We start from the raw sequence: 115,343 nt of genomic DNA on the forward strand, positions 1-115,343 counted from the left end.
GTGCAGGTGTTGTTGCCAAAGTTATGGCGTAATCGCCAATAAATTTGACTCAACATGTAGTAAAAGGGCATCATTTGATGCCCTTTTACTACGCTGCCCTCAGTAGAGCCTATCTCATCACGGATTGTAGCGTATAATCCTGCTAATCTGTGGTGAGATAGGCTCTGTAGATTACAGCGTAAATGCCGCGTTTCGCTGCGAGCGAAACATCATGTCGGTTTGGTTTGCCCTGCGTTGAGGGGCAAAGTTATTTGTCTGATTCATGAGTGATAGGTTGGTTTATGAGTGCAAATACCGAGACCCAGGGTAGTGGGCGTGGCCTGGAAGTGATCAAGTGGCTGGTTGTGGCGGCTTTACTCGTTGTTGCCATAGTGGGTAATTATTACTACCGCGAGTACAGTCTGCCGCTTCGCGCGTTGGCCGTTGTTATCCTGATTGCTGCCGCAGGCGGTGTTGCACTGTTAACCGCCAAAGGCAAAGCAACGGTGACCTTTGCCCGTGAAGCGCGCACTGAAGTTCGTAAAGTGATTTGGCCAACCCGCCAGGAAACGCTGCATACCACGTTGATCGTTGCCGCGGTAACTGCCGTGATGTCACTGATTCTGTGGGGGCTGGATGGTATTCTGGTCCGTTTGATATCATTTATCACAGGCCTGAGGTTCTAAGATGTCTGAAGTTCCAAAAAAACGTTGGTACGTCGTTCAGGCGTTTTCCGGCTTTGAAGGCCGCGTTGCACAATCGCTGCGCGAGCACATCAAATCGCACAACATGGAAGAGCTGTTTGGCGACGTCATGGTGCCGACCGAGGAAGTGGTTGAGATTCGTGGCGGGCAACGTCGTAAAAGCGAACGCAAATTCTTCCCTGGCTACGTGTTGGTACAGATGGTAATGGAAGACGCCAGCTGGCATTTGGTGCGTAGCGTTCCGCGTGTGATGGGCTTTATCGGCGGTACGTTCGATCGTTCTGCGCCAATCAGCGACAAAGAAGTTGACGCTATCATGAACCGCCTGCAACAAGTGGGTGATAAGCCGCGTCCGAAAACGCTGTTCGAACCGGGCGAAATGGTGCGCGTCAACGACGGCCCGTTTGCCGATTTCAACGGTGTGGTGGAAGAAGTGGATTACGAGAAAAGCCGCCTGAAAGTGTCGGTCTCCATCTTCGGACGTGCTACGCCTGTTGAGCTGGATTTCGGCCAGGTGGAAAAGGGCTGATATAGCCTGTCGTTCGTAAAGAAATTCTTGTATCTGGCGCGAAATTAATCTATTACTTCGCGCCTTTTGTTTTTAGGTGCTATGGCATCTGAAAAAATCAAAAATCACGGGGAGCCTTTTTAAGGCGTTATTACCCATTAGAGGAAAGTTAAATGGCCAAGAAAGTACAAGCCTACGTCAAGCTGCAAGTTGCAGCTGGTATGGCTAACCCGAGCCCGCCGGTTGGTCCTGCTCTGGGTCAGCAAGGTGTGAACATCATGGAATTCTGTAAGGCATTCAATGCTAAAACAGAAAGCCTGGAAAAAGGTCTGCCGATTCCGGTTGTGATCACCGTTTACTCCGACCGTTCCTTCACCTTCGTTACCAAAACGCCTCCGGCAGCAGTTCTGCTGAAGAAAGCGGCTGGTATCAAGTCTGGTTCTGGCAAGCCGAACAAAGACAAAGTAGGTAAAGTGACCCACGCCCAGGTTATGGAAATTACCCAGACCAAAGCGGCGGACATGACAGGTGCCGACGTGGACGCTATGGCGCGTTCTATCGCGGGTACTGCTCGTTCCATGGGCCTGGTAGTGGAGGACTAAGAGATGGCTAAGCTGACCAAGCGCATGCGCGTGATCCGTGAGAAAGTTGATGCTACCAAACAATATGACATCAACGAAGCTGTAGCCCTGCTCAAAGAGCTGGCCACTGCTAAGTTTGTTGAAAGCGTTGACGTTGCCGTAAACCTGGGCATCGACGCACGTAAATCTGACCAGAACGTTCGTGGCGCAACTGTACTGCCGCACGGTACTGGCCGTTCCGTTCGCGTTGCCGTATTTACCCAAGGCGCAAACGCTGAAGCTGCTAAAGCAGCTGGCGCAGAGTTGGTAGGTATGGAAGATCTGGCTGACCAGATCAAGAAAGGCGAAATGAACTTTGACGTGGTTATTGCTTCTCCGGATGCAATGCGCGTTGTTGGCCAGTTGGGTCAGGTTCTGGGTCCGCGTGGCCTGATGCCAAACCCGAAAGTTGGTACTGTAACGCCGAACGTTGCTGAAGCGGTTAAAAACGCGAAAGCCGGTCAAGTTCGTTACCGTAACGACAAAAACGGCATCATCCACACCACCATCGGTAAGGTTGGTTTCGACGCTGACAAACTGAAAGAAAACCTGGAAGCTTTGCTGATTGCGCTGAAAAAAGCCAAACCAGCTCAAGCGAAAGGCGTGTACATCAAGAAAGTTAGCATCTCCACCACCATGGGTGCTGGCGTTGCCGCTGATCAGAGTGGCCTGAACGCGGTCGCTAACTGATAGCTTTACCTGGGCGAAAGATGTACGTATAATCTTACGCCCATTGTCCTTAAATGGACGAAACAGATTTTTTCGGTTGGAGCATGGCCTGATCCAGGCCTCCGTCCAAGACCGCAGGTGCTTCAACGTTTTAGGGTTTTCCTGAAGAACGCGAAGCTTAATTTTCCTGCGTAGACGGTGACAGAGCCTAAAGAAAATTTTCTTTTACTGGATTCTGCTCACCGTGTTTTGACGCCTGTTTTCCATGTGGTTGCAGGTGAAGTGAGTTCCGGAAATGTATTCCGGCTATATCCAGGAGCACAAGCTAATGGCATTAAATCTTCAAGACAAACAAGCGATTGTTGCTGAAGTCAGTGAAGTGGCCAAAGGCGCGCTGTCTGCGGTTGTTGTGGATTCTCGTGGCGTAACCGTAGATAAAATGACTGAGCTGCGTAAAGCAGGTCGTGAAGCTGGCGTATACATGCGTGTTGTTCGCAACACCCTGCTGCGTCGCGTCGTTGAAGGTACTCAGTTCGAATGCCTGAAAGACACGTTTGTTGGTCCGACCTTGATTGCATATTCTATGGAACACCCGGGCGCTGCTGCTCGTCTGTTCAAAGAGTTCGCGAAAGCGAATGCAAAATTCGAGGTTAAAGCTGCAGCCTTTGAAGGTGAGTTGATTCCGGCGGCTCAAATTGACCGTCTGGCAACGCTGCCGACTTACGAAGAAGCAATTGCACGCCTGATGGCGACCATGAAAGAAGCCTCTGCAGGCAAACTGGTCCGTACTCTGGCAGCTGTTCGCGATCAGAAATAAGCGGCGTAATCGCCCTTTTCCTGTTTTCGCATTTGCTTACGTATAAACTATTTCTGATTGTTAGGAACAATTGTCATGTCTATCACTAAAGATCAAATTATCGAAGCAGTTGCCGCTATGTCCGTAATGGACGTTGTTGAGCTGATCTCTGCTATGGGAGAAAAATTCGGCGTTTCTGCTGCCGCTGCTGTAGCTGTTTCTGCTGGCCCGATTGAAGCTGCTGAAGAGAAAACTGAATTCGACGTTATCCTGAAAGCTATCGGCGCTAACAAAGTTGCCGTAATCAAAGCTGTTCGTGGCGCAACTGGCCTGGGTCTGAAAGAAGCGAAAGACCTGGTTGAGTCTGCACCTGCTGCGCTGAAAGAAGGCGTGAGCAAAGATGACGCTGAAGCTCTGAAGAAATCTCTGGAAGAAGCTGGCGCTGAAGTTGAAGTTAAATAAGCCAACCCTTCCGGTTGCAGCCTGAGTTTTCAGGCTGATGGCTGGTGACTTTTTGGTCACCAGCCTTTTTGCGCTGTAGGGCATCTGTGGTGTTTCGCACCGTTTGGCCACGGATTATCCCAATATTTTTTTCTATCGACGCCTTAATATACTGCTTTCCAGCCTGGGTTCCCTGCCTGTGCAAAAGCAATGAAATGATTTAAGAGTGATAGAAAGACGTATTAACGAAGGGCGGATTGCCTTTCGATCAACAAAATCGTGTAGCAATGAACCGTCCTGTCAGGACGAGCAAGTGGTTCTTACTTTTCAGCGAGCTGAGGAACCCCATGGTTTACTCCTATACCGAGAAAAAACGCATTCGTAAGGATTTTGGTAAACGTCCGCAAGTGTTGGACATACCTTATCTCCTTTCTATCCAGCTTGACTCGTTTCAGAAGTTCATCGAGCAAGATCCGGAAGGCCAGTACGGTCTGGAAGCCGCATTCCGTTCCGTATTCCCAATTTCAAGCTACAGCGGTAGCTCTGAGCTGCAATACGTAAGCTACCGTTTGGGTGAGCCCGTATTTGACGTCAAAGAGTGTCAGATTCGCGGGGTGACCTTCTCAGCACCGCTGCGCGTCAAGCTGCGTCTGGTGATCTACGAGCGCGAAGCGCCGGAAGGCACCGTAAAAGACATCAAAGAACAAGAAGTGTACATGGGTGAAATTCCGCTCATTACCGAAAACGGGACCTTTGTTATCAACGGTACTGAGCGCGTTATCGTTTCTCAGTTGCACCGTAGTCCGGGCGTGTTCTTTGACAGCGACAAGGGTAAAACCCACTCTTCCGGTAAAGTGCTGTATAACGCACGTATCATCCCTTACCGTGGTTCCTGGCTGGATTTCGAGTTCGATCCGAAAGATAACCTGTTTGTGCGTATCGACCGTCGCCGTAAACTGCCAGCGACCATCATTTTGCGCGCGCTGGGCTTCTCGGCTGAAGAAATCCTGGACCTGTTCTTCGACAAAATTGTCTACGAGATCAACGGCAAAAAGCTGCAAATGGATCTGGTGCCTGAGCGCCTGCGCGGTGAAACCGCCTCGTTCGACATCGAAGCCAATGGCAAAGTGTACGTTGAAAAAGGCTGTCGTATCACCGCGCGCCACATTCGCCAGTTGGAAAAAGACAGCGTAGAGCGCATTGAAGTACCGGTCGAATACATCGCCGGGAAAGTGCTGGCGAAAGACTATGTAGACGCAGGCACCGGCGAACTGATCGGTGTGGCGAACATGGAGCTGTCGCCGGATCTGCTGGCTAAACTGAGCCAGGCAGGCCATAAGCGCATTGAGACCCTTTTCACCAACGATCTGGATCACGGCCCGTACATCTCCGAAACACTGCGTGTAGACCCGACCAACGATCGCCTGAGCGCGCTGGTTGAAATCTATCGCATGATGCGTCCGGGCGAGCCGCCGACACGTGAAGCGGCAGAAACGCTGTTTGAGAACCTGTTCTTCTCTGAAGATCGTTACGATCTGTCCGCTGTGGGCCGCATGAAGTTTAACCGCTCCCTGCTGCGCGATGAGATCGAAGGTTCCGGTATCCTGAGCAAAGACGACATCATTCAGGTGATGAAGAAGCTCATCGATATCCGTAACGGTTCCGGTGAAGTCGATGATATCGACCACTTGGGCAACCGTCGTATCCGTTCCGTGGGCGAAATGGCGGAAAACCAATTCCGCGTTGGCCTGGTGCGCGTAGAGCGTGCGGTGAAGGAGCGTCTGTCCCTGGGCGATCTGGATACCCTGATGCCACAGGACATGATCAACGCTAAGCCGATTTCGGCGGCGGTGAAAGAGTTCTTCGGTTCCAGCCAGCTGTCCCAGTTTATGGACCAGAACAACCCGCTGTCCGAAATTACGCACAAACGCCGTATCTCCGCGTTGGGCCCAGGTGGTCTGACCCGTGAACGCGCTGGCTTTGAAGTGCGTGACGTACACCCGACCCACTACGGTCGCGTATGTCCTATCGAAACGCCGGAAGGTCCGAACATCGGTCTTATCAACTCGCTGTCCGTGTACGCGCAGACCAACGAATACGGTTTCCTTGAAACCCCGTATAGTCTGGTGCGTGACGGTGTGGTAACGGATGAAATCCATTACCTGTCCGCGATTGAAGAAGGTAACTACGTTATTGCACAGGCGAACACCAACCTCGACGAAGAAGGGCATTTTGTTGACGATCTGGTGACCTGCCGTAGTAAAGGCGAATCCAGCTTGTTCAGCCGCGATCAGGTTGACTACATGGACGTTTCCACCCAGCAGGTGGTTTCCGTCGGTGCATCTCTGATCCCGTTCCTGGAACACGATGACGCCAACCGCGCCCTGATGGGTGCGAACATGCAACGTCAGGCTGTACCGACCCTGCGCGCTGACAAGCCGCTGGTAGGTACTGGTATGGAACGCGCTGTGGCCGTTGACTCCGGTGTAACTGCCGTTGCCAAACGCGGCGGTACCGTACAGTACGTCGACGCATCCCGTATCGTTATCAAAGTTAACGAAGACGAGATGTATCCGGGCGAAGCGGGCATCGACATCTACAACCTGACCAAATACACCCGTTCTAACCAGAACACCTGTATCAACCAGATGCCGTGTGTGTCTCTGGGTGAGCCAGTTGAACGTGGCGATGTGCTGGCTGACGGCCCGTCTACCGATCTGGGTGAGCTGGCGCTGGGTCAGAACATGCGCGTTGCGTTCATGCCTTGGAACGGCTACAACTTCGAAGACTCCATCCTCGTGTCCGAGCGTGTAGTGCAGGAAGACCGTTTCACCTCTATCCACATTCAGGAACTGGCGTGTGTGTCTCGTGACACCAAGCTGGGGCCAGAAGAGATCACTGCCGACATCCCGAACGTGGGTGAAGCTGCGCTCTCCAAACTGGATGAGTCCGGTATCGTGTATATCGGTGCTGAAGTAACGGGCGGCGACATTCTGGTCGGTAAAGTGACGCCGAAAGGCGAAACTCAACTGACGCCGGAAGAGAAACTGCTGCGCGCGATCTTCGGTGAGAAAGCGTCTGACGTTAAAGACTCTTCCCTGCGTGTGCCGAACGGCGTATCCGGTACGGTTATCGACGTTCAGGTCTTTACCCGTGATGGCGTGGAAAAAGACAAACGTGCGCTGGAAATCGAAGAGATGCAACTGAAGCAGGCCAAAAAAGACCTGACGGAAGAATTGCAGATCCTCGAAGTCGGTCTGTTTGCCCGTATTCACGCCGTGCTGGTCTCCGGCGGCGTGGAAGCAGACAAGCTGGACAAGCTGCCGCGTGAGCGTTGGTTGGAACTGGGTCTGACTGATGAAGAGAAACAAAATCAGTTGGAACAGCTGGCCGAGCAGTACGATGAGCTGAAACACGAATTCGAGAAAAAACTCGAAGCGAAGCACCGCAAGATCACGCAAGGCGACGATCTGGCTCCGGGCGTCCTGAAGATCGTCAAGGTGTATCTGGCTGTTAAACGTCATATTCAACCGGGTGACAAGATGGCAGGCCGTCACGGTAACAAGGGTGTTATCTCTAAGATCAACCCGATCGAGGACATGCCTTACGATGAGAACGGTACGCCGGTCGATATCGTATTGAACCCGCTGGGCGTTCCATCGCGTATGAACATCGGTCAGATTCTGGAAACCCACCTGGGTATGGCGGCTAAAGGTATCGGCGAGAAGATCAACGCCATGCTGAAACGTCAGGAAGAAGTGGCTAAACTGCGTGAATTCATCCAGAAAGCCTACGATCTGGGTAACGACGTGCGTCAAAAAGTCGACCTGAACACCTTCACTGATGATGAAGTGTTGCGTATGGCGGATAACCTGAAGAAAGGGATGCCGCTGGCAACGCCAGTGTTCGACGGTGCCAAAGAGTCCGAGATCAAAGAACTGCTGACGCTGGGTGGTCTGCCGACCTCCGGTCAGATCACGCTGTTCGATGGTCGTACCGGTGAACAGTTTGAGCGTTCAGTAACCGTCGGTTACATGTACATGCTGAAACTGAACCACTTGGTTGACGACAAGATGCACGCGCGTTCTACCGGTTCTTACAGCCTGGTAACCCAGCAGCCGTTGGGTGGTAAAGCCCAGTTCGGTGGTCAACGCTTCGGTGAGATGGAAGTGTGGGCGCTGGAAGCGTATGGCGCAGCTTATACCCTTCAGGAAATGCTGACGGTGAAATCCGATGACGTCAACGGCCGTACCAAGATGTATAAAAACATCGTGGATGGTGACCATCGTATGGAACCGGGCATGCCGGAGTCCTTCAACGTACTGTTGAAAGAAATCCGCTCGCTGGGTATCAACATTGAGCTGGAAGAAGGTTAATCCTGCTCGCTGGTACGCTTTGCTCGTGTAAAGGAGTGCCTGAGCTTCGGCTCAGGCATCCAACAGGTCTAACTCCGACGGGAGCCAATCCGTGAAAGACTTATTAAAGTTTCTGAAAGCGCAAACCAAGACCGAAGAGTTTGATGCGATCAAAATTGCGCTGGCATCGCCAGACATGATTCGTTCCTGGTCTTTCGGTGAAGTTAAAAAGCCGGAAACCATTAACTACCGTACGTTCAAACCTGAACGTGACGGTCTGTTCTGCGCCCGTATCTTCGGGCCAGTGAAAGACTATGAGTGCCTGTGCGGTAAGTACAAGCGCTTGAAACACCGTGGCGTTATCTGTGAGAAATGCGGCGTTGAAGTGACCCAAACCAAAGTGCGCCGTGAGCGCATAGGCCACATCGAGCTGGCGTCTCCGACTGCGCACATCTGGTTCCTGAAATCACTGCCGTCCCGTATCGGCTTGCTGCTGGATATGCCGCTGCGCGATATCGAACGCGTGCTGTACTTCGAATCCTATGTGGTGATTGAAGGCGGCATGACCAACCTGGAAAAACGTCAGATCCTGACTGAAGAGCAGTATCTGGACGCGTTGGAAGAGTTCGGTGACGAATTCGACGCCAAGATGGGTGCCGAAGCGATCCAGGCCCTGTTGAAAAACATGGATCTGGAACAGGAATGTGAACAGCTGCGCGAAGAGTTGAACGAAACCAACTCTGAAACCAAGCGTAAAAAGCTGACCAAGCGCATCAAGCTGCTGGAAGCGTTCGTACAGTCTGGCAATAAGCCGGAGTGGATGATCCTGACCGTGCTGCCTGTGTTGCCGCCGGATCTGCGTCCGCTGGTTCCGCTGGACGGTGGTCGTTTCGCAACCTCAGATCTGAACGATCTATATCGTCGCGTGATCAACCGTAACAACCGTTTGAAACGTCTGTTGGATCTGGCTGCGCCGGATATCATCGTACGTAACGAAAAACGTATGCTGCAAGAAGCGGTAGATGCCCTGCTGGATAACGGTCGTCGCGGTCGTGCGATTACCGGTTCCAACAAGCGTCCGCTGAAATCTTTGGCCGACATGATCAAAGGTAAGCAGGGTCGTTTCCGTCAGAACCTGCTCGGTAAGCGCGTGGACTACTCCGGTCGTTCCGTTATTACCGTAGGTCCGTACCTGCGTCTGCACCAGTGCGGTCTGCCGAAGAAAATGGCACTCGAACTGTTCAAACCGTTCATCTACGGCAAACTGGAACTGCGTGGTCTTGCTACCACCATCAAAGCCGCCAAGAAAATGGTTGAGCGTGAAGAAGCCGTGGTTTGGGATATCCTGGATGAAGTTATCCGCGAACACCCGGTACTGCTGAACCGTGCGCCGACCCTGCACCGTTTGGGTATTCAGGCGTTCGAACCGGTTCTGATCGAAGGTAAAGCCATTCAGTTGCACCCGCTGGTGTGTGCGGCGTATAACGCCGACTTCGACGGTGACCAGATGGCTGTTCACGTACCGCTGACGCTGGAAGCCCAGTTGGAAGCGCGTGCGCTGATGATGTCGACTAACAACATTCTGTCTCCGGCGAACGGCGAACCTATCATCGTTCCGTCTCAGGACGTGGTATTGGGTCTGTACTACATGACCCGTGACTGTGTTAACGCCAAAGGCGAAGGCATGGTGCTGACCGGTCCGAAAGAAGCAGAACGTATCTACCGTGCGGGTCTGGCCTCGCTGCATGCGCGCGTTAAAGTGCGTATCACCGAGCATGAGAAGAATGCGCAGGGTGAGTGGGTGGCTAAAACCAGCCTGATCGACACCACTGTGGGCCGCTCCATCCTGTGGATGATCGTGCCGAAAGGTCTGCCGTACTCAATCGTTAACCAGGCGCTGGGTAAAAAAGCCATCTCCAAGATGCTCAATACCTGTTACCTCGTGCTGGGACTGAAGCCGACCGTTATCTTCGCTGACCAGATCATGTACACCGGTTTCGCCTATGCAGCGCGTTCCGGTTCTTCTGTTGGTATCGACGATATGGTCATCCCGGCGAAGAAAGTGGAAATCATCAACGAAGCGGAAGCCGAAGTTGCTGAAATCCAGGAACAGTTCCAGTCTGGTCTGGTAACCGCTGGCGAACGCTACAACAAAGTCATCGACATTTGGGCCGCTGCTAACGAGCGCGTGGCCAAAGCGATGATGGAAAACCTCTCGACCGAAACCGTTATCAACCGTGATGGCGAAGAAGAGCGTCAGGTTTCCTTTAACAGCATCTTTATGATGGCTGACTCCGGTGCGCGTGGTTCTGCGGCACAGATTCGTCAGTTGGCCGGTATGCGTGGTCTGATGGCGAAGCCGGATGGCTCCATCATCGAAACGCCGATCACCGCGAACTTCCGTGAAGGTCTGAACGTACTCCAGTACTTCATCTCCACGCACGGTGCGCGTAAAGGTTTGGCGGATACCGCGTTGAAGACAGCGAACTCCGGTTACCTGACCCGTCGTTTGGTTGACGTGGCACAGGATCTGGTCGTGACCGAGGACGATTGCGGCACGCACGAAGGCATCATGATGACTCCGGTTATCGAAGGTGGCGACGTTAAAGAGCCGCTGCGTGAGCGCGTACTGGGTCGTGTAACGGCTGAAGACGTTCTGAAGCCGGGCACCGCTGACATTCTGGTAGCGCGTAACACGCTGCTGGACGAACAATGGTGTGACCTGCTGGAAGAAAATTCCGTCGACGCCGTTAAAGTTCGCTCTGTGGTGAGTTGTGAAACCGACTTCGGCGTGTGCGCCAAGTGCTACGGTCGCGACCTGGCACGTGGTCACATCATCAACAAAGGTGAGGCCATCGGGGTTATCGCAGCACAGTCCATCGGTGAACCGGGTACTCAGCTGACCATGCGTACGTTCCACATCGGTGGTGCGGCATCGCGTGCGGCGGCTGAATCCAGCATTCAGGTGAAAAACAAAGGTAACCTGAAACTGTCCAACGCCAAGTTCGTTAAGAACGCAGCGGGCAAGCTGGTTATCACCTCGCGTAACACCGAGCTGAAACTGATCGACGAATTCGGTCGTACCAAAGAAAGCTACAAAGTGCCATACGGTGCGGTAATGGGCAAAGGCAACGGTGACGAAGTGACCGGCGGTGAAACCGTCGCAAACTGGGATCCGCATACCATGCCAGTTATCACCGAAGTGGGCGGTAGCATTCGCTTCACCGACATGATCGATGGCCAGACGATTACTCGTCAGACTGACGAACTGACCGGTCTGTCCTCCATCGTGGTTCTGGACAGTGCAGAACGTACCGGTGGTGGTAAAGATCTGCGTCCGGCACTGAAAATCGTGGATGCCAAAGGTAACGATGTATTGATCCCGGGCACCGATATGCCGGCACAGTACTTTCTGCCGGGCAAAGCGATCGTTCAGTTGGAAGATGGCTCTCAGATCGGTGCCGGTGACACCCTGGCTCGTATTCCGCAGGAATCCGGCGGTACCAAGGACATCACCGGTGGTCTGCCGCGCGTTGCCGACCTGTTCGAAGCGCGTCGTCCGAAAGAACCGGCTATCCTGGCTGAAATCACCGGTATCATTTCCTTCGGTAAAGAGACCAAAGGCAAACGTCGTCTGGTGATCTCTCCGTTGGATGGCAGCGATGCTTACGAAGAGATGATTCCGAAATGGCGTCAGCTCAACGTGTTTGAAGGTGAACGCGTAGAACGTGGCGATGTGGTTTCTGACGGTCCGGAATCGGCGCACGATATTCTGCGTTTGCGTGGTGTGCATGCGGTAACCCGTTACATCACCAACGAAGTGCAGGAAGTTTACCGTCTGCAAGGCGTTAAGATTAACGATAAACACATCGAAGTTGTCGTTCGTCAGATGCTGCGTAAAGGGACCATTGCCAGCGCGGGTAGCTCCGAGTTCCTGGAAGGCGAGCAGGCAGAAGTGTCGCGCATCAAGATCGCCAACCGTCAGTTGGAAGCGGATGGCAAGATCCCGGCTACGTACCACCGTGACCTGCTGGGTATCACCAAGGCATCTCTGGCAACCGAATCCTTCATCTCTGCGGCATCGTTCCAGGAAACGACGCGCGTGTTGACGGAAGCGGCCGTTGCGGGTAAACGCGACGAACTGCGCGGTCTGAAAGAGAACGTCATCGTGGGTCGTCTGATCCCAGCCGGTACCGGTTATGCGAACCACCAGGATCGCATGCGTCGCCGTCATGCGGGCGAAGTGCCAGCAGTCGCTCCGGTGAGTGCTGATGAAGCTTCTGCAAACCTGGCTGAGCTGCTGAACACAGGCTTTGGTAGCAGCGACGACGAATAAGCTATCTACCGATAACGCTTAAACGTCTAAACCCCGGTCCGTTGGCCGGGGTTTTTTTATCTCTCAGCCTGCGAGCACACAGAAAAAAAGCAGACTTGCTCCCCTTCGTCACGCATACTTCTTAATCATACTTTTGTAACCATGATATGAATTTCTTCTGAGTAATAAATAATGTACAGTTGTGTAAATTTAAAATAACGAGACGAACATGAACAGCACAAGCACACCAATGTCGCCGCAGAGCGATAGCGCAGCAAACCACAACAGCTCACAATCTCTGCCTAAAGCCATACACATAACCGGGCTCGTCGTGCTGCATGGGGAAGTTTTGTCGGCGCCGTTGTCGACTGGTATGACTTTCTACTGTACGGAATAGTTGCCGATTTGGTGTTTAACACCGAATTTTTCCCACAGATAAGCCCGACCATGGGCACGTTGGCGGCATTCGGGACTTTTGGCGTTGGCTTCTTGTTCCGCCAGCTGGGCGGCATGGTGTTTGGTCACTTCGGCGATCGTCTGGCTCGTAAACGCATGCTGATGATCACCGTGTGGATGATGGGGATCGCCACCGCGTTCATCGGCCTGTTGCCTTCATTTGCGTCTATCGGCTGGTGGGCTCCGGTGTTGCTGGTCACCCTGCGCGCCATTCAATGGTTTGCTGTCGGCGGCGAGTGGGGCGGTGCAGCGTTGCTTGCGGTAGAAAGCGCGCCGAAGAAGAAAGCCTTTTACAGTAGCGGCGTGCAGGTCGGTTATGGTGTCGGCTTATTACTGGCGACAGGGTCTATTTCTGTCGTCAGTCATTGGACGACCAACGAGGAGTTTGTGACCTGGGGCTGGCGGCTACCGTTCCTGTGTTCAGCCTGATACTGGTTGCCATTGCCTGGTGGATGCGTAACGGCATGGATGAATCCCAGGAGTTTGAAGCCAATAAAACGCTGCAAGAACGCGCTAACAAACTGCGCCCTTTCCCTATTTTTGAAGCATTGCGCAAACATCCAAAAGCATTTCTACTGATCATTGCCTTGCGCCTTGGCGAACTGTTGACGATGTATATCGTTACGACCTTTGCGTTGAACTACTCAACCGCACATCTCGGTCTGTCGCGCTATATGTTCCTGAATATAGGTCTGCTGGTGGGGGCAATCAGCTGTTTCTCTATTCCCGCTTTCGCCTGGCTGACAGCTTCGGCCGTCGTCGTATCTATGTTACCGGAGCGCTGATCGGTGCGGCCAGTGCAGTTCCGTTCTTTATCGCGTTGGAGCATCACAACACGGTGCTGATCCTGCTGTTCGCTATTCTGCTGGCGAATGTCGCGCATGATATGATCGTTAGCGTACAGCATGTTTACCGAACTGTTTGGTACCGCCTACCGCTATAGCGGTGCAGGCGTGGGTTATCAGGTCGCGAGCGTGGTGGGCGGTGGCTTTACGCCGTTTATCGCCGTGTTGCTGGTGACCGGGTTCTCCGGTGCTTGGTACGGCGTTGCAGGTTATCTGGCGATAGGGTGCCTGATCTCTGCCGTGGTAGGTATGAGTATGAAGCCGCAATCAACGGATTAAGAGCGAATAAAGACCGTAACGCGATAGTGCTGTACGTTACGGTCTCTTCCATTATTTTGCGCTAAGTTGGGCTTTAACCGCCTCGATCGCATCCAGCGCACACTGTTGGTCGATACTGCCCGAGGGCGTGCCACCAATGCCAATCGCCCCAATGGTTTGATCCTCCACTTTTACCGGCACGCCACCAGCCAGCAATAAAAAGCCTGGAATATCACGCAGATTTTGCGCTTCAGCATTCGCCTAGGCGTTTTTCATCACGTTTTCCGTGGGCGCTTTCGTGGTGAGTGCGGTAAACGCCTTCATCCGGCTGGCTTCGAGGGTATGCGGGCCGGCGTTGTCCATGCGTTTGGCCAGCTTCACTACGCCAGCACGATCGACGATGGTTACCGCCACGTTCACATTCTTGGCGACGCAGGATTGGATGGCATGCTGTGCCAACTGTTCGGCCAGTGCCAAAGAAAGATTTTTCTTGCTTAATACGCCATTGGCAAAGCTGGGAAAGGCGGTAATGCCGCTGAAAAGCAGAGTGGTGATAAGAAGACGTTTCATCATGTCTGGCTCCTGTGGTCCTTGGAAGGTATTCGACAAGGAGAGCGTAACCAGAGTCGGTAGGAGGAACCATTCGCTTGATTACTCAAACCACTGCGTAATTTTACGGAGCTTTATCGATAAGTGATTTCCCACCATACAGTTTTATCAATTTTGCCAGCGAGTTTATTTCCAGTTTAGCAAACAGGTTGGCGCGGTGTGCTTCCACGGTGCGGGCGGAGAGTTCCAGATCTTTGGCGATCTCTTTGTTCGATTTCCCTTCCATCATCAACGCCATCACTTCATGCTCGCGCGCAGAAAGCGTATTGAGCTTATCCCGTAACTGTGTGGCTTGTTGGCACTGGTTGGCCTGCGTTTGAAACTGTGTCATCGCGCCAGAAACCGTTTCGAGCAGCAGATCCGCATCGATAGGCTTGGTTAAAAACTCGAAGGCACCACTTTTAAAGGCGCGTCGGCACAAATTGATATTGCCATGGCCTGTCATGATGATGACGGGGATATCTATGCCGCGTTGTTGCCACTCATCCAACAGGGTGAGCCCTGTTTTGCCTGGCATACGAATATCGAGCAGCAGACACCCGTGCAGCGAATGCTAGTCGCTGTGCTGCTGTTCGAAATCGGCAATACTGGCATAGGGTTGTGTGTGCCACCCCGACGGTTGCCAGCAACGCGCTGAGTGAGTCGCGGATAGCGTCATCATCATCAATCAGATAAACACATCCTGTCATCGGCCCTGCTCCTCTGCATTGAAAGGGAACCACAGTGTGAATCGGGCACCACTGCCAGCGACATTTTCTACGCTGATATCGCCGTTCAGACCCTGAACCAAGGTTTGGGTCAGCGCCATCCCGAGCCCTAATCCCCCCTGTCGGGTGGTGAAAAAGGGCAGAAAGACATTTTGTAGCGCCTGATCAGATAACCCCGGCCCGCCGTCCGTGAGGGTCAGTGTAATGCCCTTTTCCGTTGGCTGCGCGGCGATCTCAACCCAGGCCGATGTTGGCGCGTTACTTTGCTGCGCCTGGATCGCATTGAGCAATAGGTTATGCAGAATTTGCTCAACCCACTGCGGCGCGGCGAGAAACGGCGGCAGATCGTCGGGGATGTGGTTGATAATTTTCACTTTCCCGGCCTGCCACTCATTTTCCAGCAGCATCAGCACCCGTGACCAGACCTGCTTCAGACCAACCGGTTGTAAGGGAACATGGTCGCTGTGCATTTTTTGGCGTAAATCGGTGAGCAGGGCGCTGATGCGCTTGGTTTGCACGACGTAGGCGTCGAGCAGAGGGGCGATCTCCGCGCTCCTTTCTTGTTTCATCAAACTCAGGGCGGTTTGGTTATAACTCAGAATCGCAGTAAGCGGCTGATTCAGCTCATGTACCATACCGGCGGTAATCTCCCCCATGGTGTTGAGCCGGGTGAGTTCGGAAAACTGCGCACGTAAATCCGCCAGCACGCGTTGACGTTTATACATCAGATAGCGGCTGACAAACTCTACGACGATTACCCAGAGCAGGGCAAACAACAGTATGCTGATCCAAGGCAGATGACGCCAGTCGGGATCGTTTCCTGCCGAAAGCTCAAACGGCTGCGAATCGCCCACCAGCGCTTTATGCCACAGCCAGTAAGGCGTTGTCGTTGCATCACCAAGCACCACCAGAGGGGGGTCATGCAAGTACAAACTCAGGGTACGGAATGCATTACTCTGCGGCAGTATACTGAGTACCTGCTTGAGGTCGATCAGCAACGAGACGTGTTGGCCGTTTAGCCAATAGGTGCCATTGCCCGCCAGTTGCGGCTCGGTAGCACTGTATTCCGGTGAGCGTGTTTTTAAGATAATAATTTGGGGAAACGCTTTTTTGACCCTCTCGGGATCGCTGACGGCGGAAAGCAGCGTCAGGATGACATCATGCTGAGAGAGTTTGAGTGCCACATCACGATTAAAGGATACGGAACTCGGCGCTGTGTTCTTCATACTGCTGTTGCAGCGTATGAATGCTCAGAGCAAGAGCGGATAGGGCCGTCAAGAGTAACCAAATGGCGAACTTACGCATGATGATGTCATTCGGGTTGAGTTAACGCCATGCGCATGGCTGAGAGAGTAACGCCGGGACATAGAACCATACTGGATAGATGTTGTAAACCCGACCGCACTCAACCCGTCCTGTCGGAACCTCTGTTTAGCGAAAGCGATCGACATCGTGAGCAGTGAGGCCGATGTCTTTGAGCTGAGCATCATTGAGTCGACGCAGTTCGCGCAGTGTGGTGCGGCGTTTTAGCCAGTTACACCACCACCGAAACGGGGTACGGATTGTGATATCAATACTCCGTGCTATTGCTGTTTTACAACCGCTTCTCCACTGGCTCATTGCGCTCTCCTTCTCCTCAAGATACTGTTTATGATGAAGGTGAACACGATGAGGATACAGCCTCAGAAAATCTCTTTTTCAAGCATACAGATCGCGCCATATTGCAACTGAATGGCCTGTTTTGCCTCTATCTGTACTGGTTTTTTCGCTGACACATGGTGCAACAATGATACTTATGACGCGTTACCAGCATCTCGCAGCGCTTTTGGCGCAGCGCATTGAACAGGGGTTGTACCAAACCGGTGAGCGTCTGCCCTCGGTGCGCACGCTTAGTCAGGAACATGGCGTGAGCATCAGCACCGTACAGCAGGCCTACCATGTGCTGGAATCCCAACAGCTTATTTTGCCGCAGCCTCGTTTTGGCTATTACGTTGCACCGCGCAAGGCGCATCCGCCGGTGCCTGGCTTAACCCGTCCTGCGCAGCGTCCGGTAGAAATCAGCTAATGGGACTCAGTGCGAGAGCTGTTCAACCCCAATCCGGAACGTAACCTGTACAACCTGGGCGGTGGTGGGCCGGATGTCAGCCAGTCTTCGATTAAACCTTTATGGAAATCCCTGACGCGCTTTTGTCAGCGACAAGACCTGCGGGTATTGAATTACGGTAATATGTATGGCGCACCGGAACTGCGCGAGCAAATTGCGCGATTGGCGCTGGACAGTGATTGCCAACTGACGGCAGAAGATATCGTGATCACCACTGGCTGCCAGGAGGCGTTGTTCACCGCATTGCGTTCCCTGTGTCGGGAAGGGGATATTGTGGCGGTGGAGTCACCCACCTTTCCCAGTACGCTGCAAACGTTGCGTGGTTTGGGGATAAAAGTGGTGGAAATCCCCACCGATGCTGTGACGGGCATCAGCCTGGAAGCCTTGCAGCTGGCGCTGGAGCAGTGGCCGATAAAAGCGGTTATGCTGGTGCCAAGTTGCAATAACCCGCTCGGTTTTTATATGCCGGATGCACGCAAGAAGGCGCTGATCGTGCTGGCACAGCAGTTTGATATTGCCATCATTGAAGATGACGCTTACGGCGAGTTGGCGTATGAATATCCGCGACCGCGCACCATCAAATCCTTTGATAACGATGGCAGAGTGCTGCTGTGCAGCTCATTTTCCAAGAGTTTGGCTCCTGGGTTGCGTGTGGGATGGATTGCACCCGGACGCTATCTGGAGCGCGTGCTACACACCAAATACACCAGCACGGGCTATGCCGTTACCCATACCCAGTTAGCCGTGGCAGAGTTTATCCGTCAGGGCCACTATCAGCCCCACGTGCGTCGGATGCGTACCTATTATAAAAGCAATCTCGATGCGTTCACCTGCTGGGTGCGGCGCTATTTCCCCTGCGGAATCTGTGTTAGCCGACCGCAAGGCGGATTTCTGATGTGGATTGAGTTTCCTGAAACCTTCGATACGTTGCGGCTGAATAGCTTGCTACGTCAGTCCGGTATTCAGATAGCCTCTGGCTCGTTGTTCTCTGCGTCCGGCAAATACCGCAACTGTATGCGCGTGCACTACGGTCTGCCGTTAACCGGTGAGATGCAGCAGATGCTACGCGTGATTGGCGAGCAGGCAGAACACCTGCTGCATGAAGATACGGTGAGCGACCACTAGGTGTATGTCGAAGAAGGGCCGATACAGGGCGACAGCGCCACCCTGTATCGGCAGCGGGGGTAAAACCGAATGGAACAATTCGGTTTTGGTCGACGCATCGAGGTCGTCAACATCATCACTTTACGTAGCGAACGATAAACAGAGGGTGCATGGTTTGGCCGTTTTATCGCCGAATAGTGGCATTATTCGCCCCTTTATCCAGCGTTATGTTGATGATGCGACTGCCTTCCCAAATACCCATCCCAGTCTTTCCATACCGGTTGCAGGCCGGCCTGTGCGACAGCCTGTGCGACGGCTTCCGGGCGGCGATTATCATGGGGGGAAAATTGCTCCAATTCGGAACGATCGTCTGCATAGCCTCCCGGCTGCGTTTTGGAAAATGCACTGACGCTGTTGATGGCAATAGGCACCACGTTATCGCGAAAATAGGGGGATTCTCGGGTAGATAACGACAATTCCACGTCGGGTGCCAGCAGACGGAACGCGCAAATCACTTGCAGTAATTGCGCTTCGTCCATGATCGACGCGGGTGTGATGCCGCCCGCACAGGGCCGCAGGCGCGGAAACGAGATGGAGTAACGGCTCTGCCAGTAGGTTTGCTGCAAATACAGCAAGTGTTCCGCCACCATATAGCAATCGGTGCGCCAACTGTGCGATAAGCCAATCAACGCGCCGAGTCCGATCTTGTCGATCCCGGCGCTGCCCAAGCGATCCGGTGTGTCCAGGCGCCAATGAAAATCCTGCTTGTTGCCGCGCAGGTGATGTTGCTGATAGGTCACCGGATGGTAGGTTTCCTGATAGACCATCACGCCGTCCAGCCCCAGCCATTTCAGCTCGGCGTAATCCTCTTGCGCCATCGGTTGCACTTCCATCATTAGCGCGCTGAAGTGTGGCCGAATCAGTGGCAACATGTCGCGAAAATAATCCATGCCAACTTTACGTTGATGTTCCCCCGTTATCAGCAGCAGGTTGTCAAACCCCAGCGCTTTGATGGCGGCAATCTCGCGCAGGATTTCCTCTTGGTTCAAGGTTTTGCGCTTGATGTGGTTGCTCATGGAGAAACCACAGTAGGTGCAGTCATTGGCGCACAGGTTTGACAGGTAGAGCGGAACATAAAAGCCCACGGTATTACCGAAGCGTTGCCGGGTAAGCTGCTGAGCCCGTGCAGCCAGCGGTTCCAGATAGTGCCGCGCTACCGGGGAAAGCAGTGCCATCATATCGTCACGAGAGAGCGTGGTTGCGGTGAGAGCCAGTTCCACATCGTGGGCGGTTTTGCTATTGATATCGAGAGTGATGGAATCCCAATCGAGCTGTTCCCAGCGGGTACGAAAAGCGCGCGTCATGATTGCGCCTCCGACGTTATCTGATGAAGAAAGCCGGTCAGCGGGCTGGTGGCGCTCGCCACGTGCTGGCGTTGGCCTAACCCGGCCTGGCGTGCCCGTTCGCCCGCTTCTACCGCTAAACGAAAGGCGTGGGCCATCTGCACCGGGTCGCGCGCCACGGCAATAGCCGTGTTAACCAGCACCGCATCGGCCCCCATCTCCAGCGCCTCGGTGGCGTGACTGGGTGCACCAATACCTGCGTCAACCACGACGGGTACCGTAGCCTGTTCAATAATGATGCGTAAGAAATCGCGAGTTTGCAGTCCCTGATTGGAGCCGATGGGCGCACCCAACGGCATCACGGCGGCGCAACCCGCCTCTTCCAGTCGCTTGCACAGCACCGGGTCCGAGCCGCAGTAAGGCAGCACCACAAAACCCTCTTTGACCAGGCGCTCAGCGGCGCGCAGGGTTTCAATCGGGTCGGGCAACAGGTATTTGGCATCGGGGTGAATTTCCAGTTTGAGCCAGTGCGTGCCCAGCGCTTCGCGAGCCAGCCGTGCAGCGAACACGGCTTCATCTGCGGTTTTCGCCCCTGAAGTGTTGGGCAACAGTTTCACACTAAGCTGCTTGAGCGGTGCGAAAATGGCGTCATTACCGGTTTTCAGGTCAACACGTTTCATGGCCAGCGTGACTAACTGAGAGCCCGACGCCTGCAACGCCGCATGCATCAGTTCGGCGGTAGCGAATTTACCTGTTCCGGTTAATAACCGGGAAGAAAAGCGAGTATCGGCAATCTGCAACATATCAACCCCCTGCGATAGCCTGAAAAAGAAGAATATCGTCGCCTGAGCAAACGGGTCGTGTCGCCCATTCGTCACGCGGCACAATGGTCTGGTTTATCGCCAGCGCCGTACCGGGCTGTAAGCGACCCAACCCCGCCAGTAGGGTTTCCACCGTGGTGCCTTCATCGCACGCCATGGCGGTGTCGTTCAGCATTATGTTCATGCCGCGATACCCTTACAGATCGGGCAGCACGCCGAGCGACTTAACTGAAAGGTTTGCCAGCTCTGTTGCTTGCCATCAAACAGGCGCAGCTTGCCGCTGAGTGCGGAAGGCAACTCCGCCAGTAGCTTGATGGCTTCCAGCGCCTGAAGTGTGCCGATGACCCCGACCACCGGGCCGAGTACCCCGGCGGTGCGGCAGTTGCGTTGCGGTTCTGTCGCTTCTGGATAGAGACAGGCGTAACAGCCGTGCGGATAGGGGGGCGTTAGCACCAGCAACTGTCCGCTAAAACCAACCGCACTGCCGCTGACCAGAGGCGTTTGCTGCTGAACGCAAGCGGCGTTCACCGCGTGGCGCGTGGTCATGTTGTCACTGCAATCCAGCACCAGATCGGCCTGTTGAACGGCGCTGAGTAGTGTTTCTCCCGCCAGACGCTCAGTGAGCGTTACCACTTCGGTTAACGGGTTGAGTGCCAAGAGCTGCTGTTTGGCGAGCGTGGCTTTGGGGCGAGAAATATCCTGCGTGCGGTAGAGGATTTGCCGTTGTAGATTGGAAATATGCAATTGGTCGTCATCGGCGATCGTCAAGCTGCCGACCCCTGCGGCAGCGAGATAGAGCGCGGCGGGCGCGCCTAGCCCACCCATACCGACCAGCAGCACGCGAGATTTTTTCAGCCTTTCTTGTCCTTCCGGGCCGATATCTTCCAGCAGCAATTGACGGCTGTAGCGTAAGAACTCTTGATCGCTCAGTGCCGGATCGTTAAGCATCATGACCCTCCTGATTTTCAATCAGGCTAAGCAGGGTGGCAGTGGCCTGGCGCCAGTCGGCGGCCTGCGTGATTGCGCTGACCACTGCAATACTGCCGACGCCGGTAGCCAGCACGCTCGGCACGCGGTCAATACTGATGCCGCCGATGGCCACGGTAGGGAAACGCCCTTGTAGCGAGTCAATGTGACGCTTCAATTCGCTCACGCCCTGCGGAGCGGAGGGCATCTCTTTGGTTTGTGTCGGGAAGATATGCCCGAGGGCGATATAAGACGGTTTGAGCGCTACGGCGCGAGCCAGTTCCACGTCGTCGTGGGTTGAAATCCCCAAACGTAGCCCCGCATTGCGGATCGCCTCCAGATCGGCGCTATCCAGATCCTCCTGACCCAAATGCACGCCGTATGCCCGATGTTTGACGGCCAGTTGCCAAAAATCGTTAATAAACAAGCGTGCCTTATAATCCTGCCCGAGCGCGATGGCCTGCATGATGGCGGTCTCAGCTTGTTCTGCGGTTTTGTCCTTAATGCGTAACTGGATGGTTTTTACGCCAGCACTGAGCAGGCGCTCGATCCAGGTTACACTGTCCACTACCGGATAAAGTCCGAGCAGGGGTGCGGTCGCGGGAAATGCCAGATTCATTTGGCTTCCTTCCCCGAGCAGCGTCGTGGCACTGTGGTAGAGCTCGCTGCCGCGCGCTCGGAACTGGGCCGACATCTCTGCCATGCCGACTTCTATCGGCTGCGCTTCCACGGCAGGGGCGGGATTTTTCGCCGCGTATTCACGCACTTCCTGCGAAATTTTCATCGAGCAGAATTTGGGGCCGCACATGGAACAGAAGTGTGCAACTTTGCCGGATTCTTGCGGCAGGGTTTCATCGTGATAGGCGCGTGCGGTTGTCGGGTCGAGCGCCAGATTGAACTGGTCTTCCCAACGAAACTCAAAGCGTGCTTTGGACATGGCGTTATCGCGGATCTGCGCACCGGGATGTCCTTTCGCCAAATCGGCTGCATGTGCGGCGATCTTGTAGGTGATAAGCCCCTGCTTCACATCCTCTTTGTTGGGCAGCCCAAGGTGTTCTTTCGGTGTAACGTAGCAGAGCATGGCGCAACCGAACCAGCCAATCATCGCGGCCCCAATACCGGAAGTGAAGTGGTCATAGCCGGGGGCGATATCGGTGGTCAGCGGCCCCAATGTATAGAACGGCGCTTCGTGGCAGTGCTCCAACTCTTCGGTCATGTTGCGGCGAATCATCTGCATCGGCACATGCCCTGGCCCTTCAATCATCACTTGCACGTCATACTCCCAGGCGATTTTGGTCAGCTCACCCAAGGTATGCAGCTCGGCAAACTGTGCCTGATCGTTGGCATCCTGAATGGAGCCGGGACGCAAGCCATCGCCCAGCGACAGGGCAACATCGTAGGTTGCACAAATCTCGCAGATTTCACGGAAGTGGACGTAAAGGAAGTTCTCCTGATGGTGCGACAGGCACCACTTCGCCATGATGGAGCCGCCGCGCGACACGATGCCGATCAGGCGCTGTGCGGTCATTGGCACATAGCGCAGCAGTACCCCCGCGTGAATGGTGAAGTAATCAACCCCTTGCTCTGCTTGCTCAAGCAGCGTATCGCGGAACATTTCCCACGTGAGGTTTTCCGCCACACCATTGACCTTCTCCAGCGCCTGATAAATAGGAACGGTGCCAATTGGTACCGGGCTGTTGCGCAGTATCCACTCGCGGGTTTCGTGAATATAGCGTCCGGTGGAGAGATCCATCACCGTATCGGCCCCCCACAGCGTGGACCAGACCAGTTTTTCCACCTCTTCCTCGATAGACGAGGTGACCGCCGAGTTGCCGATGTTAGCGTTCACCTTGACCAGAAAATTGCGCCCGATAATCATCGGTTCAGATTCGGGGTGATTGATGTTGGACGGGATGATGGCACGGCCTGCGGCGACTTCCTGGCGCACAAATTCCGGGGTGATGTTGTCCGGCAGGATCGCGCCAAAGCTTTGTCCTGGGTGCTGGTGGCGCAACACTTCGCTGCGAATGCGCTCACGTCCCATGTTCTCGCGGATGGCGATAAACTCCATTTCCGGCGTGATGATCCCTTGGCGCGCATAGTGCAACTGCGTGACGCACTTGCCTGACTGGGCGCGTTTGGGCTGCGGTAACTGTTCAAAGCGCAGGTGATCTAACCCTGCATCCGCCAATCGCTGCTGGGTAAAACGGGAACTGACGCCAGAAAGTGGCTCGGTGTCGTTACGTTCAGCAATCCAATCGGCACGCAGTTTGACCAACCCGGTACGCACGTCCGGCCGTGCGTCGGGATCGCCATACGGTCCCGCCGTGTCATACACCGGCACGGCTTCGTTAGGTTCATAGCGAGGATTGTCTTTGTCGCCACCTAACAGCGTTGGGCTAAGGGCGATTTCCCGCATCGGCACACGGATATCACTGCGCGACCCAGTAAGATAGATACGCGTGGAGTTAGGGAAGGCGGTGCCGCGCAAGTTATGAATAAACGCCTCGGCGGCTTCGCGCTTTTCGCGACGGCCAGACGGGGTTTTTGACGTTGTAGCGGGTGATTGAGACATAGCATGTTCCTGATTATGGTTAAGGAAAAATGCTTATCTGGAGCTCGCAGGGAGTAATTATGGTTGCCTTGGCCACGATTTTACGCGCTATGCCGGTAACAACATGGCGGTGATAACGGTGACAAAACAGAATGGATTACTCTTGTTCCCTTCGCAGGTTTTAACCTGATCAGGTTCCGCGGATCCCGAATAAACGGCCTAAGCCTGCGGCTTATGTAGGACATAAACACGCTAGGCACTCTGACAAGATACGCCCGATATTCAGCACAGCGGCTGTTTACCAAGCAATAACCCCATTACCATGAGGTTAATAAAACGCTAACACTTTAGGACGTCTGAGAGATACTGTCAAAATATAAGGTGGGGCGATGGTGTTATTCTTTATCAATGACCAGACGAATCAGCCGATCTTCCAGAGAAAAGCGTTCCGCCATGGCTTCGCCGACGCTTGACAGCGCCTGCTGAAACTCAATGCAGTTGTCGTGATCGATGGCGGTCGCCAGACTGCTGTCGTAGAAATCCATAATGAATTGCGTGTTGGCCTTTAACGCCAGAGCCAGACTGTGCGTTTGCGCCAGCTTTTGATCGCTCAGTGCGACTGCCTCTTGCAAGATGCGCTCATAGACATGGAAATGGCAGGCGGAAAGATAGTCCACAAGGTTGTGGCAAAAATCATCCAGTGCCTGCTCATCGAGCGGGGTGTGTTTATCTTTGTTTGGCTTAATGCCGACCAGATGGTAATAGGCAATCAGAAGTTGCTTGCGCGCTTGTAGCCATTGGTCGATTAACGCATTATTGCCACCAACGTACTCAGTCAGACTTTGTAATTGGTTTAACATTGTTGACTCCGTGCATTGATAAGAAAGAACAATCGGTGACGATGGAATTCTGCCATATCCCTGACAGTTAAAATGCCAGTGAAGTGTCTGTGGAGCAATAGAAAAGATATGGAACAAACATTAAAAGGTGATGAGCATGGATGGTGGATGGTGGGTGGTCAGCCATGATAGTCAAGTGTGGCTACCCGAAGGGAAGCTCCCGCATGGCACGGCGGCGCAGTGCGGATTGGAAGGCATTGTTGGACGCCAGATAGGGGAGTGGCACGGGGAGTGCGTGTGGCTGGTCAGTCACCAGAAAACGTCGCAGATGGATTCTGTACGCCAACTGCTGGATGAAGACGTGGCGCTGTTTCAACTGGCAGGACGCGGTGTACAACTGGCCGAGTTTTATCGTTCGCACCAGTTTTGCGGCTATTGCGGGCAGAAAATGGTGCACAGCAAAACGGAGCTGGCGTGCTTGTGTCCGCAGTGTAAAGAGCGGTATTACCCACAAATCGCCCCGTGTGTGATCGTGGCGATCCGGCGTGGCGAAGAGATCTTGCTGGCGCAGCACCAGCGTCACCGCGGCAATATGTATACCGTGCTGGCAGGGTTCGTGGAAGTGGGAGAAACGCTCGAACAGGCAGTCGCCCGTGAAGTGATGGAAGAGAGCAATATTCGTATTAAAAATCTGCGCTACATCAGCTCACAGCCTTGGCCGTTCCCGCATTCGCTGATGATGGCATTCATGGCGGAGTATGCCGACGGTGACCTGCGCCACGATCCCAAAGAGCTCAGATATGCCGGTTGGTTCCGCTACGATCAACTGCCGATTCTCCCGCCGCCGGGTACGGTCGCGCGACGTTTGATTGAAGACACTGCGGTACTGTGTCGCGCTGGGCAGGAATAGCGTCGTTGGCGTGCTACACTTCGCGCCAATCGTTTCGTTATCGCGTTTTGACCATCTCTCAGGATGACAAAAGGACACCGCATGCCAGACCTGAAAAATGATCGCTATCTGCGCGCGTTACTGCGCCAACCCGTTGATGTTACGCCGGTATGGATGATGCGCCAGGCAGGCCGCTATCTGCCAGAGTACAAAGCAACGCGCACACAAGCGGGTGATTTTATGTCGCTGTGCAAAAATCCAGAGCTGGCTTGTGAAGTTACGCTACAACCGCTTCGGCGCTATGCGCTGGATGCCGCCATCCTGTTTTCCGATATTCTTACCGTGCCGGATGCCATGGGGTTGGGACTCTATTTCGAAACTGGGGAAGGACCGCGCTTTACACATCCGGTTCGAACCGCTGCGGATGTGGCGCGGTTGCCAGTTCTCGATCCTGAACAGGATCTGGGCTACGTGATGGATGCGGTTCGCACCATTCGCCGCGAACTGGCCGGTGCGGTGCCATTGATCGGTTTTTCCGGCAGCCCCTGGACGCTGGCAACCTATATGGTGGAAGGCGGCAGCAGTAAAGCGTTTACGGTTATCAAGAAAATGCTGTTTGCTGAGCCACAGACGCTCCACTTGCTGCTGGATAAGCTGGCTGACAGTGTGATTCTGTATTTGAATGCGCAGATCAAGGCCGGTGCGCGATCGGTGATGATTTTCGACACCTGGGGCGGAGCGTTGAGCGGGCGCTATTACCGTGAGTTTTCACTGCACTACATGCACAAAATTGTGGACGGTTTGCTGCGTGAGCATGAGGGGCGGCGCGTACCGGTGACGCTGTTTACCAAAGGCGGCGGTCAGTGGCTGGAAGCGATGGCCGCGACAGGGTGCGATGCGCTGGGTCTGGATTGGACCACGGATATCGGTGAGGCGCGGATGCGGGTTGGGGACAAGGTGGCGCTGCAAGGCAATATGGACCCGTCAATGCTCTATGCGCCACCCGCGCGTATCGAGCAAGAAGTTGAGACGATTTTGACCGCGTTCGGCCAGGGGAATGGCCACGTGTTCAATTTGGGACACGGGGTTCATCAGGATGTGCCACCGGAACATGCCGGTGCCTTTGTGGATGCGGTGCACCGGTTGTCGCGTCCGTTCCATCAATAATCGCCATCATCAAGATTGGACGCGCCTTAAGGAGTAGGGTGATGGATACGCAAGCATTGAAAGCGGAGCAGAAACGGCGGGCGCAGGAGATCGTGCATGTTGACAGCCTGCCCTTTGTAGAGCCCAGGTTTATTGGCGGGGCTGATGTCGGGTTCGAGCAAGAGGGCACGGTGACGCGGGCGGCGATTGCGATATTGCACTACCCTTCACTTCAGCTGGTTGAGTACCAGATTGCCCGTATCCCGACGGTAATGCCCTATGTGCCGGGGTTGCTCTCTTTTAGTGAGTGTCCTGGCTTGTTGGCCGCGTGGGAACAGTTGGTACAGAAGCCTGATTTGCTGTTTGTTGACGGTCACGGTATTTCACATCCCAGGCGGTTGGACGTTGCCAGCCATTTTGGGTTATTGGTGGATGTCACGACCATTGGCGTGGCTAAAAAACGGCTGTGTGGTCAGAGTGCCCCGCTTTCTGAAGCAGCCGGCAGCCAAAGCGCGCTGATGGACCATGACGAACAGATTGGCTGGGTGTGGCGTAGCAAGGCACGCTTTAATCCGCTGTTTATCTCAACCGGCCATCGAGTGAGCCTGAACAGCGCGCTGATGTGGGTGAAACGCTGCCAGCAGGGCTATCGTTTACCCGAACCCACGCGTTGGGCGGACGCCGTCGCCTCACAACGGCCAGCCTTTCAACGCTGGCTGCGTGAAAATCCGCAGTAATGCAGGCGGGATGCGGTAAGTTTAAGAATTCAGGCATAGGGCAAGGCAAAATTTTCAGGTACACTGCCTGCCATTAAAAATAATGAGCGTCGACGATGTTACGTAATCCTATTCACCTGCGGCTGGAGAAGCTGGAAAGCTGGCAGCACGTGACTTTTATGGCTTGCCTTTGCGAGCGGATGTATCCGAACTATTATGAATTCTGCCGCCAGACCGAGTTTGGTGATGCGCAACTGTATCGCCGCATCCTCGATCTGGTGTGGGAAGTGCTGGTGGTGAAAGAGGCCAAGGTCAATTTCGACAGCCAGTTGGAGAAATGGGAAGACGCTATTCCCTCCGCGGATGATTACGATTTATACGGTGTCTATCCGGCCATTGACGCATGCATTGGATTGGGTGAACTGATTCATTCGCAACTGAGTGGTGCCACGCTCGAGCATGCGATTGCTATTAGCGAAACCTCCATTCGCACGGTAGTGATGCTGGAAATGACACAAGCTGGCCGTGAAATGACGGACGAAGAACTCTACACGTTGTCCGCGATCTAAGAAGAATGGGACATTCAGTGGGAGATTTTTCGGTTGCTGGCGGCATGTGAAGAGCGTGATTTGGAATTGATTAAAGGGCTGCGCGCCGACCTGCGGGAAGCAGCAATATTGGCATAAATTTAGGCCAATAAGGCGATAAAACGTGATTTAAGGCCCTAAATGACAAGTTGAAGGGCTTCACATCCGCCCACTGTCTGGTCTACATTTGGGGGGCGTAAAAAAGTGGCTGTCGGTGCGTGTATGCAGGAGAGTGCTTTTGAGCATATCCGCCGCACTCGATGCTAAGCAAGCGATAAACACACTGTAAGGATAACTTATGAATAAGACTCAACTGATTGATGTGATTGCAGACAAAGCTGACCTGTCCAAGGCTCAGGCTAAAACAGCGTTAGAAGCCACTCTGGCCACGGTAACTGAGTCTCTGAAAGCAGGCAATGCAGTACAATTAGTGGGTTTTGGTACGTTTAAAGTGAACCATCGTAACGAGCGCACTGGCCGCAACCCGCAAACGGGTAAAGAAATCAAAATCGCTGCGGCGAATGTCCCGGCATTTGTTGCGGGCAAAGCACTGAAAGACGCTGTTAAATAAGCGAATGCCAGTGAAGGATTCAAGCAAAGTGGCGTTAGCGCCCCTTTGCTTTTGTGGCGCAGGTTGGGCTCGGTGGCTATCGCCGGATTGATCACCGCCTGTTCCAGCCATTCACCACCGCCAACGACCTTCGCCACTGGCTATGTAGGCGATCGTGCGGTGGTGCGCGTGTGGCGCAAGGATGACAGCCAACAACACAGCACGCAGTTAGTGACGCTCTCCAATGCGTTGCAGGATGATAACCTGTGGCCCAATCTGCACGGGGTGGAAACGCGTTACCTGTTTGTTCAAGACCATCTGCGTGAAATAAAGCGCAGTTATCGTGGTGCCCATCCGGAAAGCCTCCATCTTCGTTTTGCTGACGATGGCACGGTGAGCTTTATGCAACGGCAACTCGACGATCGGCGTGAAAGCGTGTCTGACGATGAGATAGCGCTGTTTCAGTTTGATGCCAAGCGGGTGCTGGAACTCAGCGAGGTGTTACGCACTGGCAGTGTGAAACTGCGTCAAGGGGTGCTACAGGGCAATCGCGTGCTCACCTGTGATGGGCAGAATGTCAGCCCTGATTTTGATCTGCTCTCGCTGAGATGGATAGCGGAACAGCGGCAGCATCGCCCCGATGTCACGCTGCGCGTGGCGTGGTTGGATGCCCCTGCGGGAACGCAACTGCTGCTGGTGACTGAGGAAGACTTGTGCCAGTGGAAGCCGTTTGCCAGCGAGTAGGGTTAAATCTACCCGTCATTCCCGCCTACTTCTTGTCGTTCTGCATACTCTTTGTCATTACCGCGTAGGCGGGAATCTCTCACAGGCTAAATGCGTTTCTTCTGCCAGAGGTCCCCGGCCTACGCCGAGGACGACGAAGGGGCATACCACCTATCACTCCCGCATTATTGCTTTTGCTCACGAGCAATGGCGCGGTAGCCGATATCATTGCGGTAGAAACTGCCGTTCCAGCGGATATCTTTGGCAACCTCATACGCTTTCTGCTGCGCCAGTGCGACAGTGCTACCCAAGGCGGTCACGCACAGCACGCGCCCACCGCTGGTGACTACGTCATCGCCACGCAGTGCGGTGCCAGACTGAAACACTTTGCTGTCTTCCGCTTCTTCCTTTAGTAAGCCGCTGATGACATCGCCGGAAGCGTAGTCACCTGGGTAACCGTCTGCTGCAATCACCACGCCCAGCGCCGGGCGCCCATCCCAGACGGACGTTGTCTGATCCAGCTTGCCTTCACAGGCTGCCAGACACATCTCCACCAGATCCGAGCGCAGGCGCATCATGATCGGTTGCGTTTCCGGATCGCCAAAGCGGCAGTTAAATTCGATCACATTAGGCTGGCCCGCGTCATCGATCATCAACCCGGCATAAAGGAAACCGGTATAGGTGTTTCCCTCAGCCTTCATGCCGCGTACTGTTGGCCAAATCACCTGATCCATCACGCGTTGGTGGATCCCATCGGTCACCACCGGTGCAGGAGAGTATGCGCCCATACCGCCCGTGTTCGGGCCGGTGTCCTTGTCACCCACACGTTTGTGGTCCTGGCTGGTGGCCATTGGCAATACGTTATCGCCGTCGACCATGACGATAAAGCTGGCCTCTTCCCCTTCCAGAAACTCTTCGATGACGATGCGGTGCCCGGCATCACCAAACGCATTGCCTGCCAGCATATCCTGAACCGCATTTTCTGCTTCTTCCAGCGTCATGGCAACAATAACGCCTTTGCCTGCCGCCAGGCCGTCAGCCTTGATCACGATAGGCGCACCGTGCTTACGCACATAGGCCAGTGCAGGCTCAACCTCGGTGAAATTCTGGTAGAACGCGGTGGGGATCTGCTGGCGCGCCAGGAAGTCTTTGGTAAAGGCCTTGGAGACTTCCAATTGTGCAGCAGCTTGAGTCGGGCCAAAAATCGTCAGACCCGCAGCACGGAAAGCATCAACCACACCAATCACCAGCGGTGCTTCCGGACCAACGATCGTCAAACCAATCTGTTTTTCCTGGGCAAAAGTAACCAGCGCTGGAATATCGGTAGCGGAGATCGCCACGTTTTGCAGCGCAGGCTCGCGTGCCGTACCCGCATTACCTGGCGCGACATAGACATTATCTGCCAGCGGCGACTGGGCGGCTTTCCACGCCAGCGCGTGTTCGCGCCCGCCATTACCAATGATTAAAATGTTCATCTGTGCCATATCCTGAATTAGTGGCGGAAATGGCGCATGTCGGTGAAGATCATGGCAATGCCGTGTTCGTTAGCGGCGGTGATAACCTCGTCATCACGAATGGAGCCCCCCGACTGAATCACACAGGTAATGCCAACGGCGGCGGCATCGATACCGTCACGGAACGGGAAGAACGCATCAGAGGCCATTACGGAGCCTTCAACCTGCAATCCTTCGTCACCGGCTTTAATTCCCGCGATTTTTGCGGAATAGACGCGGCTCATCTGTCCTGCACCGATGCCGACAGTCATATTATCACGGGCATAGACGATGGCATTGGATTTGACGAACTTCGCGACTTTCCAGCAGAACAGTGCATCGCGCAGTTCGGTTTCTGTCGGTTGACGCTCTGTGACAACGCGCAGTTGACCCGCATCAACCATGCCCAGATCGCGATCCTGTACCAGCAGGCCACCGTTGACGCGTTTGAAATCCAGCCCGGAAACGCGTTGCTGCCATTGGCCGCAAATGAGGACGCGCACGTTCTGTTTTGCCGCTGTTACTTTCAAGGCTGCTGCACTGGCTGAGGGCGCGATGATCACTTCTACAAACTGACGACTGATGATCGCTTGCGCGGTTGCTTCGTCCAATTCGCGGTTAAATGCGATGATGCCGCCAAATGCAGAGGTGGGGTCGGTTTTGTAGGCGCGCTCGTAGGCCGCCAGAATCGACTCGCCAATAGCAACGCCACAGGGGTTGGCGTGTTTCACGATGACGCATGCTGGTTCGGCGAACTCTTTTACGCACTCCAGTGCCGCATCGGTGTCGGCAATATTGTTGTAAGACAGCGCTTTACCCTGCAACTGTTCTGCTGTCGCAACAGAGGCATCTTTCAGCGTCTCTTCAATATAGAAGGCGGCCTGCTGATGGCTGTTCTCGCCGTAACGCATGTCCTGCTTCTTGATGAAGTTCAGGTTCAGCGTGCGCGGGAAGTGGCCGGCCGGCTTATCTGTCTCTCCGTGGTAAGGAGGAACCATCGTGCCAAAGTAATTGGCAATCATGCTGTCGTAGGCCGCGGTATGTTCAAAGGCTTTAATCGCCAGATTGAAGCGGGTTTCCAACGTCATGGAACGCGCATTGGCATCCATTTCGTTGATGATGTCAGTGTAGTCACTGCTTTTTACCACGATAGCGACATCTTTATGGTTCTTGGCGGCGGAACGCACCATGGTCGGGCCGCCAATATCGATATTTTCGACGGCATCAGCCAGTGAACAATCGGGGCGGGCCACCGTTTGCGCGAAGGGATACAGGTTTACCACCACCATATCGATGGGGCTGATGTCATGTTCTGCCATGATGGCGTCATCCGTGCCGCGACGACCCAGGATCCCGCCGTGTACTTTTGGGTGCAGGGTTTTAACGCGACCATCCATCATCTCTGGGAAGCCCGTATAGTCGGACACTTCAGTGACGGGTAAGCCCGCATCAGCCAACAGGCGGGCAGTACCGCCAGTGGAAAGCAGCTCCACACCACGTTGAGAAAGCGCCTGAGCAAATTCAACAATACCGGCTTTGTCAGAAACGCTGAGTAAAGCGCGGCGGATAGGACGAGGTTGTGACATGGTGATGTATCCCTTGGCTTTGGATAGGTATAAAAGAACAGTATATGAATGAAGTTTTGCTGTTTTTATCTTTATCTGGATAAAACCGCATTCCTATTCTGTTCTTGTGCGGTAATTTTGCGCGGGAGAATTGTAGCGAAAACGTTTGCGTGATGCTCGTCTAATTTTAGGGAGAATCTCATTTGTGGATAACGTTGTGCAAAAGTGGGTATAAAGCGGGGTTTTGCTGTGGAATTCAGCAAACAGTCAATTTTATTCAAAATACCTATTGCAGGCTGCGCGGAACTCCCTACACTGCGCCTCCACTGACACGGCAACAGCGACACGCAGTTGCGGTAACAGTCGGAAAGTTAAACGCGAAATTGAAAAATTAACGTTGACTTTTCAGCGGTGCAGCGTAATATACGCCTCCCGCGCCACGGTAGATGTGGCAACGCTCTTTAACAATTAATCAGACAATCTGTGTGGGCACTCACAGGACTTTATCGTAAAGCCTTAGGGCTTAAAAAATAAAAGTCTTGAAGAGTGAACAACAGTTAATTCATTACGAACTAACAGTAATAATTCTTTGAGCATCGCTTCTCGAGCAGAAGCAAATCAAACTTTAAATTGAAGAGTTTGATCATGGCTCAGATTGAACGCTGGCGGCAGGCCTAACACATGCAAGTCGAGCGGTAGCACAGGAGAGCTTGCTCTCCGGGTGACGAGCGGCGGACGGGTGAGTAATGTCTGGGAAACTGCCTGATGGAGGGGGATAACTACTGGAAACGGTAGCTAATACCGCATAACGTCGCAAGACCAAAGTGGGGGACCTTCGGGCCTCACGTCATCAGATGTGCCCAGATGGGATTAGCTAGTAGGTGGGGTAACGGCTCACCTAGGCGACGATCCCTAGCTGGTCTGAGAGGATGACCAGCCACACTGGAACTGAGACACGGTCCAGACTCCTACGGGAGGCAGCAGTGGGGAATATTGCACAATGGGCGCAAGCCTGATGCAGCCATGCCGCGTGTGTGAAGAAGGCCTTCGGGTTGTAAAGCACTTTCAGCGAGGAGGAAGGCAGTAAGGTTAATAACCTTGCTGATTGACGTTACTCGCAGAAGAAGCACCGGCTAACTCCGTGCCAGCAGCCGCGGTAATACGGAGGGTGCAAGCGTTAATCGGAATGACTGGGCGTAAAGCGCACGCAGGCGGTTTGTTAAGTTGGATGTGAAATCCCCGGGCTTAACCTGGGAACTGCATTCAAAACTGGCAAGCTAGAGTCTCGTAGAGGGGGGTAGAATTCCAGGTGTAGCGGTGAAATGCGTAGAGATCTGGAGGAATACCGGTGGCGAAGGCGGCCCCCTGGACGAAGACTGACGCTCAGGTGCGAAAGCGTGGGGAGCAAACAGGATTAGATACCCTGGTAGTCCACGCTGTAAACGATGTCGATTTGGAGGTTGTGCCCTTGAGGCGTGGCTTCCGGAGCTAACGCGTTAAATCGACCGCCTGGGGAGTACGGCCGCAAGGTTAAAACTCAAATGAATTGACGGGGGCCCGCACAAGCGGTGGAGCATGTGGTTTAATTCGATGCAACGCGAAGAACCTTACCTACTCTTGACATCCAGAGAACTTGGTAGAGATGCCTTGGTGCCTTCGGGAACTCTGAGACAGGTGCTGCATGGCTGTCGTCAGCTCGTGTTGTGAAATGTTGGGTTAAGTCCCGCAACGAGCGCAACCCTTATCCTTTGTTGCCAGCGATTCGGTCGGGAACTCAAAGGAGACTGCCAGTGATAAACTGGAGGAAGGTGGGGATGACGTCAAGTCATCATGGCCCTTACGAGTAGGGCTACACACGTGCTACAATGGCGTATACAAAGAGAAGCGACCTCGCGAGAGCAAGCGGACCTCATAAAGTACGTCGTAGTCCGGATTGGAGTCTGCAACTCGACTCCATGAAGTCGGAATCGCTAGTAATCGTAGATCAGAATGCTACGGTGAATACGTTCCCGGGCCTTGTACACACCGCCCGTCACACCATGGGAGTGGGTTGCAAAAGAAGTAGGTAGCTTAACCTTCGGGAGGGCGCTTACCACTTTGTGATTCATGACTGGGGTGAAGTCGTAACAAGGTAACCGTAGGGGAACCTGCGGTTGGATCACCTCCTTACCTAATGATACTGATTCTGTGAAGTGTTCACACAGATTGTCTGATGAAAGAAATCGAGCGGTTAGAAGACCTTATAGGCTTGTAGCTCAGGTGGTTAGAGCGCACCCTGATAAGGGTGAGGTCGGTGGTTCAAGTCCACTCAGGCCTACCAAAATCGTTCTCAATGCTGCATTGCTCGCCCACTCGCATACTGATGTATGCTTCGCGAACTCGCGCCTTGCTGAGAGCGATTTGGCAAAGGTTTACTATTCGATGGGGCTATAGCTCAGCTGGGAGAGCGCCTGCTTTGCACGCAGGAGGTCTGCGGTTCGATCCCGCATAGCTCCACCATTTACCGTCTTGATACCCAATACTTCAGAGTGTACTGTTTGACAGTATGCTGCGAAGTATTTTGCTCTTTAACAAGCTGAAAATTGAAACGAGCAATAGTGGCTCACTACCAATATTGTGATTCTCTCAAGCTTTCACACCCGAGACATTTTCGGGTTGTGAGGTTAAGTGAATAAGCGTACACGGTGGATGCCTAGGCAGTCAGAGGCGATGAAGGGCGTGCTAATCTGCGAAAAGCGTCGGTAAGCTGATATGAAGCGTTACAACCGACGATACCCGAATGGGGAAACCCAGTGCAATTCGTTGCACTATCATGTCATGAATACATAGTGGCATGAGGCGAACCGGGGGAACTGAAACATCTCAGTACCCCGAGGAAAAGAAATCAACCGAGATTCCCCCAGTAGCGGCGAGCGAACGGGGAAGAGCCCAGAGTCTGAATCAGCTTGTGTGTCAGTGGAAGCGTCTGAAAAGTCGCACAGTAAAGGGTGATAGTCCCGTACACGAAGATGCACAGGTTGTGAGTTCGATGAGTAGGGCGGGACACGTGTTATCCTGTCTGAATATGGGGGGACCATCCTCCAAGGCTAAATACTCCTGACTGACCGATAGTGAACCAGTACCGTGAGGGAAAGGCGAAAAGAACCCCGGCGAGGGGAGTGAAATAGAACCTGAAACCGTGTACGTACAAGCAGTGGGAGCATCCTTAGGGGTGTGACTGCGTACCTTTTGTATAATGGGTCAGCGACTTATATTCTGTAGCAAGGTTAACCGCATAGGGGAGCCGTAGGGAAACCGAGTCTTAACTGGGCGTTAAGTTGCAGGGTATAGACCCGAAACCCGGTGATCTAGCCATGGGCAGGTTGAAGGTTGGGTAACACTAACTGGAGGACCGAACCGACTAATGTTGAAAAATTAGCGGATGACTTGTGGCTGGGGGTGAAAGGCCAATCAAACCGGGAGATAGCTGGTTCTCCCCGAAAGCTATTTAGGTAGCGCCTCGTGAATTCATCTTCGGGGGTAGAGCACTGTTTCGGCTAGGGGGTCATCCCGACTTACCAACCCGATGCAAACTACGAATACCGAAGAATGTTATCACGGGAGACACACGGCGGGTGCTAACGTTCGTCGTGAAGAGGGAAACAACCCAGACCGCCAGCTAAGGTCCCAAAGTCACGGTTAAGTGGGAAACGATGTGGGAAGGCATAGACAGTCAGGATGTTGGCTTAGAAGCAGCCATCATTTAAAGAAAGCGTAATAGCTCACTGGTCGAGTCGGCCTGCGCGGAAGATGTAACAGGGCTAAACCATGCACCGAAGCTGCGGCAGCGACACTTAGGTGTTGTTGGGTAGGGGAGCGTTCTGTAAGCCGTTGAAGGTGAACTGTGAGGTTTGCTGGAGGTATCAGAAGTGCGAATGCTGACATAAGTAACGATAAAGCGGGTGAAAAGCCCGCTCGCCGGAAGACCAAGGGTTCCTGTCCAACGTTAATCGGGGCAGGGTGAGTCGACCCCTAAGGCGAGGCCGAAAGGCGTAGTCGATGGGAAACAGGTTAATATTCCTGTACTTGGTGTTACTGCGAAGGGGGGACGGAGAAGGCTATGTCATCCGGGCGACGGTTGTCCCGGTTTAAGCGTGTAGGTGTGACTTTGGTAAATCCGGGTCACTGTTAACACTGAGGCGTGATGACGAGGTACTACGATACTGAAGTGACAGATGCCAAGCTTCCAGGAAAAGCCTCTAAGCATCAGGTAACATTGAATCGTACCCCAAACCGACACAGGTGGTCAGGTAGAGAATACCAAGGCGCTTGAGAGAACTCGGGTGAAGGAACTAGGCAAAATGGTGCCGTAACTTCGGGAGAAGGCACGCTGTGCGAGGTGTAGGGATTTACTCCTGAAGCTTTGCGCAGTCGCAGATACCAGCTGGCTGCAACTGTTTAATAAAAACACAGTACTGTGCAAACACGAAAGTGGACGTATACGGTGTGACGCCTGCCCGGTGCTGGAAGGTTAATTGATGGGGTTATCCGTAAGGAGAAGCTCTTGATCGAAGCCCCAGTAAACGGCGGCCGTAACTATAACGGTCCTAAGGTAGCGAAATTCCTTGTCGGGTAAGTTCCGACCTGCACGAATGGCGTAATGATGGCCAGGCTGTCTCCACCCGAGACTCAGTGAAATTGAACTCGCTGTGAAGATGCAGTGTACCCGCGGCAAGACGGAAAGACCCCGTGAACCTTTACTATAGCTTGACACTGAACCTTGAGCCTTGATGTGTAGGATAGGTGGGAGGCTTTGAAGCGTGGACGCCAGTCTGCATGGAGCCAACCTTGAAATACCACCCTTTAATGTTTGATGTTCTAACCTGGGTCCGTAATCCGGACTGGGGACAGTGTCTGGTGGGTAGTTTGACTGGGGCGGTCTCCTCCCAAAGAGTAACGGAGGAGCACGAAGGTTAGCTAATCCTGGTCGGACATCAGGAGGTTAGTGCAAAGGCATAAGCTAGCTTGACTGCGAGAGTGACGGCTCGAGCAGGTACGAAAGTAGGTCTTAGTGATCCGGTGGTTCTGAATGGAAGGGCCATCGCTCAACGGATAAAAGGTACTCCGGGGATAACAGGCTGATACCGCCCAAGAGTTCATATCGACGGCGGTGTTTGGCACCTCGATGTCGGCTCATCACATCCTGGGGCTGAAGTAGGTCCCAAGGGTATGGCTGTTCGCCATTTAAAGTGGTACGCGAGCTGGGTTTAGAACGTCGTGAGACAGTTCGGTCCCTATCTGCCGTGGGCGTTGGAGAATTGAGGGGGGTTACTCCTAGTACGAGAGGACCGGAGTGAACGCACCACTGGTGTTCGGGTTGTCATGCCAATGGCATTGCCCGGTAGCTACGTGCGGAAGAGATAAGTGCTGAAAGCATCTAAGCACGAAACTTGCCCCGAGATGAGTTCTCCCTTGTCCCTAGAGGACGCTGAAAGGCCGTTAAAGACGACGACGTAAATAGGCTGGGTGTGTAAGTGCAGCGATGCATTGAGCTAACCAGTACTAATGACCTGTGAGGCTTAACCTTACAACGCCGAAGATGTTTTGGTGTTGATTGAGAGACAAAATCGTCTGGAACGATTTTGAACAGCGCGGAGCGCTGGCCCCGAAGGGGTGAGTATCAGGATGATACGAATAATCACGTGCTCGAGAAGTTCAGCTTGTTGACAGATTGGCATTCATGGCTGAGAAGCGGTGGATGTAAAACAGAATATGCCTGGCGGCGATAGCGCGGTGGTCCCACCTGACCCCATGTCGAACTCAGAAGTGAAACGCCGTAGCGCCGATGGTAGTGTGGGGCTTCCCCATGTGAGAGTAGGGAACTGCCAGGCTTTTAATATAGCGAAGGGGCTGTCCGAAAGGACAGCCCTTTTTGCTGTGCGTGGTTTTTAGCGTAACCGTAACGCGCAAATAATCCCATACCGTTTATATGCATTAATTTGCCCCTCCTCATGTGTTTAAACGCCTGAAAATGGCTGAATGAATTAGCTTTAATTATGTACAAACCTATCTTAATACCAGGTTGTGAGCTTGCTCATCCCGCTTCGTCACTATTTCGACTAAAACAGATAAGCCCTGATAAAAAATGCCAGGTGCATGTCGTGTCTCTGTACAACCTGCACGCATTGACGTGGGGTTAAAACCTGCAAACAAGCCAAAAAGCTGTCGGCTGCTCATAAAGGAGTAGATTATGTACAGGCGTTTACTGGTCGCAATGGCTGTCGCTACAGCATTATGTGGCGCAACACAGGCTTCGGCGCTCACCGTGGGATTTTCTCAAATCGGTTCCGAGTCGGGATGGCGCTCTGCTGAAACCAAAGTCTCTAAACAGGAAGCAGAAAAACGGGGTATCACCTTAAAAATCGCGGATGCGCAACAGAAACAAGAAAACCAGATCAAAGCAGTAAGATCGTTTATCACACAAGGCGTTGATGCCATTTTTATCGCGCCCGTGGTTGCAACGAGTTGGACGCCAGTACTTCAGGAAGCCAAGGAAGCAAAAATACCGGTATTCCTGCTGGACCGTATGATCGATGTTAACGATCCCTCTTTGTATACCGCTGCGGTTGCTTCTGGCAGCGTCTACGAAGGTAAGGTGGCTGCCGAATGGCTGCTGAAGGATGTGGCTGGTCAGCCCTGTAACGTTGTTGAGCTGCAAGGCACGGTGGGATCGAGCGTTGCAATAAACCGCAAAAAAGGGTTTGTTGACGGCATCGCTGCTTCTCCGAATGTGAAGATCATACGCTCTCAATCAGGCGATTTTACCCGCAGCAAGGGTAAAGAGGTGATGGAAAGCTTCATCAAAGCGGAGCAGAACGGCAAGAATATCTGCGCGGTTTATGCCCATAACGATGATATGGCGATCTGTGCCATTCAGGCCATTAAAGAGGCCGGATTAAAACCGGGCTCGCAAATTAAAGTGGTTTCTATAGATGCTGTTACCGATATTTTTAAAGCAATGATCGACGGTGAAGCCAATGCCACAGTAGAGCTGACGCCAAATATGGCTGGCCCGGCATTTGATGCGTTAATTGCCTTGAAAAAAGAAGGAAAGCAGCCACAGAAATTTATTCAGACTGAATCAAGATTATTATTGCCGGATACGGCGCCAGCGGAATACCAATCCAAAAAAGACCTCGGTTATTAAGCCTGATAACGATGGCGTGCAATGCGCCATCGTTACCTGATGTTTTAGGCGTAATCAATAAGGTTGTGTTTTGACCAACACCCAAACGCAAGTGGCATAGGTGAGTCTGATGGACACTGAATTGCTGTTGGACATCCAGGGAATGAGCGTCGATTTCACGCTACGCAAAGGGGAAATTGTTGCTTTGCTGGGTGAAAACGGTGCGGGAAAATCGACGCTGATAAAAGCATTGACCGGGGTTTATCGGCGTTCAGCAGGAGCGATTTTTCTCGAAGGTAACGCTATCGATCCGTTAAACACTGCACACGCGCAATCCTTGGGCATCGGTACCGTTTACCAAGAGGTCAACCTTTTACCCAATCTGTCGGTGGCGGCGAATTTGTTTTTGGGTCGGGAACCCTTGCGCTTCGGCATGATTGATCAGAAAGAAATGGCGCGGCTTGCCAGAGAAATTGTTGCCTACTACGGGCTACGGATAGATGTTACCGATCCTTTAGGCAATTACTCGATCGCCATTCAGCAGATTATTGCTATCGCTCGTGCGGTCGATCTTTCCGCCAAAGTACTGATCCTTGATGAACCCACTGCCAGCCTGGATGCGAATGAGGTCGATATGCTGTTCGGCATTCTGTCCCATTTGCGTGAGCACGGTGTGGGCATGATTTTTGTCACCCATTTTCTCGATCAGGTTTATCGCCTTAGCGATCGTATCACCGTGTTGCGTAACGGCAAACTGGTGGGCAGTGAAATGACGGCGGCGTTGCCACGTATCGATCTGGTACAGATGATGCTGGGCCACAGTTTTGATGAATCGCTATTAAAGCGCTCAGCCCATGCGACTGAAACCGGCGATCCTTTGGTCGAGTTTCGTGGCTATGGTCGTCGTAATATGGTTGATCCCTTTGATTTGTCCGTTGCGCCAGGCGAAACTGTCGGGCTAGCGGGATTATTGGGATCGGGTCGCACAGAAACCGCTCAGCTCGTCTTTGGTATTAAAACGCCAGATAGCGGTGAAGCCAGAGTTGATGGTCAGTCCGTCTCCATTCGGAGCCCACGCAAGGCGGGCAAGCTGGGTTTTGGTTATTGCCCTGAAGATCGCAAAATCGAGGGCATCGTCGGTTCAGCGACCGTTCGAGAAAACATTATTCTGGCGTTGCAGGCCCAGCGCGGGTGGTTGCGTCTGCTGGCGTTAAAAGAGCAAACCCGCATTGCAGAAATGTTCATTGAGAGATTGGGGATACGCACGCCGGGTCCTGAACAGGAAATTCAGTATCTGTCTGGCGGCAACCAACAAAAGGTGTTGCTGTCGCGCTGGCTGGCGACAGAACCGCGTTTTCTCATTCTTGATGAGCCGACGCGTGGCATTGATGTTGGGGCCCATGCCGAAATCATTCGTTTGATAGAAAAACTGTGTGAGCGCGGTATGGCGCTGCTGGTTATCTCTTCTGAGCTGGAAGAGCTGACCGGTTACGCCGACCGTATCATTGTGTTGCGCGATAGAAAGCAGGTGGCACATCTGGCGCATCAGGAGATTTCCGTTGCTGCCGTGATGCAAGCCATTGCATTACAACCAGGAGGTGCGCATGACGGACAGCAATGTTAAACCCGTGCGTCGGGTGCGCTTCGGCGTCAGTAAAGGGCTACCACAGATTGCGGCGTTGGTGGTCATCCTGTTAATCGATAGCCTGGTAGCGCCCAACTTCTTTTCGCTGCATATGCAAGATGGCCGTTTGTTCGGTAGCCTGATCGATATCCTTAATCGCGGCGCGCCGGTCGCATTGCTGGCATTGGGCATGACGCTGGTGATCGCCACCGGTGGTATTGATCTTTCGGTGGGGGCGGTGATGGCTATCGCCGGTGCCACGGCAGCGAGCCTTGCGGCGCAAGGGTATGCGTTGCCGGTGATTCTACTGGCGGCAGTGCTCACTGGCGCAGTGTGCGGGCTGTGGAGTGGTTTTCTGGTCGCTGTGTTACAGATCCAGCCGATTGTGGCGACCTTGATGCTGATGGTGGCTGGTCGTGGTGTCGCACAACTGATTACCGAAGGGCAGATTATTACCTTCGCACACCCTGCACTGGCACATCTGGGCAGCGGCTCGTTGTTCTACCTGCCAATGCCGGTGATTATCGCCTGTGCCATGCTGCTTTTGCTCTGGTTACTGACACGTAAAACCGCGTTGGGATTATTTATTGAAGCGGTGGGTATCAATGTTCGCTCTGCCAGAAACGCGGGCATCAGCACGCGCCTGATCCTGATTTCTGTCTATGTCATCTGCGGTATCTGTGCTGCGGTTGCGGGTGTCATTATTACGGCCGAAATTCGCGGTGCGGATGCGAACAATGCCGGTTTGTGGCTTGAACTGGATGCGATTCTGGCGGTGGTGATCGGCGGCGGCTCTCTGCTTGGGGGCCGTTTCAATCTGCTGCTTTCGGTTATTGTGGCATTGATTATTCAAAGTATGAACACCGGTATTCTGCTGGCGGGGTACAAGCCAGAGCTGAACCTGGTGCTCAAGGCGTTGGTGGTGTTGGTGGTGCTGATCATGCAGTCTCCGCGCTTCTCGCTGCGCCGTCTGTCGCGGAGGCACGAATAATGCTGAAACGAAATATTCCGCTGTTGATTACGCTCGTGGTTTTTATCGTCGGCTATCTGTTTTGCCTGAGCCAGTTTCCGGGATTTGCTTCCACGCGCGTGTTCTTCAACCTGCTGACGGATAATGCCTTTATCGGGATCGTCGCTGTCGGCATGACCTTTGTGATTCTCTCCGGTCGGATCGATCTCTCCGTCGGCTTGGTGATCGCCTTTACCGGCGTGCTATTAGCTAAGCTGATTGGTACCTATGGTATGCATCCCGGCTATGCCATTGCGCTGGCGCTGGTGATGGGGGCGGCATTCGGTGCCCTAATGTGGTGGATTATCGACACCCTGAAACTGCCTGCGTTTATCATCACGCTGGCCGGTATGTTCTTTGTGCGCGGCATGAGCTTTATTGTCTCTCAGGAGTCTATCCCGATTGAACACCCCGTGTATCAACAATTTGCCGGATTGGCGTGGCGTATGCCCGGTGGGGGACGCCTGACTTTTTTGGCGTTGATCATGCTGATGACGGTGATTGTCGGGATGGTCTTGGCGCATCGCACCTGTTTTGGCCATCGCGTTTACGCCATTGGCGGCAATATCACTTCAGCGGAGCTGATGGGGTGCGGGTGAGAAAAACCACCATTCAAATCTACATGTTTTCCAGTACGCTGGCGGTGTTGTCCGGCATTGTGTTCCCGCTCTATACCTCCGCGGGTTACGCGCTGGCTGCGAGCGGCGTGGAGCTGGATGCGATTGCGGCAGTGGTGATTGGCGGTACGCTCCTGACCGGCGGCGTCGGCACGGTACTGGGCACCTTCTTTGGGGTGCTGATTCAAGGTCTGATTCAAACCTATATCACCTTTGATGGCACGCTCAGCTCCTGGTGGACCAAGATAGTTATTGGCAATAGGGGTTTTAAGCAGTTGACGGATTAACGCCTGCTGGTCGCTGTTTTGCAGCCAAACGGCATACAGCGGGCGGATCACCGGTGGCGTATTTTGCTGTATGTAAAGCAATGGGTACGTTTTTTCCCAATGGCGCGGCAGAAAGGCACAACCGCCGGTGGTCGGCAGCAGCTGGCGCGTCAGGTGTGCTGAGGTGGTGGTCAGGATAGGAAGCTGTTCGTTACTCAATAACCGCCCTTCATGTTGATGAAAATCCGCGCCCCATTCCAGTTTGATAAAAGGTCGTTCAGTCTGCTCCTCATCCTGTGTGGCGAACAACGCCAGAGAGAAGTTTCATAACAAATGGCTGGTTAACTCTTCCATTTTGGGCTGCTCGGTGGTGATCAGCAGGTCCAAACGCCGCTCGTGTAACTGCTGCACCAGAGAGTGACGTTGTGCAATGCGCGCTTCAAGCTGAAGCAGCGGGCGCTGCTGATATAACGTTTGTAGCCAGGGTGTTAGGTAGGCTTCCCACAGCGATGCCGTCGCACCAATCGACAGCAACTGGTGCTGCTGCGAACGCGCGACCTCTTTTTTAGCCAGTTGCCAGGTGCCCATCAGACTCTCTGCGTAGGGCAACAACCGCTCGCCCGCCGGTGTCATGCGAATATTATTGCGATGGCGAGTGAACAAATTTGCACCAAGTTGATTTTCTAATTGGCGAATACGAAAGCTGACCGCCGATTGGGTCAGATAGAGCGATTCTGCGGAGCGCCCAAAATGCCGGGTTCTGCTGACTTCCAGGAAGGTTTTCAGTAATTCGGTATCCACGCCTATCTCCAAAAAAAATTTGTTGTGATGATTTAAATGTTTTGTTTTACAGAATGTCAAGCCTATCTAATACTCCGCGCCATAAACAGCACGACCATAAAAGAATTAGGAGCGTGTAAGATGGCGGAAAGCTTCTCTACAACGAATCGTTTTTTTGATAATAAATCCTATCCACGCGGCTTCTCTCGTCACGGTGACTTCACCATCAAAGAAGCCCAGATGCTGGAGCGTTATGGCTATGCGCTGAATGAGCTTGACCTGGGTAAACGCCAACCGGTGACCGAGTAAGAGATTCAATTCGTTGCTATGTGCCGCGGTGAACGCGATGCATCCACCGACATGGAAAAAACCTGGGCCAAATATGTTGCACGTATTCGTCGCCAGAAGCGTTGCCACACGCTGTCCGGCGGTAAGCCGCAGATGGATGCGGTGGAAGAATACACGGATAGCGACGATTAAGTTTTTCACTCGCGGGGCCAATGGCCTCGTTTTTTATGTCAGTGCTTTACCCTAAATCGTGGTGTAAGCGGCTCAGTAACCTGTCCATGCAGCGATAACTGATTGCCTCCGCCAAATGGTCGCGCTGGATATCGGGCTGCTGCGCCAGATCGGCGATGGTTCTTGCTACCTTCAAAATGCGGTGCCAGGCACGCACAGACAGCTCCAGTTTGGATGGCATCCTCTTCGTGCAAGCGGCAGTGAATATCCATTTCTGGCGGTGTCAGGCGCACATTGATTTTCCCCGCTCGTGCAAGTTGCCTCTCTCGTGCCGTCAATACGCGTGCTCGAACGTCGGCGCTGCGCTCTCCCGGTTGCCACTGTTTGTGCAGCGTTCCGGGAGGCAGTAGCGGAACTTCAATCGACAGATCGAATCGGTCGAGAAATGGCCCGGAGAGTTTTCCCAGATAGCGCAGGATCTGCTGTACCGGCAAGCGGTTATGGGTACCTTGATAGTGCCCCGATGGGCTGGGGTTCATGGCGACGACGAGTTGCACGCGGGCGGGATAATTCACTTTAGCCCGCGTGCGGGAAATCACGATTTCGCCGGCCTCTAACGGTTCTCGCAGGGCATCCAGTACACGCCGCTCGAACTCGGGTAACTCATCGAGGAACAGTATGCCATTGTGCGCCAATGAGATCTCTCCCGGTTTTGGCAGTCCGCCACCACCTACCAATGCCGTCATGGATGCGCTGTGGTGCGGTGCTCGAAAGGGGCGGGTATGCCACAAGCCCAGCGTCATATCCGTAGCGCTCACCAGGCTGTTAATGGCGGCCACCTCCAGCACCTCTTCATTGCTCAACGGGGGCAATAGCCCAGCAAGACGGCTAGCCAGCATGGTTTTTCCAGTGCCGGGCGGTCCCATCAGCAGCAGGTTGTGGCCTCCGGCGGCAGTGACTTCGAGCGCCATTTTTCCCTGCTCTTGCCCAATGATGTCTGCCAGGTCCGGGGCGTTGTTGAGGTCGGGCGCATGAACTTCAACCGCCTGGCTGCTGGCTAACGGCTCACCGCTGTGCAAAAAGGCGCACACCGCATTCAGGTGTTCTGCCAGCAATACTTCACCGTGCCCGATAAGCGCCATTTCCTGCTGATGAGCCAGTGGCAAAATAAGCTGCCGGCCTGCCTTGCCAGCCGCGATGGCTGCCGGGATCGCGCCGGTAACCGCACGCAGCGCCTCGGATAATCCTAATTCACCCAGAATCATACTGCGCTAACGCCTTGCCACAAATCTGAGTATGAGGCTGCCAGAATCGATAGTGCGATAGGCAGATCGTAGCGCCCGCCCTCCTTGGGCAAATCCGCTGGGGCGAGATTGACGGTAATCCGCTTGGCGGGAAAGGTGAGCCCGGCATTGAGCAGTGCGCTGCGCACCCGATCCCGTGCTTCCTTAACCGTGGTTTCCGGCAGGCCAACCAGCGTCAATGCGGGCAAGCCATTGCTGATATGGGCTTCGATCGTCACGCAAGTGGCCTGAATGCCAATCATTGCGCGCGAATAGGTAATTGCCAGCGACAAACGCTCCCTCCTGTAAATCCCGGCAGCGTGCGCCATCCTGAGCCTAAGCGGCAGTATAAAAACAACGTTATCAGCAACGGTTCGCACAAAGGTGATTGGCATGCAGTGAGTTTCCTCTGGAATGGGCGCTGACTTGCAGCTTTGCGCGAATCTACGTCGTCGTCGGAGAAAGCTCGAAGAAAAAGCACAATATGAATAATTATTTATATCTATATGATTAGTTTGCATTTAACGCAGATTTTTTCATCGGCTTTTGTCGTGCGGTAGTGATTATTAACCCACCGTGCGAGGCGTCGCTGAGACGAAGAATGGCTTAAAAATCAAGCCGTAATTCAAAAAACCCCGCACCGTAAGGTCGTGGGGTTTTTGTTGGGCGGTAAAAACTACAGAAGGGAGTGGAGTATGTCTTACAGCATAAAATCCTGTTTCTCCCCGGCAGCGTCGGGGAAATAAACTATGAATGGGGCTCAATGGGTGGTGTAAGCGTTGCGGGCGCAAGGTGTCGATACCGTGTTTGGTTATCCGGGCGGCGCGATCATGCTGGTTTACGATGCACTCTACGACGGCGGCGTTGAGCACCTGTTGTGCCGTCATGAACAAGGCGCTGCCATGGCGGCGCTCGGTTATGCCCGCGCGACCGGCAAGGTAGGCGTGTGTATCGCCACCTCAGGCCCCGGTGCCACTAACCTGATCACCGGGGTTGGCGGATGCGCTGCTGGATTCTGTGCCGGTTGTGGCGATTACTGGTCAGGTGGCTTCACCGCTGATCGGTACTGATGCCTTTCAGGAAATCGACGTGCTGGGCCTGTCGCTGGTCTGCACCAAACACAGCTTCCTGGTGGATTCGCTGGAGTCGCTGCCGGAGATTATGGCAGAAGCCATCGCCAGCAGCGGTCGTCCCGGCCCGGTGCTGGTGGATATCCCTAAAGACATTCAGTTGGCCACCAGTGAGATAGCCCCGCAGTTTACGCCAGTCGATGATAGCCAGCCGAATTTCCCCGAGCAGGCCATCGAACAAGCGCGTGCCATGCTGGCGGCGGCGAAAAAAACCGATGTTATACGCTGGCGGCGGTGTGGGCATGGCGCAGGCGGTGCCTGCTCTGCGTGCGTTCATTGCTGAGACGGGCATTCCCTCCGTCGTTACGCTGAAAGGATTGGGTGCCGTTGATGCTGAGCATCCGCACTACCTCGGTATGTTGGGCATGCACGGTACCAAAGCGGCCAACCTGTCGGTGCAGGCGTGTGATTTGCTGATTGCCGTCGGTGCGCGTTTTGACGATCGCGTGACGGGTAAACTGAATGCGTTTGCGCCTCATGCAGCGGTTATCCATCTGGATATCGATCCGGCAGAGCTGAGTAAATTGCGTCAGACCAACGTGGCGCTGCCGGGGGATTTGAACACGCTGTTGCCTGCATTGGCCCAGCCGCTGGCGATTGACGCTTGGCGTCAAGAGGTGGCGGCGCTGAAAGCCGAATACCCGTGGCGTTACGATCATCCGGGTGAAGCCATCTATGCGCCCGCGCTGTTAAAAATCCTGTCTGAACGCAAACCGGCGGAAACCGTAATCACCACCGATGTCGGCCAGCACCAGATGTGGGCCGCACAGCACATGCGTTTTTCCAGTCCGGAAAATTTCATCACCTCCAGCTGGTTAGGCACCATGGGCTTTGGTTTGCCAGCGGCAGTCGGCGCGCAGGTAGCCCGCCCTAAAGATACCGTGGTGTGTATTTCCGGTGACGACTATTTCATGATGAACGTGCAAGAGCTGGGCACCATCAAACGAAAACAGCTGCCGATAAAAATCGTGCTGCTGGATAACCAACGGTTAGGCATGGTTCGACAGTGGCAGCAGTTGTTCTTCAATGAGCGTTATAGCGAAACCAACCTCTCCGATAACCCCGATTTTCTGACCCTGGCAAGCGCATTTGGTATTCCAGGGCAACGCATAACCAGAAAAGATCAGATCGATGCCGCGCTGGATGCCCTGTTGAGCAGTGATGGGCCGTATTTGCTGCATGTCTCTATCGATGAACTGGAAAACGTCTGGCCGCTGGTTCCACCGGGTGCCGGGAATGAAACCATGCTGGAACGTACCGAATAATGGCAGGAGAAAAGAGAATGACGCACCATTAACTTTCCATACAGGCTCGCTTTCGTCCCGAAATGCTGGAGCGCGTGTTGCGCGTGGTACGCCACCGCGGTTTCCGGGTGTGTGCCATGAACATGATGACGGCCGCCAACCCGGACCACATCAATATCGAATTGACCGTTGCCAGCCAACGGCCGGTGGATTTATTGTCAACAAAGTTAAGCAAGCTGCTTGATATCGCTTGTGTTGAAATACAACCCCACACATCACAACAAATACGTGCCTGAAGGCATTAGAAAGGATAAAGAGAATGACAAGCAAAGCTGATTATATTTGGTTCAATGGTGAGATGGTGCCGTGGGCGGAAGCTAAAGTACACGTGATGTCCCATGCGCTGCATTATGGTACGTCGGTGTTTGAAGGGGTGCGCTGTTACGATTCCCATAAAGGCCCAGTGGTATTCCGTCACCGTGAACACATGCGCCGCCTGCACGACTCCGCTAAAATTTATCGTATGCCGGTGCAGTACAGCGTGGATGACCTAATGGAGGCCTGCCGCGCAACGCTACGTAAAAATGATCTGAAAAGCGCCTACATTCGTCCGGTGGTGTTCGTTGGCGACGTTGGCATGGGCGTGAATCCACCGGAAGGTTACGTCACGGATGTCATCATTGCGGCATTTCCCTGGGGCGCGTATCTGGGCGAAGACGCACTGGATCAGGGGATTGATGCCATGGTGTCCTCTTGGAACCGTGTGGCGGCCAACACCATTCCAACGGCCGCAAAAGCGGGCGGTAACTACCTTTCCTCCCTGCTGGTGGGCAGCGAAGCGCGTCGCCACGGTTATCAGGAAGGGATTGCGCTGGACGTCAATGGTTATATATCTGAAGGTGCAGGTGAAAACCTGTTTGAAGTGAAAGATGGCGTGTTGTTCACCCCGCCGTTCACCTCATCAGCGCTGCCGGGTATCACTCGTGACGCCATTATCAAACTGGCGCAGAGCCTGGGGCTGGAAGTGCGTGAGCAGGTGCTGTCGCGTGAGTCGCTCTATTTGGCGGATGAAGTCTTTATGTCCGGTACTGCCGCGGAAATCACCCCGGTGCGCAGCGTGGACGGTATTCAGGTTGGCATTGGTCGTTGTGGCCCAGTCACCAAACAATTACAAAAAGCGTTCTTCGGCCTGTTTACCGGCGAAACCGAAGACAAATGGGGCTGGTTAGATCAGGTTAACCCGTAATCGTAACAAGAAAGATTAATACACCCCTTTCCTTTGCTTCACGAACCCAAGACGCCAGTCGCCGCTGAACGGGAGCAGGAAAGGGGATGAAACACACACTGGAGTAACAGAGTATGCCTAAGTACCGTTCAGCCACAACCACGCATGGCCGTAACATGGCAGGTGCCCGCGCCCTGTGGCGTGCCACCGGAATGACCGATGCCGATTTCGGCAAGCCGATCATCGCCGTGGTCAACTCGTTCACACAATTTGTTCCGGGCCACGTGCACTTGCGTGATCTGGGCAAACTGGTGGCGGAGCAAATCGAAGCCGCTGGCGGCGTGGCCTAAGAGTTCAACACCATTGCGGTGGATGATGGTATCGCGATGGGGCACGGTGGCATGCTCTACTCCCTGCCATCACGTGAGCTGATTGCCGATTCGGTCGAATACATGGTCAATGCCCACTGCGCCGATGCGATGGTGTGCATTTCCAACTGCGACAAAATCACCCCCGGAATGCTGATGGCCTCACTGCGCCTGAACATCCCGGTGATCTTTGTTTCTGGCGGTCCGATGGAAGCTGGGAAAACCAAGCTTTCTAACCAATTGATCAAACTGGACTTGGTGGATGCCATGATCCAGGGGGCTAACCCGAACGTCAGCGATGCGGATAGCGATCAGATCGAACGTTCCGCTTGCCCGACCTGCGGTTTTTGTTCCGGCATGTTTACCGCTAACTCGATGAACTGCCTGATGGAAGCACTGGGCCTGTCACAGCCGGGCAATGGCTCGCTGCTGGCGACCCACGCCGATCGTAAGCAACTGTTTTTGAACGCGGGCTCTCGTATCGTTGAACTGACCAAACGCCACTACGAGCAGGATGATGCCAGCGCGCTGCCGCGTAATATCGCGACCAAGGCTGCGTTTGAAAACGCCATGACGCCGGATATCGCCATGGGCGGTTCCACCAACACCGTTCTGCACTTGCTGGCCTCCGCGCAGGAAGCGGAAGTGGATTTCACTATGGACGACATCGATCGTCTGTCACGCCGTGTGCCGCAACTGTGTAAAGTGGCTCCGAGCACGCAGAAATACCACATGGAAGACGTACACCGTGCGGGTGGGGTGATCGGTATTCTGGGCGAACTGGATCGTGCCGGATTGCTGAACCGCGATGTGCGCAACGTGCTGGGCAAAAGCCTGACGGAAACGCTGAACGCTTACGACGTCATGCTGACCGATGATGACGCGATGAAAAGCATGTACTCCGCAGGGCCAGCGGGCATTCGTACCACACAGGCGTTCTCACAGGATTGCCGCTGGGAGTCGCTGGATACCGATCGTGAACAGGGCTGTATCCGTGCGCGTGAGCACGCCTACAGTCAGGATGGCGGTCTTGCGGTGCTGTACGGCAACATCGCGGAAAAAGGCTGTATCGTAAAAACCGCCGGTGTGGATGAAGGTAGCCTGGTGTTCCGTGGCCCGGCCAAAGTGTACGAATCTCAGGATGACGCCGTGGAAGCCATTCTGGGTGGTAAGGTGGTCGCGGGTGATGTTGTGGTTATCCGTTACGAAGGGCCGAAAGGCGGGCCGAGCATGCAAGAGATGCTCTACCCGACCAGCTTCCTGAAATCCATGGGATTGGGTAAAGCCTGCGCGTTGATCACTGACGGTCGTTTCTCCGGCGGCACCTCTGGGCTTTCCATCGGTCATGCTTCGCCTGAAGCGGCCAGTGGCGGCACTATCGGGCTGGTGGAGGAGGGTGACATCATTGCCATTGATATTCCTAACCGTACCATTGAACTGGTGGTGGCGGAAGATGAACTGGCACGCCGTCACGAGGCGGAGCTGGCACGCGGCGATGCGGCCTTTACGCCGAAAAACCGTCAGCGTCAGGTGTCCTTTGCCTTGCGTGCTTATGCCAGTCTGGCAACCAGCGCGGACCAAGGCGCGGTACGCGATAAGAGCAAGCTGGGAGGCTAAGTTCAATGGCGGTATCACTCCCTCTCCCCGACGCTCCGTGCGGCGCGGAGTATTTGCGTGCGGTGTTGCGCGCGCCGGTCTATGAAGTGGCGCGGGTGACGCCGCTTCAGCCGATGGATAAACTCTCGGCGCGTCTTGGCAACACCATTGTGGTGAAGCGCGAGGACCGTCAGCCGGTGCACAGTTTCAAACTGCGTGGTGCCTATGCCATGTTGGCAATCCTGACCGAAGCGCAGAAAGCGCACGGTGTGGTAACGGTCTCCGCCGGTAACCACGCACAGGATGTTGCGCTTTCGGCCAGCAAGCTCGGCATCAAGGCGCTGATCGTCATGCCGGTTGCTACCGCGGATATCAAAGTGGATGCGGTGCGCGGTTTTGGTGGTGAAGTGTTGTTGCACGGTGCCAATTTCGATGAAGCCAAGGCCAGAGCGATTGCGCTGTCGCAAGAGCAGCATATGACCTTCATTCCGCCGTTCGATCACCCGGCCGTAATTGCCCTGGCGATGGAGCTGTTGCAGCAGGATGCGCATCTCGATCGCGTGTTTGTACCCGTCGGTGGCGGTGGTCTGGCAGCCGGGGTGGCGGTGTTGATCAAACAACTGATGCCGCAGATTAAAGTGATCGGCGTTGAGGCGGAAGATTCCGCATGCCTGCGTGCGGCATTGGATGCCGGACACCCGGTGGATTTGCCGCGCGTTGGACTGTTCGCCGAAGGCGTGGCGGTCAAACGCATCGGCGATGAAACCTTCCGCCTGTGCCGGGAATATCTGGATGATGTCATCACCGTGGACAGCGATGCGATTTGTGCCGCATTGAAGGATATCTTTGAAGATGTGCGGGCTATAGCAGAGCCGTCTGGTGCGCTGGCACTGGCTGGGATGAAGAAGTATATCCAGCAGCATGGCATTCAGGGTGAACGGCTGGCGCATATTCTGTCGGGTGCCAACGTCAACTTCCACGGCCTGCGCTACGTTTCCGAACGCTGTGAACTGGGTGAACAGCGTGAGGCATTGCTGGCAGTAACCATCCCTGAGAGCAAGGGCAGCTTTTTGATCTTTTGCCAACTGCTGGGTGGGCGCTCGGTGACCGAGTTCAACGACCCTACGCCGATGACAAGGACGCCTGCATTTTTGTGGGGGTGCGTCTGACGCGTGGTCACGCTGAGCGGGATGAGATTATTGCAGAACTATCCTCGGGCGGTTACCAGGTGGTCGATCTCTCCGATGATGAAATGGCGAAGTTCCATGTGCGTTACATGGTCGGCGGACGCCCTTCCAAGCCGTTGCGGGAACAGCTTTATAGCTTCGAGTTTCCGGAATCTCCCGGCGCGCTGCTGAAGTTCCTGCATACGCTCGGCACGCATTGGAACATCTCGCTGTTCCACTATCGTAGCCACGGCACAGATTTTGGTCGCGTGCTGGCGGCGTTCGAAGTGACTGAGCGCGATCCGGAGTTTGAGCAACGCTTGCAGGCGCTGGGCTACGAGTGCCATGACGAAACCCAGAATCCGGCGTTTCGTTTCTTCCTGGCCGGTAACGCGGCGTAATGTCAGTGTGCCCGACGGTGGAATTTCACCGCCGGGCGCGCTATCGTGGTTGCCATTCAAGGGATTAGCAATGGCAGACCATCATGACAACGTTCAACGGTTTCCCACAGCAGAGCCTGACTTTTCTTCAACAGGTTCGACAGGAAAACAGCAAAGAGTGGTTTGACGACAACCGTGCGATATACGATGAGACGCTGGTTGCCCCGTTTCGCGCGTTGGTCGATGATTTGAGCCTGACGATGCTACCGATCGACGATCAGTTTGAAATTCGTCCCGCCATTGGTAAAACCTTGTCGCGTATCCATCGTGATACCCGTTTTTCTCACGACAAATCCCGCTACCGTAGCCAGATGTGGCTGACGTTTAAACGCCCGCGTAAAGACTGGACGGACGCGCCGGTGTACTTTTTCGAAATGGGTCCGGATTTCTGGCGTTATGGCTTGGGATACTATAGCGCCACGCGCGATACCATGGAGCTGTTTCGCCAGACGCTGCGCGACAACTCGCAGGCCTTTTTGGCAATGGCTGTGTGTCTGGCGCCTACGTTTACGCTGGAAGGTGAAAGCTATAAACGCCCGCTTATTAAGGATCAGCCTGCGGAATTGGCGACCTGGTACAACCGTAAATCCTTCCTGCCATGACCACGCGGCAAGATATGGACGCGCTGTTTTCTGCTGATTTGGTCACCACGCTGGCACAAGGTTTTCGCCAACTGGAGCCGCTGTATCGCTATCTGATGGGCATTGAGAGCATGAAGCGGCTGACGCCTGAACAGGAGGAGGGAAGCTGGTCGAGCTTCCAGGCGTCAGCGCGTTTTGAACGTTAGGGCTTTTGCCGCGTCATCACCATGTTGAACAGGTAGCTTTCGCCCTGCGTATCAAACGTCGAGATGCGAATTTCGTCATCGCTCACGCAGGTAAACAGGATCTTGGTGGTGCCGCCAAAGCTGCTTTCCCGGCGGCCAATCGCTTGCGTATCGCTCATCTGGCGGGCGGTAAACTCACCGTCATCCAGCCGGTTGGCGTAGCGGAACGCGACGGAAATGTTGCCGCTGATTTTCCCTTTTCCTGCGTCATGTCCAAACCGACCGCATTATACGGTGCTTTCTGGTCGTACATTTCCTGAAAATAGCTGCCGAGGTTGTCGTACTCTTCCTTGGTGAGGTCCTGCAAATAATCCTCGTAGCTGAACGCCCCATGGAAACACCCGGTGGTTTTTATCGGCGTAATGGGCGTCGGTAACGCGTGCTGGGCCACCTGATTGAGGTAGCGCAGTCGGTTAAGCTGCTGCTGATAGCGCTGGCGCAGGCAATCCTCATCCTGGCATTGGTTACGCGTGGTGAGCCAACTACGCTGGAACAGGTTTAATGCCTGTTCAAAGGGCTGGCTCTTCGTATAGGTGGTCAGCGCCGATCGTGCGGTCTTCCACTCCTGCGCCAGTTCATCATCCAACTGGCCGAGCAGCGGGTTTTGGCAAATCTGCTTTTCCTGCGCGTTTGTGCCTCATGCACAGTCGAACGAGACAGCCTGTGCATGAGGCACAAACGCGCAAGCCGCCAATGCCGCCACGGCAGAGAACACAGAGAGCTTCATAGGGGATCCTGTTTCATTCCTTGAGCAATTAGTGTTTGTTATACAGCCATATGCGCTGCTCCGCCAGTCCAGTGCACCAACGTAGAGTGCCGTGACCGTTTAACACAATCTCTTCCTGTTGGCCAATGTGTTAACAACATAGCGGCATGTCCAGAATCGAACACTGATATTCGCGACGGCGGAGTGACGTTAAGCTATTCACTAATTGTATCGGGTATTAGCCCGAGTGATTCGGTCTTATTAGGGATGTCTTGTGGCATTTCCTGCGAAAATGATTTGTCTCGCGGTTCACGTTCACCAGACATCAGGAGCAAATTCGTGACGGCAATGCTGTAGCGATAGAACATCCCCATGGTGAATCCCTTTCATTTTTACAACACAATGTTAAATGCAAAGTAAGAAAAATTAATGCAATTGCATAAATGCAATTGAGAAGAGTTTGCATTTGAAATAGTCTTTTTTTTGCATTATCAGCCACGAATATGTTGACTTATTTGTGATGCATAAAAATAGTATTGCAGTGAATGATGAGCGTGTGTCTGAAAATAAAAGGAAATTTTACCTCATTGGGCGGCTGTTTTTCGGTTATGTCTCGGTACTGAGTGTTGCATCGTCGCTATTGATGGCAGGGCAAACGTTGGCCGCCGAAACGGTAACCGGCAACGCTGATGTGATGGTGGTCATTGCGCAGGACGAGAAAAATACCGCGCTCCCCGCTTGTGGAATGATAGCGAAACAGAGTGCCGCCGGTACAAAAACGCAAATGCCGTTGGTAAAGACGCCACAATCGATTGCGGTGGTCACGCGCGCACAAATGGATAAGCAGCGGGTGAGGTCTGTCTCCGATGCGTTTAATTACTCTGTCGGCGTGCTTCCAAATTACCGGGGCTCCTCTAACCGCAATGATGAAACCATCGTGCGCGGTTTTCGCTATGCGCCTAAATTTCTTGATGGGCTGAGCTTTGGCCTGATCGGGCAAGGTGCCGGTATTGGAAAGATCGATCCCTGGTTGTTAGAACGCGTTGAATTGATTCGCGGCCCGGAGTCTGTCATGTATGGTCAGGTCGATCCTGGCGGTACGGTTATTATGACCAGTAAACGTCCCACGGCGGAAAAGATTCGCCACGTGCAGTTTAGTGCGGGTAACCAACGTTTTGGTGAAGCCGCGTTTGATTTCGGCGGTGTGCTGAGCGATGACAGCGCACTGTTATATTGCTTGAACGGGATAGCCAATACCCGGCAGTAATTTGTTAAAGATGCCAGACAACAACGCATCGCAATCGCCCCGGCGTTGACGTGGTTGCCCAATGCCGACACCAGTCTGACCGTACTTACCCGTTACCAATACGACACTGAGGCGGGTTTTCGTAACTTCCTGCCCGCTTACGGCACGGTGTTTGCCACCAACGCCGGTTATATTCCTTACTCGCTGAATGTCAGCAATCCGAATTACCATCACTCAACGCGTGAGCAGATAGCGTTCGGTTATATTTTTGAGCACTCCTTTAACAGGGCGATTTCTGTTCAACAGAATCTGCGCTACTCACAACTGCATGATAACTATAAATCTCTGGTTTACAGCACCGGCGGCAGCGCCACGGATACGACGCTAACGCGTAACCAGCAACGCGAAAAAATAGATGATGATGATGAATTGGGGATCGATACCCAATTGAAAGCGAGCTTCGTCACTAGCTCTGTGAACCATACCATACTGGTTGGATTATATCTGGCAGAAGCGTGACGCTAATTTGTGGCTCAATAGCGGAAGTCAGTACGATTTTGATTGGGCTCACCCTCACTATGGTGGGTCTTATCTGGAAAATGACAGCGACTTGCCCTTGGTACGCGGCGCGTTTAAAAAGCTCGATCAGGTAGGACTCTATGTGCAGGATCAGGCGGTATGGCAGCAGTGGAACCTGTTACTCTCTGGGCGTCACGATTGGACAGAAATTCGTACCTACGAGAGCACGCTCAACAATGCCAAAAGGCAGTCGAATGATGATGATTTTACCGGTCGTGCGGCGCTGCTGTATGCGTTTGAGAATGGTTTTTCACCCTATATCAGCTACAGCACTTCCTTTGAGCCTAATCTGGACAGCGGCATTCCGTGGTCGGCACCCTTCAAGCCCACAACCGGTGAGCAAACTGAAGTGGGGATAAAGTTTCAGCCGGTGGGACGCAACACCTTGTTAACGCTATCGTTGTTTGACATCACGCAGAAAAACATCACGTCATGGAACAGCAAACTCAAGTTCAACGAGCAAATTGGCAAAGTTGAATCACGAGGCGCTGAAGCGTAACTCCATACCCAAATCACACCCGCACTTAGCCTGATGTCGGCGTACAGTTATACAGAGGCGGAGACGAAAGAGAGCACCAATGCGAGCACGCCAGCAGGGAACAGGCCAGCGGCGACGCCACGCCATATGGCCTCCGCCTGGGGCACCTACTTTGTTCACAACGGCCCGCTGGCCGGGCTGACGGTGGGAACCGGTGTGCGTTACATTGGCAGCAGTTATGGCGATAACAAGGAGAGTTTCAGTGTGCCGCACTACATCCTGTATGACGCGATGGTGAGCTATGATTTAGGTTCAGCCTCGTCGCAGTGGAAAGGTGCGGTGTTACAGATCAATGTCAACAACCTGACCGATAAGCATTATGTGGCCTCTTGCAGTAATAACGAAGCCTGCTTCTACGGCGTTGGACGCTCGATTATCGCGACGGTTAGCTACCGCTGGTAATCCCTCAAACACTGTCCTGCAAGATATGCCAGAACGCGGCAATCAATGGCTCATTGAGTCGCTTTTTCTGCACGCAAACGCCGAGTTCAAACGGTTCCATCGCTTGTCCAGCAATACTGAAACGCGGTTACGCACTGGCTCTGGGCTGTTTTCCAGCACCACGTCCGGGATCAACGAGATGCCGCAGCCTAGTGCTACCATCAACACCATTGCCTCGTGTCCCGACACGGTGGCGTAAATCAACGGATTGGCGATGTGGTGACGACGGAACCAGACATAAATACGTTTTCGCACCGGGCCGTGCTCGGGCAAAATAAACGGAATCTGTGCCCAGTCTGGATTGGGTTGCCGTACCATCGACTGCACCGGTGATGCCAGTGCTGGGGCAATCAGTACCAGGGGGATCTTGCCGATAGGCATAAAATCGATGGTGGTAGGTAAGGTTTCCGGGTGGCCCGCGATGCCGAGATCGGCTTCATTGGACTGCACTTTTTCCACCGCATCGGCGGCATCGCCGGTTGTCAGCTTGATTTCGACCAGCGGATGCTGGGCGCGGAAACGGTCGAGGATCGGCGGTAGATGGCTATAGGCGGCGGTCACGGAACAGAAAATGCGTAGCTCACCGCTCAATGACGACCCTCGTTGCCCAATGGCGTGGCGCAATTGGGTGTATGTCGTTTCATGGGACGTGAAGAATTCGCAGACGAAGCGAACTACCTGAAAGGCAAAAAAGTGGTGATCGTCGGTTGCGGCGCGCAAGGGCTGAACCAGGGTTTGAATATGCGTGATTCCGGGCTGGATATCGCCTATGCGCTGCGTGCAGAAGCTATCGCGGAAAAACGTGCGTCATGGCGTAAAGCGACTGAAAACGGTTTTAAAGTCGGCACCTATGAAGAGCTGATCCCGCAGGCGGATCTGGTGGTGAACCTGACGCCAGACAAGCAGCACTCCGCTGTGGTTCAGGCTGTTCAACCGCTGATGAAGCAGGGTGCATCTCTGGGTTACTCTCACGGCTTCAACATCATTGAAGTGGGTGAGCAGATCCGTAAAGACATCACTGTTGTGATGGTGGCGCCGAAATGCCCGGGCACCGAAGTACGTGAAGAGTACAAACGCGGCTTTGGCGTTCCGACGCTGATCGCGGTTCACCCGGAAAACGACCCGAAAGGTGAAGGCATGGCGATCGCCAAGGCCTGGGCTGCCGCTACCGGTGGTCACCGTGCGGGCGCACTGCAATCTTCTTTCGTTGCCGAAGTGAAATCTGACCTGATGGGCGAGCAGACCATCCTGTGCGGTATGTTGCAGGCCGGTTCTTTGCTGAGCTTTGACAAACTGGTTGCTGAAGGCGCTGATCCTGCCTATGCGGAAAAACTGATTCAGTTCGGCTGGGAAACCATTACCGAAGCGCTGAAGCAAGGCAGCATCACACTGATGATGGATCGTCTGTCTAATCCGGCAAAACTGCGTGCTTACGCGCTGTCTGAGCAGTTGAAAACGATCATGGTTCCGCTGTTCCAGAAACACATAGACGATATCATCCCCGGTGCGTTCTCCAGCGGCATGATGGAAGACTGGGCCAACGACGACATTAAACTGCTGACCTGGCGTGAAGAAACCGGTAAATCCGCGTTTGAAAATGCCCCGCAGTTCGACGGTAAAATCGCAGAGCAAGAGTATTTTGACCACGGCGTATTGATGATCGCTATGGTTAAAGCCGGTGTAGAACTGGCGTTCGAAACCATGGTAAGCGCGGGCATCATCGAAGAATCCGCTTACTGCGAATCGCTGCACGAACTGCCGCTGATTGCGAACACCATTGCACGTAAGCGTCTGTATGAAATGAACGTGGTTATCTCTGATACCGCAGAATACGGTAACTACCTGTTCGCGAATGCCGCCGTGCCGTTGCTGAAACAGGCATTCATGGCTTCACTGCAAGCGGGCGACATCGGCAAGCCGGTGGCGGCTACCAGCGTAGATAATGCACAACTGCGCGACGTTAATGACGCGATCCGTAACCACCCGATCTAAGCGGTTGGTCAGAAACTGCGTGGCTACATGAAAGACATGAAACGCATTGCGGTTGCAGGCTAAGAATAAACGCATTACTTCGGCAATGAAAAAAGGCGCAACCGTGGTTGCGCCTTTTTTATGCGTGAAACACATAGTTCCTTAACGGCTTTGGAACTGGGCTTCTGCTTGTTGGAAGCGATCGGTGACGGCTTTGGAGGGCGCACGACCCATCAGGCTAACGATAAAGATCGCCAGGCTGGCAAAGAGAAAGCCGGGGATGATTTCATACAGATTAAACCAGGCATTTTGTTTCCAGATAATCACCGTGGCAGCCCCGATCAGCATACCGACCAGCGCGCCGTTACGCGTCATACGCGGCCACAGCAGGGAAATCAGGATCACTGGACCAAACGCGGCCCCAAAACCTGCCCAGGCGTAGCTGACCAGCCCCAACACGCGGTTTTCCGGGTTGGCGGCCAACAAGATTGAAATGACGGCAATCAATAACACCATAATTCGACCGACCCAGACCAGCTCGCGTTGCGTAGCTCCAGGACGGAAGAAGGGGCGGTACAAGTCTTCGGTAATGGCGCTGGAGCAGACCAGCAGCTGACAGCTCAGGGTGCTCATTACCGCCGCCAGAATAGCGGAAAGTAACACACCGGCGATCCACGGGTTAAACAGCAACATGGAAAGCTCAATAAATACCCGCTCGGCATTGTTGGTGACGTTGCCTGCTTGTTCCGGATGATTGCTGAAGTAGGCGATACCGAAGAAGCCCACGCTCACCGCCCCCGCAAGACACAGGATCATCCAGGTCATACTGATGCGGCGTGCACTGCGAATGGTGTGGTGAGAATCTGCTGCCATAAAGCGCGCCAAAATGTGTGGCTGTCCAAAGTAGCCAAGGCCCCAACCCAGTAACGAAATGATGGCGATAACGTCCAACCCTTTGAACATATCCAGATTGGCCGGGTTTTTCGCCGCGATCACCAACAGAGACGTATCGATGCCATCCAGCGCCAGAATCACCATCACTGGTGTCAGGATCAAGGCGAAAATCATCAGCGTGGCCTGTACCGTATCCGTCCAACTGACTGCCAGATAGCCACCGATAAAGGTATAGGCGATGGTAGCGGCCGCACCGGCCCACAATGAGGTGGCGTAGCTCATGCCAAAGGTGCTTTCGAACAAGCGGGCACCAGCAACGATGCCAGAAGCGCAGTAAATGGTAAAAAACACCAGAATAATCAAGGCCGCAATGACTCTCAGGATTTTTCTGGTGTCTTCGAAACGGTGTGTGAAATAGTCTGGCAAGGTCAGCGCGTTGTGGTTCACTTCGGTGTGAACGCGCAGACGACCTGCAACCCAGCGCCAGTTGAGGTAAGCGCCGATAGTCAGTCCGATAGCGATCCAGCTTTCAGAAATGCCGGAAATAAATATCGCGCCTGGCAACCCCATCAGCAGCCAGCCGCTCATGTCAGAAGCCACCGCTGAAAGTGCCGTGACCACACTGCCCATCCGGCGTCCACCCAGAATATAGTCGCCAAGGGTGGTGGTTGAGCGATAGGCGGCCAGGCCGATCAAGACCATTCCGAAGATATACACCAGAAAGGTCACCAGCATGGGTGTACTCATTGTCATTAGAATCTCCAAGTTAAAGCGCCCTGTCTATCCCCATCATGCTAGGGCATAAAGGCAAATCATATTGTTGGTATAACCTGACGGGAACGACGTCAGGTAGAGCGCAGTCTTCACGATTGCGGATCCCTCGTGCAGCCTGTTTTTTCTTATAATGTAAAGCGTTAACGATTTGTTATATTTCCTCGTCACGCCAATGTTATACACTTGTTAACTGCATTGCATCTTATGGCAACTCGCGAAAACCAGGTTGCATAATCCGATAACGACGGCCAAGCTTCGAAGGCATACCTTCAACAAATCAACGTTATCCTATCCCTCACTATCGATGATTATCTTGGCTTCACTGGAGTGAAACGATGAGATTCTCCACTATAGCGGTAAAGCTTGACGATGCGACCCGCAATCGTATCGAACGTACAGCGCAGCGCCTTGATCGTCGCATTGGTTGATTGAGCACGCTATTTTTTGCTATCTCGACGCCGTCGAGCGCGATGGTAAGGCTCCTGACATCACACCAGAGCAGGGTAAAGCATTTAACGTGCTCCGGAGATTATGCCGAAATCTCGTCAGGAAGGAAGCTATCAGCCGTTTTTAGCTTTCACGCAAACGCTGTTACCCCGTTCACCGCAGCGTGATGCTATCACGGCGGCGTACCGCCGTTCCGAGGGCGAAATGGTGCCGTTACTGCTCGAGCGGGTAGAACCGATGGCATCAATGGCACCGGCGGTGCAGGCGCTGGCCTATCGACTGGCGCAGACGCTGCGGCGTGAACAGCAGACCCATGGGCGAGCGGGACGGTTGCAAAGTTTGTTACAGGCCTTTTCCCTGTCATCGTCAGAGGGGATTGCTCTGATGTGCCTGGCAGAAGCGTTGCTGCGTATTCCAGGTGCCTCAACGCGCAATGCGCTGATCCGTGACAAGATCAGCAGCGGTGACTGGCATTCCAATTTGGGGAAAGGGCAATAGATGCTGCTGACCGGGAAGCTGGTTGCGACGCACAGTGAAACGCGTCTGGCACACACCCTGAAGCAACTGATTAACAAGGGGGGCGAGCCGGTCATTCGATTGGGGATGGATCGCGTGATGCGCCTGATGGGGGAGCAGTTTGTTACTGGAGAAACCATCGATGAGGCGCTGTCCAACGCGGAACATCTGGAACAGCAGGGATTTCGCTATTCCTATGACATGCTGGGCGAAGCGGCCCTCACCGAACAGGATGTGGAGGCTTACCTCAACGCTTATCAGCAGGCGATTCATGCGATTGGCATGGCATCTCAGGGGCGTGGGGTGTATGAAGGGGCCGGGTATCTCCATCAAGCTGTCGGCGCTGCATCCACGTTATAGTCGTGCGCAGTACGATCGCGTCATGGAGGTGCTATATCCCCGTTTGTTGGCGTTGACGTTGCAGGCGATGCAGTACGATATCGGCATTAATATTGATGCGGAAGAAGCAGAACGGCTAGAGATCCCCCTCGATCTGTTGGAGCGGTTGTGCCATGAGCCTGCGCTGGAGGGGTGGAAAGGGATCGGTTTTGTGGTGCAGGCCTACCAGAAACGCTGCCCGTTTGTGATTGATTTCCTTATCGATCTGGCACAGCGTACCCAGCGACGCCTGATGGTGCGATTGGTGAAAGGTGCTTACTGGGACAGCGAAATCAAGCGCACGCAAGTAGATGGTCTGGAGGATTACCCCGTCTATACCCTTAAAGTCTATACTGATGTCGCCTATCTGGCCTGCGCTCGCCAACTGCTGGCGGAACTGGATGCCATTTACCCGCAGTTCGCTACCCACAATGCTCATACCCTGAGCGCGGTGTATACGCTGGCCGGTGACAGTTATTACCCCGGGCAATATGAATTTCAATGCCTGCACGGTATGGGGGAGGCGCTTTATTCGCAGGTCGTCGGTCCCGAAGAACAGGGCAAGCTGGCGCGCCCCTGTCGGCACCCATGAAACCCTGCTGGCCTATTTGGTGCGGCGTCTATTGGAAAATGGTGCCAACACCTCGTTTGTTAACCGCATTGCGGATGCGGAGGTCTCACTGGAGCAACTGATTGCCAGCCCGATAGCTGAAGTGCAGGCGCTGGCATACAAAGAAGGGGCTCCCGGATGCCCGCATACGCGAATTCCTCTACCTGCTCAGATCTACGGTGCAGAGCGTTGCAATGCGCAAGGCGTAGATCTGACCGATGAGCGCCGTCTGGAAATGCTTGCAGCGGCCTTAAGCGCCGACGCCGCGCAGGTACGGCATGCGGCACCGATTATGGTCGATGCATCATCACCGTTGGCGGCTCGGCCAGTGATCAATCCGGCCCAACAGCACGATATCGTGGGATACGTGCGTGATGCCAGCGAGGAGGATGTGCGCATTGCGTTAGGCTGTGCGGTGCAGGCAGCAGAGCGGTTCTCGACGGTGTCGCTCCCGCAGCGGGTTGCCAGACTGCAACGCGCTGCTAGCTTGCTGGAAGCCGCGTATCCGCAGTTCATCGGGTTATTGGTGCGCGAGGCGGGGAAAACCGTGCCAAATGCCATTGCTGAAATACGCGAAGCGGTGGACTTCTTGCGCTATTACGCACAGCAGTCTGCTGCGGTGTCATCGGAACAAGTTTGCTCGCTGGGCGTAGTGGTTTGCATCAGTCCGTGGAACTTCCCGTTGGCCATTTTTACCAGGCAGATTGCTGCTGCACTGGCTGCGGGGAATGCGGTACTGGCAAAACCGGCGGAGCAAACACCACTGGTTGCCGCGTTGGCGGTGCAGCTGCTGCATCAGGCTGGCATTGCGCCTGATGTGTTGCAACTGCTGCCCGGCGCTGGGGAACGCGTCGGTGCGGCGCTGGTGCGCGATGCGAGCGTCAATGTGGATCGACCGCGGTTGCCAAGAGCTTGCAGCGCACGTTGGCAGAACGGTTGGATGCGCATGGGCAACCTGCGGTGCTGATCGCTGAAACCGGTGGGATGAATGCCATGATTGTCGATTCGTCCGCGCTGACAGAGCAGGTGGTCAGCGATGTCATGGCCTCAGCCTTTGACAGCGCAGGGCAGCGTTGTTCAGCACTGCGTCTGCTCTGTCTTCAGGAGGACATTGCAGAAGCGACACTGAACATGCTGCGTGGCGCCATGGCGCAGTTCCGCGTGGGCAATCCCGACAGCCTGGCAACGGACTGCGGCCCGGTGATAGACGATGAAGCCCGCGAACGGATCGAGCAGCATATTCACCTGATGCAAGCGGAAGGGCATTCGGTGTTTCAGGCGGCTTTCGGCGCACAGGCGTGCCTGGCCTCATGGCGACATGGCACCTTTGTCTTGCCGACGCTGATTGAACTGGACCAGGTAGCCAGCTTGCAACAAGAGATCTTTGGTCCGGTGCTGCACGTGGTGCGCTATGCGCGCGAGGGGCTGGATACGTTGATTGAGGAGATCAACGCCCTGGGGTATGGGCTCACGTTGGGCGTCCATTCACGGATTGATGAAACCATTTCGCGTATCACGCAGCGGGCGCATGTGGGTAACCAATACGTCAATCGCAATATGGTGGGGGCTGTGGTCGGCGTTCAGCCATTCGGAGGCGAAGGGTTGTCCGGTACAGGGCCGAAAGCGGGCGGGCCGCTCTATTTGCCACGCTTGCAGAGAACACCGCCTGGCCAACCCAGCGCAGCGAGCAACGCATTGGGCGTCAATGCCACATTGGCGACGACGCCGGAACGCGCGGGGTTTGCGCTACTGGTTGACTGGGCGCAACAACAGGGACGGCTGGCGGTGTTCGAGGCGGCGCAGAGCTACCGTGCCTGGGGCGCTGTCAGCGGTGTGATACGCCCGCTGCCGGGGCCCACTGGCGAACGCAATACCTATATGCTGACACCGCGCGATAACGTGTTGTGTCTGGCGCAGGAAAGTGACGATATTCTGCGCCAGTTGGCGGCGCTGCTGGCCGTGGGAAGTAACGCATTATGGCCTGACAGTGCAGCGTTACGTGAACTTGCCGGCAGCTTGCCGCTGGAAGTGCAGCGCCGCATCCGTTTTACGCCGGAATGGCAACAGGAAAGTGAGCATATTGGCGCGGTTATCTGTCACGGCGAGAGCGACATGTTGCGTGAGGTTAATCAGCGGATTACGCAATGGACGGGGGCGATTATTCCTCTGCTCGGCTGTGAACCAGGCAGTGACACGATCCCACTGGAGCGGTTATGGCATGAACGTGTGCTCAGCGTGAATACGGCGGCAGCGGGGGGAAATGCCAGCCTGCTGATGATAACGGAGTGATCACTCCGTACGCGCCGCGCATACTGCGCTGCGCAACAGTACGCCGGTTGCCAGAACGCTTAGTTGCGGTACAGCACCTTGATGATGTGATAGCCGAACTGGGTTTTTACCGGTCCAAAGGGTTTCAGCAACTCGCAGGAAAATACCGCCTTGTCAAAAGCGGGCACCATATCGCCCTGACGGAACTCACCCAGATTGCCCCCATCCCGTTTGGATGGGCAGGTAGAGTGCTTTTTAGCTAACTGCTGAAAGTCTGCCCCTTGCGCCAATTGGTCCAGTAGATCATTCGCCTGTTGTTCTGTATCGACCAGAATATGCAGTGCAGATGCCGTTTTCGCCATGGGAATACCTTTCATGTTATTAAGAAGCGTGAATTGAACAGGCCTCACGCCGACGCCGATGGCTGGCAATGTAGCACGATGCAGGCCTGATGTAGATCGGTAAAGGCGAATCCGGCCATCAAGATCTGTGCGGCTTTCTGCTACAATCGGCTTCCGTTTTTATTACGAGTTGAACGTCATGCGCCTGAATCCCAGTCAACAACATGCTGTCGAATTTGTCACCGGCCCTTGTCTGGTGCTGGCTGGCGCGGGATCAGGCAAAACGCGCGTTATCACCAACAAGATTGCTCGTCTGATCCGTAAGTGCGGCTATCAGGCGCGTCATATCGCCGCGGTGACCTTTACCAACAAGGCTGCGCGTGAAATGAAAGCGCGTGTGGCGCAGACCTTAGGGCGCAAGGAGACGCGTTGGTTGCTGATCGCCACCTTTCACACCCTGGGGTTGGAGGTCATTAAACGGGAATATGCCGCGTTGGGCATGAAGGCGAACTTCTCGCTGTTTGACGATCAGGATCAGGCCGCACTGCTCAATGAACTGACGGAAACCTGGTTGGAAGGCGATAAAACCCAGCTACAGCAGTTGACCGCCACCATTTCCAACTGGAAAAACGATCTGATGGACCCGACGCAGGCGGCGGCATCGGCGCAGTCGGAGCGTGATAAGCTGTTTGCGCACTGTTATGGTCTGTATCACGGCCACTTGCGCGCCTGTAACGTACTGGATTTTGACGATCTGATCCTGTTGCCAACGCTGCTGTTCAAGCGCAATGAAGAGGTGCGTGAGCGCTGGCAAAACCGCTTGCGCTACCTGCTGGTGGATGAGTATCAGGACACCAACACCAGCCAGTATGAGCTGATCAAACTGCTGGTTGGTGCACGTGCACGCTTTACCGTGGTCGGCGATGACGACCAATCCATCTACTCTTGGCGCGGTGCCCGTCCGCAAAACCTGGTACTGCTTTCACAGGATTTCCCTCAGCTTGAAGTGATCAAGCTGGAGCAAAATTACCGTTCTTCGGGCCGTATTCTCAAAGCGGCCAATATCATGATCGCCAATAACCCACACGTATTTGAAAAAAACTCTTTTCTGAATTGGGTTACGGCAGTGAACTGCAGGTGATCACCGCCAACAACGAAGACCACGAGGCGGAACGGGTGGTGGGCGAACTGATTGCCCATCACTTTATCAACAAGACGCAGTACAGTGACTATGCCATCCTCTATCGTGGCAACCATCAGTCGCGACTGTTCGAAAATATGCTGATGCAAAACCGCATTCCCTATCGCATCTCTGGCGGTACCTCCTTCTTTTCTCGTCCGGAAATCAAAGATCTGTTGGCCTATCTGCGCGTTTTGACCAACGCGGATGACGACAGCGCCTTTCTACGCATCGTCAACACCCCTAAGCGAGAAATCGGCCCCGCGACGCTACAGAAACTGGGTGAGTGGGCCAATGTGCGCAACAAAAGCCTGTTTACCGCCAGTTTTGATTTAGGGCTGGAAGCACACCTGTCTGGCCGTGGGTTGTCCTCACTGCAACGTTTTACCCACTGGATGCGGGAAATTGCCCAGCAGGCTGAGCGAGAACCGGTGGCGGCGGTGCGCGACTTCATTCACGGGCTGGATTATGAAAGCTGGCCGTATGAAACCTCAACCAGCCCGAAAGCGGCGGAAATGCGTATGAAAAACGTCAATCAGCTGTTTAGCTGGATGACGGAAATGCTGGCAGGCTCGGAGTTCGATGAACCGATGACGCTGACACAGGTGGTAACGAGGTTCACCCTGCGCGATATGATGGAGCGCGGCGAAAGCGAAGAAGAGGTGGATCAGGTGCAACTGATGACCATGCACGCCTCAAAAGGGTTGGAGTTTCCCTATGTGTATCTGGTGGGGATGGAGGAGGTACTACTGCCGCACCAGAGCAGCATTGACGAAGATAATGTCGATGAAGAGCGTCGCCTGGCGTATGTCGGTATCACACGGGCGCAACGTGAGCTGGTTTTTTACCCTGTGCAAAGAGCGTCGCCAGTATGGCGAACTGGTGCGGCCAGAACCCAGCCGTTTCTTGCTGGAACTGCCGCAGGACGATCTGCAATGGGAAACAGCGCACAAAGTGGTCAGCGCGCAAGAGCGGATGCAAAAGGGGCAAAGCCATCTGGCGAATCTGCGCGCGCAGCTGGCGCAGGCGCGCGATAAGGAGTAATACCGCTGTTACGGCGTGGCTTCCTCAATCACCAATGACCAATGGGCATAGCCCTGCCAACGGCTTTCCTGCTCCAGCGCTTCTGCGCGCAGGGGATGGGCGGCCAGCCAGCAGGTAGCTGGATGTGCAGGGTATCGCCGTCCGCCCGCAAGATGCTGTCAGGCAAGGTGTCATCACGGCGACGGCTGGCGAAAATAATCGCCAGTCGCAACAAACGGCATAAGCGCTGCGCAGGCAGTACGGGTACGGCGTTTTGCTGATTTAATGACTGAAGATCGAGCGCACCACTCTGATTTAACACCAGAATAGCCAGCAGTTTTTTCTGTGCCGGTGTGAAACTGGGAAGATCGCTGTTGCGTATGAGATAGGCGGCGTGTTGCGGAGCATTGCGAAAATCAATGGCCGGACCGATTTCATGCAGAAAACCGGCGCTGTGCAGCAACTCACGACATCGGTGATCCAACGGCCAATCCTGCGCCAGTTGGTGCAGGAAATTGTCGGCTAATGTGCTGACGCGCTGGCCCTGTTCACCGTCTAACAGGTAGCGGCGTTGCAGATTGAGCAGCGTGCGCTGGCGAATATCCTGCTCTACGGGCAGGTGCAGCATCCCGTATACCAAGCCTTCGCGCAGTGCGCCACCGGCCAATGTCATACTCTGAATGCCAAGTTCCTGGAAAATCGCCAACAGAATGGACAATCCGCTGGGGAACACTAGCGCCAGCTCTAACGTCAGGCCGTCAATTTCCAGTTCTTCCAGCTTATGGCACGCGATGGCATGCTCTTTCAGGGCGCACAGCTTGTCGAGCGTTAATGTGCTCGTCCATGCCCGAGGCGACCATAATCTCTTGCAACGCTTGTACGGTGCCGGATGCGCCCACGCACACTTGCCACCCCTGTGCACGCAGTTGGGCGGCCACGGGGCGTATCATGTCACCGGCAGCCTGTTCAGCACGGGCAAAATTTTCCGCTGTCAGGGTGCGATCGCTGAAATAACGCTCCAGCCAGGTCACGCATCCCATGGGCAAACTGAGTAACTGTGTGGCCTGTGCGGCGGTTCCGGTCGCCAGTTCGGTACTGCCACCGCGATATCCACCACCAGACGTTGTTCCGGACCGCCGGTGGTGTGGGCCACGCCCTGATAAATCAGGCGCGCTTCCTCTTCACCGCTGATGACTTGAATCGGCAAACCCAGGATCTGCTGCGCCTGCGCCAGAAATTCATCGGCATTGGTGGCAAGCCGCAGGGTCGCCGTCGCAACAACGCGGGTTTGCGTCTGAGGGATATCCTGCAAGCGTTCGGAAAACAGGCGCAAGCACTACCAGCCGCGCTGCATGGCTTCCTGTGACAAGCGGTTATCACGATCCAGTCCCGCAGCCAAACGCACTTTACGTTTAATGCGCGCTAGCGTTTTAATGCTGCCAGCGCTCTCCCGCACCACCAGCATATGGAAGCTGTTCGAGCCCGCCGCATACAGCGAGGAAGCATTTAGCATGGATGCTTAACTCGGTCTTTTACGGTTGCCGCGCGGTGCGCCGCTACGACGTGGCGGGCCACTGCTGGTGCGCGTGCGGAGCAAGCGCTTCGGCGCGGGCAGATTGGTCATCAGCGCATCACTATCGTATTTGCTTACCGGGATTGAATGGCCCGTATATTGCTCAATGGCAGGCAGGTTCAGCGCATACTCTTCACAGGCCAGGCTGATGGAGAAACCGCTGGCACCGGCACGTCCGGTACGGCCGATGCGGTGCACATAGTCTTCGCAATCGTCCGGCAAGTCATAGTTGAATACGTGAGTGACAGACGGAATATGAAGACCGCGCGCCGCAACATCGGTGGCGACCAGAATATCCAGATTGCCCTGCGTGAAGTCATCCAGAATGCGCAGACGTTTTTTCTGCGCTACGTCGCCAGTCAGCATACCAACGCGATGGCCGTCCGCAGCCAGATGGCCCCAGATGTCTTCGCAGCGGTGCTTAGTGTTAGCGAAGATGATGCAGCGGTCTGGCCACTCTTCTTCCAGCAACGTTTGCAGCAGGCGCATCTTCTCTTCGTTTGACGGATAGAACAGCTCTTTCTTGATGCGGTGCCCGGTTTTCTGCTCCGGCTCTACTTCAACGTACTCGGCGTTGTTCATCTGTTCAAACGCCAACTCACGCACACGGTATGACAGCGTGGCGGAGAACAGCATGTTCAGGCGCTGCGTTACCGGCGGCATGCGGCGGAACAGCCAGCGAATATCTTTGATAAAGCCCAGATCGTACATTATGTCGGCTTCATCCAGCACCACAACCTGAATGGCACCAAGGTCAATGTGATTCTGCTTAGCGTAGTCGATCAAGCGGCCTGTGGTACCGAGCAGGATATCAACACCCTGCTCCAGCACTTTAAGCTGCTTATCGTAACCGTCTCCGCCGTAAGCCAGACCCAGTTTCAAGCCTGTCGATTCTGCTAGCGCCTGTGCATCCGCGTGGATTTGCACGGCCAACTCGCTAGTGGGGGCCATGATCAGCGCGCGCGGCTGGTTGGTTTGACGCTCTGCCGAAGCAGGATGCGACAAGAGATAGTGGAAAGTAGACGCCAGAAATGCCAGCGTCTTGCCAGTTCCGGTTTGCGCCTGACCCGCGACGTCTCGGCCATCAAGGGCGAGAGGTAGTGCGAGTGCCTGGATGGGCGTACAGTTATAAAACCCTTTTTTTCAAGGGTTTTGATTACCTGCGGGTGCAGCGCGAAGTCGGAAAACTTCTGTTCAGTCAAGTGTATTTTGCTCATAGTGTGGTAGAATATCAGCTAACTATTGTTTTACGAAAGCGTATACAGTGAAATAAAGTCAAGCTTTGTTGGTTAATGCTACACCAACTCGCTAAAGATAATCCTGCGGAGTAAAAAAATGAGCGATAAAATTATTCACCTGACAGACGACAGCTTCGAAACGGACGTGTTGCGGGCCGAAGGGGCAACACTGGTTGATTTTTGGGCCGAATGGTGTGGTCCCTGCAAAATGATCGCTCCCATTCTCGATGAAATCGCTGATGAATTCGAAGGTCGCATCACCGTTGCTAAACTTAACATTGATGAAAATCCGGCGACTGCGCCGAAATACGGCATCCGTGGTATTCCGACCCTGCTGCTGTTCAAGAACGGTGAAGTGGCGGCAACGAAAGTAGGTGCGCTGTCCAAAGGCCAGTTGAAAGAGTTTTTGAACACCAATCTGTAATACCTGATAGATTTATCAACGCTATTTCATCGCACAAAGCGGTCAGTGTGGATTTCTCGTATTGACCGCTTGCCGCACGTCATGAAGCGTGCTAGATTCATCAGTACTGCATATCGTACTTGCCTATGTTTAAGTCTGAAAGTTTGAATCTATAGCATTACTCGCTGTCTATACCTTAACGCTGCCCGTAAACACGGCATAAGAATCCGTAGCGTGGTCAGGCAATCTAAAAGTATTACATTAATTGGTTTCAGGTGTCTTCGATCTCTTGCCGTCGTTTTGTATAGGGCTTGCGTGGTCAACGTGTAACACGTTCACGTATCAAGCCAAACGGAATGGTGTGATTGAGGGCGGTATATGATAGTGGCACGGTGACCCTTGCCATCCCATTCACGTTAATTGTTCGAGATTTACCCCGAGTTTAAGAACCCACCACTATGAATCTTACCGAATTAAAGAATACGCCAGTTTCTAAGTTAATTACTCTTGGCGAAAACATGGGGCTGGAAAACCAGGCTCGTATGCGTAAGCAGGATATTATTTTCGCCATTTTGAAGCAGCACGCAAAAAGTGGCGAAGATATTTTCGGCGATGGCGTGCTGGAAATCTTGCAGGATGGTTTCGGTTTCCTCCGCTCCGCAGACAGCTCCTACCTCGCCGGCCCTGATGATATCTACGTTTCTCCCAGCCAAATCCGCCGTTTTAATCTTCGTACTGGTGACACCATTTCAGGCAAGATTCGTCCTCCCAAAGAAGGGGAACGCTACTTTGCCTTGTTGAAAGTCAACGAAGTCAATTACGATAAACCTGAAAACGCCCGCAACAAGATCCTGTTTGAAAACCTCACTCCGCTGCATGCCAACTCACGTTTGCGTATGGAACGCGGTAATGGTTCAACTGAAGACCTGACAGCACGCGTATTGGATTTGGCGTCTCCGATTGGCCGTGGTCAACGTGGTTTGATCGTGGCACCACCGAAAGCCGGTAAAACCATGCTGCTGCAAAATATTGCACAGAGCATCGCGTATAATCACCCTGATTGCGTGCTGATGGTACTGCTTATCGACGAACGTCCGGAAGAAGTGACCGAGATGCAACGTCTGGTGAAAGGGGAAGTGGTGGCGTCTACCTTTGACGAGCCTGCCTCTCGCCACGTTCAGGTTGCTGAAATGGTGATTGAAAAGGCCAAGCGCCTGGTCGAGCACAAAAAAGACGTTATCATCCTGCTGGACTCCATCACCCGTCTGGCGCGTGCCTACAACACCGTGGTACCGGCGTCTGGCAAAGTGCTGACCGGTGGTGTGGATGCCAACGCCCTGCACCGTCCGAAACGCTTCTTTGGTGCTGCGCGTAACGTGGAAGAGGGCGGTAGCCTGACCATTATCGCCACCGCGCTGGTAGATACAGGCTCGAAGATGGACGAAGTGATTTACGAAGAGTTTAAAGGTACAGGTAACATGGAACTGCATCTGGCGCGTAAAATCGCTGAGAAGCGTGTATTCCCGGCTATCGACTACAACCGTTCCGGTACGCGTAAAGAAGAGCTGCTTACCACCTCCGAAGAGCTGCAAAAAATGTGGATCCTGCGCAAAATCATTCACCCGATGGGTGAGATCGATGCAATGGAGTTCCTGATCAACAAGTTGGCGATGACCAAAACCAACGATGAATTCTTCGACATGATGAAGCGTTCATAAGCAGGCAGTGTTCTCGGGGGAAAACGCCACGCGGGTCGTGGCGTTTTTTTTAGGAACTTACCGACCTTTACACTACAGGGTGTTTTTCCAGAGTATTCTAGGATATCCTGGCGTCATGCTTTCCGTTATGGTACGCATTGATTTGATGGCGTCATCATAACCCCGTTGCGAGTGCCTGCCCTGTGCATGCCCGCGCGATACCGTCGGCCGCATAATGATGTGGTGGTGAACGGCCCTGTTATGGCGAACCATGCTTCGCCGTGCCAGCCTGCGGCGGCTTGTAGCCATAAACGGTAAACTTACTCGCTATGCGTCTAGAGTTATTATTGATTTTCTTGTTTTCTCTGGCTTTTCTATTCCTGGCCCGTCGCGTGGCGGGGCCGCTTGGTCTTGTCGATCGTCCCAATCAGCGTAAACGTCACCAAGGTCTGATCCCGCTGGTGGGGGGCATTTCCGTTTATGCTGGCCTGTGCTTTACCTTCCTGGTTACCGACTACTACATTCCCCATTTCCGTTTTTACCTGCTGTGCGCCGGTATTTTGGTGTTTGTCGGGGCATTAGACGATCGCTTTGATATCAGTGTCAAAATCCGTGCGCTGGTTCAGGCGCTGGTGGCCATCGCCATGATGGTGTTCGCGCATCTCTCATTGCGCAATCTGGGAGAGTTGTTTGGCCCGTGGGATATGGTACTGGGGCCATTGGGCTATCTGGTGACGCTGTTTGCCGTGTGGGCGGCCATTAACGCGTTTAACATGGTCGACGGCATCGACGGTCTGCTCGGTGGCCTTTCCGTGGTGTCGTTCGGCGCGATGGGTATCCTGCTCTACGGTTACGGTCACCACAATTTAGCGCTGTGGTGCTTTGCCATGATTGCGGCCACGCTGCCGTACATCTTACTAAACCTCGGTTTTTTTGGCCGCCTCTATAAAGTGTTTATGGGCGATGCAGGCAGCACCATGATAGGGTTCACTTCCATCTGGATCCTGATGCAATCCACGCAGGGCAAATACCATCCGATTAATCCGGTAACGGCGCTGTGGTTGATCGCCATCCCGCTGATGGATATGGTTGCCATCATGTACCGTCGTTTGCGCCGAGGGATGAGCCCCTTCGCGCCGGATCGTCGGCATATCCATCACTTATTGATGCGCGCCGGGTTTACACCGCATCAGGCTTTTGTGTTGATCACCGTGGCCGCGGTACTGTTGGCGGGTATCGGCATGGCCGGAGAGTATTTCTCTTTCATTCCTGAATGGGCCATGTTGGTGCTGTTTTTACTGGCCTTTGGGCTTTATGACTATTGCCTGAAACGGGCATGGCGCGTGGCGCGCTTTCTGAAACGCATCAAGCGTCGAGCGCACCGTAACGACAATCATAGACACTCAACTTGAAACCACATCACTTTGGGGAAGTAATGAAACACGAAAACCCTGCTAACGGAACCTCTGGCGAAGCACATTACCGCGTGACGACGGGGGGGGGGGCCGGTATTGAGAATGAACTGGACATTCGTGGCCTGTGCGGTGCGTTGTGGAGAGGCAAATTCTGGATTGCCGGCGTAGCGCTGGCTTTCGCGCTGGTGGCGTTAGGGTATTCCTATCTTGCTCGCCAAGAGTTGAGCGCTATGGCAATAACGGACCGGCCTGGCGTTACGCGGCTGGGCGGTTATTATCCGCAACAGCAGTTCTTACGTAATCTGGATGCCAAAGCTTTTGCGTCGCTGCCGCCCGAAGCGCTGTCGGTGTCAGCTAAGGTTTACGACGAGTTTGTCATGCAGGTTACCGCGTATGATACCCGGCGCGATTTCTGGCTACAGAGCGACTACTATAAATCGCATCAGGAAGGTGATGTCAAAGCGGATGCGGCCTTGCTGGACGATCTGATCGCCGACATCCAGTTTACCGCGCGTGACGACGGTAAGAAGACCTTCGATAGTGTGCGCCTGCCGCCAATCGCCTGTTGCGCGACTATATCGAATTTGCCAGTAAGCGCGCCGCACTGCACCTTAACGGTGAGCTGAAAGGCGCCTGGGCGGCACGTAAGGTCTTTTACAGTCACAGATTCAGCGTCAGGAAGCGGTCGCGCAGGCGATTTTCGATCGCGACCTGAATAGCGTGAAGATGGCGCTAAAAATTGCGCAACAGCAGGGGATAAGCCGCAGCCAGACCAATACCCCAGCGGAAGAATTGCCGCCTTCAGAACTTTTCCTGTTGGGGCGTCCGATGTTACAGGTGCAATTGGAGTCCTTGCAGGCCAGTGGGCCGCGCTTCGACATCGATTATGACCAAAATCGCGCCATGTTGGCGACGTTAAGCGTTGAGCCAACGCTTGATGCGGCATTGCCGACTTACCGTTATCTGCGCACGCCGGAGGAGCCGGTGAAGCGAGACAGTCCGCGTCGCCTGTTCTTAATGGTGATGTGGGGCGCTATCGGTGCATTAACCGGGGCGGGCATTGCATTGGTTCGCTGTAAACCTCAGCGGCGGATGGATTGACCGTTTATGCCGCCTGAAATGGCAGCCCCTAACCTGATGAAAGAGATTCATAGTGAAAGTGTTGACTATTTTCGGCACCCGTCCAGAAGCCATCAAAATGGCCCCTCTGGTTTATGCCCTGGCTCAAGATGAAGCCTTTGAATCGAAAATATGCGTAACAGCCCAGCACCGGGAGATGCTGGATCAGGTGCTGCGTTTATTTGCTATTACGCCGGATTATGATTTGAACATTATGCAGCCGGGCCAGGGGCTGAGTGAGGTCACTTGCCGCATACTGGAAGGACTGGAACCGGTATTGACGGCGTTCAAACCCGATCTGGTGCTGGTGCATGGTGATACCACCACACTGGCCGCCAGCCTTGCGGCGCTGTATCAGCGTATTCCCGTCGCTCATGTGGAGGCCGGGTTGCGCACGGGCAATCTCTATTCTCCGTGGCCTGAAGAGGCCAACCGTAAGCTGACCGGCCATTTGGTGACGTATCACTTTGCGCCAACCAAGCGGGCGCGTGATAACCTGCTGCGGGAAAACCTCGGCGACCGGCAGATCCTGGTGACGGAAAATACGGTTATCGATGCGCTGTTCTGGGTGCGCGATCGTATTCTTGGCGATGAAACATTGCTCTACTCCCTGGATACCCACTACGGTTTTCTGGATGCGAATAAAAAACTGATTCTGGTCACCGGGCATCGCCGTGAAAACTTTGGCGGCTGGTTCGAGCGTATTTGCACGGCGTTGGCGGTCATTGCATCGCGGTAGACCCGTGGTTTATCGTGGCGCAAAATCCGCAGCAGGCGCGTTTGATACACACGGCGCGGTTGGTGAACGACGGTAAGCCGTTGTGGGTGGTCGATCGCGTCAAAATGGCGGTAGCGGATTATCTGGTGCAGAGCGGAAAACGCGCCAGTGACGTGACCATCGCCTGTTTTGGGCTGGCGTTTAAGCCGGATATTGACGATTTGCGCGAAAGCCCGGCGGTCGGGATTACCGAAATGATTGCGCAGTGGCACAGCGGCACGACACTTGCCGTGGAGCCGAATGTGACTGCGTTGCCGCCACGTTTGACCGGGTTGGTTACGTTGACGGAATTACCGGCGGCGTTGCGTGAGGCGGATGTGGTGGTGATGCTGGTCGATCACCGTGCATTCCGCGCGATAGAACCTGAAAAGATAAAACAACAGTGGATTGTAGACACGAAAGGAGTATGGCGTTGAAACGTATTTTGGTGACAGGCGGCGCAGGGTTTATTGGCTCCGCGCTGGTACGCTATCTGGTAACGGAAACGCAAGACAGCGTCGTGGTGGTCGATAAGCTGACATATGCCGGTAATCTAGCATCATTGGCGCCGGTGGCGACCAGCGATCGTTTTGTGTTCGAGCAGGTTGATATCTGCGATCGTCCCGCGTTGGATCGGGTATTTGCCACGTATCAGCCGGATTTGGTGATGCATCTGGCGGCGGAAAGTCACGTTGACCGCTCGATCGATGGTCCGGCGGCGTTTATTGAAACCAATATCGTCGGTACCTATCAGATGCTGGAAGCGGCGCGCCACTACTGGAACGCGCTGGATGGCAAGAAAAAAGCGGCTTTCCGTTTCCATAATATTTCCACCGATGAGGTGTTTGGCAATCTGCATGGCACGGACGATCTGTTCACCGAAACCACGCCGTATGCGCCCAGCAGCCCTTATTCCGCATCCAAAGCCTCCAGCGACAATCTGGTGCGTGCCTGGATGCGCACCTATGGGCTGCCGACAATCATCACCAACTGCTCCAATAACTACGGTCCTTACCACTTCCCGGAAAAATTGATTCCACTGATGATCCTCAACGCAATATCCGGTAAGCCGCTGCCCGTGTATGGCAACGGTGCGCAGATCCGTGACTGGCTGTTTGTTGAAGATCATGCGCGTGCGCTTTACCTCGTGGTGACGGCGGGTGAAATCGAGGAAACCTACAATATCGGCGGCCATAACGAGCGTAAAAACCTCGACGTGGTGCATACCCTGTGCGATCTGCTGGAAGAACTGGCACCGCAAAAACCAGCGGGTGTAACCCATTATCGCGATTTGATTACTTACGTGACTGATCGACCCGGACATGACATGCGTTATGCCATCGATGCCAGCAAAATGGCGCGGAAGCTGGGTTGGAAACCACAGGAAACGTTTGAAACCGGCATGCGTAAAACGGTGTTGTGGTATCTGAACAACGAAGCCTGGTGGCGCAGTGTGCAGGATGGCTCCTATACCGGAGAACGGTTGGGGCTGGACGCATAATCGACGCGTTTGTCGTGCCCGTGTGTCAGTAACAGCAGCGTGCAGGCCATTACAGGAGAGGCGATGAAAGCGACGATCCGTGCGCATCTGATGCCGTTAGCGTGGGAAAGCGATTTTTTTCGCCCTCCCCAGCGCGCGCCTGTCGTTCAGTGATGATGCGCCAGTGCTAACATCTGAGGCGTTGACCGCGTATGCCGTGGTGCAAGCCAAGGTCGCTGCCAGCGATCTGGCGACGATCGATGCGCTCTCTGCCGAAGGTTTCCAACTGGCAGAGAGCGAAGTGGATTTTTGCCTGCCCATCGATTCTGTCGAGGCGGTGCTTCCGGCCTGGCGCGTGGCGGATAACGCAGATATTGCGCTTCTGCGTGATGCCGCTTCGCGCGTTTTTTCGCAGAGTCGGTTTCGCACACCCTGGTATCACGCTGCGGACAGCGGGCGTTTTTATGCGCAATGGGTGGAAAACGCGGTACGTGGCACCTTTGACGATGTTTGCCTGATTGCACACGACGCGCAGGGCGAGCCGCTTGGTTGGGTGACACTGCGCCAAACGCAGACGGACCAGGCGCGCATCGGCCTTCTGGCCGCGTGGCCGGGTACTTCCGGCGGGGTGGGCATGCTGCTTATGGCACTGGCAAGGCACTGGTGCCAACAGCGGCACGTGGCGCACCTGTGGGTGGCTACGCAGTTGGGTAATACGCGCGCGCTGCGCCTTTATCAACGCTCTGGCGCGCAGATTCATGACACGGCGCATTGGTTTTACAGGAGACCGCATGATTCCCTTTAACGCTCCCCCGGTTGTGGGTACCGAGCTGGACTATATGCAGGCCGCCATGAGCAGCGGCAAGCTGTGTGGTGACGGCGGTTTTACTCGCCGCTGCCAGCAATGGCTGGAGCACTATTCTGGCAGCAAGAAGGTGTTATTGACCCCCCCTGTACCGCATCGCTGGAAATGGCAGCCATCCTGCTGGATATTCATCCGGGGGATGAAGTGATCATGCCCAGCTACACTTTCGTTTCCACCGCCAATGCCTTTGTACTTCGTGGGGCAACCATCGTTTATGTCGATGTACGCCCGGATACGCTGAACATCGATGAAAGCAAAATTGAAGCGGCGATTACCGACAAAACCCGTGCCATCGTGCCGGTGCACTATGCCGGTGTGGCGTGCGAGATGGACGCCATTATGGCGCTGGCGGAAAAGTACGAGCTATGGGTGGTGGAGGATGCCGCGCAAGGGGTGATGGCGCGCTACAAAGGGCGTCCGTTGGGGGCGATTGGTCATATTGGCTGCTTCAGTTTTCACGAAACCAAAAACTACACGTCCGGCGGAGAAGGCGGTGCCATACTGATCAACGACCACGCGTTGGTTGAGCGGGCGGAAATCATCCGCGAGAAAGGCACCAACCGCAGCCAGTTTTTTCGCGGTCAGGCCGATAAATATACCTGGCGCGATATTGGTTCCAGCTACCTGATGGCAGATATTCAGGCTGCCTACCTGTGGGGGCAGTTGGAAGCCGCCGGGCGCATCAACGAACGACGTTTGCGCCTGTGGCATAACTATTATGATGCCTTCCGCCCGTTGGCGGAGGCTGGGCGCGGCACACTGCCAGCACAATGCGCACCTGTTTTACCTCAAGCTGCGCGATATTGACGATCGCGCCGCGTTTATTCATGACATGAAGGATGCAGACATCCTGACGGTGTTTCACTATATTCCGCTGCATACTTCGCCTGCGGGGCTGCGCTTCGGGCGTTTTTCCGGTGAGGATCGTTACACCACGCGGGAAAGCGAGCGACTCGTCCGGTTGCCGCTGTTTTATAATCTATCAGATGTGAATCAGCGTATGGTGATCAACACCATCCTGAGCTTCTTTTCCTGATATGTCATTGGCAAAATCGTCCTTATGGACGGCGGGTTCGACGCTGGTCAAAATCGCCATTGGCCTGGTGGTTATCAAATTGCTGGCAGTGGCCTTCGGCTCGAGCGGCGTGGGGCTGGCGGGGAATTACCGCCAACTGATCACGGTGTTGGGCGTGCTGTCAGCCGCGGGAATATTTAATGGTGTGATCATGCTGGTGGCGCGCCATCAGCGGCAGCCTGAGCCGTTGCAACAGGTTTTGGGGACGTCAGCGACGCTTATTGCGCTCTTTTCATCGGCGTTAGCGCTCTCTTTGTGCTGGCAGCAGGGACGATAGCCACGGTGCTGTTTGGCGACGATCGCTATCGTGACGTGATCCGTCTGCTGGCGTTGCTGCAAATGGGCATTGCCTGTGCCAACTTCTTTTTGGCTATCCTGAAATGGTATCGGGACGCACAGGGCAATGCGCTGGCGATTGTCGGGGGGCAGCCTGATTGGGCTGGTGGCGTTTGTTGCCTGCTTTCTGCTGGGGGGGCTACGCTGGTGCGCTGGTAGGGCTGGCGCTGGTACCGGTGTTGATCGCGCTGCCCGCCGGTGTGTTGCTGTTGCGGCGTACCCCTTTGCGTTGGCAGCATTTGCGTCCGGTATGGGATCGTGCGTTCGCCACGCAGTTAGGGAAATTTACCCTGATGGCGGTGATGACGGCGGTAACGGTACCCGTTGCCTATATCATGATGCGTAACGTGCTCGCGGCGCATGCCTGGTGGGATGCGGTCGGCTTGTGGCAGGGAGTGAGCTCGATATCCGATGCTTACCTGCAATTTATCACCGCCGCGTTTTCGGTCTATTTGCTGCCGACGCTGGCGCGATTGCAGGAAAAACCGGCGATTGCGCGAGAGATCGGCCGTGCGTTGCGGTTTGTTATCCCTGCGGTGGCTGCTGTCGGTCTCGCTATTTGGTTACTGCGCGATGTGACTATCTGGCTGCTGTTTTCCCCGCAGTTTGTGCCGATGCGCGATCTCTTCGCCTGGCAACTGGTGGGCGATGTGATGAAAGTGGGGGCCTATGTCTTTGGTTATCTGGTGATTGCCAAAGCGGCGCTGCGCTTTTATCTGCTGGCGGAATTGAGCCAGTTTCTGTTGCTAAGTGGTTTCTCCCAGTGGTTGATTCCGCGCCACGGCGCATTGGGGGCCACGCAAGCCTATATGTTGACCTATGTGGTTTACTTTTTCCTGTGCTGTTTTGTTTTTCTTATTTACCGTAGGCGACCATGACGACACTGATTCACGTGCTGGGATCGGATATCCCACATCATAACCAGACGCTGCTGCGCTTCTTCCATGACGTGCTGGCAACACAACTCCCTGCGCCCGTGGTCACGCATTTTATGGTGGTATCCGGTGATGAGGGCTTGCCGCAGGCTTTTCCTGGGTTGACGTTAACCTGCTATGCCGATAAACGTGCGCTGGCGCAGGCGGTGGTGACGCGGGCGCAGGCAGATCGACAGACGCGGTTCTTTTTCCACGGACAGTTTAATCCGTGGATTTGGCTGGCGCTGTTGGGTCGGCGTATCAAACCGGCACAGGCCTATTGGCATGTGTGGGGCGCGGATCTGTATGAAGAGGCCACGCAGTGGAAGCATCGCCTGTTTTACCTGCTGCGTCGCATGGCACAGGGGCGTATCGGTCATGTCTTTGCCACGCGTGGCGATCTGGATTTCTATCGGCAGCGGCATGCGGATGTGCCTGCCTCCTTACTTTATTTCCCCACCAAAATGAACCCGGCGCTGACGGAAGAGACCGTGACCAAACCGCTGGCTGGACCGATGACGGTGCTGGTGGGTAATTCCGGTGATAAGAGCAATCGGCATATCGAAGCGCTGCGTGCCATTCATCAGCAACTGGGGCCGCAGGTGCGGGTGATTGTCCCCATGGGATATCCCGCAAACAATGAAGATTACATCAATCAGGTGGCGCAGGAAGGTGAAACGCTGTTTGGCACGAAGCAGTTTCAGTTGCTGCGCGAACAGTTGGCGTTCGATGATTACCTGAACCTGTTGCGCAGTTGCGATCTCGGCGTATTTATCTTCCCGCGTCAGCAAGGCATAGGTATGCTTTGCCTGCTGATTCAGTGCGGGGTGCCCTTTGTCATCAGCCGGAAGAATCCCTTCTGGCAGGATCTGGCCGAGCAGCATTTACCTGTGCTGTTTTACGGCGATACGTTGACGGAAGCTGTGGTGCGTGAAGCGCAACGTCAGATCGCCAGCGTGGATCAGCGCCGCATCGCGTTCTTCCAGCCTAACTACCAGCGAGGATGGCTCGATGCCTTGACGTTGGCGGCGGAGACGAAACCATGACACAGGGTGAGTTCGGCGGCTTGGTCGTGGTGTATCTGTTTGCCGTCAGTTTTATTCTTTTTTTGACCTGGCAGGAGTTTCGTCGAGTACGATTTAACTTTAACGTACTGTTCTCAATGCTGTTTCTTCTGACATTCTATTTCAGTTTTCCCTTTACCTGCCTGCTGGCGTTCAAATTCAATGTGGCAGTGGTGCCCGCGACCTATTTACTTCAGGCGCTGCTGTAGGCAACCGCGTTTTACGCCATCTATTACGTGGCTTATAAAACCCGTCTGCGGGCGCAACGCCGACCGCCCGGCGAACCATGGCTCATAATGAATCGTGTCGAAACGCACCTGACATGGCTATTGCTGGCGCTGGTGGCCGTGGTGATAGTGGCTATCTTCTTTATAAACAACGGTTTTTTGCTATTCAAACTGCGCACCTATAGTCAGATTTTTTCCAGTGAGGTCTCGGGCGTTGCCCTGAAGCGCTTCTTCTATTTTTTTATCCCCGCCATACTGGTGGTCTATTTTCTGCACCAAACGCGCCGTGCCTGGCTGCTGTTTCTGGTGGGCACCGTCGGTTCGGAATACTGACCTACCTGATTGTCGGCGGTACGCGGGCGAATATCATTATCGCTTTTGCCCTGTTCTTGTTTATCGGCATCCAGCGCGGTTGGATCACGCTATGGATGCTGGTCGCGGCGGGGGCAGTGGGCGTGACCGCCATGTTCTGGCTGGCATTAAAACGCTACAGTCTGGACGTAAGCGGTGCGGAAGCGTTTTACACCTTCCTTTATCTGACACGCGATACCTTCTCGCCGTGGGAAAATTTGGCGCTGCTGTGGCAACACTATGGTGACATCGAATTTCAGGGGCTAGCTCCCATTGTGCGTGATTTTTATGTCTTTATTCCGTCCTGGCTGTGGCCCGCTCGTCACAATCTGGTGCTCAATAGCGCTAATTATTTCACTTGGGAAGTGCTCAATAACCATTCCTGGTTGGCGATTTCGCCTACGTTGCTGGGATCGCTGGTGGTGATGGGCGGCGTGTTGTTCATTCCGCTCGGTGCCATCGTGGTCGGCCTCATCGTCAAGTGGTTTGATGCCCTGTATGAATCGGGTCGTCTAAGCAAGAATCGCTACAGCGCAGCGGTGCTGCAAAGTTTCTGCTTTGGTACCATCTTTAACCTGATAGTGTTGGTGCGAGAAGGTGGCGATGCTTTTGTGTCGCGTGTGGTGTTTTTATCCTGGTGTTTGGGCTGTGCGTGCTGGTGGCGAAGCTGCTGTATTGGCTGTTTGAACGTGCGGGCCTGATTCGTCAGCGTTGGACGCGTTCGCATACGGCATCGGTGACCTTGCCCCCCACACTCCGGATACGCCATAAGGAACCCTCATGGAAAATCCCGCTTCTGTCCCGCTTTATCGCATTTGCAATATCCCGCTGCACGGATTTGCGGACCAGGCTGCCCGTCTGGCTTACCTTTTCGCTGAGGGAGAGGTAAAAACCGGCACGTTAGTGGCAATCAACGCCGAGAAGGTGTTGGCGGCCGAGCAGGATAAGCCGCTGTGGGATTTGATTGCCGAGGCCGAATACAAGTATGCCGATGGCATCAGTATTGTGCGCGCCATCAGGCGTAAATATCCTCAGGCGCAGGTGACGCGTGTCGCCGGTGCTGATTTGTGGGAAGCGCTGATGCAAAAAGCCGGTGCGGAAGGCACCCCGGTTTTTTTGCTGGGCGGAAAACCGGCGATACTGCGCCAAACGGAAGAGAAACTGCGGACTCAATGGCAGGTGAATATTGTTGGCAGTCAGGATGGTTATTTCCCACCGGAACAGCGCGATGAGGTGTTTGAACGGGTGCGCGCCAGCGGGGCGCGCATCGTTACGGTGGCGATGGGTTCCCCTCGCCAGGAGATATTGATGCGTGATTGCCGCCGTTACCATCCGCAGGCGCTTTATATGGGCGTGGGTGGCACTTATGACGTCTTCACCGGGCACGTGAAACGCGCGCCTCTGGCGTGGCAGCGTATGGGGTTGGAGTGGCTCTACCGGTTGTTGAGCCAACCCAGCCGCATTACGCGTCAGATTAAACTATTAAAATTCCTCGCTTACTACTTCAGCGGGCGCCTGTAACGGCGTGACCATCTGCTGAGCCATCGGTATTGGTTATGACGATTGGCTCTTAAAACAAAATTGTTATTCTTATTTGATTTTAAATGACTATTTGCTAATCAGGTAAAAATGCAGAAGGATATGCTGCATAAAATGTGCGAACCAGCTCAATAGCGGGATGGGCACGATAAAACCCGGTATGAAACCGGGAGGAAAACACAACATTTAAGACTGATGATCTATGGCAAACGAGGAAACGCAAGGCAAACTCCACCGTGGGCTTGAGGCGCGACATATTGAGTTGATCGCGCATTGGTGGAACGATTGGCGTTGGGTTGTTTATTGGCGCGGCGAGCGCATTGAAGTGGGCCGGCCCTTCTGTGCTGCTGGCCTATATCGTCGCCGGGATATTCGTTTTCTTTATCATGCTCTCAATGGGTGAAATGCTCTATATGGAACCGGTCACCGGCTCCTTTGCCGTGTATGCGCATAAATACATGAGCCCGTTTTTTGGCTATCTCACCGCGTGGGGTTACTGGTTTATGTGGATGGCGGTCGGGATTTCCGAAATCACCGCCATCGGCGTTTACGTGCAGTACTGGTTCCCGGAACTGCCGCAGTGGATCCCCGCTATCGTATGCGTGGCGCTGGTGGCGCTAGCCAACCTGGCCGCTGTGCGTTTGTACGGTGAAATCGAGTTCTGGTTTGCCATGATTAAAATCACCACCATTATTGTGATGATTGTCGTTAGCGTTGGCATTATCTTTTTTTGGTATTGGCAACCACGGCCAGGCGACCGGCTTTGCCAATCTGACCGAGCACGGCGGCTTCCTGGCGGGTGGCTGGAAATGGCTGTTATTTGCACTGTGTCTGGTGGTGGCCTCTTATCAGGGCGTTGAGCTGGTTGGGATCACTGCCGGTGAAGCCAAGAACCCTAAAATTACCCTGCGGCGCGCAATTAATAACATCCTGTGGCGTATTCTGATTTTCTATGTTGGTGCCATTTTTATCATCGTCACCATTTTTCCATGGAATGAAATTGGCACTGCCGGCAGCCCGTTTGTGCTGACCTTTGCCAAAATCGGGATTACCGCTGCGGCAGGTATCATTAACTTTGTGGTGCTGACCGCTGCGCTTTCAGGCTGTAACAGCGGGATGTACAGTTGCGGTCGTATGCTTTATTCACTGGCAAACAACCGTCAGCTCCCGGCCTGGATAGGCAAAGTCACAGCCAGCGGCGTGCCTGCGGCAGGTGTTGCTGTCTCGATTTTTTGTCTGCTGTTAGGTTCGGCGTTAAACTACATTATTCACAACCTGGAAAAAGTGTTCGTCTATGTCTACAGCGCCAGCGTGCTGCCGGGCATGGTGCCGTGGTTTGTGGTACTGATAAGCCAACTGCGGTTTTGCCAGCAGCATCAGGCACAATTAGTAGGGCATCCGTTCAAATCCGTGCTGTTTCCGTGGGTGAACTATCTGACTATGGCCTTCCTGCTGTGCGTATTGGTGGGAATGTACATCAATGAAGACACGCGGATGTCCTTATTGGTGGGGATGGCGTTTCTTGCCGTGGTTAGCGTGATTTATGCCATGCTGGAAGGGCGCAAAAAGCAGGCATTAACGGCACCAGAAGCCTGATTGAGGGGTGGGGATCGTCGCTGACTGTTTGTTTTCGGTACGAAATGCGCAAAGCATAAGCAAACGCATCATTTCGATAAAAAAGCACTAGACAGGCAGAGATTAAATCCGTACTATCCCCACCCGCAACGGCGCTATGCGCCCGTAGCTCAGCTGGATAGAGCGCTGCCCTCCGGAGGCAGAGGTCTCAGGTTCGAATCCTGTCGGGCGCACCAATAACTTTTTTACAAGAATTGTGTGCAAGAGCTGCGGTGGTACAATTCACCGTAAGGGGCGTACCGGTTTTATCGTTAGTTGTAAGCAGTACATTGGTGGCTATAGCTCAGTTGGTAGAGCCCTGGATTGTGATTCCAGTTGTCGTGGGTTCGAGTCCCATTAGCCACCCCAGATTCAGATGTTCGTGAATGTATGCGAAGGTGGCGGAATTGGTAGACGCGCTAGCTTCAGGTGTTAGTGTCCTTCAGACGTGAGGGTTCAAGTCCCTCTCTTCGCACCAACGAACATTATCAATAGTCAGTGTGATACACTGATGGCGTTGAAAAAAAGCATTTCGGCGAGTAGCGCAGCTTGGTAGCGCAACTGGTTTGGGACCAGTGGGTCGGAGGTTCGAATCCTCTCTCGCCGACCACTTTCCGTGAAAAGCGGCTATTCCTGAGGAATAGCCGCTTTTTGCTTTCTCCATCCGTCGCATAGCCTGTTCTGTGGAAAACGCCCCCGCTGTGCGAGGGCGAAAATCGCTTATTCCGCTTTACCGCCCTACAGCACTTTATCACTGCCGAAATACTTCTCTGCCAAGGCTTTTAACTGGCCGTTCTGACGCAGCTGTTGCAGTTTCTGATTGAATGCTGCCAGCAACTTGTCGCCTTCCGCCGTTTTGGCAAACGGGAGCGTGACTTGTTCATTGGAGATGGGTTCACCCACCAGCTTCAGCGGCAGGTGACGTTTATTAATCTCTGCCAACAGGATAGGGCGGGAATTGACATAGCCTTGAACGCGATTGTTGATCACATCATTCATTGCCCCGTCGCGGGTTTCATAGGTGCGGATGGTGACGTCATTGTTGGGAAAGGCGTTGTGCAGGTTGGTCACGTGTGTCGAGCCTAATACGCCAGATACGGTTTTACCCTTGAGATCGTCCAGAGACTGAATGTCTTTGTTCTCAACGCTGGTGACGATTTGCGTTGCGTAAGTGAGGTAAGTGTCGGTGAAGTTATATTTTTTCTGACGTTCGGTGGTTTTCACGAAATTATTGGCCACGGTATCCAGCTTTCCAGCCTCCAACTGGCCCATCAGTCCGCTGAAATCAGCGGTGGTCCAGGTGACCTGATAACCCAATTCGCGAGCGATGGTTTCCACAACCTCGACATCTTAGCCGACCAGCGTGCCGTTCTCTTTATAAGAACCCGGGAAGCTTTGGCCCGTCGTGCCTACGCGCAGCACCTTACTCTGCGTTCCCACGCTCTTGTTATTATCGCAACCAGCCAGTGTCATGGCGGCAAGTAGGGTCAGCAGCGCGGCACTGACGTGGCGGGTCAATTGGATTTTCATCATGAGGTTCCTGTTTCAACATTCCTGGTTTAGAACGAAATCGGGTTAACCATTTGCAACGCGTTCATTAGTTCTGAGGGTAATGGTAGGCTAACAACAGTGGGGTGCACATTGAGGGGACGTGAAGGAGCGCTGTTTGTTTGAAAACTATATTATTCAAAATAAACAGGATTTTATACCTTCACGTTATATCTTATGACCATTTTATCGGTTACAACCTGCTGACAGGCTTTTACTATTGCACTTTAATAGCCTGTGCGTATGCTTTGGCACAGTGTAGAAAAATCAAGGAATTACTGTGTTTGCTATCAAATCTCCCGGTGTCTATCACCACCAGTCTGGCCTGCTTTCACGTGTGGGTGAACTGGTTGCGCCATTTTCTCGTCACATTGCCGTGTTGACCAGTCCACGCGCCTGGACAGCGGTAGAACGTGCACTCTCTACCAGTTTGATGCAGTCCGACGTGCAGTTTGATGTATACCTGTTGGAAGGGGAATGTACGCGCGAGGCGATTGCACACCATCAGCATGAAATTGCTCAACGTGGCGTGCAGGTTGTCCTCGGTGTTGGCGGTGGACGCGTGATGGACTGTGCCAAAGCGGTCGCTGATGGGCTGGAGAACGGTCAGGCGATCACTTTGCCGACTATCGCTGCCACCTGCGCGGCCTGGTCACCGATCAGTATTCTGTATGATGAGCAGGGTGGGCATCAGGGAACGCAGGTATTGCAACACATGCCGGTGATGGTGCTGGTCGACAGTGACGTGATTGCCCGCAGCGATGTGCGCTATCTGAAAGCCGGAATCGTCGATGCGCTGGCTAAATGGTATGAATTTCAGCCCTATCTGGCGAAAAACGGAGATAATCTGGCGCTGAACCTTAAGGTTCAGGTGGCAACGCTCGCCCGCGATACCTTTGTACAGTGGGGCGAACAGGCACTGAGAGATAATGCCGAACAGCAAGTGACCGTGGCGCTGCAAAAGGTGAACGATGCCAATATCGCGCTGGCCGGATTGGCAAACAGCATGCGTGATGACTCCCCTTCACCCGGCGTAGCCCATGCGATTCATAATCGAATGACGCACGTTCCTGAACTGCATGACTGGTTGCATGGAGAGAAAGTCGGCTATGGCTTGCGGGTGCAGTCGTTAGTGGCGCGCGGCGACGGTTCGGTCGATCCCGATTTGCTGGCACAGTTGCAGCGCTATGATGCCACCGCGTGCTTGCCAGTGGCGGAAGCGCGCTATGCCGAACTGGCCGATACGCTGTCTCAAACCTTTAAATTCCCAGCTGCTAGCGCCGCACTGCTGCCATTTTCGCTGGCACCCGAGGCGATTCAACGGGCTGTATTAACAACGCAATACAGCAAGTGATGCGGTTTTACGGGATGTGATGGATATCAATATAGCGTTACGTCTGGATTATCTTCTGAATATAATATAGATCCAGAAGATATATGGGGGCCGATTTGTCGCATGCTATATTTCCAAGATTAGAACGACGACAAAAATCCCGCCTGACACATCCAACGAACGAGTAAGCTATGGCATCACATCTCATTGATTTTCTCCTCATCGGGAACAACTTTGGCACGCCCGAAATGCGTGCTGTCTGGTCAGAACATAACCGCCTGACGAAGCAGGTTGACGTTGAAGTTGCGCAGGCGCTGGCCGAAGGTGAACTGGGCGTTATCCCGGCCGACGCCGCACAAACCATTGCCGCGAAAGCGGATGCAAGCGCACTGAATGTGGAGGAGATCGCGCAGGACGCGGTCCGTATGAAGCACTCCCTGATGCCCACCATCACCGCGATTCAAAAGCAATGTGGCGACGCGGGCGAATACATTCACTATGGTGTGACCACGCAAGATATCGTGGATACCGCCACGGTACTGCAATTACAGCAGGCTTTTGCCATTGTCGAACGCGACACGCGATTGATGGCGGTTGAGTTGAAACGGCTGGCGAAAAAGTATCAGCATACGCCGATGACGGGGCGTACTCACGGCATGCGGGCGCTACCGACCACGTTTGGCTTTAAACTGGCGGTATGGCTGGATGAGTTTGTTCGCCATCTGGAGTGTCTGAAAGAAATCAAAGCCCGCGTACTGGTGGGTAACGTGAATGGTGCAATTGGTACCTATGCATCGTTCGGCGAATTGGGGCCGCAGATTGAGCGCCTGACGTTGGATAAATTGGGGCTGGGTACGCCGAACATCGGCTGGCAGTCCGCGCGCGATCGTTTCTCCGAATATGCTTCCGTAGTGGTTCTGATCAGCGGCACGCTCGGCAGCGAGCTGTATAACCTGATGCGCACGGAAATCAACGAAGTTGAAGAGCCGTTCTCAGCAGGCAAAATTGGCTCCACCACCATGCCGCACAAGCGTAACCCGGCGGCATTGGAAGGGCTGGCTAGCTTAACCGCACCCATTTTTAAAAGCGCATCGCTGATTCATGAGTCCATGAAGGTGGAACATGGGCGTGACGCTATGAGCTGGCGCGCTGAGTGGATCTCTCTGCCGGAAGTGAACGTTTACCTCTCTGCGCAGTTGCAGAATGCGCTGGGTATCCTGCGCGGTATGTCGGTGAATGAAAAGCAGATGCTGGCGAACCTGGAGCTGCAAAACGGCCTGTTGCTCTCTGAGAAAGTGATGTTTGAAATTGGCAAACGTATGGGTAAACAAACCGCGCACCATTTGGTGTACGAGTGCTCCATGAAGGCGTTTGAACAGAACCGTCACTTCAAAGAGGTGCTGCTGGAAGACCAGGTGCTGTCGGCACAGGTTACCGCGCAGGAACTTGACGCATGGCTGAACCCGGTCAACTATTTGGGCTGTGCACCGCAGAAGGTGGATGAAGTGATTCGTTATGCCGACAACTCTGGTCTGCTGCCAGCGTAAGTGAGCGTTAAACATGAGCACGGTTTTTCGCCAGCTCACGCTGGAAGACGACGAAGCCTTTCTGGCGTTGGCGGCCTATGAACCAATTCGCCAACTGGGCATTCACTTTGCCGCGGCTGAGGCAGATATTGATATGGTGCGTCGCCATATTACGTGCCACGGTGTTTATGCGCTGGAAAAAGACTGCGTGATGGTGTCGTCTTTTAGCATCCATTACCCTTGGGGACCGGAACCTGGCCCGTATGGTTTGCCGCATTTGGGGTGGTTCGCCATCCACCCGGACTACAAAGGGCAGGGGTTTGGCCGCCAGATGATGCAGTGGATGGAAGAAACGGTGCTGATATGGCAACTCAAGGCACCCGCGGTTTCTTTGGGCACGACACAGAGCCACCCTTGGCTGATCGACATGTATAAGCATTACGGTTTTAACGAAGTCGGGCAGGCGAATCTGGGTAAAGGCCACCTGACGATTTATATGGAAAAAGTGTTAGACCAGGATGGTTATCACCAGTGGAAGAAGAAAAATTCCCAATGAGAGGCATGAACATGATAATGAAAAAACTGACTTTGTCTGCGTTAGCGCTTACCACTGCCTTTCTAATGGCGGGCTGTGACTCTCAGGACAAAAAAGCGGCGGCGGGCGGAGAGGCCAGCACGGTGCTGCGCGTAGGTTCTACCGGACAAAGCTACCCGAGCGGCTTTAAGCAAGATAACGAGCTGGTGGGTTTTGACGTTGAAGTCACGGAAACCATCGCGAAAGATCTGAATTACAAAATCGAGTGGGTTACCACTGATCTCAGCGGCCTGATGGGGCAGTTGGAAGCGAACAAACTCGATACCGTAGCTAACGTCGTGGCGATCACGCCAGCGCGCAAAGAAAAGTATAACTTTGCCGATGTGTATAGTATAGCTACTACGGCAGCCAGATAGTTACGCACAAAGATAACGCCAATATCAACACGCTGGATGACCTGAAAGGCAAAACAGTGGCGGGCGTATTTGGCTATAACTACTTAAATAACCTGAAGAAAGCCTTTGCTGACGGCAGCGTGACCATCCGCACCTATGAAACCAGCGATGGCGCAATGAATGATGCGTTGTCCAAGCGCGTGGAAGGCTATGTAAACTCCCGCCCGATCCTGTTGGCTGAAATCAACAAGCGCAACCTGCCGTTCAAACTGGTTGGCGATCCGCTGGTGATCGAGGAAGTCAGCTTCCCGTTCCACAAAGATGAAAAAGGCGACAAACTGCGTGAGCAGTTCAATGCCGAGCTGGCGAAAATGCGTGCTGATGGCCGTCTGAAAGAGATTTCCGTGAAATATTTCGGTGAGGACATTACTACCGCACCGCAAGCACACTAACCGCCGCGCTTTTTGTCATCTCTTTTCCACCGGTGCTTGCGCCGGTGGAAGCATTAATGGTACTGCTCATGAATATCGATTTTGCATACCTGCTGAAGGTGTTTCCTCAGGTTTTGCTCTATTTACCGACCACGCTACTATTAGCCGTGGTATCCATGATTTTCGCCATGATACTGGGTCTGGTGCTAGCGCTTCTGCGGGAAAGCAAGATCACGGTATTGGTGAAGGTGATTGAGTTTTATATCTCGCTGTTTCGCGGCATTCCGTCGCTGGTTCAGTTGCTTATCATCTACTTCGGTTTGCCGCAGCTGTTCCCGGCGCTGAGCGATCTGACCGCTATGTCGGCGGCGATTATCGGTTTTAGCCTAAAAACCTCGGCGTACATGGCGGAGATTTTCCGCGCTGCGCTGGCCTCGGTCGATTGGGGACAAACGGAAGCCGGGCTGTCGATCGGCATGAATCGTTCGCAGATTTACCGCCGTATCGCACTGCCGCAGGCGATGCTCAATGCGCTGCCTGCCACAGGTAACACCTTTATCTTGCTGATCAAAGACACCTCGGTAGCCTTTGCACTTGGCGTATCTGAACTGTTTGCTGAAGGTAAAATGATCGCCGCTGAATCGCTGCGTTTCTTTGAAACCTTCCTGGTGGTAGGGCTGATTTATTGGCTGGCCATCATCGTTTATTCCAGACTGCAAAACTGGCTGGAAAAGAAACTGAACCACTCATTACAGCGCTAAGGAGACGCCGCCATGATCAGTGTAAAAAACCTCTCAAAAAGCTTTGGCGACAAAGTGGTGCTGGACAATATCAGTCTGGATATCGCACAGGGCGAAGTGGTGGCGATTATCGGCCCTTCAGGGTCGGGTAAATCCACCCTGCTGCGTTGCCTCAACCTGTTGGAAAAACCGGAGTCCGGCACGATTGAAATTGGCGATCGCGTACTGGATACACGCCGTTATAGTACCAAGGAAGCCTACGCACTGCGTCAGCAGACCGCGATGGTGTTCCAGAACTACAACCTGTTCAAGAATAAAACCGCGCTGGAAAACATCACGGAAGCGTTGATCGTGGTGAAAAAAATGCCGAAGAAGCAGGCGCAAGAGATTGGACTTCGGCTTATCGAGCAGGTTGGCCTGTTGCCGGAAGCCCATCAGTATCCGGTGACCTTGTCCGGCGGGCAGCAGCAGCGCGTGGGTATCGCGCGCGCACTGGCCGTGGACCCGAAAGCCATTCTGTTTTATGAACCAACCTCGGCGCTGGATCCAGAACGCGTGCACGAAGTGCTGCAAGTGATTCAAAATCTCGCGAAAAACAGCACCGCCATGGTTATCGTGACCCATGAGATGCGGTTTGCCAAAGAAGTTGCTGATCGGGTTATTTTCATGGCCGACGGGCATATCGTCGAGCATGGGCCGGCCGAGCAGGTGATCAGTTTCTCTGACAACCCGCAGACGCAGCGTTTCTTGCGCCAGATGACCAAGATGCCAGAACATACGGAATACGACATCTAACGATGCGGTGATAACAAGCTATTTAGATAAAATACCCTGCGCGCTGCGGGCTTATCCTGCGGCGTTAAGCACGGACAGTGTGGAGAAAACATCGTGAAAACGGCACCTCAGCATGCGCCGTTAGCGCAATTTATTCAGGCGTTCCGGCACGATCTGCACCAGAACCCTGAATTATCCAACCAGGAATTTGAAACCACCAAGAAAATCCGCGCCGCGCTGGAGAAGGAAGGCATACGCATTCTGGATCTGCCGTTGAAAACCGGCCTGGTCGCAGAAGTCGGCGGCGTGCAGGATGGCCCATTGGTTATCGTGCGTTCAGATATCGATGCACTGCCGATTGAAGAAGAGTCCGGCGTGGAATTCACCTCTCAGCGTCAGGGCGTGATGCACGCTTGCGGGCACGACTTTCACTCATCTGCCGCGCTGGGTGCCGCCATTTTGCTTAAAGGTATTGAGTCCGAGCTAAAGGGCACCGTGCGCATTCTGTTCCAGGCGGCGGAAGAAACGGGGCTGGGCGCGCCAGAAGTGATCGCGACCGGTGCGCTGGATAATGCGGCAGCCATCTTTGGCATTCACAACGACCCAACGCTGCCAGTTGGCGTGGTCGGTGGTAAAGATGGCGCACTGACGGCAGGCGTGGATCGTTTTGAAATCAAGATCGCTGCTAAAGGCTGCCATGCGGCCAAACCTCATGAAGGTAACGACCCCATTATCATTCTCAGCCAGTTGATTAGTGCGGTGCAGACCATTATCAGCCGTACGGTGCCTGCGGATGATACCGCCGTGGTGTCAATCACTCAGGTACACAGTGGCAGTACCTGGAACGTGATCCCAGATACCGCCTACGTGGAAGGCACGGTACGCACCTTTAGCCAGGCAGCGCGCGATCTGATTGAACAGCGCTTTCGCCAGATTGTGGCAGGTATTGCCAGCACCTTTGGCGCTGAGCTCGAGTTTATCTGGCACGCCGGGCCGCCGTCCGTGGTCAATACGCCGGAATGGGTGGATTTTGCCCTGCGTGTTGCCGATGAAGAAGGTTTTGAAGCGCGCCGCGTAGATGCCAGCCCGATTGGCGAGGATTTTTCCTTCTATCAGCAAAAACTGCCGGGTACATTCATGATGTTCGGTTCGGGCGGGCCTTATGCACTGCATCATCCGAAATTCCGGGTTGATGACAGCGCACTGTTCCCTACCGCGCACTACCGCCATCAGTTGGCGAAACAGAGCCTGGAACAACTGTCTTCTCGCTGATGTTTCCATCCGCGCCGTGTTCACGGCGCGGATAATCTATTGATATATCCTTCATCTTTCACGTTGCGTTCGCTGGTGCCGTTCAATGCGTTAACGTGTTGTCTTGTACTGTAAATTATTAAGGCTATATCCCTGTTTTTATTTAGACAAAACAGACAAATACTTTTCATTTCTTGTTCGATATTTCTTTTTAATACTAAACGCAAGTTAAACGATATGTCATTGATCGTATAAATTGCTATGCAAGAAATGAACCAATAATACAATTTTATGCTGAGGGTAAGTGTATTAAAAGGAATCGAAATGAATATTAAGTTTACATTATTGTTTGCCACACTTCTGCTTTCTGGTTGTACGACGCAATGGGTGAAAAGCAGCGCAAACGCTGAGCGAAGAAAAATTCCCTGTGAAAAATAAAGTGGCGCAGCGAACGCAATATACGTCCTACTATTTGCCGTGTGGGAAAAAGGACGACTGTAAAAATGAAAAATATATCAGCGGGCAACAACCAGAAACACAAAGTTATGTGATGGATGTTAATAGTGGTAGCCGCCAGGCCCTTTTCAATCATTGCATGAAATTGAGGGGGATGGACATCGGAAACGAAATGGTTCCCATAAGGATGGTAATGTAAAAGGAATACCATGAATAACTTGCGACATTTTGTTTTTATAATTATGTCTTTATGCTTAAGCTCCGCGTTTGCCATGGCATCACCGCCGCCAGTACCGGAACAGGCTCCGGCACTGAGTGATGTTGTGATGAGTGAAGGGCAAGTGAAACTTAACAGGGTCGCCTTAATTATCGTGCCGCAGCGGGCGCATTAGCACTGAATACGGACGATCCCGATGAACCGATCGCGACCTTGTCCTACGTGGCCTACTTTAAGTCGGTGGAGAAGACGGCGAAGCCGGAGAATCGGCCGATCACGTTTATCTATAACGGCGGACCGGGTTCTTCTTCCGTGTGACTGCATATGGGAGGTTTAGGGCCAAAGCGGGTGGTCACCAGCACGCCGGATAAACCCGTATTGCCGCCTTATCCGGTTATCGATAATGCCTATTCTCTGCTTGATGTCAGCGATCTGGTCTTTATCGATGCGCCGGGCACCTGGTTTGGTCAGTTTATCAGCAATGCGGCCAATGTTCAGGAGCGGCAGGCGCAGAAGCGTCAAAAGGAGACTGACACCTACAGCATTAATGGAGACGCACACGCGTTTGCGCAATTTATCACGCAGTTTCTGAGCCGTTATCAGCGCTGGAATGCACCGCGTTACCTGCTTGGTGAGAGCTACGGCACGACGCGTACGGTGGCGCTGGCAAACCGGCTGAAGGTGCAGCACAACGTCGATGTTAACGGTATTATTTTGCTGTCGCAGTATTTGAGCCAGGATATTGATATCGATCGTCCTGAATCCAACCTTGGCATCGATCAGCCCTATTACCTGGCGTTGCCAACCTATGCGGCAATCGCCCATTACTATCAGCATCCGGCAAACGTCGCAGAAAATCTGGATCATTTGCTGACTGAGGTTGAACAGTTTTCCCTTGGTCCTTATGCACAGGCGTTGGCTCAGGGCAATCTCTTGCCAGAATCGCAGAAAGCAGAGCTTGCTGAGCAACTTGCCCGTTACACCGGTATACCCGCGCGGGAATGGGTTAAGGCCGATTTGCGCGTTTCAGGCCCGCTGTTTGTTAAAAAACTGCTGACAGAGCAGGGCGATACGGTCAGCCGTGCTGACGGCCGTTATCGAGGAGCCTCGCTGGATAAAATGGCTGCGCGGAGCGATTACGATCCGGTTATGACTATCGGCTCCGAGTTTATTTCCGCGTACCACGACAATCTGGCACGGTTCATGCTAACATAACCCCGTAGATGCTCATTCCGCCTTCTATGTTTGCTTCGGCTTCATAATCCTGGGAATGACGCAGAGCCGTTTACCGGTGCCTATCGTCCACCTCCAGATGACGTTGTGATTAGCCGTTTTCACTGCATTTCACGACACCATCGGACTTTTTTTCGGACATTACGTTGAGTGAGGCACTCTACTGTAGTCTTTTATGACCTGATCTTATTCAACGCTTGCCGTTTATTTGCAAGCGTTTTTTTTGCACCATTTTTTAGGGCGTGAGATCTTCGTCGTGGGTGGCAATGACCTTTTGATACCATGAGAAGGATTTTTTCTTGTGGCGATCGCCGCTGCCAGAAAGAGTGTCATCGAGATCGACATAAATAAAGCCATAGCGCTTGGACATTTAGCCCGTCGACATGCTGACCAGATCGATACAGCCCCAAGGGGTATAGCCCATCAGTGTCACACCGTCAGCAATGGCATCGGCCATCGCCTCAATATGCTGGCGCAGATAATTGATGCGGTAATCGTCCGCCACGTAGAGGTTGCTGTGGGGTTTATCGATCGCACCTAATCCGTTTTCGACCACAAACAGGGGCTTACCGTATCGGTCATAGAGCTGGTTCAGCGCGATGCGCAGGCCGGTTGGGTCGATCTCCCATCCCCATTCGCTCGCCTCGAGAAACGGGTTGCGCGTTCCCCCGAGTAAATTGCCTTCGGTGTCTTCACCCTCCGCGTGGGTTTCATTCACGGTGGTCGACATGTAGTAGCTGAAACCGATGTAATCGACGGTATGATTTGCCAGCAGTTCAAGATCGCCGGGTTCGATCGCTAAAGTGACGCCGAGCGAGTCCCACAATCGTTGCGCATAGTAGGGGTATTTGCCGTTGGCTTGCACATCGGCACAATAGAAATTGAAGGACTGCGTGCGTTGCATGGCCGCCAACTGATTAACCGGGTTGCTGTCGTAGGCGTAGGTGGTGGCATAAATAATCATGCAGCCCATCTGGATGTTCGGATTGACTTCGCGGGCAATTTTTGTTGCCAGACTGCTGGTGACAAACTGGTGATGCCATGCCTGAAATTTCGCCTGTGCGTCCCGGGCTCCGGTTTTGACGATGAGCCCCTGGCTCATGATCGGAAAATGCGCTGCGCTGTTGATCTCGTTGAAGGTCATCCAATATTTGACCTTGTGCCCGAAACGCTCGAGCACCGTGCGAGAAAAACGCTCGAAAAAACCGACCAGCGCGCGGTTTTTCCAACCGCCATAGACGGTGGCCAGATGCAGAGGCAGTTCGTAGTGAGAAATCGTGATGACTGGTTCAATGCCGTTGGCAAGACAGGTATCAATAACCGCATCGTAGTGTGCCAGACCTGCTTCATTGGGCGTTTGTTCCACACCGTTAGGGTAGATACGGGTCCAGGCAATGGAAAAACGGTAACACTTGAAGCCCATTTCAGCGAACAGCGCGATATCTTCCTTGAAACGGTGATAATGGTCGATGCCCTTGTGGTTAGGGTAAGTATAACGCGCGGTATCCAGCGAAAAATCGAAGGATTCGGACGCAACGATGGCTAATCGTGCTTTGCCGCCTGGGATGGTGTCCACAATCGACAGTCCCTTGCCAGCTTCATCGTAGCCTTCTACCTGATTGGCGGCGGTGGCACCGCCCCAAAGGAATGCGGGAGGAAATCGTGTACTCATGGGCTGCTCCTTTTGTTATCCAAAATGAAACCGGCTTCATTTATACCCGTCATACTTCAAGCTGCATGTGCGTTGGCTACACTCGTTATTCGGCCCATCCCTAGGCCTCACCTCTTACGAGGCCGCCGCACGCGGCGTTCAAATCTGCTCCCGGAAGATTTGTCACCCAAATAACTTACCTGAGTAAGCTCATCGGGATGAATGAACCTCATTCCTGAGGTTCACCCTACGGACCAGCGCTTGCGTCCTTCCTGCAACTCGAATTATTTAGGGTATATTGCGTAACGGTATAAAAGAGAGTCTCTTTAGCTGATGGGATAGCGCTGCCCCAGAATGTGGGGCAGCGTGGAGCGCGATTAAGACGGGGTTTGTAGTGTGAGTAACAGCCCTTCGCGACGCATCTGTGCCGCTTCTTCCGGTTGGCGCAGATGATCAAAGGCATCGGCGCGCCAGGCGTAATCAAAGGCATCCGGGCGCAGCGCCAACGCCGCAGCAAACGCATCGCTGGCCTGCTGCCACTCCCCCTGTTTCAGCATTAACTGTCCCAGGGTACTGTGCAGTAACGCACTGTTATCGTGCTGTTTTAGCAACTGGCGCAGGAGTTTTTCCAACGAGGCCGGTTCGCCTGCGGCCAGATGTGGCATCAGCAGTACCAGACGTTCATCGTAGTGACGTTTCAATCCGTCGATCACAATCTGCTGGGCGGTATGGTGATCGTCGCAGGCAATAAGGTGTTCCGCCATCGCCACTTGCAATGGCAAATCTTGCCGCACCTTACGGCTTTGTTCCTTCCACCACTGCTTCAGGCCTTCGCTGCCGCCTTCCACCATCGCTTGTTACATCAGACCGAGCAGGGCGGATTGGCGCAATGCCTCCAACTCCTCCTCAGTACGAATCTGGGTTTTGCGCATGGCAGGCAGAATATCTAACAGCGCACCGTAAGCGTTGGTGCGTTGGGACGCCAGTTCCGCTAACCGTAATACTTCAGGATGGCGCGGTGCGTATGCCAGCAAACGATCGACGCCATGGCGTGCGGCGTGATCCTCATTACGAGCCAGTTGGATGCGTACGCGGGTGATGTCTACCGGCAACTGATCGGTGTCGGCCATTTCAGCCACTCGCTCCAGATACTGTCGGGTGCGAAATTCATCACCGCGCTGCTGCGCGGCTTCGGCGACCAGCAGATAGTTCACCACCGGTTGCTCTGCGTGATCCGCGTTACGCGTCAGCAGTTTTTCAACCTGGAGATAATCGCCCTCAGCCAGTTTAAGCAGGGCTGCTTTGGTCTGTTTTCTGGCGCGTGTGCGTTTACGGCCCAGGAACCAGCCGCGGGTGCGCGCGCCGGTGCGAAATACGCGGCGCAACAGCCACTCCAGCGCAAACAGGACGACCAACAGCAGCACCAGCATGATAACCAATCCGGTAACGCTGGTTTCGATGTTGTAGGTGTCGGTTTGCACCAGTACATAGCCCTGACGTCCTGCGAGCATCGGGCCAAGCACTACGCCAGCAATAAGGATCAGGAACAAGAACAGCACTTCCAGCATGATCAGCCCTCCTGTTGCTGCGCAGGCGATTGCGCCAGCAGATTACGCACTCGCGTTTGCATCAGTTTTTCCAGCAGCGGCTGGCTTTGCAGCGTAGTAGGAACATACAGAGAGACGGGCTGCTGGCTTAAGCTGTCAACCTGTTCCAGAAAGGCTTTGGTGCCGGGATCGCTGGTATCAAAATAGGCCCGCAATCAGGTGGATACCGCTTCCAGCGACTGTTTGAAGGTCTCGTTCTGATGACGCGGCACGGCCTGTGCGGCGGTCAGCAGGCGCGCTCGGATATTTTCACGCAGGTAGAAATCCTGATTCGGAGCCAGCGGGGGTTCGGCATTGCTGCCACGCCGGCGAATGGTAATAAAATCGGACATGAAGTTGTGCCAGCTTTTGCTCAGGTTCTGCCGCCATTCGCTGAGTGTGGCTGAAAGCTCGCCGTCGGTTTCATCCATTGGCGCATCATCGTCCTGGGTGTTATCGGCCAGACGCAGATTGTCGACCCGATCGGTTAACTGATTCACCCGCAAAATAATGCCGTCGAAATCCACCTGACCGACTGACGCCAGCGCGCTAATATCATTGGCAATGGCGCGGCGCAGTTCAAGCAGGCTAGGATCGTTCATGTCAGCCAGACTGCCATCGGCGCTTTTCAGCAGTGCGCCCGCGGTCAGTACATCCTTATCACTCTACAGCTTGCGCCCGGCCAGTTTGACCAGAAAATCCGCCTGTGCCAGCAGCCAGGTGCTGGTGTCGTGGTTGAAAAGGGCGGCCAGTTTCTGGCTAAGTTCGCTGGATTCCCTCGTGACCCCGTTCAACTGGTTCGTGGTGCTTCCTGCCACTGTTTTTGTTGTGCCAGCGCGGCCTGCCACGCCGTTTTATCCTGCTGATACTGTTGCTGTAGCGCTTCCAACTCGCCCTTCATTTGTGCCATGGACGCGGCGTTTTGTTTCTCCTGCTGCTGTCCGAGATAGTACACGCCTCCGCTTAACAGCAGGGCGATAGCAATGGCAATGCCACCCAGCACGCGGCCATGTCCCGCACGGTCCCGGCACGGTTCATCCGCTGACGCGGCGTCGGAGGACGAAAACGTGGCATCAGGGCGTTCTGTCACCGTTTCCGATGGGGTTGAAGGGGCATAGTGTTCTGTCATAATGGGCCATCCCATGGTCTGGTTTGTTGTACGGTTGGCCGTGCAGTCACGATAGCAGACGCACAAGCGCGTCGTTATCGGCATTGTCCGCGATAAGCACATCACGCCAGCCAAGCTGGCGTGCCTCTAGCGCCAACCGTTCGCTAACAACGATAACCTGGCAGTGGAGCAGCCAGGATTCGCGATAATAATGTGGCATCAGCGCATACAGCTGATGCAGCATATCGCCGCTGGTGATCACCAGACGATCGATACCGAGTTGCTGCCAATGTCGGCTCTGTTCCGGCCCATCATAATAGACCGGACTGCGCTGATAACATTCACAATAACTGACCTGTGCGCCGCGTTCAGCGAGCGTTGTTGCCAGCAGCTCTCTGCCGCCATTCCCTCGTAATAATAGCGCGTTTTTGCCACTAATATTTTGTAATTCTGGCAGTTGCAGCAGCATTTCGCTGGTTTCCCGCTCGGGCGGATAGGCAACGGCGCGAGAAGTGGCCTGATGCAGCGCCAGTGCGGTGGTACGTCCGATGGCGTAATAAACCGGGATGGCGGGCCAGGATAAACCCACTTGCGTGAGTGCGGCGGCGGCGTAACGCACGGCGTGCTGCGATAGCGCGAACAGCATATCGCCCTCGCGTAGCGCCGCCAGCCGTGCTGACAGGGAAGGCAATTCACTGCCGGGGGAAAAATCGATAAGTGGGCTATGACAAGCCGCGTGGCCGAGCTTGCGCAGTCGTTCCACCAGTGCCTCCCCCGCTGGCGACGGGCGGGTCACCAGAATGGTCATGATGAGCCTGCGCCCTGATAAACGGCGTGCATAATAGCGTCTGCGCCGTTGGCTAACAGCTCTTCAGCCAGATCGATGCCCATGCGTTCCGCTTCGCTGGCTGGGCCGATGCGCTCACCGCAAATCATCTTGCTGCCATCCGGTGCGCCAACCAAGACTCTTAGCCAGAGTTGCCCCGCATTGAGTTCAGCATAGCTGCCGATCGGGACTTGGCAGCCACCGTCGAGGCGAAGATTCATGGCGCGTTCAGCAAGAACGCGGCAGGCGGTATGTTCATGGTTGAGCGGTGCCAGCAGTTCGCGCACGCGGGCGTCATTTTCCCGGCATTCGATACCAATCGCACCCTGACCGACGGCGGGCAGCGACTCTTCCGGGGTGAGTGGCGTGCGGATGCGTTCTGACAGATTCAGACGCGACAGCCCGGAAACGGCCAAAATAATGGCGTCATAGTCGCCGTTATCCAGCTTGCTCAGGCGAGTTCCAACGTTCCCGCGCAAATCGCGGATGATCAGATCGGGTCGGCGAGCGCGCAACTGGCACTGGCGGCGCAGGCTGGAGGTGCCGACACAGCTTTCGAGCGGGAGATCGGCCACGCTGGCATACTGATTCGAAACAAAGGCATCGCGCGGATCGTCACGCTCACAAATGGTATACAGGCCAAGCCCATCGGGGAATGATACCGGCACATCCTTCATCGAGTGCACGGCGATATCCGCGCGGCCTTCCAGCAAGGCGCGCTCCAGCTCTTTAACAAACAGACCCTTGCCGCCCACTTTTGCCAGCGGCGTGTCCATGATAATGTCGCCGCGCGTCACCATGGGAACCAGTTCAACCTGCAACGTGGGGTAGTATTGCTGCAACTGTTGTTGCACATAATGAGCTTGCCACAGTGCAAGTGGGCTTTGTCTGGTGGCAATTCTAAGGGTGTTGTCTACCATGCTTAATACCGTTTTTATCATTTAGCGCCATCGTATCACTGAGACGCTCAGGTGTCAGCGTTCCGGCGCTGAAGGTGCTGGATAGCGACGGTAAGGTGCGTGTTTTCACCATGAGGTGGTGGGATCGCGGCGTAATCATGCCAGAAAGCGAGGGGCAATAAGAGAAAGTAAGCTAATCGTGGCTAACTTTCTTTAGTTTCTTTACGCTCAATGAGCAAGGTGTTAAATTGATCACGTTTCCAGCACTATCTTATCAGTCACTCCTCTAATTCTATTTCTGATGAGTTTGGAACACGGGGTTTTTTCTAGGCACTGGGATAATCAGGCGGACCGTCTTGTACTTGTACTTCTACTACTTCTACATCGAGACTTTGAAGCAGAGACTGGACGCGATCAACCAACTGCGAGTTGACCGCGCTCTGGAAGCAATGAAACCCGCTTTTCAGCAGGTTTATCGCCTTCTGCCCGTATTATTGCATCACCATCATCCGCTCATGCCGGGCTACCTTGAAGGTAAGGTTCCGCACGGTGTGTGCACCTTCACGCCTGATGAAAACCAACAGCGCTACATCGACAGCATTGAACTGCGCTGGGGAGAGATCCCTGCCATCAATTCCCAAGGCGAATTGCCGATTACCGGCGTTTACTCCATGGGCAGCACTTCGTCCATCGGCCAGAGTTGCTCTTCCGATCTGGATATCTGGGTGTGCCACCAATCCTGGCTAGACCACGAGGAGCACCAGCGCTTACAGCAGAAATGTACCCTGTTGGAGCAATGGGCTGCGGAGCAAGGGGTGGACGTCAGCTTCTTCCTGATTGACGAGAACCGTTTTCGCCACAATGAAAGTGGCAGCCTGGGCGGAGAAGATTGCGGCTCGACGCAGCATATCCTGTTGCTGGACGAATTTTATCGCACCGCCGTGCGCATGGCCGGTAAACGCCTGCTGTGGCATATGGTGCCGGTTGAAGAAGAAGAGCATTACGACGAATACGTCCTGTCGCTTTACGCGCAGGGTGCGCTTGCACCCAACGAGTGGCTGGACCTGGGCGGATTGAGTTCGCTCTCGGCGGAAGAGTATTTCGGCGCCAGTCTGTGGCAACTGTATAAAAGTATCGATTCCCCGTACAAAGCGGTACTGAAGACCCTACTGCTTGAGGCCTATTCCTGGCAATACCCTGACACGCGCTTGCTGTCGATGGATATCAAAGCCAGGCTGCACAAAGGGGAGATCGTGGCGTTTGGACTCGATCCTTATTGTATGATGCTGGATCGGGTAACCGAATACCTCACGCAAATTGAAGATCCCACGCGCCTCGATCTGGCGCGGCGTTGTTTTTATCTCAAAGTCTGCGAAAAACTGTCGCGCGAAAAAGCCTGCGTCGGCTGGCGGCGGCAGATCCTAAGCCGACTGGTGCAAGAGTGGGGCTGGAGCAGCGAACACCTTGCCATGCTGGATAATCGCGCCAACTGGAAAATTGAGCGCGTGCGTGAAGCGCACAATGAATTGCTCGATGCGATGATGCAAACCTATCGCAACCTGATCCGCTTTGCGCGGCGCAACAACCTGAGCGTGAGTGCCAGCCCGCAGGATACCGGTGTACTGACGCGTAAATTGTATGCCGCCTTTGAAGCGCTGCCGGGTAAAGTGACGCTGCTTAATCCACAAATTTCGCCTGACTTGTCCGAAGCGGATCTGACCTTTATCTACGTTCCGGCGGGTCGCGCCAACCGCTCTGGCTGGTATCTGTACAATCAGGCACCGTCTATGGATGCCATCATCAGCCATCAGCCGCTGGAATATAACCGCTATCTGAACAAACTGGTGGCGTGGGCCTATTTTAACGGGCTGCTGACGCCGAACACGCGCTTGCACATCAAGGGCAGTGAACAGATCGATATTGCCCGCCTGCGCGAGTTGGTGGATGACGTCTCCTGCCACTTCCCACTGCGTTTACCGGCACCTACGTCCAAGGTGCTGTACAGCCCGTGCGAAATTCGGCATCTGGCGATTATCGTCAATCTGGGGCACGATCCAACGGCGGCATTCCGCAATAATTAGGTGGTGCACTTTGATTTCCGCCATCTGGACGTGTTCAGTTTCGGCGAGCAGCAGCAGTGCCTGGTGGGCAGCATTGACCTGCTGTACCGCAATTCGTGGAATGAAGTGCTAACCCTGCATTTCAATGGCGAACAGTCAGTGCTTGAAGCGCTGAAAACCATTTTGGGTAAAATGCATCAGGATGCGGCGCTGCCGGAATCGCTGGAAGTGTTCTGCTACAGCCAACACCTGCGCGGTTTGATTCGCACGCGCGTGCAGCAGTTGGTGTCTGAGTGCATTGAACTACGCCTGTCCAGCACCCGACAAGAGCCGGGCCGTTTCAAAGCGGTAAAAGTGGCAGGGCAGACTTGGGGTATGTTCTTCGAACGCCTGAGCGTATCGGTGCAGAAGCTGGAAAATGCGGTGGAGTTCTACGGCGCGATGTCCAACAACAAACTGCAAGGGTTGCCCATGCAGGTGGAGACCAACCATATCCATCTGCCAGCGGTCATCGACGGCGTGGCGAGCGAAGGGATCATCCAGTTCTTCTTTGAAGATCTGCCGGAAGAGCAATGATTTAATATCTTTATTCTGGATGAGTCGAACCGCGTTGAGGTTTATCACCACTGTGAAGGCAGCAAGGAAGAGCTGGTACGTGACGTTAGCCGTTTTTACTCCTCGTCACATGACCGCTTTACCTATGGCTCCAGCTTTATCAATTTCAACCTGCCGCAGTTCTACCAGATTGTGCAGTTGGATGGACGGGCACAGGTGATTCCTTTTCGCAGTACGACGCTATCTCATTTGAACATATCGCCGGGCAAAGAAAGCGCGTCGCCCGCGATCAAACAGCGGCTGCACATGCTGTAACGCTCTGGTTGCCCTTGGTGGCAACAGGGCGTTTTCCCGCGTTAATCGAAAGAGACCTCCTCACCGGCCTGCGCACTGCATGCCTGCGCCAGCAGCGCAAAAAAGGATTCGCCGCTGCGATCGCAGATCCACTGTTCCTTCTGACCCTTGTCTGGCTGATACGTAAAGTGGTAGCCACCGGCTTTGGTCGCCAACCATACTTGATGCAGTTGCTCCTGGCGGTTGATGACAATCTTGCTGCCGTTTTCGAAACTCAGTGTCATCACGCCGCCGTTGGTTTCGTAATCGATATCGGCATCACCGTCGAAGTCGTCCAACGCTTCTTCGATCGTCAACATTAACGCATCCGCTAATTGATGAAACTCACTGTCGTTCATTTTCGATTCCTATTGCTTTTCATGATCCACCTGCGATTATAGAGAGCATGCATAGATGATTGACAGGTCTTAATGACATGAAGCAGGTATTTCGTTCATTTCCTCTGGCGCTGATGCTGCTGGGATTGGTGGGTTGCGGGTTGAAAGGGCCGCTTTATATGCCGAACGGTGAGCCGACCAACATCCCAGACTCACAGAAGAATACGCATCAAAAGCCGTCGATGCGTCCGTAACCGGCACGGTTGCATTTTAATCACGGATAACAGGTCACGATAGCAATTACCGCGCCCGGTTACATGAGCGGAGTCAGTATAATGCAGTTCGCTAAAATGCACGGTTTGGGCAATGATTTTATGGTTGTCGACGCCGTTACACAAAATGTCTATTTTTCGCCGGAGCTGATTCGCCGTTTGTCGGATCGCCAACGCGGGGTAGGGTTTGATCAATTGCTGGTGGTCGAGCCGCCTTACGATCCTGAGCTGGATTTTCACTACCGTATTTTCAATGCGGACGGCAGTGAAGTGGCCCAGTGCGGTAACGGCGCGCGCTGTTTCGCCCGTTTCGTGCGTATCAAAGGGCTGACCAACAAACGCGATATTGCGGTGAGTACTCATACCGGGCGCATGGTGCTCAGCGTCACAGATGATGAACTGGTGCGGGTGAACATGGGCGAGCCGGATTTTGAACCGCAGCGCGTGCCGTTTCGGGCCGCCAAGGCGGAAAAGACCTATATCCTGCGCGCCAGCTATAATACGGTGTTGTGCGGTGTGGTTTCAATGGGTAACCCTCACTGTGTGATTCAGGTTGACGATGTTGATACGGCCAATGTGGAAACCCTTGGCCCGGTGCTGGAAAGCCACGAGCGTTTTCCTGAGCGCGTCAACGTCGGGTTTATGCAGATTGTTGACAGTAGCCACATACGCCTGCGGGTCTACGAGCGTGGCGCGGGCGAAGGCGAAACGCAGGCTTGTGGCAGCGGTGCCTGTGCCGCCGTGGCGGTGGGCATTCAGCAAGGACTATTGGCGGATGAAGTTCGCGTCTCGTTACCGGGGGGCGATCTTGATATCCATTGGAAAGGGGTCTGGCATCCGCTTTATATGACCGGTCCTGCCACCCATGTCTATGATGGATTTATTCATTTATGAAGCAGGTCGAGGAACAGGCAGAACGCCAGAGCGCACTGAGTGACGAACTGATTTTGCAGTTCCTGCAACAGAACCCTGATTTCTTTATTCGCAATGCGCGGCAGGTCGAGCAGATGCACATTCCGCACCCGGTGCGGGGGACGGTCTCGCTGGTTGAATGGCAGTTAGCGCGCCAGCGGCACCACATTGCGCAGTTGGAAGAAGAGATCACCTTGCTGATGGAGCAGGCGCGCGGCAACGAAGTGTTGTTCCGTCGTCTGCTGGCGTTACAGACTGATTTGTCAGCGGCTACCGGGCTGCATGACTTGCTTGAACGCCTACAGCGCTGGGCACGCCAACAAGGGTTGGTTGGCGCGGATATTCGCCTGTTCAGTGATAAATGGCGTATCAGCGCGCCTTCGCGCTTTACCCATTTGGCGCTGTCGCGTTCGTTGTTTGAACCGCTGCGCATACAGCGTTTGCGTGACAGTAACCACTATCTTGGCAGCCTTAACGGGCCGGAACTGCTATTACTGCTACCGCAGGCGCGGCAGGTGGGCTCCGTAGCGCTGTCGCTGTTGGGAAAAAACGACTCGCTGGGCCTGGTGATTTTCAGTAGCCGTGACAGTCATCACTATCAAGACGGCATGGGTACCGTGCTGTTGCAACACCTGGCCAACCTGCTGCCGGATATGCTGGCGCGTTGGGTTGAACGGGCATGAGCGACGCCGCGCTGCCTTCACCATTGTTGACCTCGGTCGCAGCGTTTTTACGTTATTTGAAAGCGGAACGCCAACTCAGCCCGCTGACGCAGGAAAATTACTGCCGTCAACTAGGTGCCATTGCCGCCATGCTGGATGAAATGGGCATCACCGACTGGCACACGTTGGATGCGGCGGGGGTGAGATCAGTGGCTGCGCGCAGCAAACGCGGTGGGTTGCAAGCGGCAAGTCTGGCGCTGCGCCTTTCGGCACTGCACAGTTTTCTTGATTGGCAGGTGGCGCAAGGGGTGTTAACCGCCAACCCGGCGCGCGGTATTTCTGCGCCCAAAGCGGGCCGACATCTGCCGAAAAACATGGATGTGGATGAAATAAATCGCCTGCTGGAGATCGATCTCAACGATCCGCTTGCGGTACGTGATCGCGCCATGCTGGAAGTGATGTACGGCGCTGGCTTACGTTTGGCGGAAATGGTCAGTATGGAGTGCCGTCATGTCGATTTGGACGGCGGCGAAGTGTGGGTCGTGGGAAAGGGTAGCAAAGAGCGCAAGCTGCCGCTGGGGCGCACCGCCGTGCACTGGCTGCGTGAGTGGCTGGAACGCCGTGAGCTGTTTGGCCCGGAGGATGATGCCATCTTCATTACCCGACAGGGCAAGCGCATTTCGATGCGCAACGTGCAAAAGCGCTTTACCGAGTGGGGGATCAAGCAGGGGCTGAACAGCCACGTCCATCCGCATAAACTACGCCACTCTTTTGCCACCCATATGTTGGAATCAAGCGGTGACCTGCGCGGTGCAGGAACTGCTGGGGCATGCCAATCTTTCTACCACGCAAATTTATACCCATTTGGATTTTCAGCATTTGGCGACGGTGTACGATGCCGCACATCCGCGTGCCAAACGAGGGAAGACATGATGCATTTTTACCGTCCACTGGCACCGATAGCCGCCATGACGTTTGATTTAGACGATACGCTGTACGATAACCGTGAAGTAATTCAGCGCACCCAACTGGAATCGGTGCGCTTTCTGCAAGCCTTTCACCCTGCTCTGAGCGCGGTGCAGTCCAGCGATTTACAGCGTATTCGCGAAGCGCTGCGTGAACAGGAGCCGGAGATATACCATGATGTCACCGAGTGGCGTCGGCGGGCAGTCGCGCAATTGTTGTTGGAGGCGGGGCTGGATGCGGTGACGGCGAGCCAAGGTGCAGCGCAGGCGATGGCGCACTTTGCTCACTGGCGCAGCCAGATTACCCCGACGCAAGAAACCCATGATACGTTGCACGCCTTGTCCCAGCGTTGGCCGCTGGTGGCTATCACCAATGGCAATGCCGATCCCAGCCGCTTCGGGCTGGATCGCTACTTTCGGTTTATCTTGCGCGCGGGGCCGGACGGTAGCGCCAAACCCTTTGGTGATATGTACCATCGGGCAGCGCAGGCGCTGGGCGTGGCTCCGGGGCAGATTCTGCACGTGGGTGACGACTTGACCACCGACGTGGCCGGTGCGGTGCGTAATGGCTTGCAAGCGTGCTGGATTAACCTGCATGAAGGCAACCTGATGAAGATTGACGATGCGCGGCTATTGCCGCATGTGGAAATTTCACGGTTGGCATTGCTCACAACGCTGCTATAATTCTGCTAATTTAGCTGTATAAATCACCAGTGAAGTAAGTGCCACTGGGGTTACTGCTTGTCTGTTAACGGATAACTGTACCGATGGACGTTTCTAAACTTCTTGATGGCCTGAACAATAAACAGCGCGATGTGGTTGCCGCGCCGCGTGGAAATCTTCTTGTACTGGCGGGCGCCGGAAGCGGCAAAACGCGGGTGCTGGTGCATCGTATCGCCTGGTTGACGTCCGTTGAGCAGTGCTCACCCTATTCCATCATGGCGGTGACGTTTACCAACAAGGCGGCGGCGGAGATGCGCCACCGTATCGAGCATTTGATCGGCACCAGTCAGGGCGGCATGTGGATCGGCACTTTCCACGGTCTGGCGCACCGCCTGATGCGCGCTCACCATCTTGATGCCGGTTTGCCGCAGGATTTTCAGATTCTGGACAGTGAAGATCAACTGCGTCTGCTCAAGCGCCTGATTCGGGCGCTGAATCTGGATGACAAACAGTGGCCGGCGCGCCAGGCGATGTGGTACATCAATGGCAAGAAAGACGAAGGTCTGCGCCCACAGCATATCGAAAGCTATGGCAATCCCGTTGAGCAAACATGGCTCAAGGTATATCAGGCCTATCAGGAAGCGTGCGATCGCGCCGGACTGGTCGATTTTGCCGAACTCCTGCTGCGCGCTCACGAACTGTGGCTGAATAAACCCCATATTCTCAGTCACTACCGCGAGCGCTTCACCAATATTCTGGTGGACGAATTTCAGGATACAAACCGTATTCAGTACGCCTGGATCCGCATGCTGGCGGGAGACACCGCCAGCGTGATGATCGTCGGTGATGACGATCAGTCAATTTATGGCTGGCGCGGGGCGCAGGTGGAAAACATCCAGCTGTTTTTAAATGACTTCCCCAAAGCCGAAACCATTCGTCTGGAGCAGAACTATCGCTCCACCGGCAATATTCTTACTGCGGCTAATGCGCTGATTGCACACAACGGCGGGCGGTTGGGTAAAAACCTGTGGACGGAAGATGCGCAGGGGGACCCGATCTCCTTGTACTGCGCGTTTAACGAGCTGGATGAAGCCCGTTTTGTGGTTAATCGCATCAAGGTGTGGCAGGAAAATGGTGGTGCACTCAAGGAAAACGCCATCCTGTATCGCAGCAACGCCCAATCACGCGTGCTGGAAGAGGCCTTGCTACAACAGAACATGCCGTACCGGATTTATGGAGGCATGCGCTTCTTCGAACGTCAGGAAATTAAAGATGCGCTCGCCTATTTGCGCCTGATTGCCAACCGCAATGATGATGCTGCCTTTGAGCGCGTGGTGAATACCCCAACGCGCGGTATTGGCGATCGCACCTTGGATGTGGTGCGTCAAACCGCGCGCGATCGACAGGTGACGCTGTGGCAATCCAGCCGCGTGCTGTTGCAGGAAAAAGCGCTGGCAGGGCGAGCTGCTTCGGCGTTGCAGCGCTTCCTCGAGTTGGTGGAAGCACTGGCCTATGAAACCGCCGATTTGCCGCTGCACGTGCAAACCGACCGCGCTATCAAAGATTCCGGCCTGTGGCAGATGTATGAGCAGGAAAACAGCGAGAAAGGGCAAGCACGGGTAGAAAACCTGGAAGAACTGGTGACGGCAACGCGCCAGTTCAGCTATCAGGAAGAAGACATGGACCTGATGCCGTTGCAGGCGTTTCTCTCTCACGCGGCATTGGAAGCGGGGGAAGGGCAGACCGATGCTTATCAGGATGCGGTGCAACTGATGACGCTGCACTCCGCTAAAGGGCTGGAGTTTCCTCAGGTGTTTATCGTTGGCATGGAAGAGGGCATGTTCCCGAGCCAGATGTCGCTGGATGAGGGCGGGCGTCTCGAAGAAGAGCGCCGTCTGGCCTATGTCGGCGTGACGCGCGCCATGCAGAAGCTCACCCTGACCTATGCCGAAAGCCGGCGGTTGTACGGCAAGGAAACCTATCATCGCCCATCGCGTTTTGTTGGTGAACTGCCTGTCGAGTGCGTGGAGGAAGTGCGCCTGCGTGCCAGCGTGTCTCGTCCAGTCAATCACCAGCGCTTGGGTACGCCAGTGAGCCAAAGTGACAGCGGCTATGCCTTGGGCCAGCGGGTGCGCCATGACAAATTTGGCGAAGGGACCATCATCAATCTGGAAGGCAGCGGTGAGCATTGCCGTTTACAGGTTGCTTTCCAGGGACAAGGTATCAAGTGGCTGGTCGCCGCCTATGCGCGGTTGGAGACGGTATAGCGCAGGCATCAACACTGTCGCGTTTGACAGAAAAGGAGAGCAACCGGGATGACGTTAGACGAGATAATCACTGCCCTGCGTGGCAAGAAATGGGTAGACCTGACGCACAGCGTAACAGAATCAATCCCGATCTTTAGCGCGTTTCCCGGCGTGCAGCGTAACACGCTGTATACGGTTGAGCAGGACGGCTTTTTTGCCCAACAGCTCACCTTTGTAACCCAGACGGGTACGCACATTGATGCCCCTGCGCATTTTTCTCTGGGCAAACGCTGTCTGGATGGTCTTGCCAACAAGGCATTGTTGCTGCCGTTGCGCGTGATCCACAAGCAGGAGGCGGTGGCACAGGATGCCGACTATCGTCTCGGCGTGCAGGACATTGTGGATTTCGAGCAACAATACGGTCAGATCCCATCTGGTTGCTTTGTGGCGTTCGCCAGCGGTTGGAGCAAGCGCTGGCCGGATGCGCAGGCCTTTGCCAACAACGATGCCGAAGGCAATAGCCATACGCCGGGTTTGTCCATAGAGGCATTGCGCTTTTTGTTTGAACAGCGCCAGATTGCTGCCGTCGGCCATGAAACACTGGACACTGATGCCGCCGTGGATTTTCGTCGCAACAATGGGCTGATTGGCGAATTCTATGTGCTCGATCGCGATGCCTGGCAGGTCGAGGTGATGAACAACCTGGATCAGGTGCCTGCTGTCGGGGCGTATCTTCAGGTCAGCTTTCCCAATTTTGCCGGTGTGCCGGGCTTTCCGGTTCGGGCGATTGCCTATCTGCCTGACGATTAGTACTAAACGGCATGGAGGCGGCGTGGGAAAGTCACCTTCGCCGAATGTGCTTATCGTTCGAGGCAGAATTGAACAATTCGGGCATCTTTTAACTGTCACAGTTTAAAAGTTGACGGGCTTTTTCATCTCGGCGTAACATGCGCCCATCATTATTCCCGGAGGGCCCCGCCTTGGACACACCTAGTCGATACTGGCTCATTAATCAATTGATTACTAACCATTTCTAAGGCTTCCCGCTGTTATATCGGTAGCCCTGGTGGTTATCGGTGATGTTGTATCCCTCCGTCATCAAATTGAGTCAGCACCGTCGGTTCGAAACCTGTTGGTGCCCTGTCATCACCGTTTCTGTGCTTCAACGCGTCCGTCTTTCTCTGTTATCGCACTAGGAGCACATGGCCTATGCTGAGCGCATTTAAACTGGATAACTGCCGTTTATCCCGTCTGGAACTGGACGACACCGATGATATTGCCGCCTCCGTGTGGGTGGATTTGGCCGAGCCTGAAGATGAAGAGCGTGAGCTGGTGCAAAACCGGTTGGGGCAGAGCCTGGCAACGCGCCCTGAACTGGAAGATATCGAAGCATCGGCTCGTTTCTTCGAAGACGAAGACGGCCTGCATATCCACTCCTTTTTCTTCTTCGAAGACGCGGACGATCACGCTGGAAACTCCACCGTGGCATTCACTATTCGCGACGGGCGTTTGTACACGCTGTGTGAGCGCGAGTTACCGGCCTTTCGTCTGTACCGGATGCGCGCGCAACCAGACGCTGGTAGACGGTAACGCCTACGAACTGTTGCTCGATCTGTTTGAACCCAAGATTGAACAGCTGGCCGATGAAATCGAAAACATCTATAGTGATCTGGAATCGCTCAGTCGCGTGATCATGGAAGGGCGTCAGGGCGAAGAGTACGACGAAGCGCTCTCGACGCTGGCGGAATTGGAAGACGTGGGTTGGAAGGTACGCCTGTGTTTGATGGATACCCAACGTGCGTTGAATTTTCTGGTACGTCGCGCGCGCCTGCCGAGCGGGCAACTGGAACAGGCGCGCGAGATCCTGCGCGATATCGAATCCCTGTTGCCGCACAATGAATCTCTGTTTCAGAAGGTTAACTTCCTGATGCAGGCGGCGATGGGCTTTATCAATATCGAGCAGAGCCGCATTATCAAGATCTTCTCGGTGGTTTCCGTGGTGTTTCTGCCGCCGACGCTGGTGGCGTCCAGCTATGGGATGAACTTTGAGTTTATGCCGGAACTGCACTGGTCGTTTGGTTACCCGGTGGCTATCGTGCTGATGATCCTGGCAGGATTGGCTCCGTATCTCTACTTCAAGCGCAAAAACTGGCTGTAACCATAGTGCTATGCTTCCCGGCGTAAGCCGGGAACGCGCTCATTTTTGGCTTCTACGATCATTTCCATATTCATTAGCCCTCCCTTCTGTTTAGAATGAAACCTCTACAGGTATTGTCATATCAGGTTGTCGCTATGGGAAGGGTTTCGCCCTTGGCGCAGTGGGGAGTGCTGTTGGTTGCTTCTCTGCTGCTGGGGTTGGTATTGCAGTGGTTACATGTTCCGGCCGCGTTTCTGTTAGGGCCGATGATGGTCGGCGTCGCCGTGGGGTTGAAAGGGGCGACGATCCGTATGCCTCCTGCGTATTTTTGGGCCGCTAATGCCATCCTTGGCTGTCTGGTGGCGCAGAGCCTTTCCCTCTCTATCTTGAGCCCGCTGTTGCAAGAATGGCCGTTAGTGTTGGGCATTTTGGTGGCAACCCTTGCCGCCAGCGGCTTTTCTGGCTGGTTACTGGTCAAGTTCAGCGCCTTGCCCGGCACCACTGGGGCCTGGGGCGCATCACCCGGCGGTGCCTCGGCCATGGTTGCTATGTCGAGCGAATTTGGTGCCGACGTGCGTCTGGTGGCGTTTATGCAATACCTGCGCGTGCTGTTGGGGCGCTGGCTGCGCCTGCCGTCCGGCGCACTGCTGGGGCCGATGATCCTCGGTGCCGCGCTACACTCGACGGGTACGCTGACGCTGCAAACGCCGGAGTGGATACTGTCATTGGCCTATGCATTTATCGGTTGGAGTGTGGGCTTAAGCTTTACTCGCCCGATTTTTCTGCTGGCCATCCGCACCTTGCCACAGATGATGGCCTCTATCGTCGGCCTGATGGTACTGTGTGGATGGATGGCTTACGAGGTAACGCTGTTGCTGTCGGTGGATATTCTTACCGCCTATCTGGCGACCAGCCTTGGTGGGCTGGACTCCATTGCGGTCATTGCAGCGGGCAGTAACGTTGACATGGCTTTTGTGATTGCAATGCAAACCCTGAGGCTGTTTTCGACGCTGCTGTTTAGCCCGGTGTTGTCACGCCACATCTCACGCCACACGGCGCTGAACGCGACGTAATTTCCGCTGGGCGATGAGGGCATCGATGATAAACAGCGCCAGCGCCGCCCAGATAAAGCCAAATGCCACCATTTTGTCGCTGCCGAGCGGTTCGCCATAGAGCGTGACAGCGATGATAAACATCAGCGGCACGGTGGTCACGATGCCTGCGCTGACCAACAGCAGATTGAGCGTCGCACTGTTATTGCCAAGGTGGCTGCTCGGTGTATCGGCGATAAAAAACAAATAGATAATTGCCGCAGGCAGCAACCACAGGGTTTCAATCAGCATGCCGGTCTGGTCGTCTACGCCGAGTTTCTTACGCAACAGGCCATAGATCGCAAAACTAAAGGCCAGCGCCAGAGCAATCACCGGCACGGAGCCAAACTGCCATAGCTGAATCAACACGCCGCTGAACGCCAACAGTACCGCGCACCATTGCAGGCGGCGGAAGCGCTCACCGAGAAAAATCATTCCCAGCATCACGTTAACCAGTGGATTGATAAAATAGCCCAGGCTGGCTTCCAGAATGTGATTATGGTTTACAGCCCAAATGTAGAGCAGCCAGTTGCCGCCCACCAGCACGGCGGTCAGTGCCAGCATCAGCAGCGTTTTGGGTGATCCCATGACGTGTTGTACCTGACGCCATTTGCGGCTGATGCTCACCAAAACTAGCATGAAGAGAAACGACCAGATAATCCGGTGCGTAAGAATTTTTGTGGCAGGCACTGCGCTAATCAGCTTGAAGTAGACGGGTGCGATGCCCCAAATGAAATAGGCACCAAGAGCGAATAACACACCCTGGCGTGATTGCTGTTCATTCATGTGGAAGGCTTACTCAACGGACTGAAGAGGGAGTACTGTACGCGAAACCGCAGTGACTTTCATCTTTCCTTCCCGTTTTGGTGCTTCGTTTTTGTAAAATAGGATTATTCAGCCTTTTATATCGTTACTGTGCGAATAATTCGGCGTTATCCGACGATATAGGTGGCCGTGGCGGTGGCTATATGCACCTGTGCCTCGTTGTGCAAATAGGCGCGCGCCACGGCGATTTTATTGCCGCCACGCAGCAGCGTGCTGGTCAGGGTAAAGTGCTCGCCGCGGCCCGGGCGCAGATAGTCCACGCGCAGATCAATGGTGCCCATGCGTGCCAGTCGCTGGTGAAATTCCTGAACGCTGATACTGTGGTGCCGTAACAGC

Annotated in this window: 58 protein-coding genes, 6 tRNA genes, 3 rRNA genes and 38 pseudogenes (1 of these 105 running past the window's edge); 74 read left to right on the plus strand and 31 right to left on the minus strand. The window is 54.2% G+C overall.

Annotation, left to right across the window (positions count from 1 at the left end; genetic code table 11):
* Positions 1–281: 281 nt before the first annotated feature.
* From secE to shiA, 9 genes and pseudogenes are all read left to right on the plus strand, one after another.
* Positions 282–665, plus strand: coding sequence for a preprotein translocase subunit SecE (gene secE / locus JZM30_RS18880; protein ID WP_252320662.1), 384 nt, complete (start codon positions 282–284; stop codon positions 663–665).
* A 1-nt stretch (position 666) separates the two neighbouring features.
* Complete coding sequence (gene nusG / locus JZM30_RS18885; protein WP_252320664.1) at positions 667–1,212, plus strand: transcription termination/antitermination protein NusG; 546 nt, start codon at positions 667–669, stop codon at positions 1,210–1,212.
* 152 nt (positions 1,213–1,364) lie between these two features.
* Complete coding sequence (rplK, locus tag JZM30_RS18890; RefSeq protein WP_252320666.1) at positions 1,365–1,793, plus strand: 50S ribosomal protein L11; 429 nt, start codon at positions 1,365–1,367, stop codon at positions 1,791–1,793.
* A gap of 3 nt (positions 1,794–1,796) precedes the next feature.
* Positions 1,797–2,501, plus strand: a complete 705-nt coding sequence (gene rplA, locus JZM30_RS18895) for a 50S ribosomal protein L1 (protein WP_252320668.1) — start codon at positions 1,797–1,799, stop codon at positions 2,499–2,501.
* A 307-nt stretch (positions 2,502–2,808) separates the two neighbouring features.
* Positions 2,809–3,297 (plus strand): 50S ribosomal protein L10, encoded by a 489-nt coding sequence (gene rplJ, locus JZM30_RS18900; RefSeq protein WP_252320913.1) that lies wholly within the window; start codon positions 2,809–2,811, stop codon positions 3,295–3,297.
* Between the two features lie 75 nt (positions 3,298–3,372).
* Positions 3,373–3,738: a 50S ribosomal protein L7/L12 gene (gene rplL, locus JZM30_RS18905; RefSeq protein WP_252320670.1), complete on the plus strand. Its 366-nt coding sequence runs from the start codon at positions 3,373–3,375 to the stop codon at positions 3,736–3,738.
* A gap of 326 nt (positions 3,739–4,064) precedes the next feature.
* On the plus strand, positions 4,065–8,093 hold the full coding sequence (gene rpoB / locus JZM30_RS18910) for a DNA-directed RNA polymerase subunit beta (RefSeq protein ID WP_252320672.1): 4,029 nt from the start codon (positions 4,065–4,067) through the stop codon (positions 8,091–8,093).
* Between the two features lie 91 nt (positions 8,094–8,184).
* Entirely contained in the window at positions 8,185–12,408 is a 4,224-nt protein-coding gene (rpoC, locus tag JZM30_RS18915) for a DNA-directed RNA polymerase subunit beta' (RefSeq protein ID WP_252320674.1), read from the plus strand.
* Between the two features lie 297 nt (positions 12,409–12,705).
* A pseudogene (gene shiA, locus JZM30_RS18920) lies at positions 12,706–13,967 on the plus strand (shikimate transporter); the annotation flags it as partial.
* A gap of 51 nt (positions 13,968–14,018) precedes the next feature.
* Here shiA and JZM30_RS18925 read toward each other — a convergent pair.
* The 4 genes and pseudogenes from JZM30_RS18925 to JZM30_RS18940 form a co-directional block, all read right to left on the minus strand.
* A pseudogene (locus JZM30_RS18925) lies at positions 14,019–14,516 on the minus strand (GlcG/HbpS family heme-binding protein).
* A 103-nt stretch (positions 14,517–14,619) separates the two neighbouring features.
* Positions 14,620–15,072, minus strand: a complete 453-nt coding sequence (locus tag JZM30_RS18930) for a response regulator transcription factor (RefSeq protein ID WP_438801524.1) — start codon at positions 15,070–15,072, stop codon at positions 14,620–14,622.
* A 168-nt stretch (positions 15,073–15,240) separates the two neighbouring features.
* The gene (locus tag JZM30_RS18935) at positions 15,241–16,488 is read right to left on the minus strand and encodes a sensor histidine kinase (protein WP_252320676.1); all 1,248 of its coding nucleotides are present in this window, start codon (positions 16,486–16,488) and stop codon (positions 15,241–15,243) included.
* A 205-nt stretch (positions 16,489–16,693) separates the two neighbouring features.
* Positions 16,694–16,882 (minus strand): YjiS-like domain-containing protein, encoded by a 189-nt coding sequence (locus JZM30_RS18940; RefSeq protein WP_252320678.1) that lies wholly within the window; start codon positions 16,880–16,882, stop codon positions 16,694–16,696.
* A 175-nt stretch (positions 16,883–17,057) separates the two neighbouring features.
* Here JZM30_RS18940 and JZM30_RS18945 point away from each other — a divergent pair.
* Positions 17,058–18,491: pseudogene (locus JZM30_RS18945) on the plus strand (aminotransferase-like domain-containing protein).
* Positions 18,492–18,685: 194 nt separating this feature from the next.
* On the opposite strand, the gene thiH reads toward JZM30_RS18945, so the two are convergent.
* The 7 genes and pseudogenes from thiH to rsd form a co-directional block, all read right to left on the minus strand.
* A complete protein-coding gene (thiH, locus tag JZM30_RS18950; protein ID WP_252320680.1) occupies positions 18,686–19,834 on the minus strand; it encodes a 2-iminoacetate synthase ThiH in 1,149 nt (382 codons plus the stop codon).
* Positions 19,831–20,616, minus strand: a complete 786-nt coding sequence (locus tag JZM30_RS18955; RefSeq protein ID WP_252320682.1) for a thiazole synthase — start codon at positions 20,614–20,616, stop codon at positions 19,831–19,833. Before JZM30_RS18955 ends, thiH begins: the two co-directional genes overlap by 4 nt.
* A gap of 1 nt (position 20,617) precedes the next feature.
* Positions 20,618–20,818, minus strand: a complete 201-nt coding sequence (gene thiS / locus JZM30_RS18960; RefSeq protein ID WP_252320684.1) for a sulfur carrier protein ThiS — start codon at positions 20,816–20,818, stop codon at positions 20,618–20,620.
* A complete protein-coding gene (locus JZM30_RS18965) occupies positions 20,815–21,582 on the minus strand; it encodes a HesA/MoeB/ThiF family protein (RefSeq protein ID WP_252320915.1) in 768 nt (255 codons plus the stop codon). The genes thiS and JZM30_RS18965 overlap by 4 nt, the downstream gene beginning before the upstream one ends.
* Positions 21,575–22,219, minus strand: a complete 645-nt coding sequence (gene thiE, locus JZM30_RS18970) for a thiamine phosphate synthase (RefSeq protein ID WP_252320917.1) — start codon at positions 22,217–22,219, stop codon at positions 21,575–21,577. The genes JZM30_RS18965 and thiE overlap by 8 nt, the downstream gene beginning before the upstream one ends.
* A pseudogene (gene thiC, locus JZM30_RS18975) lies at positions 22,220–24,175 on the minus strand (phosphomethylpyrimidine synthase ThiC); the annotation flags it as partial.
* A gap of 374 nt (positions 24,176–24,549) precedes the next feature.
* Positions 24,550–25,014, minus strand: coding sequence for a sigma D regulator (gene rsd / locus JZM30_RS18980; protein ID WP_252320686.1), 465 nt, complete (start codon positions 25,012–25,014; stop codon positions 24,550–24,552).
* A 130-nt stretch (positions 25,015–25,144) separates the two neighbouring features.
* Between rsd and nudC the strand changes: the two genes are divergently transcribed.
* The 6 genes and pseudogenes from nudC (at position 25,145) to JZM30_RS19010 (ending at position 29,625) form a co-directional block, all read left to right on the plus strand.
* Positions 25,145–25,903 (plus strand): NAD(+) diphosphatase, encoded by a 759-nt coding sequence (nudC, locus tag JZM30_RS18985; protein WP_252320688.1) that lies wholly within the window; start codon positions 25,145–25,147, stop codon positions 25,901–25,903.
* Positions 25,904–25,984: 81 nt separating this feature from the next.
* The gene (hemE, locus tag JZM30_RS18990) at positions 25,985–27,049 is read left to right on the plus strand and encodes a uroporphyrinogen decarboxylase (protein ID WP_252320690.1); all 1,065 of its coding nucleotides are present in this window, start codon (positions 25,985–25,987) and stop codon (positions 27,047–27,049) included.
* Positions 27,050–27,087: 38 nt separating this feature from the next.
* Positions 27,088–27,765 carry a deoxyribonuclease V gene (nfi, locus tag JZM30_RS18995; RefSeq protein WP_252320692.1) on the plus strand — a complete coding sequence of 226 codons (678 nt, stop codon included), beginning with the start codon at positions 27,088–27,090 and terminating at the stop codon, positions 27,763–27,765.
* A gap of 95 nt (positions 27,766–27,860) precedes the next feature.
* Positions 27,861–28,430: pseudogene (locus JZM30_RS19000) on the plus strand (YjaG family protein).
* Between the two features lie 199 nt (positions 28,431–28,629).
* Positions 28,630–28,902, plus strand: coding sequence for a nucleoid-associated protein HU-alpha (gene hupA, locus JZM30_RS19005; protein ID WP_252320694.1), 273 nt, complete (start codon positions 28,630–28,632; stop codon positions 28,900–28,902).
* A gap of 72 nt (positions 28,903–28,974) precedes the next feature.
* The gene (locus JZM30_RS19010) at positions 28,975–29,625 is read left to right on the plus strand and encodes a DUF1481 domain-containing protein (protein ID WP_252320696.1); all 651 of its coding nucleotides are present in this window, start codon (positions 28,975–28,977) and stop codon (positions 29,623–29,625) included.
* 164 nt (positions 29,626–29,789) lie between these two features.
* Here the strand turns inward: JZM30_RS19010 and purD are convergent, their stop codons facing one another.
* A complete protein-coding gene (gene purD, locus JZM30_RS19015; protein WP_252320698.1) occupies positions 29,790–31,079 on the minus strand; it encodes a phosphoribosylamine--glycine ligase in 1,290 nt (429 codons plus the stop codon).
* Positions 31,080–31,096: 17 nt separating this feature from the next.
* Positions 31,097–32,683 (minus strand): bifunctional phosphoribosylaminoimidazolecarboxamide formyltransferase/IMP cyclohydrolase, encoded by a 1,587-nt coding sequence (purH, locus tag JZM30_RS19020; protein WP_252320700.1) that lies wholly within the window; start codon positions 32,681–32,683, stop codon positions 31,097–31,099.
* A gap of 606 nt (positions 32,684–33,289) precedes the next feature.
* Between purH and JZM30_RS19025 the strand changes: the two genes are divergently transcribed.
* From JZM30_RS19025 to yjfF, 9 genes and pseudogenes are all read left to right on the plus strand, one after another.
* Positions 33,290–34,831, plus strand: a 16S ribosomal RNA gene (locus tag JZM30_RS19025).
* Between the two features lie 75 nt (positions 34,832–34,906).
* Positions 34,907–34,982 (plus strand) — tRNA-OTHER (locus JZM30_RS19030).
* 103 nt (positions 34,983–35,085) lie between these two features.
* Positions 35,086–35,161, plus strand: a tRNA-Ala gene (locus tag JZM30_RS19035).
* 162 nt (positions 35,162–35,323) lie between these two features.
* Positions 35,324–38,228, plus strand: a 23S ribosomal RNA gene (locus JZM30_RS19040).
* Between the two features lie 188 nt (positions 38,229–38,416).
* Positions 38,417–38,532 (plus strand): 5S ribosomal RNA (gene rrf / locus JZM30_RS19045).
* Together the 16S, 23S and 5S rRNA genes with 2 tRNA genes alongside form the textbook arrangement of a ribosomal RNA operon.
* 359 nt (positions 38,533–38,891) lie before the next feature.
* The gene (ytfQ, locus tag JZM30_RS19050) at positions 38,892–39,848 is read left to right on the plus strand and encodes a galactofuranose ABC transporter, galactofuranose-binding protein YtfQ (protein ID WP_252320702.1); all 957 of its coding nucleotides are present in this window, start codon (positions 38,892–38,894) and stop codon (positions 39,846–39,848) included.
* Between the two features lie 109 nt (positions 39,849–39,957).
* Positions 39,958–41,451, plus strand: a complete 1,494-nt coding sequence (locus JZM30_RS19055) for a sugar ABC transporter ATP-binding protein (protein WP_252320704.1) — start codon at positions 39,958–39,960, stop codon at positions 41,449–41,451.
* The gene (gene ytfT / locus JZM30_RS19060) at positions 41,432–42,442 is read left to right on the plus strand and encodes a galactofuranose ABC transporter, ATP-binding protein YtfT (RefSeq protein WP_252320705.1); all 1,011 of its coding nucleotides are present in this window, start codon (positions 41,432–41,434) and stop codon (positions 42,440–42,442) included. The genes JZM30_RS19055 and ytfT overlap by 20 nt, the downstream gene beginning before the upstream one ends.
* Positions 42,442–43,334, plus strand: a pseudogene (gene yjfF, locus JZM30_RS19065) (galactofuranose ABC transporter, permease protein YjfF); the annotation flags it as partial. The gene ytfT and the pseudogene yjfF, both read left to right, overlap by 1 nt.
* Here the strand turns inward: yjfF and JZM30_RS24850 are convergent.
* Together JZM30_RS24850 and hdfR are read right to left on the minus strand one after the other, a co-directional pair.
* Positions 43,329–43,622, minus strand: a pseudogene (locus JZM30_RS24850) (HTH-type transcriptional regulator HdfR); the annotation flags it as partial. The pseudogenes yjfF and JZM30_RS24850 sit on opposite strands and share 6 nt — an antisense overlap.
* Before the next feature lie 48 nt (positions 43,623–43,670).
* Positions 43,671–44,144: pseudogene (gene hdfR, locus JZM30_RS24855) on the minus strand (HTH-type transcriptional regulator HdfR); the annotation flags it as partial.
* Positions 44,145–44,264: 120 nt separating this feature from the next.
* Here hdfR and JZM30_RS19075 point away from each other — a divergent pair.
* Positions 44,265–44,603: pseudogene (locus JZM30_RS19075) on the plus strand (MaoP family protein).
* Positions 44,604–44,649: 46 nt separating this feature from the next.
* Here JZM30_RS19075 and JZM30_RS19080 read toward each other — a convergent pair.
* A pseudogene (locus JZM30_RS19080) lies at positions 44,650–46,158 on the minus strand (YifB family Mg chelatase-like AAA ATPase).
* A gap of 245 nt (positions 46,159–46,403) precedes the next feature.
* Between JZM30_RS19080 and JZM30_RS25015 the strand changes: the two are divergent.
* From JZM30_RS25015 to JZM30_RS19110, 7 genes and pseudogenes are all read left to right on the plus strand, one after another.
* A complete protein-coding gene (locus JZM30_RS25015) occupies positions 46,404–46,475 on the plus strand; it encodes an IlvGEDA operon leader peptide (protein ID WP_498038018.1) in 72 nt (23 codons plus the stop codon).
* A gap of 169 nt (positions 46,476–46,644) precedes the next feature.
* Positions 46,645–48,260: pseudogene (ilvG, locus tag JZM30_RS19085) on the plus strand (acetolactate synthase 2 catalytic subunit).
* A gap of 38 nt (positions 48,261–48,298) precedes the next feature.
* Positions 48,299–48,535 carry an acetolactate synthase 2 small subunit gene (gene ilvM / locus JZM30_RS19090; protein WP_291831898.1) on the plus strand — a complete coding sequence of 79 codons (237 nt, stop codon included), beginning with the start codon at positions 48,299–48,301 and terminating at the stop codon, positions 48,533–48,535.
* A gap of 23 nt (positions 48,536–48,558) precedes the next feature.
* Positions 48,559–49,485 carry a branched-chain amino acid transaminase gene (locus tag JZM30_RS19095; RefSeq protein WP_252320709.1) on the plus strand — a complete coding sequence of 309 codons (927 nt, stop codon included), beginning with the start codon at positions 48,559–48,561 and terminating at the stop codon, positions 49,483–49,485.
* 113 nt (positions 49,486–49,598) lie between these two features.
* A pseudogene (gene ilvD, locus JZM30_RS19100) lies at positions 49,599–51,449 on the plus strand (dihydroxy-acid dehydratase).
* A gap of 5 nt (positions 51,450–51,454) precedes the next feature.
* Positions 51,455–52,995 (plus strand): annotated as a pseudogene (gene ilvA, locus JZM30_RS19105) (threonine ammonia-lyase, biosynthetic).
* An 80-nt stretch (positions 52,996–53,075) separates the two neighbouring features.
* Positions 53,076–53,821 (plus strand): annotated as a pseudogene (locus JZM30_RS19110) (DUF2461 domain-containing protein).
* Here the strand turns inward: JZM30_RS19110 and JZM30_RS24860 are convergent.
* Positions 53,818–54,587, minus strand: a pseudogene (locus tag JZM30_RS24860) (lysozyme inhibitor LprI family protein). The pseudogenes JZM30_RS19110 and JZM30_RS24860 overlap by 4 nt on opposite strands.
* A gap of 622 nt (positions 54,588–55,209) precedes the next feature.
* On the opposite strand from JZM30_RS24860, the pseudogene JZM30_RS19125 reads away from it, so the two are divergent.
* Positions 55,210–57,331: pseudogene (locus tag JZM30_RS19125) on the plus strand (TonB-dependent siderophore receptor).
* Positions 57,332–57,335: 4 nt separating this feature from the next.
* On the opposite strand, the pseudogene ilvY reads toward JZM30_RS19125, so the two are convergent.
* Positions 57,336–58,003 (minus strand): annotated as a pseudogene (gene ilvY / locus JZM30_RS19130) (HTH-type transcriptional activator IlvY); the annotation flags it as partial.
* Here ilvY and ilvC point away from each other — a divergent pair.
* Positions 57,974–59,425 (plus strand): annotated as a pseudogene (gene ilvC / locus JZM30_RS19135) (ketol-acid reductoisomerase). The pseudogenes ilvY and ilvC overlap by 30 nt on opposite strands.
* 78 nt (positions 59,426–59,503) lie before the next feature.
* On the opposite strand, the gene putP reads toward ilvC, so the two are convergent.
* Positions 59,504–60,988, minus strand: coding sequence for a sodium/proline symporter PutP (gene putP / locus JZM30_RS19140; protein WP_252320715.1), 1,485 nt, complete (start codon positions 60,986–60,988; stop codon positions 59,504–59,506).
* 356 nt (positions 60,989–61,344) lie between these two features.
* On the opposite strand from putP, the pseudogene putA reads away from it, so the two are divergent.
* A pseudogene (putA, locus tag JZM30_RS19145) lies at positions 61,345–65,249 on the plus strand (trifunctional transcriptional regulator/proline dehydrogenase/L-glutamate gamma-semialdehyde dehydrogenase).
* A 59-nt stretch (positions 65,250–65,308) separates the two neighbouring features.
* Here putA and ppiC read toward each other — a convergent pair.
* Positions 65,309–65,590, minus strand: a complete 282-nt coding sequence (gene ppiC / locus JZM30_RS19150; protein ID WP_252320717.1) for a peptidylprolyl isomerase PpiC — start codon at positions 65,588–65,590, stop codon at positions 65,309–65,311.
* 178 nt (positions 65,591–65,768) lie between these two features.
* On the opposite strand from ppiC, the pseudogene rep reads away from it, so the two are divergent.
* Positions 65,769–67,793 (plus strand): annotated as a pseudogene (rep, locus tag JZM30_RS19155) (DNA helicase Rep).
* An 8-nt stretch (positions 67,794–67,801) separates the two neighbouring features.
* On the opposite strand, the pseudogene gppA reads toward rep, so the two are convergent.
* Both gppA and rhlB read right to left on the minus strand, forming a co-directional pair.
* A pseudogene (gppA, locus tag JZM30_RS19160) lies at positions 67,802–69,285 on the minus strand (guanosine-5'-triphosphate,3'-diphosphate diphosphatase).
* Between the two features lie 6 nt (positions 69,286–69,291).
* Positions 69,292–70,562: pseudogene (rhlB, locus tag JZM30_RS19165) on the minus strand (ATP-dependent RNA helicase RhlB).
* Between the two features lie 118 nt (positions 70,563–70,680).
* Between rhlB and trxA the strand changes: the two are divergent.
* The 18 genes and pseudogenes from trxA to JZM30_RS19255 all read left to right on the plus strand — a co-directional run bounded on the left by trxA (position 70,681) and on the right by JZM30_RS19255 (position 86,049).
* Complete coding sequence (gene trxA, locus JZM30_RS19170; protein ID WP_252320719.1) at positions 70,681–71,007, plus strand: thioredoxin TrxA; 327 nt, start codon at positions 70,681–70,683, stop codon at positions 71,005–71,007.
* A gap of 437 nt (positions 71,008–71,444) precedes the next feature.
* Positions 71,445–72,704: a transcription termination factor Rho gene (rho, locus tag JZM30_RS19175; protein WP_252320721.1), complete on the plus strand. Its 1,260-nt coding sequence runs from the start codon at positions 71,445–71,447 to the stop codon at positions 72,702–72,704.
* A 308-nt stretch (positions 72,705–73,012) separates the two neighbouring features.
* Positions 73,013–74,095 carry a UDP-N-acetylglucosamine--undecaprenyl-phosphate N-acetylglucosaminephosphotransferase gene (gene wecA, locus JZM30_RS19180; protein WP_252320723.1) on the plus strand — a complete coding sequence of 361 codons (1,083 nt, stop codon included), beginning with the start codon at positions 73,013–73,015 and terminating at the stop codon, positions 74,093–74,095.
* 23 nt (positions 74,096–74,118) lie between these two features.
* Positions 74,119–75,199: pseudogene (gene wzzE / locus JZM30_RS19185) on the plus strand (ECA polysaccharide chain length modulation protein).
* Positions 75,200–75,251: 52 nt separating this feature from the next.
* Positions 75,252–75,950 (plus strand): annotated as a pseudogene (gene wecB / locus JZM30_RS19190) (non-hydrolyzing UDP-N-acetylglucosamine 2-epimerase); the annotation flags it as partial.
* A pseudogene (locus JZM30_RS19195) lies at positions 75,929–76,411 on the plus strand (UDP binding domain-containing protein); the annotation flags it as partial. The pseudogenes wecB and JZM30_RS19195, both read left to right, overlap by 22 nt.
* Positions 76,402–77,475, plus strand: a complete 1,074-nt coding sequence (gene rffG / locus JZM30_RS19200) for a dTDP-glucose 4,6-dehydratase (protein ID WP_252320725.1) — start codon at positions 76,402–76,404, stop codon at positions 77,473–77,475. The pseudogene JZM30_RS19195 and the gene rffG, both read left to right, overlap by 10 nt.
* Positions 77,476–77,638: 163 nt before the next feature.
* Positions 77,639–78,259 carry a dTDP-4-amino-4,6-dideoxy-D-galactose acyltransferase gene (gene rffC / locus JZM30_RS19205; protein WP_438801525.1) on the plus strand — a complete coding sequence of 207 codons (621 nt, stop codon included), beginning with the start codon at positions 77,639–77,641 and terminating at the stop codon, positions 78,257–78,259.
* Positions 78,246–79,355 (plus strand): annotated as a pseudogene (gene rffA / locus JZM30_RS19210) (dTDP-4-amino-4,6-dideoxygalactose transaminase). The gene rffC and the pseudogene rffA overlap by 14 nt, the downstream one beginning before the upstream one ends.
* A gap of 1 nt (position 79,356) precedes the next feature.
* Positions 79,357–80,608 (plus strand): annotated as a pseudogene (gene wzxE, locus JZM30_RS19215) (lipid III flippase WzxE).
* Positions 80,605–81,690 (plus strand): TDP-N-acetylfucosamine:lipid II N-acetylfucosaminyltransferase, encoded by a 1,086-nt coding sequence (locus tag JZM30_RS19220; protein WP_252320727.1) that lies wholly within the window; start codon positions 80,605–80,607, stop codon positions 81,688–81,690. Before wzxE ends, JZM30_RS19220 begins: the two are co-directional and overlap by 4 nt.
* Positions 81,687–83,175: pseudogene (gene wzyE, locus JZM30_RS19225) on the plus strand (ECA oligosaccharide polymerase). Before JZM30_RS19220 ends, wzyE begins: the two are co-directional and overlap by 4 nt.
* The gene (gene wecG, locus JZM30_RS19230) at positions 83,067–83,807 is read left to right on the plus strand and encodes a lipopolysaccharide N-acetylmannosaminouronosyltransferase (RefSeq protein ID WP_252320729.1); all 741 of its coding nucleotides are present in this window, start codon (positions 83,067–83,069) and stop codon (positions 83,805–83,807) included. The pseudogene wzyE and the gene wecG overlap by 109 nt, the downstream one beginning before the upstream one ends.
* A 220-nt stretch (positions 83,808–84,027) precedes the next feature.
* Positions 84,028–85,421 (plus strand): annotated as a pseudogene (gene thrP, locus JZM30_RS19235) (bifunctional threonine/serine APC transporter ThrP).
* A 138-nt stretch (positions 85,422–85,559) separates the two neighbouring features.
* Positions 85,560–85,636 (plus strand) — tRNA-Arg (locus JZM30_RS19240).
* 96 nt (positions 85,637–85,732) lie between these two features.
* Positions 85,733–85,808, plus strand: a tRNA-His gene (locus JZM30_RS19245).
* Positions 85,809–85,831: 23 nt separating this feature from the next.
* Positions 85,832–85,917, plus strand: a tRNA-Leu gene (locus tag JZM30_RS19250).
* Positions 85,918–85,972: 55 nt separating this feature from the next.
* Positions 85,973–86,049, plus strand: a tRNA-Pro gene (locus tag JZM30_RS19255).
* Positions 86,050–86,177: 128 nt separating this feature from the next.
* On the opposite strand, the pseudogene JZM30_RS19260 reads toward JZM30_RS19255, so the two are convergent.
* Positions 86,178–86,969 (minus strand): annotated as a pseudogene (locus JZM30_RS19260) (transporter substrate-binding domain-containing protein).
* A 298-nt stretch (positions 86,970–87,267) separates the two neighbouring features.
* Between JZM30_RS19260 and JZM30_RS19265 the strand changes: the two are divergent.
* The 9 genes and pseudogenes from JZM30_RS19265 (at position 87,268) to JZM30_RS19305 (ending at position 95,860) form a co-directional block, all read left to right on the plus strand.
* The gene (locus tag JZM30_RS19265) at positions 87,268–88,341 is read left to right on the plus strand and encodes an iron-containing alcohol dehydrogenase family protein (protein WP_252320731.1); all 1,074 of its coding nucleotides are present in this window, start codon (positions 87,268–87,270) and stop codon (positions 88,339–88,341) included.
* 170 nt (positions 88,342–88,511) lie between these two features.
* Positions 88,512–89,867, plus strand: coding sequence for an adenylosuccinate lyase (gene purB, locus JZM30_RS19270; RefSeq protein ID WP_252320733.1), 1,356 nt, complete (start codon positions 88,512–88,514; stop codon positions 89,865–89,867).
* Positions 89,868–89,880: 13 nt separating this feature from the next.
* Entirely contained in the window at positions 89,881–90,402 is a 522-nt protein-coding gene (locus JZM30_RS19275; protein WP_252320735.1) for a GNAT family N-acetyltransferase, read from the plus strand.
* Between the two features lie 11 nt (positions 90,403–90,413).
* Positions 90,414–91,228 (plus strand): annotated as a pseudogene (locus tag JZM30_RS19280) (amino acid ABC transporter substrate-binding protein).
* Between the two features lie 68 nt (positions 91,229–91,296).
* Positions 91,297–91,968 carry an amino acid ABC transporter permease gene (locus JZM30_RS19285; RefSeq protein WP_252320919.1) on the plus strand — a complete coding sequence of 224 codons (672 nt, stop codon included), beginning with the start codon at positions 91,297–91,299 and terminating at the stop codon, positions 91,966–91,968.
* Positions 91,969–91,980: 12 nt separating this feature from the next.
* Entirely contained in the window at positions 91,981–92,742 is a 762-nt protein-coding gene (locus JZM30_RS19290; RefSeq protein ID WP_252320737.1) for an amino acid ABC transporter ATP-binding protein, read from the plus strand.
* A gap of 93 nt (positions 92,743–92,835) precedes the next feature.
* On the plus strand, positions 92,836–93,993 hold the full coding sequence (locus JZM30_RS19295) for a M20 peptidase aminoacylase family protein (protein ID WP_252320739.1): 1,158 nt from the start codon (positions 92,836–92,838) through the stop codon (positions 93,991–93,993).
* 406 nt (positions 93,994–94,399) lie between these two features.
* Positions 94,400–94,627, plus strand: coding sequence for a hypothetical protein (locus tag JZM30_RS19300; RefSeq protein ID WP_252320741.1), 228 nt, complete (start codon positions 94,400–94,402; stop codon positions 94,625–94,627).
* A 366-nt stretch (positions 94,628–94,993) separates the two neighbouring features.
* Positions 94,994–95,860 carry a hypothetical protein gene (locus JZM30_RS19305; RefSeq protein WP_252320743.1) on the plus strand — a complete coding sequence of 289 codons (867 nt, stop codon included), beginning with the start codon at positions 94,994–94,996 and terminating at the stop codon, positions 95,858–95,860.
* 253 nt (positions 95,861–96,113) lie between these two features.
* Here JZM30_RS19305 and JZM30_RS19310 read toward each other — a convergent pair.
* From JZM30_RS19310 to hemC, 5 genes and pseudogenes are all read right to left on the minus strand, one after another.
* Positions 96,114–97,550: pseudogene (locus JZM30_RS19310) on the minus strand (glycoside hydrolase family 1 protein).
* 356 nt (positions 97,551–97,906) lie between these two features.
* Positions 97,907–99,097 (minus strand): annotated as a pseudogene (hemY, locus tag JZM30_RS19315) (protoheme IX biogenesis protein HemY).
* 2 nt (positions 99,098–99,099) lie between these two features.
* Positions 99,100–100,244 (minus strand): annotated as a pseudogene (hemX, locus tag JZM30_RS19320) (uroporphyrinogen-III C-methyltransferase).
* A 46-nt stretch (positions 100,245–100,290) separates the two neighbouring features.
* Positions 100,291–101,031, minus strand: a complete 741-nt coding sequence (gene hemD, locus JZM30_RS19325; RefSeq protein ID WP_252320745.1) for a uroporphyrinogen-III synthase — start codon at positions 101,029–101,031, stop codon at positions 100,291–100,293.
* Positions 101,028–101,969 carry a hydroxymethylbilane synthase gene (gene hemC, locus JZM30_RS19330; protein WP_252320747.1) on the minus strand — a complete coding sequence of 314 codons (942 nt, stop codon included), beginning with the start codon at positions 101,967–101,969 and terminating at the stop codon, positions 101,028–101,030. Before hemC ends, hemD begins: the two co-directional genes overlap by 4 nt.
* Positions 101,970–102,310: 341 nt before the next feature.
* Here hemC and JZM30_RS19335 point away from each other — a divergent pair.
* Positions 102,311–104,878: pseudogene (locus tag JZM30_RS19335) on the plus strand (class I adenylate cyclase).
* Positions 104,879–104,919: 41 nt separating this feature from the next.
* Here the strand turns inward: JZM30_RS19335 and cyaY are convergent.
* The gene (gene cyaY, locus JZM30_RS19340) at positions 104,920–105,255 is read right to left on the minus strand and encodes an iron donor protein CyaY (RefSeq protein ID WP_252320749.1); all 336 of its coding nucleotides are present in this window, start codon (positions 105,253–105,255) and stop codon (positions 104,920–104,922) included.
* 77 nt (positions 105,256–105,332) lie between these two features.
* Between cyaY and lptM the strand changes: the two genes are divergently transcribed.
* The 9 genes and pseudogenes from lptM (at position 105,333) to JZM30_RS19385 (ending at position 114,164) form a co-directional block, all read left to right on the plus strand.
* Positions 105,333–105,488, plus strand: coding sequence for an LPS translocon maturation chaperone LptM (gene lptM, locus JZM30_RS19345; protein ID WP_286673669.1), 156 nt, complete (start codon positions 105,333–105,335; stop codon positions 105,486–105,488).
* A gap of 81 nt (positions 105,489–105,569) precedes the next feature.
* Entirely contained in the window at positions 105,570–106,400 is an 831-nt protein-coding gene (gene dapF, locus JZM30_RS19350) for a diaminopimelate epimerase (RefSeq protein ID WP_252320753.1), read from the plus strand.
* Positions 106,397–107,101 (plus strand): DUF484 domain-containing protein, encoded by a 705-nt coding sequence (locus JZM30_RS19355; protein WP_252320755.1) that lies wholly within the window; start codon positions 106,397–106,399, stop codon positions 107,099–107,101. The genes dapF and JZM30_RS19355 overlap by 4 nt, the downstream gene beginning before the upstream one ends.
* Positions 107,098–108,013, plus strand: a pseudogene (gene xerC, locus JZM30_RS19360) (tyrosine recombinase XerC). Before JZM30_RS19355 ends, xerC begins: the two are co-directional and overlap by 4 nt.
* A gap of 11 nt (positions 108,014–108,024) precedes the next feature.
* Positions 108,025–108,729, plus strand: a pseudogene (gene yigB, locus JZM30_RS19365) (5-amino-6-(5-phospho-D-ribitylamino)uracil phosphatase YigB); the annotation flags it as partial.
* A gap of 83 nt (positions 108,730–108,812) precedes the next feature.
* On the plus strand, positions 108,813–110,975 hold the full coding sequence (gene uvrD, locus JZM30_RS19370) for a DNA helicase II (protein ID WP_252320757.1): 2,163 nt from the start codon (positions 108,813–108,815) through the stop codon (positions 110,973–110,975).
* A gap of 48 nt (positions 110,976–111,023) precedes the next feature.
* The gene (locus tag JZM30_RS19375; protein WP_252320759.1) at positions 111,024–111,764 is read left to right on the plus strand and encodes a cyclase family protein; all 741 of its coding nucleotides are present in this window, start codon (positions 111,024–111,026) and stop codon (positions 111,762–111,764) included.
* Positions 111,765–112,163: 399 nt separating this feature from the next.
* Positions 112,164–113,112: pseudogene (gene corA / locus JZM30_RS19380) on the plus strand (magnesium/cobalt transporter CorA).
* A gap of 134 nt (positions 113,113–113,246) precedes the next feature.
* The gene (locus JZM30_RS19385; RefSeq protein WP_252320761.1) at positions 113,247–114,164 is read left to right on the plus strand and encodes an AbrB family transcriptional regulator; all 918 of its coding nucleotides are present in this window, start codon (positions 113,247–113,249) and stop codon (positions 114,162–114,164) included.
* Here JZM30_RS19385 and rarD read toward each other — a convergent pair.
* Positions 114,135–114,968, minus strand: coding sequence for an EamA family transporter RarD (gene rarD / locus JZM30_RS19390; protein WP_252320763.1), 834 nt, complete (start codon positions 114,966–114,968; stop codon positions 114,135–114,137). The two genes, JZM30_RS19385 and rarD, sit on opposite strands and share 30 nt — an antisense overlap.
* Before the next feature lie 146 nt (positions 114,969–115,114).
* Positions 115,115–115,343, minus strand: partial view of a thioesterase family protein gene (locus JZM30_RS19395; RefSeq protein ID WP_438801526.1) — the 3' portion only. It continues 260 nt past the right edge of the window; only the last 229 of its 489 coding nucleotides appear in the window; its start codon lies beyond the right edge, outside the window; its stop codon occupies positions 115,115–115,117.

Source organism: Candidatus Symbiopectobacterium endolongispinus, from assembly GCF_018777385.1.
GTDB lineage: Bacteria > Pseudomonadota > Gammaproteobacteria > Enterobacterales > Enterobacteriaceae > Symbiopectobacterium > Symbiopectobacterium endolongispinus.

Excerpts from the sequence above, each read along its gene's own strand:
- rsd (WP_252320686.1), bottom strand. The coding sequence starts at position 25,014 with ATGTTAAACCAATTACAAAGTCTGACTGAGTACGTTGGTGGCAATAAT.
- JZM30_RS19375 (WP_252320759.1), top strand. The coding sequence starts at position 111,024 with ATGACGTTAGACGAGATAATCACTGCCCTGCGTGGCAAGAAATGGGTA.
- secE (WP_252320662.1), top strand. The coding sequence starts at position 282 with ATGAGTGCAAATACCGAGACCCAGGGTAGTGGGCGTGGCCTGGAAGTG.
- hemC (WP_252320747.1), bottom strand. The coding sequence starts at position 101,969 with ATGGTAGACAACACCCTTAGAATTGCCACCAGACAAAGCCCACTTGCA.
- nudC (WP_252320688.1), top strand. The coding sequence starts at position 25,145 with ATGAGCATGGATGGTGGATGGTGGGTGGTCAGCCATGATAGTCAAGTG.
- JZM30_RS19055 (WP_252320704.1), top strand. The coding sequence starts at position 39,958 with ATGGACACTGAATTGCTGTTGGACATCCAGGGAATGAGCGTCGATTTC.
- thiE (WP_252320917.1), bottom strand. The coding sequence starts at position 22,219 with ATGAATCTGGCATTTCCCGCGACCGCACCCCTGCTCGGACTTTATCCG.
- wecG (WP_252320729.1), top strand. The coding sequence starts at position 83,067 with ATGGAAAATCCCGCTTCTGTCCCGCTTTATCGCATTTGCAATATCCCG.
- JZM30_RS19095 (WP_252320709.1), top strand. The coding sequence starts at position 48,559 with ATGACAAGCAAAGCTGATTATATTTGGTTCAATGGTGAGATGGTGCCG.
- rplK (WP_252320666.1), top strand. The coding sequence starts at position 1,365 with ATGGCCAAGAAAGTACAAGCCTACGTCAAGCTGCAAGTTGCAGCTGGT.
- JZM30_RS19220 (WP_252320727.1), top strand. The coding sequence starts at position 80,605 with ATGACGACACTGATTCACGTGCTGGGATCGGATATCCCACATCATAAC.
- hupA (WP_252320694.1), top strand. The coding sequence starts at position 28,630 with ATGAATAAGACTCAACTGATTGATGTGATTGCAGACAAAGCTGACCTG.
- JZM30_RS18940 (WP_252320678.1), bottom strand. The coding sequence starts at position 16,882 with ATGAGCCAGTGGAGAAGCGGTTGTAAAACAGCAATAGCACGGAGTATT.
- JZM30_RS18930 (WP_438801524.1), bottom strand. The coding sequence starts at position 15,072 with ATGCCAGGCAAAACAGGGCTCACCCTGTTGGATGAGTGGCAACAACGC.
- rplL (WP_252320670.1), top strand. The coding sequence starts at position 3,373 with ATGTCTATCACTAAAGATCAAATTATCGAAGCAGTTGCCGCTATGTCC.
- JZM30_RS19285 (WP_252320919.1), top strand. The coding sequence starts at position 91,297 with ATGAATATCGATTTTGCATACCTGCTGAAGGTGTTTCCTCAGGTTTTG.
- dapF (WP_252320753.1), top strand. The coding sequence starts at position 105,570 with ATGCAGTTCGCTAAAATGCACGGTTTGGGCAATGATTTTATGGTTGTC.
- nusG (WP_252320664.1), top strand. The coding sequence starts at position 667 with ATGTCTGAAGTTCCAAAAAAACGTTGGTACGTCGTTCAGGCGTTTTCC.
- rarD (WP_252320763.1), bottom strand. The coding sequence starts at position 114,968 with ATGAATGAACAGCAATCACGCCAGGGTGTGTTATTCGCTCTTGGTGCC.
- ppiC (WP_252320717.1), bottom strand. The coding sequence starts at position 65,590 with ATGGCGAAAACGGCATCTGCACTGCATATTCTGGTCGATACAGAACAA.
- rho (WP_252320721.1), top strand. The coding sequence starts at position 71,445 with ATGAATCTTACCGAATTAAAGAATACGCCAGTTTCTAAGTTAATTACT.
- thiH (WP_252320680.1), bottom strand. The coding sequence starts at position 19,834 with ATGACGCGCGCTTTTCGTACCCGCTGGGAACAGCTCGATTGGGATTCC.
- purD (WP_252320698.1), bottom strand. The coding sequence starts at position 31,079 with ATGAACATTTTAATCATTGGTAATGGCGGGCGCGAACACGCGCTGGCG.
- JZM30_RS18955 (WP_252320682.1), bottom strand. The coding sequence starts at position 20,616 with ATGTTGCAGATTGCCGATACTCGCTTTTCTTCCCGGTTATTAACCGGA.
- thiS (WP_252320684.1), bottom strand. The coding sequence starts at position 20,818 with ATGAACATAATGCTGAACGACACCGCCATGGCGTGCGATGAAGGCACC.
- ytfQ (WP_252320702.1), top strand. The coding sequence starts at position 38,892 with ATGTACAGGCGTTTACTGGTCGCAATGGCTGTCGCTACAGCATTATGT.
- JZM30_RS18965 (WP_252320915.1), bottom strand. The coding sequence starts at position 21,582 with ATGCTTAACGATCCGGCACTGAGCGATCAAGAGTTCTTACGCTACAGC.
- trxA (WP_252320719.1), top strand. The coding sequence starts at position 70,681 with ATGAGCGATAAAATTATTCACCTGACAGACGACAGCTTCGAAACGGAC.
- hemE (WP_252320690.1), top strand. The coding sequence starts at position 25,985 with ATGCCAGACCTGAAAAATGATCGCTATCTGCGCGCGTTACTGCGCCAA.
- uvrD (WP_252320757.1), top strand. The coding sequence starts at position 108,813 with ATGGACGTTTCTAAACTTCTTGATGGCCTGAACAATAAACAGCGCGAT.
- cyaY (WP_252320749.1), bottom strand. The coding sequence starts at position 105,255 with ATGAACGACAGTGAGTTTCATCAATTAGCGGATGCGTTAATGTTGACG.
- putP (WP_252320715.1), bottom strand. The coding sequence starts at position 60,988 with ATGACAATGAGTACACCCATGCTGGTGACCTTTCTGGTGTATATCTTC.
- JZM30_RS19385 (WP_252320761.1), top strand. The coding sequence starts at position 113,247 with ATGGGAAGGGTTTCGCCCTTGGCGCAGTGGGGAGTGCTGTTGGTTGCT.
- lptM (WP_286673669.1), top strand. The coding sequence starts at position 105,333 with ATGAAGCAGGTATTTCGTTCATTTCCTCTGGCGCTGATGCTGCTGGGA.
- rpoB (WP_252320672.1), top strand. The coding sequence starts at position 4,065 with ATGGTTTACTCCTATACCGAGAAAAAACGCATTCGTAAGGATTTTGGT.
- wecA (WP_252320723.1), top strand. The coding sequence starts at position 73,013 with ATGCGTCTAGAGTTATTATTGATTTTCTTGTTTTCTCTGGCTTTTCTA.
- JZM30_RS19275 (WP_252320735.1), top strand. The coding sequence starts at position 89,881 with ATGAGCACGGTTTTTCGCCAGCTCACGCTGGAAGACGACGAAGCCTTT.
- purH (WP_252320700.1), bottom strand. The coding sequence starts at position 32,683 with ATGTCACAACCTCGTCCTATCCGCCGCGCTTTACTCAGCGTTTCTGAC.
- JZM30_RS18935 (WP_252320676.1), bottom strand. The coding sequence starts at position 16,488 with ATGAAGAACACAGCGCCGAGTTCCGTATCCTTTAATCGTGATGTGGCA.
- rplJ (WP_252320913.1), top strand. The coding sequence starts at position 2,809 with ATGGCATTAAATCTTCAAGACAAACAAGCGATTGTTGCTGAAGTCAGT.
- JZM30_RS19355 (WP_252320755.1), top strand. The coding sequence starts at position 106,397 with ATGAAGCAGGTCGAGGAACAGGCAGAACGCCAGAGCGCACTGAGTGAC.
- ytfT (WP_252320705.1), top strand. The coding sequence starts at position 41,432 with ATGACGGACAGCAATGTTAAACCCGTGCGTCGGGTGCGCTTCGGCGTC.
- JZM30_RS19290 (WP_252320737.1), top strand. The coding sequence starts at position 91,981 with ATGATCAGTGTAAAAAACCTCTCAAAAAGCTTTGGCGACAAAGTGGTG.
- hemD (WP_252320745.1), bottom strand. The coding sequence starts at position 101,031 with ATGACCATTCTGGTGACCCGCCCGTCGCCAGCGGGGGAGGCACTGGTG.
- purB (WP_252320733.1), top strand. The coding sequence starts at position 88,512 with ATGGCATCACATCTCATTGATTTTCTCCTCATCGGGAACAACTTTGGC.
- rffG (WP_252320725.1), top strand. The coding sequence starts at position 76,402 with ATGGCGTTGAAACGTATTTTGGTGACAGGCGGCGCAGGGTTTATTGGC.
- rplA (WP_252320668.1), top strand. The coding sequence starts at position 1,797 with ATGGCTAAGCTGACCAAGCGCATGCGCGTGATCCGTGAGAAAGTTGAT.